The organism is Desulfobacter sp., assembly GCA_028768525.1.
Lineage (GTDB): Bacteria > Desulfobacterota > Desulfobacteria > Desulfobacterales > Desulfobacteraceae > Desulfobacter.
In genome coordinates this window covers 4,718,820-4,834,162 of sequence record CP054837.1, presented here as the reverse complement: position 1 = coordinate 4,834,162, position 115,343 = coordinate 4,718,820, and the positions used below count along the sequence as shown (strand labels likewise).

106 protein-coding genes and 1 riboswitch (2 of these 107 cut by a window edge) are annotated in these 115,343 nt (G+C 54.1%); of the genes, 54 read left to right on the top strand and 52 right to left on the bottom strand.

Going from position 1 to position 115,343, the window contains the following annotated elements; all coding sequences use genetic code 11:
• The 4 genes in view from HUN04_21300 to HUN04_21285 are tightly spaced (at most 50 nt apart) and all read right to left on the bottom strand, a layout consistent with a single transcriptional unit that may run on beyond the window.
• Window positions 1-431: the 5' portion of a tetratricopeptide repeat protein gene (locus HUN04_21300; protein WDP92115.1), read on the bottom strand. The gene continues 274 nt to the left of window position 1, outside the view; only the first 431 of its 705 coding nucleotides appear in the window; the start codon lies at window positions 429-431; its stop codon lies beyond the left edge, outside the window.
• 50 nt (window positions 432-481) lie between these two features.
• A complete protein-coding gene (locus HUN04_21295; protein ID WDP92114.1) occupies window positions 482-937 on the bottom strand; it encodes an SH3 domain-containing protein in 456 nt (151 codons plus the stop codon).
• A 13-nt stretch (window positions 938-950) separates the two neighbouring features.
• Window positions 951-3,116, bottom strand: a complete 2,166-nt coding sequence (feoB, locus tag HUN04_21290; protein WDP92113.1) for a ferrous iron transport protein B — start codon at window positions 3,114-3,116, stop codon at window positions 951-953.
• 3 nt (window positions 3,117-3,119) lie between these two features.
• Window positions 3,120-4,100: a FeoA domain-containing protein gene (locus tag HUN04_21285; GenBank protein ID WDP92112.1), complete on the bottom strand. Its 981-nt coding sequence runs from the start codon at window positions 4,098-4,100 to the stop codon at window positions 3,120-3,122.
• 188 nt (window positions 4,101-4,288) lie between these two features.
• Here HUN04_21285 and HUN04_21280 point away from each other — a divergent pair, with 188 nt between their 5' ends.
• The 5 genes from HUN04_21280 (at window position 4,289) to HUN04_21260 (ending at window position 9,551) form a co-directional block, all read left to right on the top strand.
• Window positions 4,289-5,500 carry an HDOD domain-containing protein gene (locus tag HUN04_21280; protein WDP93363.1) on the top strand — a complete coding sequence of 404 codons (1,212 nt, stop codon included), beginning with the start codon at window positions 4,289-4,291 and terminating at the stop codon, window positions 5,498-5,500.
• Window positions 5,501-5,583: 83 nt separating this feature from the next.
• Window positions 5,584-6,690 (top strand): MFS transporter, encoded by a 1,107-nt coding sequence (locus HUN04_21275; GenBank protein ID WDP92111.1) that lies wholly within the window; start codon window positions 5,584-5,586, stop codon window positions 6,688-6,690.
• A gap of 51 nt (window positions 6,691-6,741) precedes the next feature.
• Window positions 6,742-7,785, top strand: coding sequence for a tRNA-dihydrouridine synthase family protein (locus tag HUN04_21270; GenBank protein ID WDP92110.1), 1,044 nt, complete (start codon window positions 6,742-6,744; stop codon window positions 7,783-7,785).
• Window positions 7,786-7,894: 109 nt separating this feature from the next.
• Window positions 7,895-9,139 (top strand): diaminopimelate decarboxylase, encoded by a 1,245-nt coding sequence (gene lysA / locus HUN04_21265; GenBank protein ID WDP92109.1) that lies wholly within the window; start codon window positions 7,895-7,897, stop codon window positions 9,137-9,139.
• A gap of 10 nt (window positions 9,140-9,149) precedes the next feature.
• Window positions 9,150-9,551: a YkgJ family cysteine cluster protein gene (locus tag HUN04_21260; GenBank protein WDP93362.1), complete on the top strand. Its 402-nt coding sequence runs from the start codon at window positions 9,150-9,152 to the stop codon at window positions 9,549-9,551.
• Here the strand turns inward: HUN04_21260 and HUN04_21255 are convergent.
• From HUN04_21255 to HUN04_21215, 9 genes are all read right to left on the bottom strand, one after another.
• On the bottom strand, window positions 9,509-9,805 hold the full coding sequence (locus HUN04_21255; protein ID WDP92108.1) for a hypothetical protein: 297 nt from the start codon (window positions 9,803-9,805) through the stop codon (window positions 9,509-9,511). The two genes, HUN04_21260 and HUN04_21255, sit on opposite strands and share 43 nt — an antisense overlap.
• 19 nt (window positions 9,806-9,824) lie before the next feature.
• Window positions 9,825-11,132, bottom strand: coding sequence for an SPOR domain-containing protein (locus HUN04_21250; GenBank protein ID WDP92107.1), 1,308 nt, complete (start codon window positions 11,130-11,132; stop codon window positions 9,825-9,827).
• Entirely contained in the window at window positions 11,116-13,167 is a 2,052-nt protein-coding gene (locus tag HUN04_21245; GenBank protein WDP93361.1) for a PBP1A family penicillin-binding protein, read from the bottom strand. Before HUN04_21245 ends, HUN04_21250 begins: the two co-directional genes overlap by 17 nt.
• Complete coding sequence (locus HUN04_21240; protein WDP92106.1) at window positions 13,164-14,024, bottom strand: hypothetical protein; 861 nt, start codon at window positions 14,022-14,024, stop codon at window positions 13,164-13,166. Before HUN04_21240 ends, HUN04_21245 begins: the two co-directional genes overlap by 4 nt.
• A gap of 26 nt (window positions 14,025-14,050) precedes the next feature.
• On the bottom strand, window positions 14,051-14,695 hold the full coding sequence (locus HUN04_21235; protein ID WDP92105.1) for a zinc-ribbon domain-containing protein: 645 nt from the start codon (window positions 14,693-14,695) through the stop codon (window positions 14,051-14,053).
• Window positions 14,692-15,861 (bottom strand): PilT/PilU family type 4a pilus ATPase, encoded by a 1,170-nt coding sequence (locus tag HUN04_21230; GenBank protein ID WDP92104.1) that lies wholly within the window; start codon window positions 15,859-15,861, stop codon window positions 14,692-14,694. The genes HUN04_21235 and HUN04_21230 overlap by 4 nt, the downstream gene beginning before the upstream one ends.
• Before the next feature lie 20 nt (window positions 15,862-15,881).
• Window positions 15,882-16,964: a type IV pilus twitching motility protein PilT gene (locus HUN04_21225; protein ID WDP92103.1), complete on the bottom strand. Its 1,083-nt coding sequence runs from the start codon at window positions 16,962-16,964 to the stop codon at window positions 15,882-15,884.
• Window positions 16,965-17,065: 101 nt separating this feature from the next.
• Entirely contained in the window at window positions 17,066-17,566 is a 501-nt protein-coding gene (locus HUN04_21220) for a DivIVA domain-containing protein (protein WDP92102.1), read from the bottom strand.
• A gap of 19 nt (window positions 17,567-17,585) precedes the next feature.
• Entirely contained in the window at window positions 17,586-17,885 is a 300-nt protein-coding gene (locus HUN04_21215; protein WDP92101.1) for a YggT family protein, read from the bottom strand.
• Window positions 17,886-18,177: 292 nt separating this feature from the next.
• Here HUN04_21215 and HUN04_21210 point away from each other — a divergent pair, with 292 nt between their 5' ends.
• The 12 genes from HUN04_21210 to HUN04_21155 all read left to right on the top strand — a co-directional run bounded on the left by HUN04_21210 (window position 18,178) and on the right by HUN04_21155 (window position 29,994).
• Entirely contained in the window at window positions 18,178-20,316 is a 2,139-nt protein-coding gene (locus HUN04_21210) for an aldehyde:ferredoxin oxidoreductase (protein WDP92100.1), read from the top strand.
• 18 nt (window positions 20,317-20,334) lie between these two features.
• Window positions 20,335-20,532, top strand: a complete 198-nt coding sequence (locus HUN04_21205; protein ID WDP92099.1) for a MoaD/ThiS family protein — start codon at window positions 20,335-20,337, stop codon at window positions 20,530-20,532.
• A 108-nt stretch (window positions 20,533-20,640) separates the two neighbouring features.
• Complete coding sequence (locus HUN04_21200; GenBank protein ID WDP92098.1) at window positions 20,641-22,134, top strand: DEAD/DEAH box helicase; 1,494 nt, start codon at window positions 20,641-20,643, stop codon at window positions 22,132-22,134.
• Window positions 22,135-22,242: 108 nt separating this feature from the next.
• Window positions 22,243-22,611: a twin-arginine translocase TatA/TatE family subunit gene (locus HUN04_21195; protein ID WDP92097.1), complete on the top strand. Its 369-nt coding sequence runs from the start codon at window positions 22,243-22,245 to the stop codon at window positions 22,609-22,611.
• Window positions 22,612-22,632: 21 nt separating this feature from the next.
• Window positions 22,633-23,475 (top strand): twin-arginine translocase subunit TatC, encoded by an 843-nt coding sequence (tatC, locus tag HUN04_21190; GenBank protein ID WDP92096.1) that lies wholly within the window; start codon window positions 22,633-22,635, stop codon window positions 23,473-23,475.
• Between the two features lie 197 nt (window positions 23,476-23,672).
• On the top strand, window positions 23,673-24,128 hold the full coding sequence (locus HUN04_21185; protein WDP92095.1) for a cytochrome c3 family protein: 456 nt from the start codon (window positions 23,673-23,675) through the stop codon (window positions 24,126-24,128).
• Window positions 24,129-24,841: 713 nt separating this feature from the next.
• Complete coding sequence (locus HUN04_21180; GenBank protein ID WDP92094.1) at window positions 24,842-26,752, top strand: NADH-quinone oxidoreductase subunit L; 1,911 nt, start codon at window positions 24,842-24,844, stop codon at window positions 26,750-26,752.
• Window positions 26,749-27,606 (top strand): NADH-quinone oxidoreductase subunit H, encoded by an 858-nt coding sequence (locus tag HUN04_21175; GenBank protein ID WDP93360.1) that lies wholly within the window; start codon window positions 26,749-26,751, stop codon window positions 27,604-27,606. Before HUN04_21180 ends, HUN04_21175 begins: the two co-directional genes overlap by 4 nt.
• 2 nt (window positions 27,607-27,608) lie before the next feature.
• The gene (locus HUN04_21170) at window positions 27,609-28,088 is read left to right on the top strand and encodes an NADH-quinone oxidoreductase subunit B family protein (protein WDP92093.1); all 480 of its coding nucleotides are present in this window, start codon (window positions 27,609-27,611) and stop codon (window positions 28,086-28,088) included.
• An 18-nt stretch (window positions 28,089-28,106) separates the two neighbouring features.
• Window positions 28,107-28,478 (top strand): NADH-quinone oxidoreductase subunit C, encoded by a 372-nt coding sequence (locus HUN04_21165; protein WDP93359.1) that lies wholly within the window; start codon window positions 28,107-28,109, stop codon window positions 28,476-28,478.
• A gap of 55 nt (window positions 28,479-28,533) precedes the next feature.
• On the top strand, window positions 28,534-29,610 hold the full coding sequence (locus tag HUN04_21160; GenBank protein ID WDP92092.1) for a nickel-dependent hydrogenase large subunit: 1,077 nt from the start codon (window positions 28,534-28,536) through the stop codon (window positions 29,608-29,610).
• 24 nt (window positions 29,611-29,634) lie between these two features.
• Window positions 29,635-29,994 carry a 4Fe-4S binding protein gene (locus HUN04_21155; GenBank protein WDP92091.1) on the top strand — a complete coding sequence of 120 codons (360 nt, stop codon included), beginning with the start codon at window positions 29,635-29,637 and terminating at the stop codon, window positions 29,992-29,994.
• Window positions 29,995-30,073: 79 nt separating this feature from the next.
• Here HUN04_21155 and cobB read toward each other — a convergent pair whose 3' ends face one another.
• The 5 genes from cobB to HUN04_21130 form a co-directional block, all read right to left on the bottom strand.
• Window positions 30,074-31,486, bottom strand: a complete 1,413-nt coding sequence (cobB, locus tag HUN04_21150) for a hydrogenobyrinic acid a,c-diamide synthase (glutamine-hydrolyzing) (protein ID WDP92090.1) — start codon at window positions 31,484-31,486, stop codon at window positions 30,074-30,076.
• Window positions 31,487-31,510: 24 nt separating this feature from the next.
• On the bottom strand, window positions 31,511-31,768 hold the full coding sequence (locus tag HUN04_21145; protein WDP92089.1) for a dissimilatory sulfite reductase-asociated protein DsvD: 258 nt from the start codon (window positions 31,766-31,768) through the stop codon (window positions 31,511-31,513).
• A 91-nt stretch (window positions 31,769-31,859) separates the two neighbouring features.
• A complete protein-coding gene (gene dsrB / locus HUN04_21140) occupies window positions 31,860-33,008 on the bottom strand; it encodes a dissimilatory-type sulfite reductase subunit beta (protein WDP92088.1) in 1,149 nt (382 codons plus the stop codon).
• 15 nt (window positions 33,009-33,023) lie between these two features.
• Window positions 33,024-34,349 carry a dissimilatory-type sulfite reductase subunit alpha gene (dsrA, locus tag HUN04_21135; GenBank protein WDP92087.1) on the bottom strand — a complete coding sequence of 442 codons (1,326 nt, stop codon included), beginning with the start codon at window positions 34,347-34,349 and terminating at the stop codon, window positions 33,024-33,026.
• 351 nt (window positions 34,350-34,700) lie between these two features.
• Entirely contained in the window at window positions 34,701-35,372 is a 672-nt protein-coding gene (locus HUN04_21130) for a tetratricopeptide repeat protein (protein WDP92086.1), read from the bottom strand.
• A gap of 208 nt (window positions 35,373-35,580) precedes the next feature.
• Between HUN04_21130 and dapA the strand changes: the two genes are divergently transcribed.
• Window positions 35,581-36,615 (top strand): 4-hydroxy-tetrahydrodipicolinate synthase, encoded by a 1,035-nt coding sequence (dapA, locus tag HUN04_21125; GenBank protein ID WDP92085.1) that lies wholly within the window; start codon window positions 35,581-35,583, stop codon window positions 36,613-36,615.
• A gap of 131 nt (window positions 36,616-36,746) precedes the next feature.
• On the opposite strand, the gene HUN04_21120 is transcribed toward dapA, so the two are convergent.
• A complete protein-coding gene (locus HUN04_21120; protein WDP92084.1) occupies window positions 36,747-37,577 on the bottom strand; it encodes a YkgJ family cysteine cluster protein in 831 nt (276 codons plus the stop codon).
• Between the two features lie 211 nt (window positions 37,578-37,788).
• Here HUN04_21120 and galU point away from each other — a divergent pair, with 211 nt between their 5' ends.
• Window positions 37,789-38,664, top strand: coding sequence for a UTP--glucose-1-phosphate uridylyltransferase GalU (gene galU, locus HUN04_21115; protein ID WDP92083.1), 876 nt, complete (start codon window positions 37,789-37,791; stop codon window positions 38,662-38,664).
• Here galU and HUN04_21110 read toward each other — a convergent pair.
• The 3 genes from HUN04_21110 to HUN04_21100 are packed head-to-tail and all read right to left on the bottom strand — an operon-like array spanning window position 38,661 to window position 42,917.
• Complete coding sequence (locus HUN04_21110) at window positions 38,661-39,263, bottom strand: lytic transglycosylase domain-containing protein (GenBank protein ID WDP93358.1); 603 nt, start codon at window positions 39,261-39,263, stop codon at window positions 38,661-38,663. The two genes, galU and HUN04_21110, sit on opposite strands and share 4 nt — an antisense overlap.
• Complete coding sequence (locus HUN04_21105) at window positions 39,253-39,639, bottom strand: hypothetical protein (GenBank protein ID WDP92082.1); 387 nt, start codon at window positions 39,637-39,639, stop codon at window positions 39,253-39,255. Before HUN04_21105 ends, HUN04_21110 begins: the two co-directional genes overlap by 11 nt.
• Before the next feature lie 29 nt (window positions 39,640-39,668).
• Window positions 39,669-42,917, bottom strand: coding sequence for a UvrD-helicase domain-containing protein (locus tag HUN04_21100; GenBank protein WDP92081.1), 3,249 nt, complete (start codon window positions 42,915-42,917; stop codon window positions 39,669-39,671).
• 120 nt (window positions 42,918-43,037) lie between these two features.
• On the opposite strand from HUN04_21100, the gene HUN04_21095 reads away from it, so the two are divergent.
• Complete coding sequence (locus tag HUN04_21095; GenBank protein WDP92080.1) at window positions 43,038-44,000, top strand: thioredoxin family protein; 963 nt, start codon at window positions 43,038-43,040, stop codon at window positions 43,998-44,000.
• Window positions 44,001-44,014: 14 nt separating this feature from the next.
• Here HUN04_21095 and HUN04_21090 read toward each other — a convergent pair whose 3' ends face one another.
• Both HUN04_21090 and HUN04_21085 read right to left on the bottom strand, forming a co-directional pair.
• The gene (locus HUN04_21090; GenBank protein WDP92079.1) at window positions 44,015-44,200 is read right to left on the bottom strand and encodes a hypothetical protein; all 186 of its coding nucleotides are present in this window, start codon (window positions 44,198-44,200) and stop codon (window positions 44,015-44,017) included.
• Between the two features lie 28 nt (window positions 44,201-44,228).
• A complete protein-coding gene (locus HUN04_21085) occupies window positions 44,229-44,387 on the bottom strand; it encodes a copy number control protein (GenBank protein WDP92078.1) in 159 nt (52 codons plus the stop codon).
• A 268-nt stretch (window positions 44,388-44,655) separates the two neighbouring features.
• On the opposite strand from HUN04_21085, the gene HUN04_21080 reads away from it, so the two are divergent.
• The 6 genes from HUN04_21080 to bioB all read left to right on the top strand — a co-directional run bounded on the left by HUN04_21080 (window position 44,656) and on the right by bioB (window position 49,100).
• On the top strand, window positions 44,656-45,114 hold the full coding sequence (locus tag HUN04_21080; GenBank protein WDP92077.1) for a tautomerase family protein: 459 nt from the start codon (window positions 44,656-44,658) through the stop codon (window positions 45,112-45,114).
• Window position 45,115: 1 nt separating this feature from the next.
• On the top strand, window positions 45,116-45,574 hold the full coding sequence (locus HUN04_21075; GenBank protein ID WDP92076.1) for a cupin domain-containing protein: 459 nt from the start codon (window positions 45,116-45,118) through the stop codon (window positions 45,572-45,574).
• 96 nt (window positions 45,575-45,670) lie between these two features.
• Window positions 45,671-46,021: a cupin domain-containing protein gene (locus HUN04_21070; protein WDP92075.1), complete on the top strand. Its 351-nt coding sequence runs from the start codon at window positions 45,671-45,673 to the stop codon at window positions 46,019-46,021.
• Between the two features lies 1 nt (window position 46,022).
• Window positions 46,023-47,645, top strand: coding sequence for a hypothetical protein (locus HUN04_21065; GenBank protein ID WDP92074.1), 1,623 nt, complete (start codon window positions 46,023-46,025; stop codon window positions 47,643-47,645).
• A 9-nt stretch (window positions 47,646-47,654) separates the two neighbouring features.
• Complete coding sequence (locus tag HUN04_21060; GenBank protein WDP92073.1) at window positions 47,655-48,086, top strand: hypothetical protein; 432 nt, start codon at window positions 47,655-47,657, stop codon at window positions 48,084-48,086.
• A 24-nt stretch (window positions 48,087-48,110) separates the two neighbouring features.
• Complete coding sequence (bioB, locus tag HUN04_21055) at window positions 48,111-49,100, top strand: biotin synthase BioB (protein WDP92072.1); 990 nt, start codon at window positions 48,111-48,113, stop codon at window positions 49,098-49,100.
• A 10-nt stretch (window positions 49,101-49,110) separates the two neighbouring features.
• Here the strand turns inward: bioB and HUN04_21050 are convergent, their stop codons facing one another.
• From HUN04_21050 to HUN04_21035, 4 genes are all read right to left on the bottom strand, one after another.
• Window positions 49,111-49,764, bottom strand: a complete 654-nt coding sequence (locus tag HUN04_21050) for a hypothetical protein (protein ID WDP92071.1) — start codon at window positions 49,762-49,764, stop codon at window positions 49,111-49,113.
• A gap of 21 nt (window positions 49,765-49,785) precedes the next feature.
• Entirely contained in the window at window positions 49,786-50,388 is a 603-nt protein-coding gene (locus tag HUN04_21045) for a TetR/AcrR family transcriptional regulator (GenBank protein ID WDP92070.1), read from the bottom strand.
• Between the two features lie 188 nt (window positions 50,389-50,576).
• Window positions 50,577-52,283 (bottom strand): acyl-CoA/acyl-ACP dehydrogenase, encoded by a 1,707-nt coding sequence (locus tag HUN04_21040; GenBank protein WDP92069.1) that lies wholly within the window; start codon window positions 52,281-52,283, stop codon window positions 50,577-50,579.
• 89 nt (window positions 52,284-52,372) lie between these two features.
• Window positions 52,373-52,801 (bottom strand): MarR family transcriptional regulator, encoded by a 429-nt coding sequence (locus HUN04_21035; protein ID WDP92068.1) that lies wholly within the window; start codon window positions 52,799-52,801, stop codon window positions 52,373-52,375.
• A gap of 189 nt (window positions 52,802-52,990) precedes the next feature.
• On the opposite strand from HUN04_21035, the gene HUN04_21030 reads away from it, so the two are divergent.
• The 3 genes from HUN04_21030 to HUN04_21020 all read left to right on the top strand — a co-directional run bounded on the left by HUN04_21030 (window position 52,991) and on the right by HUN04_21020 (window position 56,047).
• Complete coding sequence (locus tag HUN04_21030; protein ID WDP92067.1) at window positions 52,991-53,434, top strand: FecR domain-containing protein; 444 nt, start codon at window positions 52,991-52,993, stop codon at window positions 53,432-53,434.
• 13 nt (window positions 53,435-53,447) lie between these two features.
• On the top strand, window positions 53,448-54,035 hold the full coding sequence (locus tag HUN04_21025) for an OmpA family protein (GenBank protein WDP92066.1): 588 nt from the start codon (window positions 53,448-53,450) through the stop codon (window positions 54,033-54,035).
• Window positions 54,036-54,112: 77 nt separating this feature from the next.
• Window positions 54,113-56,047: a CHASE2 domain-containing protein gene (locus HUN04_21020; protein ID WDP93357.1), complete on the top strand. Its 1,935-nt coding sequence runs from the start codon at window positions 54,113-54,115 to the stop codon at window positions 56,045-56,047.
• Window positions 56,048-56,074: 27 nt separating this feature from the next.
• Here the strand turns inward: HUN04_21020 and HUN04_21015 are convergent, their stop codons facing one another.
• The 3 genes from HUN04_21015 to HUN04_21005 form a co-directional block, all read right to left on the bottom strand.
• On the bottom strand, window positions 56,075-57,082 hold the full coding sequence (locus HUN04_21015) for a cyclic nucleotide-binding domain-containing protein (GenBank protein WDP92065.1): 1,008 nt from the start codon (window positions 57,080-57,082) through the stop codon (window positions 56,075-56,077).
• A gap of 195 nt (window positions 57,083-57,277) precedes the next feature.
• Window positions 57,278-58,627, bottom strand: a complete 1,350-nt coding sequence (gene gdhA, locus HUN04_21010; protein ID WDP92064.1) for an NADP-specific glutamate dehydrogenase — start codon at window positions 58,625-58,627, stop codon at window positions 57,278-57,280.
• Between the two features lie 181 nt (window positions 58,628-58,808).
• Window positions 58,809-61,940 carry an NAD-glutamate dehydrogenase gene (locus HUN04_21005; GenBank protein ID WDP92063.1) on the bottom strand — a complete coding sequence of 1,044 codons (3,132 nt, stop codon included), beginning with the start codon at window positions 61,938-61,940 and terminating at the stop codon, window positions 58,809-58,811.
• A gap of 390 nt (window positions 61,941-62,330) precedes the next feature.
• Here HUN04_21005 and HUN04_21000 point away from each other — a divergent pair, with 390 nt between their 5' ends.
• Together HUN04_21000 and HUN04_20995 are read left to right on the top strand one after the other, a co-directional pair.
• Window positions 62,331-63,317 carry a hypothetical protein gene (locus HUN04_21000; protein ID WDP92062.1) on the top strand — a complete coding sequence of 329 codons (987 nt, stop codon included), beginning with the start codon at window positions 62,331-62,333 and terminating at the stop codon, window positions 63,315-63,317.
• Window positions 63,318-63,335: 18 nt separating this feature from the next.
• A complete protein-coding gene (locus tag HUN04_20995) occupies window positions 63,336-64,238 on the top strand; it encodes a DMT family transporter (protein ID WDP92061.1) in 903 nt (300 codons plus the stop codon).
• Between the two features lie 30 nt (window positions 64,239-64,268).
• Here the strand turns inward: HUN04_20995 and HUN04_20990 are convergent, their stop codons facing one another.
• Window positions 64,269-65,054 carry an HD domain-containing protein gene (locus tag HUN04_20990; protein ID WDP92060.1) on the bottom strand — a complete coding sequence of 262 codons (786 nt, stop codon included), beginning with the start codon at window positions 65,052-65,054 and terminating at the stop codon, window positions 64,269-64,271.
• A gap of 341 nt (window positions 65,055-65,395) precedes the next feature.
• Here HUN04_20990 and HUN04_20985 point away from each other — a divergent pair, with 341 nt between their 5' ends.
• A complete protein-coding gene (locus tag HUN04_20985) occupies window positions 65,396-65,761 on the top strand; it encodes a CGGC domain-containing protein (protein WDP92059.1) in 366 nt (121 codons plus the stop codon).
• A 75-nt stretch (window positions 65,762-65,836) separates the two neighbouring features.
• Here the strand turns inward: HUN04_20985 and HUN04_20980 are convergent, their stop codons facing one another.
• On the bottom strand, window positions 65,837-67,111 hold the full coding sequence (locus tag HUN04_20980) for a glycosyltransferase family 1 protein (GenBank protein WDP93356.1): 1,275 nt from the start codon (window positions 67,109-67,111) through the stop codon (window positions 65,837-65,839).
• 150 nt (window positions 67,112-67,261) lie between these two features.
• Between HUN04_20980 and HUN04_20975 the strand changes: the two genes are divergently transcribed.
• Window positions 67,262-67,807 (top strand): rhomboid family intramembrane serine protease, encoded by a 546-nt coding sequence (locus HUN04_20975; GenBank protein ID WDP92058.1) that lies wholly within the window; start codon window positions 67,262-67,264, stop codon window positions 67,805-67,807.
• Window positions 67,808-68,014: 207 nt separating this feature from the next.
• Here the strand turns inward: HUN04_20975 and HUN04_20970 are convergent, their stop codons facing one another.
• The gene (locus tag HUN04_20970; protein ID WDP92057.1) at window positions 68,015-68,281 is read right to left on the bottom strand and encodes a hypothetical protein; all 267 of its coding nucleotides are present in this window, start codon (window positions 68,279-68,281) and stop codon (window positions 68,015-68,017) included.
• A gap of 39 nt (window positions 68,282-68,320) precedes the next feature.
• Here HUN04_20970 and HUN04_20965 point away from each other — a divergent pair, with 39 nt between their 5' ends.
• From HUN04_20965 to HUN04_20935, 7 genes are all read left to right on the top strand, one after another.
• Entirely contained in the window at window positions 68,321-69,082 is a 762-nt protein-coding gene (locus HUN04_20965; protein ID WDP92056.1) for a hypothetical protein, read from the top strand.
• Window positions 69,083-69,160: 78 nt separating this feature from the next.
• Window positions 69,161-69,517: a hypothetical protein gene (locus HUN04_20960; GenBank protein WDP92055.1), complete on the top strand. Its 357-nt coding sequence runs from the start codon at window positions 69,161-69,163 to the stop codon at window positions 69,515-69,517.
• Window positions 69,518-69,807: 290 nt separating this feature from the next.
• Window positions 69,808-70,032, top strand: a riboswitch (cobalamin riboswitch).
• A gap of 51 nt (window positions 70,033-70,083) precedes the next feature.
• Entirely contained in the window at window positions 70,084-71,193 is a 1,110-nt protein-coding gene (gene trpD / locus HUN04_20955) for an anthranilate phosphoribosyltransferase (protein WDP92054.1), read from the top strand.
• A gap of 9 nt (window positions 71,194-71,202) precedes the next feature.
• Complete coding sequence (locus HUN04_20950) at window positions 71,203-71,403, top strand: hypothetical protein (protein WDP92053.1); 201 nt, start codon at window positions 71,203-71,205, stop codon at window positions 71,401-71,403.
• Entirely contained in the window at window positions 71,403-73,514 is a 2,112-nt protein-coding gene (cobT, locus tag HUN04_20945; GenBank protein WDP92052.1) for a nicotinate-nucleotide--dimethylbenzimidazole phosphoribosyltransferase, read from the top strand. Before HUN04_20950 ends, cobT begins: the two co-directional genes overlap by 1 nt.
• 70 nt (window positions 73,515-73,584) lie before the next feature.
• A complete protein-coding gene (locus tag HUN04_20940) occupies window positions 73,585-74,460 on the top strand; it encodes a homocysteine S-methyltransferase family protein (GenBank protein ID WDP92051.1) in 876 nt (291 codons plus the stop codon).
• Between the two features lie 27 nt (window positions 74,461-74,487).
• Window positions 74,488-74,820, top strand: coding sequence for a hypothetical protein (locus HUN04_20935; protein WDP92050.1), 333 nt, complete (start codon window positions 74,488-74,490; stop codon window positions 74,818-74,820).
• 68 nt (window positions 74,821-74,888) lie between these two features.
• Here the strand turns inward: HUN04_20935 and HUN04_20930 are convergent, their stop codons facing one another.
• Window positions 74,889-76,334, bottom strand: coding sequence for a CDP-archaeol synthase (locus tag HUN04_20930; protein WDP92049.1), 1,446 nt, complete (start codon window positions 76,332-76,334; stop codon window positions 74,889-74,891).
• Between the two features lie 244 nt (window positions 76,335-76,578).
• Between HUN04_20930 and HUN04_20925 the strand changes: the two genes are divergently transcribed.
• On the top strand, window positions 76,579-77,802 hold the full coding sequence (locus HUN04_20925) for a (Fe-S)-binding protein (GenBank protein WDP92048.1): 1,224 nt from the start codon (window positions 76,579-76,581) through the stop codon (window positions 77,800-77,802).
• 3 nt (window positions 77,803-77,805) lie between these two features.
• Here HUN04_20925 and HUN04_20920 read toward each other — a convergent pair whose 3' ends face one another.
• Window positions 77,806-78,255 carry an arginine repressor gene (locus HUN04_20920; GenBank protein ID WDP92047.1) on the bottom strand — a complete coding sequence of 150 codons (450 nt, stop codon included), beginning with the start codon at window positions 78,253-78,255 and terminating at the stop codon, window positions 77,806-77,808.
• Window positions 78,256-78,400: 145 nt separating this feature from the next.
• Here HUN04_20920 and HUN04_20915 point away from each other — a divergent pair, with 145 nt between their 5' ends.
• The gene (locus HUN04_20915) at window positions 78,401-79,627 is read left to right on the top strand and encodes an argininosuccinate synthase (protein ID WDP92046.1); all 1,227 of its coding nucleotides are present in this window, start codon (window positions 78,401-78,403) and stop codon (window positions 79,625-79,627) included.
• Between the two features lie 86 nt (window positions 79,628-79,713).
• On the opposite strand, the gene gpt is transcribed toward HUN04_20915, so the two are convergent.
• On the bottom strand, window positions 79,714-80,196 hold the full coding sequence (gene gpt / locus HUN04_20910; GenBank protein ID WDP92045.1) for a xanthine phosphoribosyltransferase: 483 nt from the start codon (window positions 80,194-80,196) through the stop codon (window positions 79,714-79,716).
• A gap of 417 nt (window positions 80,197-80,613) precedes the next feature.
• Here gpt and HUN04_20905 point away from each other — a divergent pair, with 417 nt between their 5' ends.
• Window positions 80,614-81,825 (top strand): PLP-dependent aminotransferase family protein, encoded by a 1,212-nt coding sequence (locus tag HUN04_20905; protein ID WDP92044.1) that lies wholly within the window; start codon window positions 80,614-80,616, stop codon window positions 81,823-81,825.
• Here HUN04_20905 and HUN04_20900 read toward each other — a convergent pair.
• From HUN04_20900 to msrB, 3 genes are all read right to left on the bottom strand, one after another.
• Window positions 81,822-83,303 (bottom strand): HAMP domain-containing histidine kinase, encoded by a 1,482-nt coding sequence (locus tag HUN04_20900; protein ID WDP92043.1) that lies wholly within the window; start codon window positions 83,301-83,303, stop codon window positions 81,822-81,824. The genes HUN04_20905 and HUN04_20900 overlap by 4 nt on opposite strands.
• 5 nt (window positions 83,304-83,308) lie before the next feature.
• A complete protein-coding gene (locus HUN04_20895) occupies window positions 83,309-84,010 on the bottom strand; it encodes a response regulator transcription factor (protein WDP93355.1) in 702 nt (233 codons plus the stop codon).
• Window positions 84,011-84,172: 162 nt separating this feature from the next.
• Window positions 84,173-85,348, bottom strand: a complete 1,176-nt coding sequence (gene msrB / locus HUN04_20890) for a peptide-methionine (R)-S-oxide reductase MsrB (protein ID WDP92042.1) — start codon at window positions 85,346-85,348, stop codon at window positions 84,173-84,175.
• 183 nt (window positions 85,349-85,531) lie between these two features.
• On the opposite strand from msrB, the gene HUN04_20885 reads away from it, so the two are divergent.
• The gene (locus HUN04_20885; GenBank protein WDP92041.1) at window positions 85,532-87,535 is read left to right on the top strand and encodes a transglycosylase SLT domain-containing protein; all 2,004 of its coding nucleotides are present in this window, start codon (window positions 85,532-85,534) and stop codon (window positions 87,533-87,535) included.
• Here the strand turns inward: HUN04_20885 and pspF are convergent, their stop codons facing one another.
• Window positions 87,536-88,591 carry a phage shock protein operon transcriptional activator gene (gene pspF / locus HUN04_20880; GenBank protein WDP92040.1) on the bottom strand — a complete coding sequence of 352 codons (1,056 nt, stop codon included), beginning with the start codon at window positions 88,589-88,591 and terminating at the stop codon, window positions 87,536-87,538.
• A 179-nt stretch (window positions 88,592-88,770) separates the two neighbouring features.
• Here pspF and pspA point away from each other — a divergent pair, with 179 nt between their 5' ends.
• From pspA to pspC, 3 genes are read left to right on the top strand one after another with little or no spacing between them, the layout of a single operon-like run.
• Window positions 88,771-89,454: a phage shock protein PspA gene (pspA, locus tag HUN04_20875; GenBank protein WDP92039.1), complete on the top strand. Its 684-nt coding sequence runs from the start codon at window positions 88,771-88,773 to the stop codon at window positions 89,452-89,454.
• Window positions 89,455-89,484: 30 nt separating this feature from the next.
• Entirely contained in the window at window positions 89,485-89,730 is a 246-nt protein-coding gene (locus HUN04_20870; GenBank protein WDP92038.1) for a phage-shock protein, read from the top strand.
• 22 nt (window positions 89,731-89,752) lie between these two features.
• Window positions 89,753-90,223 carry an envelope stress response membrane protein PspC gene (gene pspC / locus HUN04_20865; GenBank protein WDP92037.1) on the top strand — a complete coding sequence of 157 codons (471 nt, stop codon included), beginning with the start codon at window positions 89,753-89,755 and terminating at the stop codon, window positions 90,221-90,223.
• 110 nt (window positions 90,224-90,333) lie between these two features.
• On the opposite strand, the gene HUN04_20860 is transcribed toward pspC, so the two are convergent.
• Window positions 90,334-90,948 (bottom strand): LysE family translocator, encoded by a 615-nt coding sequence (locus HUN04_20860; GenBank protein WDP92036.1) that lies wholly within the window; start codon window positions 90,946-90,948, stop codon window positions 90,334-90,336.
• Window positions 90,945-91,427, bottom strand: a complete 483-nt coding sequence (locus HUN04_20855) for a YchJ family protein (protein WDP92035.1) — start codon at window positions 91,425-91,427, stop codon at window positions 90,945-90,947. The genes HUN04_20860 and HUN04_20855 overlap by 4 nt, the downstream gene beginning before the upstream one ends.
• A 196-nt stretch (window positions 91,428-91,623) precedes the next feature.
• On the opposite strand from HUN04_20855, the gene HUN04_20850 reads away from it, so the two are divergent.
• Complete coding sequence (locus HUN04_20850) at window positions 91,624-92,247, top strand: TetR/AcrR family transcriptional regulator (GenBank protein ID WDP92034.1); 624 nt, start codon at window positions 91,624-91,626, stop codon at window positions 92,245-92,247.
• A 27-nt stretch (window positions 92,248-92,274) separates the two neighbouring features.
• Window positions 92,275-93,426, top strand: a complete 1,152-nt coding sequence (gene qmoC / locus HUN04_20845) for a quinone-interacting membrane-bound oxidoreductase complex subunit QmoC (protein ID WDP92033.1) — start codon at window positions 92,275-92,277, stop codon at window positions 93,424-93,426.
• Between the two features lie 122 nt (window positions 93,427-93,548).
• Here the strand turns inward: qmoC and HUN04_20840 are convergent, their stop codons facing one another.
• Window positions 93,549-94,301 (bottom strand): transporter substrate-binding domain-containing protein, encoded by a 753-nt coding sequence (locus tag HUN04_20840; protein ID WDP92032.1) that lies wholly within the window; start codon window positions 94,299-94,301, stop codon window positions 93,549-93,551.
• A gap of 338 nt (window positions 94,302-94,639) precedes the next feature.
• Between HUN04_20840 and HUN04_20835 the strand changes: the two genes are divergently transcribed.
• A complete protein-coding gene (locus HUN04_20835; protein WDP92031.1) occupies window positions 94,640-97,258 on the top strand; it encodes a DEAD/DEAH box helicase in 2,619 nt (872 codons plus the stop codon).
• An 87-nt stretch (window positions 97,259-97,345) separates the two neighbouring features.
• On the opposite strand, the gene HUN04_20830 is transcribed toward HUN04_20835, so the two are convergent.
• Window positions 97,346-98,416: a hypothetical protein gene (locus tag HUN04_20830; protein WDP92030.1), complete on the bottom strand. Its 1,071-nt coding sequence runs from the start codon at window positions 98,414-98,416 to the stop codon at window positions 97,346-97,348.
• A 223-nt stretch (window positions 98,417-98,639) separates the two neighbouring features.
• The gene (locus HUN04_20825; GenBank protein WDP92029.1) at window positions 98,640-100,199 is read right to left on the bottom strand and encodes a sigma 54-interacting transcriptional regulator; all 1,560 of its coding nucleotides are present in this window, start codon (window positions 100,197-100,199) and stop codon (window positions 98,640-98,642) included.
• Between the two features lie 265 nt (window positions 100,200-100,464).
• On the opposite strand from HUN04_20825, the gene proB reads away from it, so the two are divergent.
• The 3 genes from proB (at window position 100,465) to HUN04_20810 (ending at window position 104,205) form a co-directional block, all read left to right on the top strand.
• Entirely contained in the window at window positions 100,465-101,613 is a 1,149-nt protein-coding gene (proB, locus tag HUN04_20820) for a glutamate 5-kinase (protein WDP92028.1), read from the top strand.
• A gap of 20 nt (window positions 101,614-101,633) precedes the next feature.
• Window positions 101,634-102,890, top strand: a complete 1,257-nt coding sequence (locus HUN04_20815) for a glutamate-5-semialdehyde dehydrogenase (GenBank protein ID WDP92027.1) — start codon at window positions 101,634-101,636, stop codon at window positions 102,888-102,890.
• A gap of 100 nt (window positions 102,891-102,990) precedes the next feature.
• Entirely contained in the window at window positions 102,991-104,205 is a 1,215-nt protein-coding gene (locus tag HUN04_20810; GenBank protein WDP92026.1) for a glutamyl-tRNA amidotransferase, read from the top strand.
• A gap of 87 nt (window positions 104,206-104,292) precedes the next feature.
• Here HUN04_20810 and HUN04_20805 read toward each other — a convergent pair whose 3' ends face one another.
• Together HUN04_20805 and HUN04_20800 are read right to left on the bottom strand one after the other, a co-directional pair.
• Window positions 104,293-105,558 carry an HD domain-containing protein gene (locus HUN04_20805; GenBank protein WDP92025.1) on the bottom strand — a complete coding sequence of 422 codons (1,266 nt, stop codon included), beginning with the start codon at window positions 105,556-105,558 and terminating at the stop codon, window positions 104,293-104,295.
• Window positions 105,559-105,579: 21 nt separating this feature from the next.
• On the bottom strand, window positions 105,580-107,049 hold the full coding sequence (locus HUN04_20800) for a cyclic nucleotide-binding domain-containing protein (protein WDP92024.1): 1,470 nt from the start codon (window positions 107,047-107,049) through the stop codon (window positions 105,580-105,582).
• Between the two features lie 626 nt (window positions 107,050-107,675).
• On the opposite strand from HUN04_20800, the gene HUN04_20795 reads away from it, so the two are divergent.
• Window positions 107,676-109,133 (top strand): trimethylamine methyltransferase family protein, encoded by a 1,458-nt coding sequence (locus HUN04_20795; GenBank protein ID WDP92023.1) that lies wholly within the window; start codon window positions 107,676-107,678, stop codon window positions 109,131-109,133.
• A gap of 18 nt (window positions 109,134-109,151) precedes the next feature.
• Here HUN04_20795 and HUN04_20790 read toward each other — a convergent pair whose 3' ends face one another.
• From HUN04_20790 to HUN04_20775, 4 genes are all read right to left on the bottom strand, one after another.
• Window positions 109,152-110,591, bottom strand: a complete 1,440-nt coding sequence (locus HUN04_20790) for a hypothetical protein (GenBank protein ID WDP92022.1) — start codon at window positions 110,589-110,591, stop codon at window positions 109,152-109,154.
• Between the two features lie 2 nt (window positions 110,592-110,593).
• Window positions 110,594-113,836 carry an outer membrane lipoprotein-sorting protein gene (locus HUN04_20785; protein WDP92021.1) on the bottom strand — a complete coding sequence of 1,081 codons (3,243 nt, stop codon included), beginning with the start codon at window positions 113,834-113,836 and terminating at the stop codon, window positions 110,594-110,596.
• A gap of 252 nt (window positions 113,837-114,088) precedes the next feature.
• The gene (locus HUN04_20780) at window positions 114,089-114,583 is read right to left on the bottom strand and encodes a MarR family transcriptional regulator (protein ID WDP92020.1); all 495 of its coding nucleotides are present in this window, start codon (window positions 114,581-114,583) and stop codon (window positions 114,089-114,091) included.
• 82 nt (window positions 114,584-114,665) lie between these two features.
• On the bottom strand, window positions 114,666-115,343 hold the 3' portion of the coding sequence (locus tag HUN04_20775) for a zinc-dependent alcohol dehydrogenase family protein (GenBank protein ID WDP92019.1). The gene runs 351 nt beyond the window's last position; the window shows 678 of its 1,029 coding nt (coding positions 352-1,029); its start codon lies off the right edge, out of view; it ends in the stop codon at window positions 114,666-114,668.

Sequence of the window (115,343 nt, the reverse complement as noted above, 5' to 3'; positions counted from 1 at the left end):
TCTCCCATGTCTGAGAGAGCCTGGGAATAGAGTTCATAGGCCTTGTCATACTCGCCTGCATCAAAACAAATCTTGGCAAAAGTGACCATGGCCATCCGCCCGGCACTGGTATTGGCATATTCATCCAGAACCGCCTGGAAATCATCCTTAACCGCCTCAAACCCTTTTTGGGGATTTCTATCCTGGGCATAGACGTTCCCGTAAGCCGCCACTGCTTTGGCAGAAAGCCTTGACGCCTGGACTTCGGACCGTTTAAAACTGTAGATAATGGTTGAAAAAACCACGCAGACCACCACCACAGCCCCGATAATCAGCCCAATCTGTTTTTTATGTTCCGATGCATAGGAAAGCCCTTTTACCAAGGCATCCTGAAAAGGGTCCATCTGTTCCAGTTCTTTTTTCCGTTCGTTTGATACACCTTGATCCGCCATGTCTTAATCTATTCCTTGAGTTGGTTAATATCACCTGATTTAATCTAATATCACCAGACCAGTGTCTTATATATCCACCCGGTTTCCCCGTCCGCATGCTCGATGCGGATCCAGCTGCCCTTGCGTTTGAGAACCTTAAAGGGCACCCCCCGCTCAACCCGCAGTACCACCGGACTTTTTGTATTGGGCTCTTTTCTGACGTTGCACTTTGATTTTGTTGAAATCACCGTTTTAATGCTGGTGAGAAGCGAATTATGAATCCAGGCGGAATCCCCTTCAAAATCCTTAACCTCATACCAATCCCCCTTTTTTTGGATGACCAAAAACGGATGGTATTTTTCCACCTGCCAGAGTACTTTGTATTTGGTGCCGGCACCATTTCTCAAGTTGGCAATGGAAGCCTTCACAGCCAGCCGTTCGGCTGCCCATCCAGTATCTGCCAATAGGGCCGCCAGTATAAACCCGCAAAAAACAATCATCCGTTTATTATAAAGACGCATACTCATCTCCGTTTCTATATCAACTCAACATCATTCCGACCCGGTATACCAGAAAAGACATTGTCCATGCAACCGTTGTCGTATAGATTACATTGAACCAGGCCCATTTTGCGGAGGCTTCTTTGTAAACAGCCACTACCGTGGCAAAACAGGGAACATACAACAGCACAAAAACCATCATGGACAACGCCGATACCGGCGTCATGCCTGAGTTCCTAAGTGCCGCTTGCAATGCCCCCTCTTCCCCTTCTCCCACACCGTAAAGGACCCCCATGGTCGAGACCACCACTTCCTTGGCCACAAAACCGGTCACCAGGGCGACACTGGACTGCCACCCAATGCCGATGGGCGCAAACACGGGTTCCAGAGCCTTTCCGATCATACCGATATATGATCCGCCCACCCGTTCCTGTTCTTTGAGGTTTAACAGGTCTGACACTTCTTTTTCAAGTTGGGCGGCAGCCAGCCCGCGGTGCGCTTCGGTATCCAAAGATGCGGTTTTCTGATTGTACGCAGCTTTTGCGGCGGCGATTTTCCCATCGTAATCCACTGAGAAATCCGTGGTCCTGGGAAAAGTGGACAATACCCAGATGATGACGGAGCCCACCAGGATCACTCCGCCCATTTTTTTTAAAAACATCTTGCTTCTATCCCACATATGGATGAGCAGGCTTTTAAGCATGGGCACCCGGTAAGGGGGAAGCTCCATGACAAATGGTGCCTCCTCGCCTCTGAACAGCAGGCTTCTCAGAATCCGTCCGGACGCGATGGCAATGATGATGCCCGTGGCATAGAGGCAGAAAATCACTGTCCCGGCCCTGTGGGCGAAGAAAGTGCCTGCCAGGACAATGTACACCGGCAACCGTGCAGAACAGGACATAAAGGGGGTCATCAATATGGTAAGCACCCTGTCCTTCTGGTTCTCCAGGGCCCGGGTCGCCATGATGGCCGGCACGTTGCATCCAAACCCCATCAGCATGGGGATGAAAGACTTGCCGTGGAGCCCGGAGGTATGCATCACCCGGTCCATGAGGAAGGCGGCCCTGGCCATATACCCGGTATCCTCGAACAGGGCGATACAGAAAAAAAGAATCAAGATATTGGGCAGAAAGATAATCACAGAACCGATACCGGCCACGATGCCATCCAGGACAAGAGACTTGAACAATGAGGGAGCCATGGCATTGTCCAGGGCGCCTGAAAGCAGTCCCACCCCGGATTCGATCCATTCCATGGGATAGGCACCCAGGGAAAAGGTCAGCTGAAACATGGCCCAGATGAAAAATATAAATACCGGGATGCCGAAAAAACGATCCGTGAGCAAAAGATCGATATTTCTGGACATATCGATCCGTTTCTGGGCGGTGAATTTCACCGAGGCCTTTATCAGGCCCTCAATGACGCCGTAGCGGTCATCGGTGATAACGATCTCGAAATCATCCTGGAACAGATCCTTCACCCGGCTGCGGCATGCTGCCGCAGTCTCAAGGGCGGCGGGCAGTTCCGCCCGGTCTTTCAAGGCATTTTTTATGAGCTGATCGTCCTCAAGGAGTTTAATGGCCTGCCACCGGGTGCGCAGGGCATCCTCTCCGCCCCCCTCAGCTCCGAGGCAGGTGCAGACAGCTTCAATGCATTGCTCAATTTCATTTCCGTAACGGATTTGCCGGGCCTCCTTGCCCTCCTCAAAGGCCTTGATCTCCTCGAAGGCCGCATCAAGGATGGCATGGGTTCCCTTGTTCCGGTTTCCCACCGTAAACACCACGGGCAGCCCCAAAAGGCTGGACAATGTGTCGGCGTCGATCTTCATCCCTTTGGCTTCTGCCATATCCGCCATATTAAGGACAAAAAGCGAGGGACGGCCCAGTTCAAGAATCTGGAGCGCCAGAAACAGGCTGCGCTCAAGGTTGGAAGCATCAATGATATTGACCACAATATCCGGCGCATGATTCAGGATATAATCCCTGGCCGTCACTTCTTCAATGGAAAAAGGGGTGAGGCTATAGGTGCCGGGCAGGTCCACCACCCGCACCTCACAGCCGCCGTGGGAGAGGCGCCCCTCTTTTTTCTCAACGGTAACCCCGGGCCAGTTGCCCACCTTCTGCCGGGCCCCTGTCAGATTATTAAAAATAGTGGTCTTGCCGCAATTGGGATTGCCGGCCAGGGCAATGGTGATCTCTTTTTTCATTATCTATCTTTTCACGGATGTTACGTCTTCAACCAGAATATTGGCGGCCTCTTCCACCCTCAGGGAGATATGATAGCCTTTGACCACCAGTTCCAGGGGATCTTTAAGGGGAGCATATTTTTCCACATAAACCCGGGTGCCCCGGTTAATGCCCATTTCCAGCAGGCGGCGGCGCAGCGCACTCTCTCCGGCAACCCGGACAATCCGCCCTTCCTGTCCGGCCTTCATCCGGGAAAGGGGCATCATGCCCCGGCGGCACCGCTTTTTGGGGCAACTCAGAACATCAATGGTACCGCAGCCGCATTGCCTGACGGATCTCACATGTATTTTCTGGGCCATGCCCGTGCCGATTACCAGCCGGTTTTCCCCCACGGCAATCACCACCTGGCCGCCAATTCCGTTGGATACCATCTCAATGGTGTCGCCGATCCGAAGCCCCATGGAAGAAATGCGCAATTGCATCTTTTGGCCGGCATCAACCGACTCGACCACCAGTTTCTCGCCCGGCTTGGCCTTGTGAAGGGGAACCAGATCCGCCCTCAGCGCCATGCACTTGGAACAGAGGCCATAAATTTCCATCTTATGCTGAAGCATGTAAAACCCGTAGGCTCGGGCCACCTTCTCCTGCAGGACTTCCATGTTCTCATCCCTGAACTCCAGAATGGCCCCGCACTTGGTGCATATCATATGGTCATGGTGGATCCCCAGGTGCCGATGCTCATAGAGCACCTTGTCCCCGCGGTCAAAGGCCACGCGTTTGGCAAACCCAAACCGGCACAACTGCTCCATACTCCGGGCCAGAAAATCCTCATCGACGTCAACCCCGTCTGCCGCAAGCTGGGCGGAAATCTCGCCAAGGCTGACATGGTGATCCAGCTTTAAGAAGGCCTCCAGCACCTGGAAACGCTCTTCAAACCGGTCAAGCCCTTCCTGCTGAAAAAGCCGCCGGAACTGTTTTTTTTCATTCTCGTGTCTGTTTTGCATCGGCCTCACATTTCTAAAAAAATAACGTATTAAAATAGTATAGCTCCCATGGCCTGTCAAGGATTAGAAATCGCCTCACCCCCATCCATTTTTATCTTGTGCGATGCTTAAAAAACCTATAGCTTATGGACTGACATCCCCGATTACTGAAATTGAAAGGATTGATGAACGCTCTGCATCGAGATGCCATGGACGTTTTTCTTGCCAGACAGCCCATTTTCACAAAGTCCAAAAAACTCTTTGGCTATGAATTGTTGTTTAGAACAGGAATCACCAATGCATTCCCCGATGTTGACGGTGATATGGCTACGGCGAACCTGATCTCCAATCTGTTTTTCCCCTTTGAAATCAATCAAATTCTGGGAAACAAAAAGGGATTGATCAATTTCACTAAACAATTAATCCTGGACAATGCGCCGCTGCTTTTGCCCAAGGACCAATTCGTCATTGAAGTACTTGAAGATATCGAACCCGATGAAAATATCATTTCCGCCCTCTCACTGTTTAGAAAAAAAGGGTACAACATAGCCCTTGACGATTTTGTCTATCACCGGAAATTCGACCCCATGATCCAATTGTCCAGAATCATAAAATTCGATCTCAGGGCCACCCCCCTTGACACCCTGGAAGGCATCATTGAAGACCTCCGGTCAAATTACAGCGTCAAACTCCTGGCCGAAAAAGTGGAGACCCACCAGGAATTTAAAGCGGCTAAAGCAATGGGATTCCATTATTTCCAGGGATTTTTCTTCGCCAAACCCGAGGTGCTTTCCACCCGGGGCATATCGGCCAACCATGTCACAAAACTCAGACTGATCAATGAAATCAGCAACCGGGAGTTAAATATAAAAAAAATACGGAGTTTCATCAGAAACGACGCCCCCCTCTCGTTTAAGCTGCTCAAATATGCCAATTCCGCCTTTTTCAACAGAAGAATCCCCATTGACACGGTAAAGGATGCCGTCAACTATATTGGAGAAGATGAACTTAGAAAATTCATCAATGTGGTGGTGGTCTCGGATCTGGGGAATAACAAGCCCAACGAATTGGTCCGGCTCTCCATTATACGGGCCAGGATGTGCGAAAGCTTTAAATCGGTATTTAAATCCAAATTCAGTGTTGAAGAATTATTTACCCTTGGCCTGTTTTCATACATGGATGCCCTCATGGACTGCCCCATGGAGAACGTACTCTCCCACCTCTCATTTTCCGATAAAATGAAGCAGGCCCTCATGGGTCAGGATAAAGAGTTTTCAAGAATGGTGGATATCATCTCCGGATTTGAACGGGGGGAGTGGGATACCCCCATTTACAAGGCCCTGGCCGGCAGCACCATTGAAAAAAAACTACCCGAACTCTATGCCGATGCCATCAGAATGGCCAATGCCTTTTACGGATAACTGCCACACGCAGATCTTCAGGCTTATTTTTTTCCAGCCAAGTATTCAATGTGAATAATTAAACAGGTGTGGTACAAGGCGGGATGCGGATTTTTCTGATCATTCTGTCACAATTTTTTTCCGGTTCTATTTGGTTTGCAGCCAATGCGGCCTTCCAGGGACAGGGATTTCTTCTCTCAGGTGTCCAGGCCGGATTCATCGCCGGCACCCTGTTGTTTGCCGCCTTGAACCTGGCGGACCGCTATTCCCCGGCCAGGCTATTTCTGATATCCTCAATTTTTGGGGGAATTTTCAACAGCCTCCCCCTGCTTCCCGGCCAGGCCTGGGAGATGGTGCTCTTCTCCAGGGTCATGTGCGGCATCTGCCTGGCCGGCATCTATCCCGTGGGAATGAAAATTGCCGCCTCCTGGTACCCGGACACCCTGGGAAGGGCGCTGGGGCTGCTGGTGGGAGCCCTGGTCCTGGCCTCAGGTTTCCCATATCTTATCCGGCTGGTCTCCTGGCAGGGGGATTCAACCCTTATTCTTGGGGCCACCTCATTGCTCTGTGTTTCCGGCGGCATCATCCAGGCCTCCCTGGTCAAGGACGGCCCGGCATTGCCCGGGGCATCGGCCTTTAATTTCCACGCAGTGGCCCAGGCCTTCTCCCATCCAGGATTCAGGTCCGCCTCACTGGGATATTTCGGTCACATGTGGGAACTATACGCCCTGTGGGCATTTATTCCGGACCTCTTTGCCGCCCTGGTACCGGATACTGCCGATATCTGGACCGTGGCCTTCTTCTTTTCAGGTTTTCTGGGCTGCAGCTTGGGCGGCCTGCTTTCGGTACGCATGGGCAGCCGGAGAGTTGCCCGATTCGGGCTGGCCGGATCTGCCGCCTGCTGCATCCTGTCACCTGCGTTGCATTGGATGGACTCAATACCGGCATTGACGATTCTGATGTTCTGGGGCCTGGCCGTCACTGCGGATTCCCCACAGTTTTCCTCCCTCAATGCCAGATTCGCCCCCAGGGCATATGTGGGGTCAGCACTGACCATCGTCAACTGCATCGGTTTTCTCATCACCATTTTCACCATTGAACTTCTAGGCCTGTGGATCAGGACCTGGAACATGGAATATGCGTTTCTGCTCCTGGCCCCCGGCCCCCTGGCCGGCTGGCTGGCCATGCGCAATTTTAAAACCGGCAATTGACAATCAGCTATAATTCCGGCTATATATCCACATTTTTTTTAACACCAACATATGGCAGGCACCACAATGAAATCCCCAGAGGAATTGAAAGACTTTCTGTGCACCCCGCTTGAAATAGGCGAAAAAACAATCCCAAACCGTATGGTGCTGGCCCCCATGGCCGGTCTGGGGCATACAGCATTCCGCCAACTGGTGTCGGAATTCGGCGGTTTCGGCCTGCTCTTCACCGGAATGGCCTCGGCCAAAGCCGTGCCCCATGAAAACCCAAAGGTTTCCCACGTTTTTACCTGGCGGCCCGGGGAGCTGGGCCATACCGTCTGCCAAATATTCGGCGGAGACCCGGAAAGCATGGCCTTGGCCGCCCGCCGCATTGAATCAGAAGGCTTTTTCGGGGTGGATCTCAATTTCGGCTGCTCCGTGGCGGCCATCTGCAAAAAGGGGGCAGGCGCCGCCCTGCTAAAGTCCCCGGACCGGGCTGTGGAAATTGTGGACGCGGTCCGCCGGACAGTCTCCTGCCCTGTCTTTGTCAAATACCGCACTGGCTGGGAAGACAATCCCCGGTTTGCCGTTGCCATGGGCAAGGCCTTTGAAAGCGCCGGAGCGGACTGTCTCACCTTCCATCCCCGGGTGGCCCCGGACCGCAGAAGCCGGGCCCCTAAATGGGAGATCATCGGGCAGGTAAAAGAGGCCGTGGGCATCCCGGTATTGGGTAACGGCAACATCTTCAGGCCGGAAGACGGCATAAAAATGACCGAGGTTTCAGGCTGCGACGGGCTCTCCCTGGGAAGAATGGCCGTAGCCCGGCCATGGATATTCGCCAAGTGGACACAAGGATTTAACCCGGGCGCCTGTATTTACCATGACACGGCCATGCGCATGGCCGATCTTCTATCCCTTTACCACGATGATTTTTTTGCCGTGAAAATGTTTAAAAAATTCGCACCTTATTTTTGCGCCAATTTCAAATTCTCCCAGTCCATTTTAAAACGGCTGATGAAAGCCGACACCATTGAACAGCTGAAGGAAAGCATCCATGATATCTTCCAGCCTCCCCCGGAAACCCTGACAATACCGAATATAAATCTTTTTGTATAAGGTTTTAAAATACAAAATTCGAATAATATAAAATTACATAGAACAATATTCTTGACAACATCTCTCAAACCGTTAATATATCATTTAACACCTAAAAGGAGAGAATGCCATGACACACGAAATGCTGAGTGCAATTGCCCATAAATTCGGCACCCCAACATATGTTTACGACCTGGACGACATTAAAGCCAGGTATCTGGAATTTAAGGACGCCTTCAGCCACCCCGGCCTGAAAATCTGCTATGCCATGAAGGCCAACTACAACAGGGATGTCCTGAATACCCTAAAGAATATGGGGGCCGGAATCGATGCGGTAAGCCCGGGGGACCTTGCCATGGCCCTTTCCTGCGGTTTCAGCCCAAAGGATATCATTTATACAGCCAACAATATTACGGATGAAGAGATGCACCAGGTCGCCGCTTCCGGCGTTCTTATGAATATCGGCTCCCTGTCACGGCTTGAAAAATATGCAGCGGCCTACCCCAATACACGGATCTGCCTCAGGCTCAACCCCGATGTCGTAGACGGGGCCCATGACAAAATAAAAACCGGGGGGGATCTGACCAAATTCGGTATCCTGCTGGAGGATGCCCCCAAGGCCATTGAGATTACAAACGCCGCCGGCCTGCACGTGGTGGGTCTCCATGAACATACCGGTTCAGGACTCCAGAAGCCCGACTCCGTCCTCCGGGCCATGGAACAAATCATGTCCGTTGCCCGACCGGACAACTTCCCCCATCTGGAATTCCTGGATTTCGGCGGAGGATTCAAGGTGGCTTACACCCCTGAGGACCTCCCTGTCGACCTTGTGGGGATGGGCCGCCAGGTCATCGCCCGGTTCGAAAAATTCTGCAAAGATTACGGCCGGAATATAGGCCTCTGGTTTGAACCCGGTAAATTTCTCACGGCCAGGGCCGGCAGCCTCCTAGTGCGGGTCAACACCATAAAACAAAACCGGCACCGGACCATCTGCGGTACGGACTCCGGATTTCCCCAGCTCATCCGCCCCATGTTCTACGATGCCTGGCACCAGGTGGATAACATCTCAAATCCGGCCGGCACCTGCCGGGTATATGACATCTGCGGCAATATCTGCGAGACAGGCGATCTTTTTGCCAAAGACAGGTCCATTCCGGAAATCCGAGAAGGGGATCTGTTGGCCATCAGAAATGCCGGCGCCTATTGCTATGCCATGGGAGGCAATTACAATCTGCGCCCCATGCCCGCCGAAGTCGTCATCGAAAACAATAGATACCGCCTCTCCAGAAAACGCCTCACACCGGCCCAGTTGGTGGCACTGATCACAGGCGAGCATCTGGAGACTAAACCGGAAACACATTCCCATGCCGCATAAAAGCAAAGAGATGACAAAGCAGATTGATTTAAAAGACTTTCAATGCATCCGCTGCCAGGCCTGCTGCCGCCAGCCCGGATACGTAAGGCTCCACCCGGAGGAACCCGATGCAATTGCCAGGGTTTTGGACATGGACGTCCATGAATTCATCGAAAAATATACCCGCCTGACCAGGGACAGGCAGTGCCTCTCCCTGGTCGAGCAGCCCGACGGGGCCTGCATTTTCCTCACAAAGGAAGGCTGCCGCATCCAGGCGGCCAAGCCTGTTCAATGCAAAAACTTCCCCCACAAGTGGAAGTTTGCCGATTTTGAACATATCTGCGGATGGGCCAGGCAGGCTAAAAAACTAAAGGAATCCAGCGAGAGGAATCACATCCCCAAGATTCCCAATCCTTCTTCAAGCTCAAAATAGGGTTTAATATCATAGGTATATCCGGGCACTCCGAAATATACGGACAGGCTTTCCCCGATGGCCAGCAGGGCCTCCGGGAGCCTGTGGTTTTCAATTTCATAATAGGTGAGGGAATGAATACCCATTTCCGTGGAAGATGAAATATAGGGTCCCTTCTTTGTAATATAATCGGGAAGGGCCGGGGCGGTCAGGTAACGCTTGGCAACTTCCCGGGTGCTTTCCGGCGGATAGTGGACATTGGAAACAATAATCATGATAGTTCTCCTTGTTCGTTCATTTGTTGCTCACAAAAAAATCCTCGATGATTTTCTGCGATTTGAGACGGTTGCCGTAATCTGCCGCAGCTTTTTTATCGGTAAATTCCGACACCCGTACCAGATACCAGGTTTTCCCCCCTGCCCCGGTCTTCTTCACTGTGGCCCTTATCCCCTTTTTCTCTAATTGGGCCACGTAGCGGTCGGCATGGGCGGGTTTAAGATAGGCCGCCACCTGTATGGTATAAGGCTTGCGGATTTTAATCTCAATTCGCCGGGTCGGCTCCGGAGCGGACTGAACCATGTGGGAGAGGGTGGTCCAGGCGAAAATGAAAAGCCAGACGCCGATCACCCCAACACCCCCCAGTTTTATCATCTGCTGAACCTGTTTATTCCTGACCAGGCCCAGAATGCCTGCGGACAGGGATTTGATGCCCCTCCCAAAAACTGAGCCGACGGCCGACCCCGTCTCCAGGAGGGATTTCTGCCGCCTCTTCCCGCCTGTGGTCTCCAGGCCTGCTGCCCTGTCTACAGGAATGTGGCCGGCGCCGTTTCTCAAGTCCCCAAGAGTGCGCCCAAGTCCGTTCCCACGGCCCCGGGTGCCGTTTATTTCACCGGCCACGTCATCCCCTCCCACAAGTGCGGCAATGCCGGCGGCAATACGCATATCATCGGGGGTGGCCTCCGCCTTGACCCCAGCCTGAAACTGCCGGTAAAGGCGTTGTGCGGAAAAGTCACTCCGGCCGGCCATCAAAAACTTAGGGATGAGCCGCCGCCGCACCACCGGGTTGGCATAATGGGCATCGGCAAGGGCGGTGAGCACGGACTGAACCGGGCCTTCCCTGCGGTTTTCAAGGTCCGCCCGCCCCAGCCAGAGCAGGGCAAGGGTCTCATCTCCGGGGTGGGCCAGAAGATGCAGGATGGCCGCATGCTCAAACCCGGGGTGACAAATGCCGGCGGTGAGACAAAACCGGGCCGCCGCGGACCTGAGCTGAGGTCCGGTTCGACGTGCGGCCCAGGGTGATATCCAGGCGCTGTCAAAAATGCCCATGGCCCGGAGATACTTTTTCTCCGCACGCCCGGGCATCCCTGCCCGTTCCCAGAGTTCCCCCTCCCGGACCAGAGACCGGATCCGCCGTGCGCCCAGCAGGTCCAATATCAGCCCAAGCACCAGCCCTGTCAGTACAAGTATTACTGCGGTAACACCCAAGGCCGGCACCCCGGGCAGCCAGGCGCTTGCCTTGGGCAGAATCCAGAAACTCAGGGGCAGCCCAGCCAGGCAGACCATCCAGAACCTGAAGCTGATATATCTAAGAATCCGTATCACCGGCCCCCTTCTGGCACTTTACCTGCCCGGGCTTTACAGCCACGGTAATCAGTTTCACCGCCTCTTCCCCGGCATTGTCCGCACCCTCCCCCTCCGGCATTCCCGGACCTGGGCCCGGGGGGCAGCCCGTGGTCACGACCACGGTGTCAAATCTTAAATTCTCGGGTTTTAAGAAATCACGTTCCGGTTCGCCGGCCATGGCCCGGATCATGAAATCCGTCCAGATGGGCGCCGCGCCCCGCCCTCCGGTAATGCCCACGCCCCGTTTGTCCCTGAGGGTCTTTTCCTTATCAAAACCGGTCCAGACGGAGGTGGATAATGAAGGGGTAAACCCGGTGAACCATGCATCTTTATAATCGTTTGAAGTTCCGGTCTTGCCGGCGGCCGGCCGCCGGAATCCCAGCCTGCGGACCGAACGCCCCGACCCGTTATCCACAACCCCCTCCATCATGTCCACCACCTGAAAGGCAAGGTCAGGGTCCAATACCCGCTGGTCTTTTACAATCCGCTCAAACATCACCCGGCCCCGGGCGTCTTCCACCCGCCAGAATAAAAAGGGGGCATGCCATGTCCCCAGCCCGGCAAATGCCGAAAAGGCTGAAGCCATTTCATAGGCCGTCACCCCTGAAGTGCCCAGGGCAACCGAATAGACGTTGTCCAAGGGACTTTTAATACCGCAGGCCCGGGCCGTATCAATGACGGCCCTAGGGCCGGTCCGGGCCACCAATTGGGCGGCAATGGTATTTACAGAAGAAACCAGGGCCTGCTTGAGAACCAGGGGGCCCCTGTACCGTTTTTCAAAATTCCGGGGCCGCCAGTCCGGCGCCCCTGTCACAGGAATGGAGACGGGCCTGTCCGTCACCAGGGTGGCCGGATGCATACCCAGCCTTTCAAAGGCGGTATAATATACAAAGGGTTTAAACCCAGATCCGGCCTGACGTTTCCCGTTCACGGCCCGGTTGAATTCACTGGCATAATAATCCCTGCCCCCCACCATGGCCTTGACGGCGCCCGAGGCCGTATCCACCGCCACCAGTGCTGCCTGGGGCCTTTCAGGCGCATCCGCTTCCAGGCCCATGAGTTTATCCAGCCGGTCCAGACCGTCCCTGACTGCCTCATCGGCCATTGCCTGGAGCTGTGGATCCTGGGTGGCATAAACCTTAATGCCGCCGTGGAACACCACATCTTCACCATAGCGGCCGGAAAGTTCCTGGATCAAGGCATCCAAAAAGTAACTGCCGGTGCGGGCGTCGGTACGCCCCTTATGAAGTTCGGGCTGTTTTTCTTCTGCGCTCCGCGCTTCCTCCGGAGTGATGAACCCTGCTGCAGCCATCCGTCCCAGCACCACTTTTCGCCGGGCAAGCGCCCTGTCATAATAACGGAAGGGGTTGTAGCGGCTGGGGGACTTGGGCAGGCCGGCCAGCAGTGCCGCCTCCCCCAGGTCCAGTTCCCTGGCGGACTTGCCGAAAAATGTCCGGGCAGCCTTTTCAACCCCCTGGGCACCGGCACCGAAATGAATCTGGTTGATATAGGCTTCCAGGATTTCCTCCTTGGTGGCAGAGGCTTCTATCTGCAGGGCAACCAGGAGTTCTTTGAATTTTCGCTGCCAGGTCTTCTCAAATGAGAAAAAAAGATTTTTGGCCAGCTGCTGGGTGATGGTCGACGCCCCCTGGATCTGGCCGGGTTTAAACAGGGTGATATACAGCCCTTTAATAATCCTGAGCTTATTGATGCCGTGGTGCTCAAAAAACCGGTGATCCTCCGTGGCCACAACAGCCTTGATGAAATCAGGCGAGACCCTATTGAGCGAAACGGCGTCCCGGGCGCCCAGGGCCGCCAGCACCTGCCCGTCCGCCCCGTAAACAAGGCTCTGGGGCGTTTCTATGATCCGGCTCAGGGGCGATGGCAGTTTAGGCAGATCATTTGAAATTTGCAGCACCAGAAAACAGCCGGCGACCGCACCGATCCCAATGGTCAGGAGCCCCAGGTAAAAGAAAATCCGAAATGCCGCAATCAGGGCACTGAGAACCTTCACCGGTCTTCCCCTTTCAGGATGAGGTTCAACTGCCATACGGCCCATTCCCTGGCCCTTGCCACCACCACCCGGCGCTGGTCCAGGCGGACAAACTCAAAGCCCAGCCGGATGTAACCGTCCTCAGCCGTATTCCAGATCCCCACCCGGTCCAGGGTCCCGGTACCGGTGAGCAATGCCTCACCCTCGGGAATCAGGTCCGGCACCATCTCCTCGGGCAGACGGAATACGGCTTCAAAAAAACGATCCGCAGGATAGATGGTTCCTGAAAAATCCTCCAGGGTTTCCAGGCGGCCCGGGATTTCCCCTGGCCCGCCGGTTTTCTTGATGTCCAGATTAAGCTGGCGGATCACCCGGTTTTCCGAATCGATAAAATAAATAATGATGCCGCCGGGCCGCCCTTCGCAGAAAATCCGGGAGGTGCGGTCGCCGTTGAGCAGCCAGGCCAGGCGGGCCGGCTCAATGAGCGCCCGTCTCTCCGAGGCCCCCAGGGCAAGGTATAATTGTTTAAACCGCGCTTTGTCCAGGTTGATCCATTTTTCCCCGCCCAGTCCCTCGCCCAGTTCAGCAAATGAACGGGCCGTTCTGAGATGCTGTTCCACATTTTTTTTTTCAAGGATGATGCCTTCAATGGATTGGCGGGCACTGACGGTATGGCGGCCCGATTCCCAAATGGAACCGGTTTCCGGGCGGTTCTGATTGGTGGATAAAAGAAAACGGCCGGCCAGGGTTTCACACCAGTCAAACCTGAACTCGGCCACCACAAGGGCAAGGGTAAGGATCAATAACCCAAGATGCAAAAACGAAAAACTCCGCCGGAACCATTCCGACGGCCCGTGGGCATCATACCAGTTCCCCATATTAAAACAGCCGTATCACCTAAGGGTTAAGCCTTTCCGGCCACCTTCATGGATTCGTTGTACACGGCATATAACCGTTTATGATTCTCCAGTGCGTCATTGAGCATATCCTCAATATAGAGGTCGTCTTCTTCATCAATGTCACGCAACCGGAACACAAAATTGACGCTGCCGTGGAGGGCAGCCATGGCATTCCCGGTTTCAACGCCCTGCTCCACCCGTACCAGGCAGATTCTCCGGCGCAGGGACATATCCATATCATTCATATGGGAAATCATCCTCTGCCCCAGATCAAAGGCGTCGTCCAGAACCACCAGAGGATAAATCTGGTATTCCAGATTATCCAGGGCATTTTCCGGGGTTTTGGGAAAATCAATGGAAAAATCCAATCTCTGAATGCTGGCCGACAGCAGGTCACGGGTTCCCGAAGGCGCCATGCAGACCAGGGCGCGGGCCCGGGAGGATCTGCGGAACATTCCCTGCTCCCCGGCAGCGGGCATTGCCTGCCTCGGCGACGCTGCAGGCTTCTGGGGCGGGTCCTCCGGCCGGGAGGCCTTCACCTGGATGGCCCCCTTGCATTTGGGGCATTTAAAGGAAGTATCCCTGTCTTTGGGCACCTTGTCGTCCGGCAGGTTCAATTTGGTACTGCAATGGGGGCATGTAACGTTCATCTGTCTCTCCCTCCGTAACTCCGGTCTATTTCCAGGCTGTCTATTTGCGAGGTGGACTCACCCCTGGCGCTTTTAATACTGTCGAGGCCCCGGCCCACAATATCCTTTCTTGACGCATAGGCCGTGGCCGTGGCCTCATCGATCTGGCCCTCCTCATAAAGGGAAATGATAAATTCGTCAAAGGAGATCATTCCCTGGGCCTTGCCAGACGTAATAATATCATGAAAGGTCTTGCCTTCGGACTCCCCGTTGAGGATGGAGTCCTTTACCCTCAGGTTGGAGGCCAAGATTTCAAATGCGGCCACCCGGCCGCCGCCCACCTTGGGCAGCAGGCGCTGGGAAACGATCCAGCGCACGGTGTCGGCCAGCCGGATCCTGACCTGCTTTTCCTCTTCCGTGGAAAACATGCCCAGCACGCGGTTAATGGACTGGCCCGCATCCACAGTATGGAGGGTGGTGAGCACCAGATGCCCGGTTTCGGCAGCGGACAGGCCGATTTCAACGGTTTCCCGATCCCGCATCTCGCCCACGAGAATGACCTTTGGCGCCTGGCGCAGGGCGGCCCTGAGCCCCGAAGAAAAGGCGTCAAAATCCATACCCAGTTCCCGCTGGTTAAATGTGGACCGCTTCTGGGAATGCTGGTATTCGATGGGGTCCTCCAGGGTGATCACATGGACGGACTTGGTTTCATTGATCCGGTCCAGCAATGCGGCCAGGGAGGTGGTCTTACCTGAGCCGGTGGCACCGGTGACAAAGATGATCCCATTTTTCTCTTCGGCCATGGGGACAAAACTTTTAGGCAGGTTCAGCCCCTCAATGGTGGGAATTTCTGTCTCCAGCTTCCTGAGAACAATGGAATACTTGCCCGACCGGGAGAAAATATTCACCCTGAACCTGGCCTTGGTGCCCAGCTGGTATGATAGGTCGCAGCTGCCTTCCCGCAGGAGGGTTTCGGTCAGTTTTCTGTCGTTGTTGATGAGATTCAGGGCAAAAATTTCGGTCTGAAAGGGGGTGAGCAGTTTGAAATCCGGATGGATTTTCACCGGCACCAGTTCCCCGGAGCTTTCCACCTGAAGGGGTTTGCCCGGGGTGAGGTTCAGGTCGGATACATTATCGTGGGAGTCCAGCATCTTGGACAGAATATGGTCGATCTGCTGTTTTTTCACGGCCGCCTCCTGTGAAACATTTATGCCTCGGTGAAATCCGAAGGCGGATTCTTGAGGAAGGGCCTGAACAGGCCCTTGTTATTGGCCTTGGAATAGGCCTCGTCAGGACTGATCATCCGCTTTTTGTACAAATCCATGATGGCATCGTCCAGCAGTTGCATCCCGTAGGTTTTGCCCGTCTGGATCATGGAGGGGATCTGGTGGGTTTTGGATTCCCGGATCAGGTTCCGTACTGCCGGGGTGGCCACCAGGATTTCCAGGGCCGCGCAACGCCCCTTTTTATCGATGCGCTTGAACAATACCTGGGCCACGACCGCCCTGAGGCTGTCCGAGAGGGTGGAGCGGATCTGTGCCTGTTCCGAGGAGGGAAAGACCTCAATGATCCTGTCCACGGTTTTTGGGGCACTGGAGGTATGAAGGGTACCGAAAACCAGGTGGCCGGTGGATGCCGCCTCAATGGCAAGGGAGATGGTTTCAAGATCCCGGAGCTCCCCCACCAGGATGACGTCCGGGTCCTCACGCAGGGCCCCGCGCAGGGCGGCTGAAAAGGTCTGGGTATGTGTGCCCACTTCCCGGTGATTGATGATGCAGTTCTGGCTTTTATGGACAAATTCGATGGGGTCTTCCACCGTGATGATATGGTCTTTCCGGGCCCTATTGGCCTGGTCGATGATGGCGGCCAGGGTGGTGGACTTGCCCGAGCCGGTGGGCCCGGTCACCAGCACCAGCCCCCTGGGCAGGTTGGCCAGTTTGGAAATCACCGGGGGCAGCCCCAGCTGTTCGGCGGTCATGATATTGGAGGGAATTTCACGGAATACGGCAGAGATCCCGTTTTTCTGCATGAAATAATTGGCCCTGTACCGGGCCAGGCCGGGAATCTCATAGCCGAAATCCACATCACCGGTCTCTTCAAACACCTTTATCTTTTCCTGGGAGGTGATTTCATAGAGCATCCCCCGAAGCTTGTCCGAGGTCAGGGTGTCGTATTTGATCCGTTCAATATCACCGTTAAGCCTCAGGGCCGGCTGCTGGCCGGAGGCCAGGTGGAGGTCCGAGGCACCCTGGTCATGCATAAGCTTGAAAAAAGCATCAATTTCAGCCATTGGAACACCTTTTTGGAATTAAATTTGTCGTAAATTATGTGATGAAAACAAATTATTGGAGCAAAAAGGCCGGGCCGGTGGTAAATGCTGCCGGTCAGGCCTTAGGCCTGCCTGATAAACTTCAGGGAGGCGTCGGCTTCATCAGCCGCCTTGTTTTCTTCCTTGGTCATCTCAAGCATCTTGGAATGGGATTCTAACACCGAACTGATCTGCATCTCAAGCTGAATCCGCTGGCGCTTGAGTTCCGTTATATCACTGTGGAGCTGGGATAGGCGCTTATGGGCCCGGTTCAAAATTTTCTCTGCCTCCACTTCTGCGTTGGCAATGACCACCTGGGCTGATTTACGGGCGTTGTCCTTCATCTGGTCCAGTACCTTCTGGGACTGGATCATGGCATTTTTCATGGAATCTTCCCGTTTCCGATACCCCTGGTTTTCCAGTTCCAGCCGGTGTTTTTCCTGCTTCAGGGCTTCGATGGTTCGGTCCTGGGAGGCAAGCTCCCGGGCCACCTCCTCGAGGAAGGCATCCACTTCCTGTACATCAAACCCCCTGAACCGGGTGGAAAACTCCTTTTGTTTGACAACCAGCGGTGTAACCCCCATAGGAACTCCTTTTCTGGTGTTAATTAACGGACCGTGCCAGCTGGAAAAGGCTGTTCACGACAAAGGTCTGAAGAAAAAGGATGGCAGCAAGCACAATCAGAGGAGACAGGTCCATCCCGCCGAAAACCACGGGAAGCCGTTTTCTGATCTGATAAAAAACGGGCTCGGTGGCCTGGTTGAGGAAACGGACAGCAGGGTGGTAAGGATCCGGCCGGACCCAGGACAAGATGGCCCCAATGATGACAATCCACCAATAAATATTCAGCCCCCATTCCAGGACCACTGCAACAGCTTGTAAGAAATTGGATACAATAAGCATACCGAACGCCTTATTTATTAAGGTTATTTTCCATGTGGGTAATACCGTGAAACACCTGAAAAGTCAAGTTTTTTTACCTGTTAGCCCGGCACATCTAACCCCTTGGGTTGACAAGAGAAAGGGAATACCCTATTAATGGTTTAACCATTATGTCATCTATTTGCCGGATGAACCTGTCCCCTGTCCGGGGGATATGTTACAATGGAAGACGGAACTCTGCGGATGGTTGCCAGTCCGCAGCATGATCAAACCAAAAATACAGATGCAGCATGCTTTTTAAGGAGCGCAAAAAATGGGTCAATTCAGTCTTAAGGAGATCAAGGCCGTCTCCTATAAACGGGCCGAGGTAAAACAGGGATACACAGACCAGTCTCTTCGTATCAATCTTTCCGACACCCAGGTGGACATCACCCCCATCGACGAAAAAATCAAGGAAAAATTCATCGGCGGCAAGGGGTATGATCTCTGGTTGATGTGGAATGCGGTTTCCGGGAACACCAAGTGGAACGATCCGGAAAATACCGTATGCATTGCCTCCGGCCCGCTGGGCGGCACCCCGGGCTATCCCGGCGGCGGCAAAAGCATCGTCACCTCAATTTCCCCCCTTACCGGCGCCCCCATCGACTCCAACGTGGGTGGGTATTTCGGCCCTTATAAAAAATTCTCCGGATTTGATGTCCTCCAGATCGACGGCAAGGCCCAAACGGACACCGTTGTCCTCATCGACGGCATTGAGAACAAAATCAAGTTCTTCCAGGCCCAGGACCTGCCCGAAGACTCCTATGAAATGTCAAAGGTGCTGACCCATTACTTTGATGAAAAAAAACCGGTAAACGTCTCAGTTGTAACGGCAGGCCCGGGGGCTGAAAATACCTATTTCGGCTGCCTGAACTTTTCCTGGTGGGATGCAGGCCGTAAAATGGTCCGTTACAAACAGGCCGGCCGGGGCGGCATCGGTACCGTATTCGCTGACAAAAAAATCAAGGCCATTGTGGGCCGCTACGGCGCAATTTCAATGAAAGCCAACGCACCGGCGGATATGGAAGGCCTCAAAAAAGTCACCAAGGCCCATGCCAAGGAGATCAGCACCCTGGATCCCAAGCAGAACCGCATGGCCCTGGTGGGCACCACCCATCTGGTCCCCATCATGAATGACCATGACTGCCTGCCGGTGAACAACTTTAAATTCGGATCCCATCCGGAAAGCAAAGTCATCGGTGAGGAGGTCTACGAACATATTTTCGACAAGGGTTTTGACGGCTGCTGGAGAGGCTGCGCCGTGGCCTGCGCCCACGGGGTAAAGGACTTCTCCCCCTTCACCGGCCCCTACCGGGGGGCCAAGGTTTTTGTTGACGGCCCGGAATATGAAACCGTTGCCGGCTGCGGCTCCAACCTGGGTATTTTTGACGCCCAGACCATTCTTGAAATCAACTTTTACTGCGACGCCTACGGCCTGGACACCATCTCCGTGGGCACCTCCATCGGCTTTGTCATGGAGTGCTTTGAAAACGGGCTGATCACCACAGAACACACCGGCGGCATGGACCTGAGCTTCGGCAACCGGTTCAACGCCCTGGAACTGATCCACCAGATGGCCAGGGGCGAAGGATTCGGCGCCATCGTGGGCAAGGGCATCCGGCAGATGAAGAAAATCTTTGCCCGGGATTTCGGCTCAGACCCCAAATTCATGCAGGACATCGGCATGGAATCCAAGGGACTGGAATTCTCCGAATACATCACCAAGGAATCTTTGGCCCAGCAGGGCGGCTACGGTCTGGCCCTCAAAGGCCCCCAGCACGACGAAGCCTGGCTCATTTTCCTGGACATGGTCCACAACTTCATGCCCACCTTTGAAAACAAGGCCGAGGCCCTGCACTGGTTCCCCATGTTCCGCACCTGGTTCGGCCTCTGCGGCCTGTGCAAACTGCCCTGGAACGACATCGTGCCCGAGGATAATAAAAACAACCCCGAACCGGCCAAGGTGGTCAAGCATGTCCAGTGGTATGCCGACTTCTTTGCCTCTGTCACCGGCAGGAAAACCGCCCCTGAGGATCTCATCACCATGAGCGAGGCAGTGTACAACTTCCAGCGGATTTTCAATCTGAAAATGGGATACGGCACCCGGGAACACGACACCGTACCCTACCGTGCCGTAGGTCCTGTGACCAACGAAGAGTATCAGTCCCGGGCCGACAGATACGACGGCCAGCTCCAAGAAAAATACGGAATGGATATCACCGGCATGGATACCACCGCCAAGGTGGCGGCCCTGCGTGCCAAACGGGAAGAACAATACGAGCTGCTCAAGGATGCTGTCTACAAGCGCCGGGGCTGGACCGCCAACGGCATTCCCACGGTGGAAACCGTAAAACGCCTGGGCATTGATTTCCCGGAAGTTCTTGACGTTCTCAAGGCCAACGGCGTGGAATAACCGCACCCATTATTTATAATGATAGAAGTCGACGACATCACCATGGAATGGGAGGAAGGCATGACCGTTGCTTCCCTGCTGTCCAAAATAGAAGACAGCGGATTTGTATCTGTGATCCGGCTTAACGGAACGCTGGTGTCCAGTCCAAAGTTTGACCGAACCCCTGTTCCGGACAATGCCGTCATTAGACTGCTGCCTCTGGTGGCTGGCGGTTAGCCCGGCATCCCATCCGGAATAAATTTTGCTTCACAAACGACTGCCTGTCTGTTAGAAACGGACAGGCAGTTTTATATTATTCACCCTTAATAGATGTTATAAATACTATTGAAACCTATAATTCGATTTTTAAAAAACCTTTTCACAGGCAAGACTCCGGAACCCGCAGAAGACGTACCATCAACCCGGGAAGATACTCCCCCACCAAAAAAACCGGTCTCTGACTCCGGGGAGCCGGCACCCAAGGGGCCGCCCAAAAAAAGAAAGCCGCGCTGGACCTTGGAAAATTTTCAGGTTGACCCCGAGGAAGGCAAAACCAGGTTCCACGATTTGGATCTGCCCCTGGGGCTGATGCATGCCGTTGCAGACCTGGAATTCAGGTTTTGTACCGATATTCAGGCCCAGCTTCTCCCCCACACCCTCAAAGGGCAGGACGCCACGGCCAAGGCACAGACCGGCACAGGAAAAAGCGCCACGTTCATCGTCACCCTGATCAACCGGTTCACCCGCAAATCCATCAAGCGGGAAAAGGGATATCCCAGGGCCCTGATCCTGGCCCCCACCCGGGAGTTGGTCCACCAGATTGAAAAAGACTTCAAGGGCCTGGGCAAATACTCCCATCTCAGGATTGTCTCCGTATTCGGTGGGACGGCCTATAAAAAACAGCAGGCCCAGCTCAGGGAAAAACCCGTGGATGTTATTGCCGCCACGCCGGGGCGTCTCCTGGACTTTATCTCCCAGAAGCTGATCAACCTTTCCCGGGTGGAAATCGTTGTCATTGACGAAGCCGACCGGATGCTGGATATGGGATTCATCCCCGATGTCCGCCGCCTGATCTACCAGACCCCCCACAAGGACAAACGCCAGACCCTGTTCTTCTCAGCCACCCTCACCGACGAGGTACTCCGCCTGGCGGACTCATGGACCCGGGATGCGGTGCGCATTGAAATCGACCCGGAACAGGCAGCCGCCGACACCATTGAACAGATTGTCTATCTGACCACGGAAGACGAAAAATTCAAAAATGTCTGCAACCTGCTCATTTCAGAAAAACTGGAGCGGGTGATCATCTTTGTGAACCGGAAGGATACGGCCCGCTACCTCTCCGAGAGGCTCTCGCGGTACGGCCAAAAGGCCGGGGTGTTGTCCGGCGATGTCTCCCAGGACAAACGGTTCAAGGTGCTGGAACGGTTTAAAAAAGGAAGCCTTAACGTGTTGGTGGCAACCGACGTAGCCGCACGGGGCCTTCACATCGAAAACATCAGCCATGTGATCAACTACGATCTGCCCATAGAACCGGAACATTATATCCACCGCATCGGCCGCACCGGCCGGGCCGGCGCCACCGGCACCTCCATCAGCTTTGCCGATGAAATGAGTTCCTTCCAGATCCCAAAAATTGAAGAGGTACTGGGCCATAAGGTGTCCTGCGAATATCCAACAGAGGCCCTGGAAGCAGATCTGCCCAAACCGGCTCCAAGACCAAAAAAACAGCAGCAGAACAAAAACGGCGGCAGCAGTGGGAGGGGCAGAAGGCGGCCCGGCGGCCCGAACAGACGCAGGCGCCCGCCCCGGGGCAAAGGTCCTGCCAAAAAGGACTGATCCGGTTGACACTGCCGCCGGATCAGTGTAAAAGCAGTTGATTTAACAATTAATATATAAAGCAAGTGTCAAAAAAAACCACTAACCCCTTAAGGAGTCATATATATTATGTTTGGTCTTGGAATGCCGGAGATACTTCTGATCCTGGCCATCGCCCTCATTGTCATCGGGCCCCAGAAGCTGCCGGAGCTGGCCAAAACCCTGGGCCGGGCCATGGGAGAATTCAAGCGGTCGGCCCAGGATTTTAAACGGTCCATTGATATTGAAACCACCATTCAGGACCCGGTTCCGGCCCCGTCCAAGAAGGTCAAAGAGATCATCAAGGATGTAAATTCAGACAAAAAAACAGAGACGGAAGCAAAAGAATCCACAGAAAAAACGCCAGCCCCGGAAACCGGAGACACCCCATCGGCCCCGGCATCCGAAGATAAGGATGCAGATTCCCAGTCCAGCAAAAAAGAGTCAACCAACGATTAAACGATTCAATACGGAAACATCATGAGTGAAGAAATCAGGAGCGAGCAAGAGGAGAAAAGCCCGTTTACGGAACATTTGGGCGAACTGAGGGACCGGCTGGTCCGGTCATTCATTGCCGTAGGCGTCGGATTTGTATGCGCCTATTTTTTCAAAGAGAAATTGTTTGAAATCCTGACCGCCCCCCTGGTACAGGCCATGTCGGAGTCCGGCAATGCCAAGCTTATTTTCACGGGTCTGCCCGAGGCATTTTTCACCTATCTTAAAGTCTCCCTGCTGGCCGGCATCGTTGTGGCCACCCCGATGCTCTTTTACGAGTTCTGGATGTTTGTCTCTCCCGGCCTCTACCGGGATGAAAAAAAATATATAGTTCCCATTGTCATCCTCTCCATTCTCTTCTTTGTGACCGGTTCCTCCTTCGGCTATTTTGTTGTATTCCCTTATGGATTCCAGTTTTTCCTTGGCTTTGCAACCGAGACCATCCATGCCATGCCTTCAATGAAGGAATACCTCTCCTTTGCCTCGAAAATGTTGCTGGCTTTCGGATTTGTTTTCGAACTGCCGCTGGTCCTGACATTTATGGCCCGCATGGGGCTTGTCACGGTGGACTTCCTCAAAAAGAACAGAAAATACGCCCTGCTGCTGTTCTTTGTCGGCGCAGCTCTGATTACCCCGCCCGATGTGGTCACACAGATAATGATGGCGCTTCCCCTGATGGTCCTCTATGAAATCAGTATCATCGGCGCACGCCTCTTCGGTAAAAAACAGGCTGAAAAAGAGGAAATCGCGGACGAAGGAGAATCAGAAGAGGACAATGCCCAGGAAAATCCCACCGGTGACGATCCCACAGGTGGTGATTCAGAATAATGAATCAGCCAGCCGGATTGAAAGCCGTTCATCCGGCATCCCTTGCAGATTCAATCTTTGAGTGCGGTGACGGGTTTGGTATTGACTTTTCCCGGCACCCGGGTGTAAAAAAGCAAGATACAATTTAGGATAATACCGGTGGGGTTCACCGGTAAATTGGCAAATAAATTGTTTATTTTTAAAGGAGCAAAGAGGTTATGAACAAAAGAGTGATCACGCTGCTGTTGGCTGCAGGAATTGCCGTGATTTTCGCTGCCACCGGAATTCAGGCAGGCACCACCGTTGAGGACACCCTCACCATGCAGGACAAGGGCTACAAAAAACACAAAAAAGGCCTGGTGACCTTCAGCCACAAAAAACATGCCGAAGAGTACGGTGCAACTTGCGCTGACTGCCACCATGACAAAGACGGCAAACCCCTTGCCGACCTGAAAATGGGCGACGATGTAAAAAAATGTTCCGAATGTCACAACAAGTTTAAAAAAGACAAAAAGAACAAAAAAGACATCATGGTCCATGAAAACGCCATGCATGGCAACTGCATCGACTGCCACAAGGCTTTCAACAAAAAGGAAAATCCCAAGGACAAAAAGGGCGTGAAAGGCCCTGCCCCTGCATCCTGCGGAAAATGCCATCCTAAGAAAAAGAAATAGTACTGCTGACCTGGCAGTTTATTTTTAAAACGGCGGTGGGCCAACGGGCCCGTCGCCGTTTGTTTTTCCAGCCTCCAATTTTTCCATTCAACCGGTTTAGAATTTGATAGGGATTAAAGATAGCTTCAGGTACCCCGTCTCAGCAAAAGCCAACGCCTCCGATGTGGCAAGTTGAATGCCCTCAGACCTGACATTTACTTCCGCTGGCGCCGAGGCAGTTCCTGGCGCCCAACCCGTAACACAAAATTTAAAACGGTTCGCTGGTTTGTGGGTATAGGGAATGACAACATGCTTTTTCTAACACCCCATATTTTTCATTAATTGATCTGCCCCAAGGCATGTGATGCATACAAAATTTCAATAGAACCGCGTTTATTTATACGGCATCCCTATTTCGTATCGCTTAACCCGCCTGATTAATGACCAATACCCCGATTTTACTGAATTCAATTCAGATAACTCCCGGCATTCATTAGCCACATTCGGTTCATTCCGGCTTTTTTCGCCATTATGCCATAGACCGCCAATTGATTAGTAAGTAATTTTTTAAAGCCGTTTTAGCACCCAAACACCCGGGGGACGCAGGATATAAAATTTAGTTGATCAAAATAATTTAATCATTCATTAAATTTTAATAAACTATATATTTTTCTGCCCAAAAATTCTTTTTTTCCCCTTGACTTTGAAATTTCATTTCCCCAAAATCGATTTTCATGTTTGAAATTATATTCACATGTCTAACTGCAACACCGATGATGGCCGCGCTGGCCTGTCTGGTTCTGCCTGGGAAATCAATGAGATCCTTCCTCGCCACCGGAACAGGTATCGTCCTGATCGCAGGTTCGCTCCTGATGATCGGGAAGGCGCCGGTAAGCAGCACTCCGGCGTTTATGACCAGCGTAAAATTTACAACCCTTATCCAACTCGCAGATTTTGCCCTGCTGGGTCTGATCCTTTTTATCGGGATAAAATCCAAAAACCGTGTCATTTCCGGTTTATCCCTGGCTCAGATTGCCGTGCTCGCCATTTTTGAATTTTTCATTCTCAAGGGCGGCCACGCTCAACCGGCTGGACTTTTCTGCGACAATTTAGCCCTGATCATGGTATTGATCATCTCCATTGCCGGCTCGCTGATCGTCTTTTTCGCCCTGCCCTATATGGAGCACCATGAACACCACCTGAAACTTGAGAAAACCGCACAGCCGAAATTCTTCGCCCTGCTTTTTCTCTTCATCGGCACCATGAACGCATTGGTGCTCGTAAACGATTTAATGCTGTTCTACTTCTGTTTTGAAGTTACCACCCTCTGCTCCTTTCTGCTCATCGGCCATGACAGGACCGGGGAGGCAAAGCAGAATGCCATTACCGCCCTCTGGATCAATTCCCTGGGGGGGGTGGCCCTGCTGTTGGGCATCGTATGGATGTATGCCCAGCTGCACACCCTGGATATACAGGAGGTTATCACAGCCCTTAAGGGATCCGACGCCATGCTCATTCCCCTGGGACTGCTCTGCATTGCCGGATTCACCAAAGCCGCCCAGATGCCCTTCCAGAAATGGCTGCTGGGAGCCATGGTGGCGCCCACGCCGGTGTCCGCCCTGCTCCACTCCTCTACCATGGTCAAGGCCGGGGTTTACCTGGTGATCCGGTTCGCGCCTGCATTCCAGGGCACCGCCTTGAGTACGGCCGTGGCGCTTTGCGGGGCATTCACCTTTCTTTCCGCCGCTGCCCTTGCCATCGGACAGAGCAACGGCAAAAAGGTGCTGGCCTACTCCACCATTTCCAACCTGGGTCTGATCCTGGCCTGTGCCGGTATCAACACCCATGCCGCCATCACCGCGGCCATTCTTCTGGTGATCTTCCATGCCGTGTCCAAGGCCCTGCTCTTTCTGTGCATGGGTTCCATTGAACAGCATATCGGCAGCCGGGACATCGAAGATATGCGGGGACTGTTCGGCGAAATGCCTACTACGGCTGTGATCATCACCCTGGGCATTCTGACCATGATCCTCCCCCCCTTCGGCATGCTCCTGGGGAAATGGATGGCCATCGAGTCTGCCGCAGGCAATCTGTTCATCCTGTTGATGCTCGCCCTGGGCTCTGCCCTGACCGTTGTGTACTGGGCCCGGTGGGCCGGTATTCTCATGGGGTCGGACTTTAAAGGAGAGTCCCACCCTGAGGAAATGGCGCTCATGACCAAGCTTCCCCTGTACTCACTGCTGGGGGCGGCCCTTGCCCTATCCCTCTCATCCCCCTTCATTTATTCAAAAATGATTTTAAGGGGTATTTCAGGAGAAGCTGCGGCATTTTCAACTGCCAACGGTATCCTGGCCAATGCCTCGGGTTCCTTTGCGGTGATTCCTCTGTTCCTCATCGCCATTGCCGTCTTCTGCCTGGCCCTGATGAAATCCAACGGCAGCGCCGGCGCCGGCACTACCGGCCCCTACATGTCCGGAATCAGCGGCAGCCAGGCGGGAACCTATATCGGCCCCATGGATAAAATCACCTCAAGCATGCAGAGCAACTACTACCTGTCTGCCTTTTTTGGAGAACAGCGGCTGTCAAAGGCGGTGAATACCGCTGCCGGCATCCTGATTCTCATCATGATAGGAGCATCCATATAATGACCATATTATACGCTATACTGGGGGTCACCCTGGCCCCCTTTGCAGGGATACTCATCGCCGGTACCGACCGGATTCTCACTGCGAAATTCCAGTCCAGGACCGGCCCCCCCCTGCTTCAGCCCCTTTACGACATTGCCAAGCTGTGGGCCAAGGAGCCCATGGTGGGCCACCGGTTCCAACCCCTGTGTGTTTATATTTACCTGGCTGCCGCCATGGTCTCCGTGGCCCTGTTTTTCGCCCAATCCGACCTGCTGCTGATCTTTTTTGTCCAGGCCGTGGGCGCTGTATTCCTGGTCATGGGGGCTTTCCTTGTTCCCTCGCCCTTCAGCCAGGCCGGCGCCAACCGGGAACTGATCCAGATTTTAACCTATGAGCCGTTGATCATCATCGTACTGGCCGGCATCCATCTTTATACGGGGAGCTTTAAAATCTCCGCCGTCTATGCCATGGACAAGCCGCTGCTGATGAATCTGCCGCTGCTCTTCATCGTATTCGGCTATGCCCTGACCATAAAGCTGAGAAAATCTCCCTTTGATATTTCCGCCTCCCACCACGCCCATCAGGAACTGGTGAGGGGGGTATTCACGGAATATTCGGGCAGAATGCTGGCCCTGATCGAAATCGCCCATCTCTACGAGACCGTTTTGATCCTGGGACTCTGCTCCCTGTTCTGGACCACCAGTATCATGGGCATGGTCGTCCTGCTGGCCCTGACCTATATTGCAGAAATTATCGTCGATAATATTTCCGCCCGAATGTCTTTCAGGTGGATGCTCAAATCCGTCTGGGCCAGTGGACTGGTACTCTCTGCCATCAACCTGATCTGGCTCTATTCAGGAGGAAGAATATAAAAATGGTTAAAGATCTATTAAAAAATAGTGCCGTAAAAAAAATCATAGAAAAATCCCAGGTTAAATCCCCCTGGCTGGTCCATTACGACTGCGGTTCATGCAACGGCTGCGATATCGAAACCCTGGCCTGTTTGACCCCGCTATACGACGTTGAACGGTTCGGGGTCATCAACATCGGCAACCCCAAACACGCAGATGTGCTCATCGTTACGGGCTCGGTAAACAGCCGTAACAAAAAGGTCCTCAAACAGATTTACGACCAGATGCCCGCCCCTAAAATCGTCATCGCCGTGGGGTCCTGCGGACTCACCGGAGGCATTTTCAGGGACGCCTATAATGTGGTGGGCGGTGTGGACAAGATCATCCCGGTGGACGTATATGTCCCGGGCTGTCCTGCCAGACCCGAAGCCATCATCGACGGCGTGGTTGAGGGGCTCAACAAACTCAAAGAAATCCAGCAGGCCGCCGCCCTGGCCAGCTGATAACAAGTGAAAGAATCTATGAAAGCCAACACCATCACCAAAGAATCCCTCACCGGGGAGTTTGAAAAACTTAAATCCACAGGCTGGCGGCTTGTCACCATCACCTGTCTTGAAATCGACCAGGATACCCTGGAAATCATCTATCATTTTGACAAAAACCTGGAACTTGCCAATTACCGCATGCAGGTTGGTAAAAATGAAACCATCCCCAGCCTGTCGCCGGTCTTTTTCAGCGCTTTTCTAGTAGAAAATGAAATTATAGATCTCTACGGTGTTAAATTCGACGGTCTTGTCCTTGATTTCGGCGGCACCCTCTACCTTGACAGGGAAATGGATAATGTCACTGCCACCCCTTTTTGCAAGTTTGGCGTGACGCGGACCGACAAGTGATCGAAGCCCAGGCCTTTAGCCTGAAAAATGAATTAAAATAATCGGAAAAACCCATATGTCTACAACCATTGTACCATTCGGTCCCCAGCACCCTGTGCTGCCGGAACCCATCCACCTCTCTTTGACAGTGGAAGATGAAATTGTAAAAGAGGCCGTCCCCGCTCTGGGCTACGTCCACCGCGGGCTTGAAAAACTGGCAGAGAAACGGGACTATCACCAGATGATTCAGGTGGTGGAGCGGGTCTGCGGCATCTGTTCAATGATGCACGCCATGTGTTACTGCGAAGGTTTGGAAACGCTGATGAATGTCCAGGTTCCCCGCCGAGCCCAATACCTCAGGGTCATCTGGGCAGAGCTTCATCGCATGCACAGCCATCTGCTCTGGCTGGGCCTCTATGCCGATGCCTTTGGCTTCGAATCCGTATTCATGCAGTTCTGGAAAATACGGGAAAAAATCATGGACATCAACGAAGCCACCGCCGGCAACCGGGTGATCGTTTCTGTAAACAAGGTGGGAGGCGTCCGCCGGGACCTCACTCCCTCCCAATGCCAGTGGATCCTTGATGAACTCAAAGCGGTGGAAAAGGGCATGATAGAGCTTCAGTCCACCATGCTCAACAACTACACCGTTAAAAAACGGACCGTGGGGAAAGGGATTCTCACCAAAGAGATGGCCTATGAGCTGGGGGCGGCAGGTCCCACCCTCAGGGCATCGGGTATCGCGCAGGATATGCGCCAGCTTGAATATGAGGCCTTTGACGCACTGGACTTTGAGCCGGTGGTTGAAACAGCGGGAGACTCCTACGCCCGGGGCGTGGTCCGTTTCAGGGAAACCCTTCAGTCCATCGACCTGGTCCGCCAGGCCATTGCCGGCCTGCCCAAGGGCGATACCTTTGCCAAGGTAAAAGGCAACCCCGAAGGTGAACTGACCCTGCGGATGGAGCAGCCCAGGGGGGAATGCATGTACTATATTAAAGCCAACGGTACAAAATTTCTGGACCGCCTGCGCATCCGAACCCCCACCTTTGCCAATATTCCCCCCCTGGCCGCCATGCTGCCCGGGATTGAACTGGCGGACGTACCTGTGGTGGTTCTTTCCATTGACCCGTGCATCAGCTGCACAGAACGATAACCCCTCGATAAACGGATCCATGAAATGATAAAAAATATATTTAAAAATTTTGTATCCAAAAGCGCCACCCGGGCCTACCCCATTGAGGTGAGGCCGGGTTTTAAGAACGCCAGGGGAGAACTGGACAACAAGGTGAGGGAATGCACCCTCTGCGGCCTTTGTGCAAGGAAATGCCCATCCCAGTGTATTACCGTATCACGCAAGGAGAAAATATGGGAATTCAACCCCTTTGCCTGTGTGTACTGCGGTATCTGTGTGGAGGCCTGCCCCCAGGGCTGCCTGATCCATTACAACGTACACAAAAAGCCGGTCAGGGAGAAAGCCGCCACGGTGTTGGCCAAGGACGAATCCCCTAAACTGAAGGTGCTATCCCAGCCGGCCTGACACCCTGACCTGAGCGGTATAGCCGGGCGCCTTATCCGGGGCAGGGCCAACCCTGCCCCGAACTCCTATTTGGGGGCAATCATTTTCGAGAAGCGTTGAAGGCCACGGCCTTATTTACGAGGGCTGGGGCCCAGGAGGGTGATCCAAGAGCGTGGATGTGGGTATAGGTGCCAAAGGTATTATCCCTGAAAAATCCATCCTTTTTCTCCAGGATGCCTTTGCCCCGCTCCATCCGGAAGGCCATATCTTCGTTTTTGTAGTCAATGGAAAGGATTCTGGAGTATCTGAACTCATGCCCTCTCAGGACCTCCCCGCAGCTGTAGAAGGGATTTTCGTGAACCACTTCCACTTCGGTATACCCGTGCCCCTGGGGCTTTCTGGAAAGGCCGAACCTTACCGGCAGAATGCCGGACATGGGATAGACCCTGCCTTTGAGTTCAATGCTTTCGCCAAGGAAAATCAAGCCGCCGCACTCTGCATAAATGGGAAGTCCTTTCCGGGACAGGGCCTTTAAATTCTCCCGGAAGGAATTGTTGCCTGCAAGCTGGGCCGCATGGGTTTCCGGGAACCCGCCCCCCATATAAATAGCGTCCACATCGGGAATGGTATCCTGTGCCAGGGGGCTGATATAGACGATATCGGCACCGAGATGTTCCAGAGCGTCGATATTATCAGGATAGTAAAACTGGAAGGCAGAATCCCTCACCACCCCGATGGTCACCCTCTTCTCGGTCCGAGGTTCAGTCCGAGGACCAACTGTATCAACAATAGGGCGATTAGAGGTGTCGCAGGCGTCTCTCACCGCCTGATAAAGTCCGTCGAGGTCGATGTGCTTTGACGCCACCACCTCGGCGTCTTCCAGTGCCTTTCCGGAGAATCCGTGTTCTTCCGAGGTAACCAGCCCCATGTGCCGTTCAGGGAAATCTTCTTTTTTCAGCTTGGGCAGGGCGCCGAACACCGGTATATCGCAGAACCGTTTTATATTGGTCCTAACCTTTAGTTCATGGCGCTTCCCGGCCACCCGGTTAAGAACGACCCCGCAGATATTGATTTCAGGATCGAAATGCATGCACCCCATGAGCAGGGCCGCCATGGTCCGGGTGCTTTTGGTGCAGTCCAGCACCAGGAGCACCGGCAGATTAAGCAGCTTGGCCAGTTCAGCGGTGGAGGTGGACCCGTCGGTATCAATACCGTCGTATAGGCCGCGATTACCTTCAACCACTGCGATATCAAAATTTTGGGTATGTTTGAGGTAGGAGTCCCGGACCACCTCTGTCTCGCAAAGATAGGTGTCCAGGTTGTAGCAGGGGTGGCCGGCTGCCTTTGACAGCCAGCCGGCGTCAATATAATCAGGCCCCTTTTTAAATGGTGAGACCTTTATATTTTTAGCTTTCCATGCTGCAGTTATCCCAAGGGATATTATTGTTTTGCCAGAACCACCCCTGAGCCCGGCAATAACAACTCCAGGGACGTTTTCCCAACTGTTTGTCATGAAACTAACGCTTTTTTGAAACGATTATTCTTCACCCTCGGAAGAGTGCTGGATGCCAGCCCCCTTGAGGCCGTACATGGTAGTGGATCCGGAAGACCAGAATTCCAGGATTTCGTCTTCCACCATCTTGTTGACAACCTTTTTGATCATTCTGGGTTTGTCGTCGGGGAAAATTTTATAGAAATCTTTGATGTAGAATTTGGTTTTGGTTTTGGATTTTTTTTCCAGCCACGCAACAACCGCTTTCTCTGCTTCTTCTTTGTTGTCCAGAAGTTCGCTCATGAGTATTCTCCTTTGGTTAAATCAGATGAGCCGGAGAACACGAATGCGCTCCGGCTCATCCTCATATTAACTACAGATAATCAAATTCTAATTAGAATTTGAACTGAGTGGACTGACGCCAGCTCATGTAAGCCTGCTGACGGAAATCGTCAATCAGGTGATGGGTGAAGTCAAGTTCACAAACTTCAAAGAATTTTTCCCATCCGATTCTCTCAGCCCAGTCGCCCAGACGTTCGTACTTGTTGGCACCGGAGGCATAGGCTTCAACCATTCTTGTGATGGCTGCAGTCATGGACGGCCAGCGGGGCATTTCGTTGGGCAGGAAGCCAACGACAACTTTGGAGAACTTGGGATCGGAAATTCTGTTGGACACCTTACCGCCTGCCATCAGAACAATACCGTCACCTTCGGTGTCGGCCAGAGGCATGGAGGGGCACATGGTGTAGCAGTTACCGCAGTACATGCAGCGTTCGTTTTTAACGGCAACAGATTTTACTTCAGTACCATCGGCCAGAGTCTGTTTGGACGGTTTGATGGCTGCGGTGGGGCAGGCAGAAACGGCCAGCGGAATTTCGCAGACCTTGTCCAGGTACTCATGGTCCAGCATGGGGGGTTTTCTGTGGTAACCCAGGATGGCGATGTCAGAGCAATGTACAGCACCGCACATGTTCAGACAGCAGGCCATGGAAACGCGCAGCTGAGCCGGCAGTCTCATATCCTGGAAATCGCTGAACAGAGCGTCCATGGTAGCCTTTACGGTACCGGAAGCGTCGGTTGCGGGGGTATGGCAATGAATCCAGCCCTGGGTGTGAACAATATTGGTCACGCCGGCACCGGTACCGCCGATGGGGAACTTGAAGGATCCGCCGTCGAACTTTCTGGAAGCCAGTTCGGTTTTCAGGGGTTCCAGTTTGTCCTTGGAATCAACCATGAACTCAACGTTGTTTCTGGTGGTGAAACGAACGTAGCCGTCACAGTGTTTGTCAGCAATGTCGCAGATCTCATTGATCAGAGAGGTGGACATCAGACGGGCACCGCCGACTCTGACAGTGTATACTTCGTCTCCGGACTCGGCAACGTGTACCAGTACGCCGGGTTCCAGGATTTCATGGTGAGACCATTTACCCTGGTTTTTCGCAATTACAGGAGGATAGAATTCGTTATAGTCCCGGGGACCGATGTCAGTGATTCTGTTTTCCATCGGTTTGTCTGGATTATAACCAGTAGAAATAAAAGCCATTATGATTCTCCCTTTCTATCTAAGATGGTGTTTTCTGTATTCGTCGACATCACGTTCCCAGCCGCCCTCTACTTCGTCTTCTTTCCAGAAGATGTAGGGGTTGGTTCTGGGATATGCAACGTGCTGGGGCTGGGGCTCAATACCGGTCACTTCCAGAAGTTTCTGGAAACCCTGGCGCATAATCAGCTCGCCAAGACGTTCACGGTTTTTACCTTCTTCCATCCACCAATCCCAGATATTTTCAATGACTTCAGTGATTTCTTCATAGTCATTATCGGCATCGGCTTTAACAAAGGGAACCAGGAGGGAACCCATCTGGGCACCGTCGAGGATGGGTGCTTTTGCACCAACCAGAATGGACAGACCTCTGTCATCACCGATTTTCAGAGCGCGCGGCATAACGTTGATGCAGTGCATGCAGCGGGTGCAGTTGGCGTTGTCAATGGTCAGTTTGTTATTTTCATACTTCATGCACTTGGTGGGGCAGAGTGCAAGCACTTCTTTTTCCAGGTCAAATGCACCCCAGTCTTTGCCTTTGTGGGCACCGGCGTTTGCAGGATATGCAGCATCGTTTTCAACATATTTTGCAACAGCATCCTGGTCGATTTTGATATCATCTCTCCAGGTACCGATGAAGGACATGTCGGAACGTGCGATAGAAGCAACGCAGCAGTTGGGGCAACCGTCAAATTTGAACTTAAATTTGTAGGGGAATGCCGGACGGTGGAGCTCATCCTGATATTCATTGGTCAGGAAGTGGCAGAGTGCTGAAGTGTCGTAGCAGGAGTATTCACATCTGGAAGTACCCAGGCAGTTGGCAGGGGTTCTCAGGTTGGAGCCGGAGCCGCCGAGATCCTGGTTCATGTCATGGGTCAGTGTGTGGAATACTTCTTCCAGCTGAGGAGTAGTGGTACCCAGCAGGATGATGTCACCAGTTGCGCCGTGCATGTTGGTAACACCGGAACCCCGGAAATCCCAGAGGTCCATCAGTTCTCTCAGGTAAGAAGTTTTATAGTATTTGCCAGCAGGCTGGTTAACACGCATGGTGTGAAAATGCTCAACACCAGGAAAAAGTTCAGGCTGGTCACAGTACCGGCCGATAACACCGCCGCCGTAGCCGAATACGCCTACGATGCCGCCGTGTTTCCAGTGGGTCCTGCCGTGTTTGTAAGAAAGTTCCACAACTCCCAGAAGATCGTCAACGCAATCCACAGGAATCTGGTATTCTACGCCTTTTTCGTTTTTAGCCCTGACCTCAGCCTGGTGTTTCAGGTCAGAGACGAAGCTAGGCCACGGACCGGATTCCAACTGGTCCAGTAAAGGAGTTTCATGCTTAGCCATTTACTTACCTCCGTTATAAAGTTAAAGTACATTCAACAATGAAAAGGTTTTCCAACTTTCCATTAAAAGTCCGATCACTTGTCATTTCAAAAGCTTATATACCAAAAGCTTTTCAATCTAAAAACAACTTAAGCAAAATAACATTAGCTGATATAGAATTTCTGCCTGCACATGTCAATAAAAATCCGAAAGGGGCCCGTATTTAAACAAATCCCGGATCTAAACCGTTACCGGCAAGCTTTCTGTCATGATTTTTTAAGCACTCCCCATGGCGGAAAATAATGCCTAAAAAAGGCCCGGCATTTTCATACCGGGCCTGGCGTACTCTAGGGATATCCTGAGAGATCCGGATCATGATCTGTGGGCGGCCAGTTCATCCAGAAGATCCTGGGCCACTTCATACCCGAGCTCAACAGCCTTGTCACAGTGTTCAAGGGCTTTGGCATAGTTCTCTTTCTCAAGGTAGGCCACGGCAAGATTATTGTGGGCGATGGGAAACTCGGCTACAATCTGCAGGGCTTCTTCATTGGCCTTAATGGCCTCATCCAGCAGTCCTTTCATAAAATAGGCCGTTCCCAGGGTGGTATAGGCCTGAACAAAATACTTATTATGGACGATGGACTTTCTCAGGTGCTTAATGGCCTTGTCCAGTTTTTCTCCATCTTCCTTTTCATCCTTGCCGTCAATGAGCTGCAACATGACAAAGGCCATGTTGGCATATCCTTCGGCAAATCCCGCCCTGGCCCGGGTGGCCTGCAGGTTAAACCGGTAACAGCCTTCCAGATCCCCGCGCTGGAGACAGATCCCCCCCAGCTGCACATAGGCTTCGGCCAGGGAGGGGCTGCAGTCAATGGCATCATGCAGGGATTTTTCCGCCTCGGCAAACTCTTGTTTCCCCAGGAGGGCGACGGCCAGGTTGTAATGGGTTGTTCCGCACTCGTTGTTTTGGACCAGTGCGTTCCGGAGGTTGGCAATATGTTCGTCTGCATTTTTGGGCAGGTTGGGATTCTGGGGCTGGGACATATATAACTCCTCGATTATTTATCGTTTTATATATTGTTTTTCGGTTAAAATCTTATATAATAGTCCACTCGGCCCAGGTGTCAAGGTCTTTAAGTCTTGCCCGAAGCAATAATATCACTTGAAGCCTCCCCCCAAACTGTGATAGCACCTGGATTTGGCCGGCCCATTACAGGGCATCTTAAGATTAACACTCAGGAGTTTTTAAATTATGGAACAAGGATGCTACACTGCACTCGTCACCCCGTTTACCGATGCGGGCGAACTGGACCGGGACGGTCTGGCACAGCTCATCGATTTCCAGATGGAAAACGGCATCACAGGAATTCTTGCCACCGGCACCACAGGCGAAAGCCCCACTTTTAAGTGGAAAGAGCATGATCTGGTCATTGCCCTTACCGCCAAACAGACCAAAGGCAAGTGCAAGTGTATCGCAGGAACAGGCTCCAATAACACGGCCGAGGCAATCACCGCCACCGGCCATGCCGCCAGCGAAGGGGTGGACGCTGTTCTTCTGGTGGATCCTTATTACAACGGCCCTTCTTCCCTGGAAATCCGGAGGGAATACTACGAGATTGTAGCCGGTGAATACAAAGACCTGGATATCATACCTTATATAATCCCCGGCCGTACCGGCGCCCAGATGCTCCCCCAGGACCTGGCCATCCTGGCAAAGAACTACCCCAACGTCTCTTCCGTAAAAGAGGCCACGGGCAATATGGATAATATGCGCCTGACCCGGAAACTCTGCGGGAAGGACTTTAACATCCTTTCCGGCGACGACGCCCTGGTGTACACCCTGATGACCGCATCCGATATCGGATGCTGCGGTTCCATCTCAGTCATGTCCAACCTGGCGCCGGGCTTCATGACACAAATGGTGACCCTGCTCAACCAGGGCAAAACCGATGAGGCCCTGAAAATCCAAACCGCCTTAAAACCGCTGCTGGACCTGGTCGTCATCACCACCCAGGAAGAAAGCGAATTCGGGCCGGTTTCCTGCCGGGCCAGGAACCCTCTGCCCCTGAAAACCATGATGCAGATCCTGGGGATGCCCTCAGGCCCATGCCGCCCCCCCCTCGGAAAAATGACCCGCAAGGGGTTTGACATGGCCCTGGCGGCGCTGAAGCAGGTCCAGGCACAGACCCCTGAAATTCTTGCACCCATCAGCCGGTTTTTTGGAATTGATATTGATGAAAAACTGAATGATGAGGCGGCCCACAAAGCGTTCTGGTATGAGTATTAGCAGCAACAGCTGACAGGTTTCCGCCCCCTTAAAATAGAGGAGGCCTCACGGCCTCCCCCTCTCACACAATAAAAGGGGAGAAACGGCAGTCGCCGCTCTCCCCTTTTTCTTTTGCTTGACTATCTTGTGCCTTATTCTTCAGCGGCCTCCTGTTTGGCCTTGAAATTCTCCTGGCCGGTCTGGAAAAAGGTGGCTTTCAGCCATTCAAACCCAAACTGGAGCAGCTTAACGTCATCGGCCTTGATTTCGGCAATCCTTTCTTCCGGAAACTCGTACCGGGTCAGGAAACTGGACTCAAAGACAAACCGTTTGAACTTATCGATGTTGTAGCAGACCATGAAGAACATCTGTTTGGCCTGCTCAGACAATTGCATGCTGGGGGGCAGGGATTTTTTACGGACCATGAGGTCCAGCCAGCCTTCATTGACTTCGTCCCGCAGGTCCACCCCCTGGTCTTCCCGCCATTCGGCCACGGTCCATTCCTTATCCTCTTCAAAACCTTTGCAGTGGGTTTCTTTAATGGTAAAAAAGAAATCGTCCTTTTCACCCTTCTCACCGGAGTAGCTCAAGGAGCCCACACCCAGGGGATAGTAACGGCAGGTTGTGGGACGCTGTTCATAGATCACACAGCCGTCCTCGTCATCCACAAAGGGACAGGAATTGCGCTCGTCGTCCAGCAGCTTCAGGGTGACAACAGGCATATCCGCTTTTTCCAGAATCTGGGGCTCGGTGAAGATGGCCAGGAATTTCTCGGAATCCATCTCCAGCTTTTCGCGCATGGTCAGGATATCATAGGGGGTGAGCATGATATTGATGCCCCGGCAGCAGTCGGTAAAACAGCTTACACCCTTGTGGCATTTAAACCGGAAGCGGCTTTTCAGGGAAAGCTGTTCCGGGGGAATTTCTGCAGAATTCTGCACATCGGCGGCCGGATTCTGATCGGCCTGATTATTTTCAGTCATTATATTTCCTCATCATTTTATAACGCATCATTCAAAGTTTTGGACTATACCGAAATAACATAATGATGTCAATCGGATAGACCGCCGCATTGAAACACAGGCCGTTTCAGGATTTTCCCTTGAAAAAAAATAAGTTTGACATCACCGTCATTCCTTTTTAAAAAGTCAGAATCATTCAATTTACCCATATCCAAGCATTCAAGGAGCGGTTATGAAAGTAAAAAAAGCGGTTTTTCCGGTGGCGGGCCTGGGCACCCGGTTTATTCCGGCCACCAAGGCCATGGCCAAGGAGATGCTCCCGGTGGTTGACAAGCCCATCATCCAGTATGCGGTTGAAGAGGCGTTTGAGGCGGGCATCGAACAGATCATCTTTGTCACCGGCCGGGGAAAGAAAGCCCTGGAAGACCATTTTGACCGCAGCGTTGAAATCGAATCCACCCTGGAAGCCAGGGGAAAAACCGAATTGCTCGAACAAATCAGAGAACTGGTCCCCAGAACCGGTACCATTGTCTACACCCGGCAGCATGAACCTCTGGGGCTGGGACATGCCATCTGGTGTGCCCGGGACATTGTGGGGGACGAACCCTTTGCGGTCCTCCTGGCCGATGACCTGATCCAGACACACGGCAAGCCGGTTCTCAAGGAAATGGTGGAAAAATTCGACCGGTTCCGGGCCTCCATCGCCGCGGTCATGGAGGTGGAAAAAAACCAGACCGACAAATACGGTATTCTGGATGCGGCGCCCATTGAAGCGGACATGGTAAAGGTCAATGACATGATCGAAAAACCCCGCCCGGATGAAGCCCCCTCCAACCTGGCCATTGTGGGACGCTATATCCTCACCCCCAGAATCTGGGAATACCTGGGAAAAAAAGAAGCCGGGGCCGGCGGGGAAATCCAGCTCACCGACGCCATGAAAAAACTGCTTTCGGAGCAGCCCGTCTTCGGTTACAAATTCAAGGGGACCCGGTTCGACTGCGGGGACAAGGCCGGATTCCAGATGGCCAACCTGGCCTATTCACTGGAACGGCCGGATTTAAGAGACAAGCTTATCGACTTTATCAAAGAGATTCAAAAAGATTTTTAGGTTCTTTTATAATGCGCGTAAAAGGACATGACCTTCTGCACATAATCCTGGGTCTCCTTGAAGGGGGGGATCCTGCGGTACCGGTCCACGGCCGTGGGGCCGGCATTGTAGGCGGCCAGGGCCAGGGCCAGTTTCCGGTCATAGCGGGTGAGCAGCCGGCTCAGATACCGGGTGCCGCCCATGATATTCTGGGAGGGGTCAAAGGGATTGGAAATATTCAGGGCCCGGTCGTTTTCAGGCATGATCTGCATCAGCCCCCGGGCGCCCTTTTTTGATACCGCCCTGGGATTGAAATCGGATTCCGCCTTGATCACGGCCTTTATCAGGGCCGTATCCACACCGTAGGCCCGGCCCGCCCGTTTGATGATGTGGTCGTAGACTTTTGGCGATGACCGGAGCCGTTTTTTCGAGGGCCTGGGCTTCTCCCGCATGTAGAGGACAAACCCTTCCGAGGTGGGCGTATTGGTAAAATGCACCACCCCGTTGGAATCTATATATTTATAGATATGGGCCGGGGCCGCGAGGGGCCACACCAGACATATCACCGCCAGCCACCCGGGAATCAGCCGGCCGGCCAAGGGAAAGCGCCTATTTGTTATTCCGCTTCTCAATCCTTTCCCTGTACTCCTTTAAGACCAGCTTTTCGGGAAACTGGGGTTTGGCCACATACTGGCCTGTATTTTCCAGGAAGGTGTTTACCAAATTCTCAAGCACCTCATCCTTTTCATGAGCCATGATCATGTTCCGCTCCACCTTGTATTGGTAGACAATGGGGGACCCCAGGGTTTCAAGCACATCTCCGAAAGTCTCATCGTCCAGCTGCCCGTCTGCAAACAATGATTTCACCACGGGGATCTCCATTTTTGCCGTCATGATCACCACATAGGCATCAGCTCCGATTTTCCTGGAATCATCAAAAATGTCAAGGGTATGGTTATTTTTAAGTTCGATTCTTTTATAGGGTGTTTTTTCCATATTCAACTATTTCTTCTTTCAATCCGCTGTTAAAACAGTTCCAGCTGAATTTCCGTTCGTTTCTTTAGCCGACCTTTTTTCATTTTATCGTACCGGGCCAGCTCCCTTTCAATATCATCAATAAAACAGGAGCGTTCCCGTTTTTTTTCAAGGCCGAATATGCGTCTTTTTTGGGCATATGTCAAACAAAGAATATCCATGGCACGGGTCATGGCCACATAAAAGAGGCGGCGCTCCTCTTCCAGATCCTCCACTTTTTTCCCGTCCCGGGCATAGGGCACCATACCGGTTTCACAGCCGGTGACAAAAACCACCGGGAATTCCAGCCCCTTGGCCGCATGCATGGTCATCAGCGACACCTTTTCCACCTTCCGGTCCAGTAGATCCTGGTCCTGGTCCAGGCGCAGGGCGTCCAGCAGTTCGCCGGGGACCGGCCAGGTCCCGGCCAGGTCCGTCAGCCGTTTCCAGGCAGCGGACAGGCTCTCTTTTTCCCTGAGCCGGGGGCCCAGGTCCAGAAGGCCGGAAATATCCGACAGCAGTTCAGCGCTCGTCCGCCCCTCCACCGCCCGGGGCAGCGCCACCTTAACCAGCGCCTCATCCTCCCCGGTTCCCCGGTTCAGCATCAGCCGGAGGGCTGCCAGCGCCTCCTTTACCCCCGCCATATGCGCCCAGTTTTCCCGGTCCGCCGTCTGGAAGGGGATGCCGGCCTTTTCAAAGGCGCGGACAAAGGCCTCACACTGCCGCCGGGTCCGGTAAAGCACGGCAAAATCGGAAAACGCATATTCTTTCCCGGCATCGGGGTTCAGGCTGCCGTCCCTGCCCGAATCCATGGACAGAAAGGAAAGGCCCCCCACAAGATCCTCAATCATCCGTCCCACGGCCACGGCTTCGGCATTTTCCGTGGTGCTCTCCTTGATCACCACCTGCTGGGCATTGTCCACGGTGGAATAGATCTTTCTATCCTCGTTGACCCCATTGCCGGTTTTTCTGGCGTCTTTTGTGGTGATCATCTGGAATGATGCATCCAGAATGGTCTGGGTGGACCGATAGTTCCGTTTCAGCCTAATCTGCCGGCACTGAGGATAATCATCGGAAAACCGGTTGAAAAACCGATTGTCCGATCCCCGGAACCCGTAAATGGACTGATCCGGGTCCCCAATGACCAGGATGCGGCTTTCGGCGGCCAGGAGTTTCACCAGTTCATACTGGCCCAGGTTGAGGTCCTGGTATTCATCCACAAAAAGATGGGAAAACCGCTGGCGGATCCGGCTGAGGATTTCCGGTTCACCCATGAGCATTCTGTAGCATTCAAAGATCAGATCCTCGAAATCCGCCAGTGCCCTTTCCCGGCAGATACCGTCATAGGCCCGGTAGAGATCCGCCAGGATTCCGGCCGACTCTGCCGCCACACCGGCCAGGTCGTCCTCCGGCCCCAGGAACTGCTGCTTGGCCAGGGAAATCCAGTTGTCCATCTGCCTCAGTACTTTTTTGGAGGGCCTGGCCCCCTCTGTGCCCATACCGGATTCGGCGGCCAGTCCAAGAATCTCCATGCGCAGTTCATCTTCCATGAGCCCCCGGCTGAACCCGGCATATTCCTTCAGCATCTTAAGGCAGAACCCGTGGAAGGTGGCGGCCAGTACCGGCTCACCTTCCCGGGGCATAAAGGTGTCAATGCGCAGGGACAATTCCCTGGCCGCCTTATTGGTAAAGGTCAGGGCCAGGATATGGCCGGGATCTACATTCTGTTTTGAAACCAGCCAGGCGATCCTGGCCGTCAATGTCCGGGTCTTGCCTGTACCCGGGCCGGCCTGGATGAGTACGGCCCGGTCTTTGGCTGTCACGGCCTTTTCCTGCTCCGGGTTCAACCCCTCCAGCAGCCCTTTGGGGCCGGCGGGTAGCTGTGCAGCCGGTTTTGTCTTTTTCAATGTCACCCGAGGGGCGGCTGTTTTCTCTTTTGCCTTTACCGCTGTCTTTTCCTTTTTGGGCAGGGTAAAAAGCAGATTTTTTTCCCCACGGATCTCCTCTTTTTCCTCCCGGGTGAACAGGGCCACCTTACCGTACTCCCCGTCAAACCCCGGGGCAATGTGCAGGTCGCCGGACCGCATCTTTTTTACGGCCTCGGCCAGCAGGGGCACCCCGCCCCCGTCAATCTCACCAATAGGCATTTCAGTGAGGATCTCCAGCTCCGATCCCAGCGCTTCGACAGCCTTGTTGTAATATCCGGTCACCTTCTTGGTCTTTGGCCCCACCTCGAAAATTTCAGAAAGGATGTCAGCCAAAGGGACAATATAGGTATAGGGATGGCGGTTTTCAGGCAGATACCCTTCCGGGCGCCCGGCCAGTTCCCTGACCCTGTAGAGCACTCCCAGGGTCAGGGGACGTCCGCATTCAGGACAGATGCCGCCCAGTTCGGCCGTTTCATCTGGGTTCAGCCGCACACGGCACTTGCGGTGGCCGTCATAATGGTACTTGCCCTGGTCCGGGTACATATCCAGGGTGCCCCGGTAGGCGGAGAGGTTACGGGTTTCAAGGGCACGGCGCACCGCCCCAAAGGATAAATCCGTATCAAAGACCGAGGCGTTTCTTCCCAGATACCCAGGGGAATGGGCATCGGAATTGGAGATCAGCCGGACATGGTCCAGGCCCTTTACCCGCCAGTTCATGGGCGGGTCCGAGGACAGCCCGGTCTCACAGGCAAAAATATGGTGGCTCAGATCCCCGAAGCATTCTTCAATACTGTCGAACCCGGACTTGGAGCCTAACATGGAGAACCAGGGGGTCCAGATATGGGCCGGTACAAAAAAACCAGCCTCAGAGGTCTCCAGCATGATTTCCAGCAGATTCCGGGCATCCAGTCCAAGGATGGGCCGGCCGTCGGACTTGATATTGCCGATGGCATCCAGCCTGGCGTTGAATTTCTTGGCGGTTTCCATATCCGGCAGGTAGATAAGATTGTGGTTCTTCCGGACCCGGCCTTCTTTTTTATAGATATTGGAAATTTCCGACTGGAGAATAAACCGCACCTCCCGCCGGCAGGAGGGGGGGACAGTCAAATCAATGGTGTCGGCGATTTCCTTTTTCAGGGAAAAGAGCCCGGGTTCGGTTTCTTCAAGCTTTTCTTCCAATTCCGCCATCCAGGCCGGATGGGTAAAATCGCCGGTGCCCACCAGGGAAATCCCCTTTATCTGAGCGGCATGGTAAAGATTTTCCAGGTCCAGGTTCTTGGCCGTGGCCCGGGAATATTTGGAATGGATATGCAGGTCCGCAATAAATCTCATCTTTTTTTGCCTATTGTCTAAGTCTTATTTTCGAAATTATTTACATGATTTCCCCTTAATTTAAAAGCGGGTTTCTGATAAAGGATGGAAAAACCGTAATCGCTTACAGGAGTTGAAACAATGGACAAGGCTGCCCGGCAGATCATTAAAGACTGGCAAGGAACTGGCAACACCGTCACCATACTGGCATCGGACCACCCCGAACAGAAGACCTTCACCAAGTTTGCCGAAGCCTGGTCGGCCCTCTCCACAGGCCTGAATTGGAAAACAGGGGCCACGGCATCAGAACTGCCCGGATTCGCCCTGCAGCCCAATATCATTTATTCGGCCCTGCCCATGGAAAGGGAGCTGTCACCCTTTTTAAAGGGCCTTGAAACCATCGCTGCCCAGCGCCCCCTGCCGGATGCCGTCAGGGCACTCCTGGAGCAGGTCCGGCGGCCCGTCAGGCTCACTTTATACATTGCCCTGCAATGCCCCCACTGCCCGGTGATGGTGGACACCCTCATCCCCCTGGCCGCAGCCTGCGATATGATACACCTCCACATCATCGACGGGTCCCTGTTCACGGAAAATGCCCGAAACGACAAGGTCATGTCCGCCCCCTGCCTCCTCCTGGATAATGATTTCAGGTGGACCGGCGCGGTGTCCGAAACAGAAATTCTTTCCATGATACTGAACCGGGACCCATCCAGTTTAAGCACGGCAACCCTGAAAAATATACTGGAAGAGGGGAATGCGGACTGGATCACCCAGGAGATGATACGGGCGGGGAAAATTTTCAATGGATTTGCAGGGCTGCTGCTCCACGATACCTGGTCGGTGCGGCTGGGGGCCATGGTGGTGGTGGAGGCCCTTGCGGAGCAGGCCCCTGACCTGGGACTGACCCTGGCCCCGGTACTCATGGATGAATTTGAGACAAAAGAGATTCCCGCCCAGGGGGATATCCTCTATGCCCTGGGGGAAATCGGAAACCTTGAAACAAAGGCATGGATAGCCCAACAATTATCCCGTCTTGAACATGAAGATCTCAAAGATGCGGCACAGGATGCACTGGATGCCATTGAATCAAGGTTTTCAGGTTAAGGCGGACATGACGATTACTCCGTTTCAGTAACGGCCAGGGCCTGGATCCGCTCACGTGCGGCCATGACCACATTGTCGTCCTCGTCCTTTTCAATGATCTGTTCCAGCAATTTTAAATCGGTTGTGTGGCCAATGAATTTAATCCGCACCTTGGGATTGGAATGCAGATATTTGGGAACAAAAAAATCTGAAAAACGCATGGCACCCTCCTTATGACATAAAATTGTATCACAAGGGATCAGATGCTTTCTCCACATATTTCCTGATCAGTTCTACAGTGACCTCTCCCATGGTCCGTCCCTGCTTTACCGCCGTTAGCTTGAATTCTTTATGAAGATGTTCCGGCATCCTTAACGTTAACTGTTTCGTCTTGTTTTTTTCGCCCATAAACCCCTCGTGGCTGTTCTATCCTGGATCATTATCCTGACCGGATATTCATCTGATCCCTACCTTGATTCCCATAAAGACATAAAGATGTCTAAATGTCAAGGTAGAAACATGGCCCACACAGCAATAATGAACGGTGGCCAGGCCCCGGGCGGCCCCATGGCAGGCCTCTGCCTTTTATGCAAAAGACGTTGTCCCCTTTTTCCATGAGTTTTCAGCCGCCCTGATTTATGATATGAGGGACAAAAAACAACGGAGAAAAACGACCATGCCCCATATCATTGTCAAATTGTACGCCGGAAGAACCGAAGAACAGAAAAAAGCCCTCACAGGGAAACTGGTCCGGGATGTCATAGACCATACAGGCTGCAGCGAAACTGCTGTTTCAGTGGCCTTTGAAGAATACGCTCCCGAAGACTGGCCCGAGCAGGTATACAAAAAGGACATCCTCAACGGCTCGGGGAAATTATACAAATCCCCGGGGTACGACCCCTTTGCCGAAGACCAGGGTCCAACAGAAAGCCAGGACCTCATGGCCTTTGTCCGGGGTGCCTCGGAACGGGCCGCCATGGCAGACGAGTCCGGCATGTTCAACCCCATGTCCTGGCTGGACCTGGAGCTTGAAGACAGTCCCGGCACATTTGATCCCTGCTTCGACACCCCCTGGAACGAATTGTCCGACAATGAAAAGACGGAGCGGATGAAAGCAATCCGGAGGGTGCTTTAGAATGGATGCACTCATCGAGAAATACGGGCTTTCCCCCCACCCCGAGGGCGGATATTACCGGGAAATCTACCGGTCGGACCTGGAAATCGACTCTCCTGCGGCAGAAGCTCGGCGCAGTGCTGCCACCCATATCTATTTCATGCTCACCGCCGGCCAGTTCAGCCGCTTTCACCGGGTGGTCCACGATGAACTCTGGCATTTCTACCAGGGGGATCCCCTCACCCTGATCCGGTTTGACGGCAGTACCGTCACAAGGGAAACCATCGGGCCGGGCCGGGCCTACATGTCCGTGGTGCCCGGCGGCGCCTGGCAGGCCGCGGAGAGCACCGGGACATACAGCCTGGTGGGGTGCACCGTTGCCCCGGGATTTGATTTCAAGGATTTTTCCTTTCTGTCAGAGGCTCCCGGCGATCTGGAACGCTTGAAAACCGAGGCTCCGTATATGGAGCGGTTCATCTAACAGCGTCCGGAAAAGCGCCCATTGACAACCCGGCTTTAGGCCGCATACTTTAAAGTATATTTACACACTGACCATTCTTGCCCAAGGAGAAAAGCCATGAAAATCATCCATTATAAGGATATCCCCCCCATTGCAATGAATAACGACCAGGTCAAAAATGTGGCCGGCAGGGTCATGCTCGGCAAAGAGGACGGGGCAGAAAATTTCTGCATGCGCCGTTTTGAAATCGGCCCGGACGGCTTCACCCCCAGGCACAGCCACGACTGGGAACACGAGGTATGGGTGCTGGCGGGGGAAGGCGAAGTCTTCATCGACGATACCTGGCATTCCCTCAAGCCGGACACCGCAGTGTTCGTCCCCCCCAATATCGACCACCAGTTCAGAAACAACTCAGGCGCGCCGTTTTCCTTTCTCTGCCTGGTGCCGTCCAATGCCCCGGAAATCTAACATGGCCCCCAGGACCTGCGTCACCCCCGAAGGCCGGTTTGCGGTGGGACTTCACGCCCCCGAATTTGAAGTGGAGAACCTCAGGGAAAACACCACCATCGCCCGGCTGGGTGCGCTGCCCGACGGCCGCCCCATGGAAAACCGGACCAATTTTCCCCCATCCTCGGTAAAAGAGGCAAAGGCCGACCGGATTTATGAAATCGCCAATGCCTTCCCCTTCCGGGGCACCACCTTCATCAACTCCGCCTGGGCCGACCGCAAGGCAGGCCGCCCAGAGGCGGTGGCCCTGCCACCGAAACCGGCCTGTTCCCTCACCAATAGCCTGAATCAATGGCTGGAAAAAACAGGTAAAAGCACGGAACAGCCCCCCCCCATCCTGGATCTGCTGCCCCGGCCCATGGTGCTGGCCCTGGCCCAGGCATCGACAGATCCCGGGGAACTGGCAGCCCTGGCGGCAAAATCCTGCACCCTGTGTTTTGATGACGGCCCTGAAAATCCGCCCACCGGGGTGGCCTTCAAAGAAATAGCACCGGGGAAACACCTGCCGGAGATCCACGACCACGACCTGTATGATATTCTGGGCAATAACCCGGCCCTGCCAGACGCCTATAAAGAGGTCATGGTGCTGCGCCCCGGCATCCAGGGGAACAGCGAAATTGTCGGCGAGGCCAGCGCCGGCACCCATGTATTTGAATACCTGAGGCGCAACTCCTATATCCCCTGGGGACATTTTGCATCCAATATGGCCAACGACCGCATCCGGTACCGGACCCGGGACCTGACGCTGGAAGATATGGCCGGCATCCGCCACCTGTACTACCAGCGGGTCTATGTCCGCACCGCCCGGCAGTTGGGTATGGACCTGCCCGTTTCGGGACGCCCGCTCACCCAAGGGGAATTGGAAACCCTGCGCCTGGGAATCTGTGCGGTTTTGGCCGAAGGCAAAGGCAGGGGGATATTCTTTGATGCGGCCCTGTGGGGGTGGAATTTCGGATTCGGATTCGCCCAGTCCGGCCACCGCCTCCATGCCTCCCACCAGATGATCCACCAGCAGAACGCCATGGTCCCCAGGACGGTCACAGACACCATGGGCAATCCCTATGATTGTTTTTCCTGCGGGGACCTGGTCACCGATTTTATCCGTGAATTCAAAGCCGCCCACGGCAGGGAGTTTTTTCCGGCCTACCTGGAAGCCGTCCGTACCAACGAAAGGACCGACGGACGAAAAGACAAGCCGTCCTCCCTCATTGTCTATGAGGATGACAAGGTGATTCTCTTTGCCCCCAAGGCCCAGGTCAGCGAATGGGAGCTTGCACTCATGCCCAAAACCCCCTGCGCCCATGTTCTGGCCCTGGACACGGATACCCGGAGAAGCGTGGACGTTGCCATGCTCACGGCGGTGCAGGCCCTGGAATCCCTGGGGGCAGACATGATCACCAGCGTCGAATTTTCGGGCCGGTTCAGCGGTCCCGGCCACGGCCAGCACCTGGTCTATTCATTCATCCCGCGGCTGCCCTATGCCCCGGGCACCTTTTCCGAGGCCCAGCTTCGGTGGATCACCGGGTGCTACCCTGAGGACGTTGCCGCGGCCTGCCGGCAGGCAATCGCCGCCGGCCCCGCCTAAGGAGGTATTATGATTCTTCACGATTTTATCTATGAATGGGACGGAAAGAGCCGGTCGGGCAAAGCACCGATCACCTGGTGGCCCGGGGCCTACCGGGTAAAAATCGTGAAGCTGGCAGATGACACAAAGGGGATCCGGTATCTTTTTCCGACAGCTGTTTTTTTAAAAGGGGTGAAGACCAAGGCCGTGATGAACACCTCCCTGAAAAACTATATCCATAATTTTGCGGAAAAAATCTCTGAAAAATATGGCCTGGATGCCCAGAAAACCATCTGGGTGGAAGTCGGGGACAAAATCCGGGTCGCCCACCTCAAACCCGACGGCCATCTGACGGACAAAACCTTTTTTTCCTTTACCTGGCGGGAGGCACGGCCCAATGAACTGGAAGAGTTCGCCCCTTATCTCGACGATATGCGAGCGCCGCCTGATGATTCTGAATAATCCTGAACCTGAATAGTTTTGCTAATGATCTCTTATACCGATATTGCACAAAAAATATGCCATGACGGCATGGCCTGCGACAAAGACATGGCAATGGCCCTGGCCGCCGCACCTGAAGACCGGGCCTTCCGTCTCATGGCCGGAGCCGACCTCATCCGCCGCCATTATTTTCAATCCGGGGTTCACCTGTGTGCCATCAACAATGCCAAATCAGGAAAATGCTCCGAGGACTGCCGGTTCTGCGCCCAGTCCCATGCCTATGGCACCGGCATTGACACCTACCCCCTCAAGGCGGAGGATGATCTCTGCCGGGCCCTGGACGGGATGGCCGCCACGCCGGTCCACAGGTATTCCCTGGTGACCAGCGGCAGACGGCTCTCCGGAAGCGGTGTGGACCGCATCGCCCGGGCCGTTTCCAAGGCCGCACACCACCCCCAGGAATACTGCGCCTCACTGGGCATTTTGGATAAAGAAGATTTTGAAACGCTGAAATCCGCCGGAATTACCCGGTACCACCACAACCTGGAAACCAGCCGCAGCCATTTTGACCGCATCTGTACCACCCACACCTACGACCAGCGCATTGAAACCATAAAATGCGCCCGGACCGCAGGCCTGTCCATCTGTTCCGGCGGTATCTTCGGCATCGGCGAAACCATGGCACAGGTGGTGGAACTGGCCCTGGATCTGAAAGCGCTGGATGTGGATGCCCTGCCCCTTAATTTCCTTTCCCCGGTCCAGGGAACGCCCCTGGCCGGCCAGGAACCGCTCTCCCCCCTTGCCTGCCTGAAAATTATCGCCCTGTTCAGATACATGCTGCCGGACAAGGAAATCATTGTCTGCGGGGGCAGGCTGAACAATTTAAAAGAACTCCACCCCCTGGTCTTTTTCGCAGGGGCATCAGGGCTGATGACGGGCAATTACCTGACCACGGCAGGCAATCAGATGGAGATGGATACGGCCATGATCTCCCGGCTGGGGCTGACCCTCCGGGAGACCGTACCGGGCCTTTAGCTGACCTTTTTTAATACTGCCATTTGAATACGCCCAGTCCCAGAATATTCATGACAACAGGCAGGGTGTAGAAAAATCCCAGGGTCACAAGTTTGGCCTTCATGGTTTTCCGGGTGATCACAAAGATGGCGGCGCAGAAAAAATGGAAATATCCGATGAGGAAAATCAGCCAGACGCCCTTGAAAGAGCGCTCCCAGAATGAATACTCCCAGACCAGGTGGCCGCCCAGGTTAAGATAGCATTCCACAAACACACAGAATGCGGAATAGGCCGCCCCCCAGAACCACATGTCGGGAATCCCCAGGATTTTGGCCCGTCCCCCTTCTCTCAGGGTGTGGTAGTAGATGATGCCGATGATGGAAAACATGAACATAATCTCAATGTTCCAGCCGACCATGGTCCTCAGGGCCGTATCCCCGGGAGCGGTCCAAAAGGCCGAACGGCCGGACAACACCATCACCCAGGAATTCCAGGTCTCATTAAAAAAATCCACCCCGAAAATGGTCGCCCCGGCCAGGACCGCGTTCCAGTCCCCGGTCTCCCGGGCCTCCTTGATCTCCCTGGTGTAGATGTAAAAAACAATGGCCAATAGCGGAATCACATACCATTTGAGGGTGGAAAAATCCCTGAGGTTTTCCAGGGCCTGAACGGTGGCTGGGGTCATGACAATCTCCTTTCACATGGGTTATGGGTGGCTGGAGGACTGCATAAGCCCCCCGAGATTCAGTTCCAGTGCGGCATCGAACATCTGTCCAAAATCCTTGAGATCCAGATAGACATAGGTCTGGATGAGAAACATCATATATATGCTGAACAGGTACCTAACGGTGGCGTCCGGGTCGGCAACCCGGAAGATTCCCTCTGCCATTCCCTGGTCCAGAATCTCCCGTATGATATCCATGGCAGCGGCATTGGCTTCGGGGAACCGATCCTTTTTCCTGTCCAGGGTCAGAATATCAGGATCTTTGGCCAGCAGTCTGCGAAAGGGGGTGTCCCCTTCGATATAGGCCAGGGCCGCCGTCCCCATTGCCCTGAACTTATTGTCCGCTGTACGTTCCCTGGCCACGGCCCGCCGGACAGAATCCTGCCAACGCCCCAGTGCCCATTGGATGGTCTGGCGGTAGAGGTCCTTCTTGTTTTTGACATAAAAATAAAGGTTGCCCTTGGTCATGCCCAGGGCCCGGGCCACATCCTCCACCGTGGTCTTTTTATACCCGTAGTCAGCAAAGAGTACGAGGGCTTCTTTAAAAAGCTGCCGCCGATTTTCGTCTTTTTTGGCATTTACCATGGCATACCCAAATATTAAAATTGAATATTTTACTTATTTGTTCAGTTTTTTAATCAGGATAGCCGGAATTGTCAAGACAGATTTTTTCAAAATTCAAGGAAGACACAAGAATCGGAATGGAATTCTCAGGGGGGCGGGAAAGGGATCAACAGCCTGCCGGAATGTCCGGCAGGCTGAAAGATGAATAGTTAAGGATTCATTTCATAGGCGTCAATCAGGGAGTAGACATGATCATTCAACACGGCATCGAACCGCTCGGGGTTGGCATCGGGCCGCTTGATCATTTTCAGGCAGGCGGCCTGCTGGGCCTCGGAGCTGCTGGGCTTGCCGTAAAGTTCCAGGCCGTAGTCGGAAAAATCCCTGACCATGAAATCAAAGATCTGGTCCAGTACCGCATCATCAATCTTCTCAATGGCGGCACTTTCAATGATGAGCTGCCCATAGGCCACCAGGGTGAACAATTCGCCCACGGCCAGCAGATAATCAAAATCGTTCATCATCTGGTCTTTGAGTTCCAGGCCCGAGGCCATGAGGAATTCTTCATAGGCCTTGATCTGCTCCTTAAAGATGTTGATATTGGGCAGGTCCTTGCTGTCGTAGGCCAGCCTGTAATTATGGAACTGGGTTTTGGCATAGCCGCGGGTGGGGCCCTGTTTGAACAGGTAGTCGTCGTTTTCCGGTCCGTTGAGCCGGGGCACTTCTTCAAATTCGCCGGGGTTGAAAAAGTAGGAGGGGATGAGCTTGACAATGAGGGCCATGTTCACGTGGCGGGTCCCTTCCAGTTTGGGGAAGCCGCGCAGCTCAATCACGGCCTGCTCAAAGTAGAGATCCTTTTCAAATCCCCTGGCCGCAATGATGTCCCAGAGCAGCTCGTGGACCTCTTCGCCCTGCAGCGCCACCTTCATCTTCATGATGGGGTTGTAGAGCAGGTAGCGCTTGTCGTTTTCATTGGCGCACCTCATATAATCCGTGGCCCTCAGCCCGAAAAGCTTCATGGCGGCCAGGCGGCTGTAGGCATCCACAAAGAGTTTTTTCACATGGGTGAATTCAGTGACGTATTTGCCGTAGAGATTCCGCTTGGCGGCATGGTTCAGGGCCTCGTAAAAGGAATGGGTGACGATACCCGTGGCGCCGGAGCCGATGTTAAACTTGCAGATATTGATGGTGTTGAGCATGTCGTCCCAGGCCTTGGGGCCCCGGGAGAGGATGTCGTCCTCGGTGATGGGGTAATCGTGGAGGTTGAACTCCGATACATAGTTCTGGGCCCAGATCACATTCTGGACGCATTCGTATTTTTCGTGGCTTGAATCCACGGCAAAGAAAACATAGTCATCTGTGCCGTCCACCTTGCCAAAAACGGTGATAATGCCGGCCTCGTTGCCGTTGCCGATGTAGTACTTGGAGCCCCTGGCCAGGTAGGTGCCGTCCTCCTGGGGATAAAGGCGCATTGAAGAAGAATAGATGTCGGCCCCGTGTTCCTGCTCGGAGAGGCCGAAGGCGCACAGCGGGTTCTCCCTGAGTTTTTCAACCGCCTTGTGCTTGAAGGCCTCGTTGTCCCCCAGGAACACCGGATCCAGCCCCAGGGTGGAAACATGGTACATATACCAGTATGCCGTACCGTAGAACCCGCAGATTTCCGAAAATTCGTACATGCGGTAGGTGCTGTAATACTGGTCCTGCTCACCGTATCCGCTGGGCAGGAACAGGGTTTCGAAAATCCCTTCCTTTTTGATGAATTCGGCAAAGTCATAGGTAAATTCCCTTGACCGGTAATCCTCTTTCATCTGTTTCATTCCCTTGGACTCGAACCACTCAATGGTTTTCACCATGATCTCCTTTGAGCGTTTGTCCGGGTAGTTTCTGTCCTGGTAGTTTCTGGGGTTTAATAACAGCATGTCCGACACCTCTTTTTATTTTAGGTTATGGCATTAAATAGGTTATACGAATGACCGTTTGCATACCAACTTATTTCAGACAAAAAAATTTAGTCGTATACCAAATCCCTTAAAAACCGCTTGAGCAGCACCTGTTCCTCGGATGTAAATCCTGACAGCAGCGCCTCATTGGCTTTTTTTCTCACATCAATCAGTTCGGTTTTCATTTGGTTGGCCTTTTCTGAGGGAAAAATCCGGTTCACCCGCCGGTCATGGGGATCCTGCTTTTTAACGATCCATCCGCCGTCGGCCATCCGGTCCAGCACCCCGGACAGGGTCGCCTTGTCCAGAATCAAAAGGCGTCCCAGCTCAGAGGCGGTGAGTCCCTCTTCGTACCACAGCCCTTCCAGCACCAGATGCTGCATATTGGTCAGACCGAAGGGCTTAAGGTATTTTTTAAAATCCCCGTGGGCCTTCTGGTAGGCCTTTCCCAGCAGAAAAACCGTGCAATCCGGCACCTCGCTGACTTTTTTTTCCATTCACCACTCCTTATGTATACAAACCATATGTATACAAACCTTTAATCCATATTTGTTTTCAAGTCAATCCCTTTGAAAAAACAGGTCCCGATAAAGCGAGGGATGCCTTGACACGAAAATTTTTTTATACCTATAATTAACCTTCATTTTGCCAATTCAATTGGAAAAATATTCCAAGGAGGGTTCCAAATGAAACGTTTCGTAACCTGGTTCATTGCCCTGTGTCTGATTCTCACCTGTTCGCCCCTGCCTGCTGCAGAAACCGCGGGGCTGCTCAAAACCGCCTCGGGCGACGTCCGGATACAGAGGGGAGAGGACATGATCAGCGCACAAAAAGGAAGCGACCTGATGGCAAGGGATACCGTCATCACAGGGCAGAAAAGCTATGCCGGTGTGATATTCAATGACGGCACCCTGTTTACCATGGGACCCAATACCCGGTTTACACTCAAACAATACCGATTCGAACCCAAACACCAGGCCTATGACTTTTCCATGTACCTTGAACAGGGATCCGGACTTTACCAGTCCGGAAAAATCGGGAAACTTGCCCCCGAAGCCGTGAGTTTATCCACGCCCAAAGCCACCGTCGGCATCAGGGGCACCCGGTTCATCATCAAAATCGACGAATAAGGAGTCTGTCATCATGAAAAATGCCGTACTGCTGTTCGCTATTATCTTTTTGTGTGCCTGCGGTTCAAAAACAACGGTTATCCTGCTGCCGGAAGAGGACGGCCGGACCGGCAAAGTAGTCGTGAAAAACCAGGCATCCGAAACCGTTCTGGACCAACCCTATACATGCACCGACGTCAGCAGTGCGCAATCGGCACTGGAAACCAAACCCGTCGCCCGGGAAACGGTCAGCAGTTCATTTAAAGAACTCTTTAGGGCCGAGCCCCCCAAGCCGGTTCATTTTATCCTTTACTTTAAACATAATACCACCACCCTCACCGATGACAGCCTTAAACTGATTCCCCGGGTAATTGAGACGGCCAGGGAGAGGGAACCCTCCCAGATCAGTGTCATCGGCCATACCGACACCAAAGGCTCTGCCAAGCATAATATCCAACTTTCCATGGAACGGGCAAAGGTGGTGGCAGACCACCTGAAATCCTCGGGAATAGAACTCAAAAATCTTTCCGTTACCTCCCACGGGGAAAATGAGCTGCTGGTGCCCACGGCGGATAATGTATCCGAGCCTAAAAACAGGCGGGTGGAAATCATGGTCAGATAATACAGGAATTTCCCTTGACACCCGATATCAATTCCGATCCCGGCACCAGAACCGCCGGCTATTTCATTATCGCAGGCATGTTTCTGACCACCCTCACCCTGGTGTCCTGCATATATTTTAAGCCCCGTCTTTACAGCAGTCTGGATTATTTTTTCTATGACCGGTTTATGGAAATCGGCAGCCTCCCGGAATCCGACAACCGGATTATCATCGTGGATATAGACGAAACCAGCTTGTCCCAAATCGGCCAATGGCCCTGGCCGAGATACCGGCTGGCCCAAATGCTCACGGCCCTCAGCGCCATGGCGCCCGAAGCCGTCGCCCTTGACATCCTCCTGCCCGAACCGGACAGGACCTCCCTGAACACCTTAAAAGCCCAGTTTAAAAAGGATTTCAACCTTGACCTTGAATTCACCGGCATTCCCCAGGTTCTCAGGGATAATGACGCCTACCTGGCCCAGGTCCTGGCCCAAACCGGCACCCTCGGGGCACGGTATTTTTATTTTGACCATACCAATGCCTCTTCCCTGTGCAAGGGGCCCCCTGTCTCCATCCAGGATGAATCGGGCCTGCTCAGCCTGCACCGGGCGGAAGGGGTGCTCTGCAATCAATTCCCATTTGAGCAGGCCATTGAGTCTTTTGGATTTACCAACTCCGGATATGACCACGACGGTATCTTAAGGCGTTTGCCGCTGCTGATTCAGTACCAGGACAGGATCTATCCCCATCTTTCCCTTGCGGTGCTGATGAAAATGAAAGGCATCACCAAGGCCCGCATTGAAACAGATGAATTCGGCCCCCAGGTGAAAGCCGGGCCCTTCACCATCCCCGTCACCCCCAAAGGCGAGGCTGCCATCCGATTCAGCAACGGGGCAAAACGCCACAGGTCGGTTTCAGCGGTGGACCTGCTAAACAAATCGGTTCCCCCATCCTTAATACAGGATAAAATCGTCCTCATCGGGTCCTCAGCCGTGGGGCTCAACGATCTCCACCATACCCCCTTTGACACCCAATTCCCGGGTGTTGAAGCACAGGCCACATTGATGGATAATATCCTGGACCAGTCATCCATTGTCCTGCCCCGATGGCGCCCCCACCTGTCAGCGGCATTCTGCCTATTGGCCAGCGGGGCCATGGCCCTACTCTTCATCTATTTTCCAACCCCCTTAGGCCTATTGTCGGGGACCCTGACGGGGGGGCTGCTGGTCACCCTGCCCGCATATTTCCTCTTCAGCCACTGGTCAGTATTTATCTCCCCGGGCATGCCGGTATTCATCCTGATCATCCACTTCGTTGTCTTTGCCTTTGCACGGTTTGCCCTGGCCAGGCGGATTTCCTTTATCTGGTTTAAACAATTGTCCACCTCCCAGCAGCTCACCCTGGAAGCCATGGTCAGCATGGTGGAAACAAGGGACCCGGAAACCGGGGCCCATATCAAAAGAACCCAGAATTATGCAAAGGCCCTTGCAACTCATTTGCAGCAAAACGGGTGCTTCACCGACACCCTCACCCCCACCTATATTGAAACCTTGTATTTGTCCGTTCCCCTTCATGATATCGGCAAGGTCGGCATCCCGGACCGGATTCTGCTTAAGGAAGGCCCCCTGACCGATGAGGAATTTGAATTAATGAAACGCCACGTCGCCTACGGCCGCCGGATCATTGAACGGGCAACCCGGAACATTCAAGGAGACACTTATCTTGGTATGGGTGCTGAAATTGCCGGGGGTCACCACGAAAAATGGAACGGCAAAGGATATCCCAGGGGCCTGCTGCATGACAATATTCCCCTTTCGGCCAGAATCATGACAATCTGCGATGTCTATGACGCCTTAATCAGCCGCCGCTGCTATAAGCCGCCCTTCTCCCATGAGCAATCCATGGAGATCATACTGGAACAAAAAGGCGAGGCATTCGATCCGGTTCTGGTGGATGCCTTTTTTTCAATAGAAGACGAAATTGTGGCCATTGCGCGGGAATACCAGGACGAGGCAGAGGAGCTTGATAATTAAAAGGCCCCGATTCATTCCAGCTTGATTTCACAATTTTTCGGAATTCAAAAACCCTTTGAGCTGATCGGGTGAAATGGGGGCAAAGAATTTAAAATTGACCAGGTAATTATCAAAAAGCTGGTCATACACACTTATAATCCGGCCTTTTATAGCCACTTCCAGGCCGCTTGTTTCAGAATAGAGATTTACCACCGCCTGGCGGCCGAGAAATTTCCTGGCGGATTCCTTTTTTGACTGCCGGATATCAAAGGATACCCCGCCCCGGGAAATATCTGAAAGTGTCCCCGGGACAAACACGCTTCCGGGATGGCCGTCGGCATTTAGAAGATTGAAAGAGATCCTGCCCGAGGCAGGGTATCGCTTGAAACAGCGACGGTCTGCAGCTTTCTGCTTTAATATATCATTGACGTTGGTTTTGGACAGCCCGCCGCAAATCGTTTCTATCCGCGCATCAATGCCCGGATGTTTTTCAACAATCCTGTTAAACGCATCCCGTTCAAGATAATGCATGGCAACCGGCCCGTCGGTGATGGCCGTCACCGTGGCATAGGTGATGTCGAAAAAGCATTTCTGGCCCACAGGTTCCCCCTTGACCACTTTTTTTAAAAAGATCTCCTTTTTTCCCTGGGTGCAGATGATCCTGAGCATACCGGAATCAATGAGAAACAACCGGTTATTCACCCTGCCCTGCTGCAAAATTACTTTTCCGGAGGGAAGCTTTATTTTTTTTAAGGAAAAATACAGATCATTTGCTTCTTCATCCGTCATATCACCGTAGAGGTCATGCCATACGTTTCTGTGTTCCAGGTCAATGCTTTTGGTTTTTTCAGATTCTATAATTTCAGCAGCACCCACGATTTGGGACAACGCCATTGAATCGATGTCCATGATCCGGGCCCTGTAATCCTCGGCTTTTTGAAACGCCTTGGATTTCGCACAATGAACAACCATTTGGTAAAGAAGCCTGACGGCCTCTTCTTTTTTATTCTGCGCGATCAATTCTTCCAAACGTTTTTCCATATCGTCCAACGTCATTTGACCTCCATCCAAAAAGGAATTCCCGCCGATAATACATCATCCATAGTCAAGGGGATTTTCTGACCATAAATAAAAGCGTCTCCCAGGTCAAGCATTCAATTTAAGGGGGAATATCCTTTGAAAAAGAAAAAGCTGCTGCCCCCTGCACCGGCAAAGCAGCAGCTTTATTGTTGGATGACAAACAGATACCGTTTATACAATCCCCTGGTCCATCATGGCGTCTGCCACTTTGACGAAACCGGCGATATTGGCTCCATTCACATAATTCCCGGGGGTGCCGTACTCTTCCGAAGCCTCCAGGCAGGCCCGGTGGATACTTTGCATGATGCCCTTGAGCTTGGCTTCCACCTCCTGCCTGGACCACTTGATCCGCATGGAATTCTGGGACATTTCCAGGCCGGATACGGCCACACCGCCGGCATTGGCTGCCTTTCCCGGGGCGTAAAGGAGGCCGGCCTCCAGAAAGACCTTAATGCCTTCGGGGGTGGTGGGCATGTTGGCCCCTTCACTGACCAGGATGACCCCGTTGTTCACCAGGTTCTGGGCATCCTTTTCATTGATTTCGTTCTGGGTGGCCGATGGAAATGCGCAGTTGGCCTTGTGGTCCCAAAGGGGATTGTGGTCCCCGGCACTGTCCAGGGCCGTGTACACGGCTGTGGGGTATTTATCTGCATATTCTTTGATCCGCCCCCGTTTCACATTTTTCAGATACATCACCCACTGGAGTTTGTCCCCGTCTATGCCGTCTTCATCGTAGATATACCCCGAAGAATCCGAGAGGGTAACGACCTTGCCCCCCAGGTGAATAATTTTTTCCGTGGTATACTGGGCCACGTTTCCGGAGCCGGAGACCAGGCATATCTTATCTTTGATGCTGTCCTGGCGGGTGGCAAGCATTTCGTCGGCAAAAAAGACCGAACCGTAGCCCGTGGCCTCGGGCCGGATGAGGGAACCGCCCCAGTTAAGGCTTTTTCCCGTGAGCACCCCGGTAAATTCGTTTCTCAGTTTTTTGTACATGCCAAAGAGGTAGCCGATTTCCCGCCCCCCCACACCGATGTCCCCGGCAGGCACGTCGGTATCCTGGCCGATGTGGCGGAAAAGCTCGGACATGAAGCTCTGGCAAAACCGCATGACTTCAAAATCCGACTTGCCCTTGGGGTCAAAATCTGAACCGCCCTTCCCCCCGCCGATGGGAAGGGTGGTCAGCGCATTTTTAAATACCTGCTCAAAGGCCAGGAATTTCAGAATGGAAAGATTGACCGAGGGGTGGAACCTCAGCCCTCCTTTGTACGGGCCAATGGCCGAGCTCATCTCAATGCGGAACCCCCGGTTGACCCGGACCCTGCCCTGGTCATCCACCCAGGGGACCCGGAACTGGATCACCCGCTCGGGTTCAACAATTCGTTCCAGAATACCGGCATGACGGTATTCTGAATTCCGGTCCAGCACCGGCTTTACGGACTCCGCCACCTCATGCACGGCCTGGTGGAATTCTTTCTCATAGGGGTCCCTGGCGTTGACGATATCCATTAACGTTTCCATCCCTTCCCTCCTTGATTCATATTAAAAGATGAGGTGCTAAACTATTTTGACATTAGCGCGGCAAAATAATATCCGGACGAAAGAATTTCGGCCATTCGACTGATTGGGTGTATAGAGATATTATAAACCGCCCCGGCAGCTTTGCAAGCAAAAATCCGGGGCGGTGGGTTAAGGCAGGGGGTTAAGCGGTTTTAAACAATTTCTTCATGGCGCCCATGAAATCCTTTTCCGCGGCGGCGGCATAGGCATCCCAGTCCGTCCCGTGTTCGTAAAAGGCCAGGGAGGCCATCTTTTTGGTGATGATGGCATTTCTGTAGGCGATGAGTTTTTCCGCATTCATGATCTTAAGGATGGCTTCCCGTCCAAGGTTTTTGGCCAGGCCCTTGGGCACATAGGTTTGAAGCACTTCCCAGAGCAGGTCCTCATCGGCGACCACGGCGTCAATATTCCCGGCCACAATTTCCATGAAGGCAAAAATCTGTTCACTGGTCTTCACCGACAGCACGAACAGCGGCGTCTCCGGATCCGCTTCATGGATTTTGAGGAGCATATTGGTCTCTGCCGCCGCATAGGTGGATACCAGTTCCATGATATCCCGGATCAGTGCCCAGCGGGTCTTTACATCCTCAAGGAGCCGTTTTTCGTAATCATCCTCAAAGAGGAAGGCGGTGAGCACTTCGGCCACGGCAGAGGAAAAGACCCCGCCCTTGTTGGCGGAGCTGTCCTTGATCTGCTTGATCTCCGTGGCGGTGGCAATATACCTGCGGGCCGCATCGTCAAAATAGACATTGGCGCCTTCGGCGATGAACCTCAGTTCCTTGAAATTGGCGGTAAACGCCCGGACATTGGACCGGTTGACCGTATCCTTGAATCCGCCGCAGGGGATGAAGGCCTGGATATTGGCCTGTTCAATGTACTTGCGGTTGGCCGGATCGGTGATGAAATTTCTGTGGAAAATGGCCCCGTCTTCCACCAGGGTGCCGTCGGGCAGGGTGATGTTCTTGCCCCGCAGCGGCACCTGGAAGCCCTTTTTCCCCAGTTTTTCAACAGGATACCCCAGGGAATTGACCCTCGGGGAGGTATGGCGCATGAACCCGATTTTCATCAATTCTTCCCGGTCCAGCCCGTCGGGGTCAAAAAGGATGGAGCCGCCGTCGATGATCAGGCAGATCTTACCCTTGTAGCACTGGATCTCGTTGGCTCCCAGGTCCCCGTCAGGCCCGCCGGTCATCATGAGGTTGAGCCCTTCTTCCTTGGCCCCGTAATGGGAAACCAGGGTCCTGAACGCCCCCATCACCGAGGTGGTGGTCATGCCGGAAATCTCGATCTTTCCGCCGATGGCCTTCCAGATCTTGTCCATGTCGTCGGTGACGGCCTTTGTCTTGCCGTTGACGGCCAGTTCCGTGGTCTTGTCGTCATGGGCGGAGAGGCCGAAGACATCCCCGTTGGACAGCAGCCCGTAGGTATCGTGGGGGATGCCGAAGCTCTTGCCCGTGGTCAGGGTCCGCCAATATGCGTATCCCCGCTCCCTGGCCCGGAATGACACAGCGTCCATCATGGGGGCGGTGCCCTCGTCCGGTCCGAAGAAAACCATTTCTGGCTTTCCGTAATGGTCCTTGACATTGGGGTCCGGGAGGATCAGATCCATGATGCCTTCGGTGTAATCGTAAAGGGCCTCCATGCCGTAGGTGGCATAAAGGGGATGGGGGACCACCACCCCTTTGGAGCCGCTCTCGCAGATATCCTTGTGTTTGAGGCGCTGGGCCTTGGGCCCCAGGGCATAGTTGAGCAGCACGGCATTGTCCAGCTCCGCCCCGTGGTTGCTGGGGGTGACCCGGATCATTCTCAGGCCGCCCCGGGCAATGTCGTCGGCCCGCAAATGGGTGCCGCAGGCATAGTGGCCGTTGGCAAAGAAAATGCCGAAGACGAACTGGTCATAGACCAGGGGATCCAGAATGCGGTTATCCATCCTGAAGGTAAAGGATCTTTTTTCGGGCTTGTAAAAATTGGTCTTGAGCACCGCCGGGATGAACTTGAACATGAATGAGAAAATATCATGCTCCATGGGATCATCCATGAACCGGATGTCCAGCATCCGTTCAAAGGAGGCCTTTTCCCCTTCCAGGTCGGCATCGGTCAGGTCGCAGGGGCCGGCCGGGTTGAACTTCTTGTCAAAAAGCCGGTAAAGAAACTTGATCAGGTCGGGATGGGCGCAGGCGGTTTCCTCCACGGTCCGGTAGACATAGGTGGATTTGTTGGATTCATGGATCCGGGAAGCAAAGGCCGATTTGTGGTCGGCGTTTTCCAGGCTGTCCATGATCTCCCTGTCGCTTTGGTTGCCCCGCTCCTTGTAGATGAACATGTGGGTGAAATCCACGGCATTGCCGGCAAAAAGCATCTCTTTGAAGGTCAGTTCTCCGGCCACATAGGGACGGGTGACCCCGTTGACGGCAAAGCTCAAAAAGGCCCTCAAATCGTCAATGAGTTCCTGTTCCCTTGCCCTGGACAATTCCCCCTTCACATAGAGGGAACAGATGGAGGAAGGCACCCTGGCATCGGTGGAGTACGGTTCCCAGTATGCGCGGCCGATGACCAGGCCGTGGTCGGCAAAAAGCTGGCGGAGGACTGCCAGCTGGGGTTTTTCGAAATCGGAATTGAACATGATCCGGATTTCACCCACATCCGAAAGATTGAAGACCTCAATCACCGGGGTCACGGACTGGGATACGGACTCCAGGATTTTTTCATACCGGTCCCGGGTCAGCCGGGGGGTGGCGATGTAGTCCTGGTCCAGGCCGAAAAGGAACCTGGAACCGGAAAACCTGTCCGTAGAAAAATCGGCCACGGTTTCCGGGCGGAACATATAGGTATAGTATTCTTTTTCCGGATTATAATAATATTCACGGCGGTGCCCCACCAGCTGGGTGTCCAGCATGGTTTCCATGGCGTCCCGGGTCTCTTTGGTGGCGATGCGGATCCGCTGGATCTGGCTGGCCTGGGTATTATCGAAATCGATATCCGCCACCCAGGAGGTCAAATCCACGCGGTCGCCCTGCACCTTGAGGCTCTTGGCAATGGAAAAAAGGATGTGCCGGAGTGAATCCTTTTTAATGGTTTCAAAAAAGTAATTGGGCAGGCCCAGGTCGTTAAGCAGGATGCCGGCTGCACGGTTGATGCAGTTGGCGGTAATCAGCCCCTCTGACGCCAGGTCGATGACGGCTTCATAGAGAAGGCTGGGGTTGAGGTTAACGCGTTTGGCCTGGTTGATAATCGTTGTACCTGCTGATACAGGACGGTCGGACTGGGTTTCCATCGGATCTCCTATCTACCCGTCGCATTGCTGCGGGGGAAAAATCGCATTGATATACAGGTGTTGATAACGGTTTGATTGAGTTATGGGTTAAGATGTCAAATAACATATTCATGGGGCAGCTTCTATTTCATCTGTTTTGGATTATCCATTCGGTAAATCCGCACTCCCTAGTTATTTTAACAATTGTCATTCCAACAATTCGAATTTGCTCTTATACCCTTAAACCCGGCGGGTCAACCAAAAACGTTATAATCTCTAAAAAACATCGTTTACCCCATTTATTATCAAGCAAACACTTATTTTTACTGAGTATTTCTCATCTCTTTATTGACTTATACTCATGGCATGTTTAGGATGAGCGCCGATGTTAACCACTACAGGAAATTGCCCATGCCCCGATCCATGAGCCAGGACCAGACAGCCGTTGTGTTCAGCCCCCAGGGACCGCCCCTTGTCCTTCCCATGACAGCCATGCCGGGGATTCCCGGCCTTTTTGCCAAACTCATTGCCCTGTCTGTTGTCCGCCCCTCGGACCTGCCCCCGGACATTTCCATTAAAAATGCCGTGATGACCTTTGACAATTACGCCATGGATCCGGAGAACCTGGATGGATTCAAACGTGTCTGCGGATACCCAACGGACAGTGATACCGTTCCGGCCCCCTTTATCCAGACACTTTTCATCGGCATGGTTTCAAAATTCATCGGCACAGGCTACTTTCCCATCACCCCCATGGGACTTATCCAGGTGGGCCAGTCCTTTGAACGATTCGCGCCCGTTACTGCCGAAACCCGGCTGGATCTTTCCTGCCGCCTCCTGGACATGACCCGGACCGACCGGGGAATCCACACCCGGATCCGCATGGAAGCCCGGGCGGCCGGGGCCGGGAAAGACGCACGCCCGCTCTGGCAGGGCACCTCCCTGTACTTTACCCGGGCCAAGCATCCGGGGCCGAAAACAAAAAAACAAATCGAGGATACCCCCCTGCCCGTAAAGGAAACCATTGATATCCCCTCGGACACGGGCAGGCGCTATGCCGCCGTGTCAAGGGACTTTAACCCCCACCACCTTTACGGGTGGACTGCAAAACTCATCGGCTTCAAACAGCCCATTGCCCACGGCATGTGGAGCCTGGCCCGGACCTGCGCCCTTCTGGAAACCGCCCTGGGCCGGCCGGGCAGATACCGCGTGGACGGGCAGTTCAAACTCCCCATTTTCATGCCCGCGGCCGTCACCCTGGGGTATGAGACCCGGGAGGCAGAGGAGGATACCGCCGGAGAACAGCCGCCCCTAAAAGGCGTGAACCAGGTAACGGCATTTGAGCTTCGGGATCAAAAACAGGGGATTCCCCACCTTAAAGGAAAATTCCGGTGCTAGCCGGAATATGAAAACAACATGACCGGTTCCATCTTTGCCCTGGCCTCCGCCCTGTTCTGGGCCGTGGCCGTTATCCTGTTCAAAAAGTCCGGGGACGGTTTTTCCCCCCTCTCCTTGAATATCTACAAGAGCCTTGTGGCTGTGGTACTGGTGGGGCTGACCATGGTGATTCTGGACCTCCCTTTTATCCCCGATGTCCCCCCGGGCCACTGGGTGCTCCTGGCCCTGTCCGGTTTTCTGGGCATCACCCTGGCCGACCTCTGCTTTTTCACGGCCCTTAACCGGCTGGGCGCGGGCATGGTGGCGGTGGTGGAATGCCTCTACCTGCCCAGTGTCCTGGTTTTCTCGTTTCTGATTCTGGGGGAACGGCTGGGGCCGGCCGGTATCCTCGGCGGGGCCCTGGTCATGTCCGCCATACTCACCGCCACACTGGGCCCCATGAAAACCGGGCCCGGGAAAAAAACCGCGTCCACCATACCGCCCAGACGCATGGTGTCGGGAATCCTCATCGGATGCATGGGAATGATTCTCCTGGCCCTGGGCATTGTCATGATAAAAGGCGTCCTGGAAGATACCAACGTATTCTGGGCCACACTGGTCCGGGTGACCTCCGCCGCCCTCACCCTGGGCGTGCTGCTGTTTTTCCACCCCGCCCGGAAGCGCTACCTGGATGAACTGAAATTTTCAAAAACCTGGTACACCGCCCTGCCCGCCTCGGTCTGCGGTAATTACATTGCCCTGCTTTTCTGGGTGGCGGGAATGAAGTACACCACCGCCTCCAGGGCGGGCATTCTCAACCAGATGTCCACCATCTTCATCTTCATTCTGGCCGCGGTCTGGCTCAAGGAACCCATTACCCGGTACCGGGCTGCCTCCATCTGCCTGGCCGTTGCCGGGGCCTGGCTGACCATGATGAATTGAGGCGTTAAATTCAGGGGCAGCTTGAAGCGGTCAATTGAGGCCGGCCGCCTTTTCAAGGCGGGCATTGAGCACCCGTCCCAGTTCTTCCAGCATGGGCGAATCGGGCATGGAGCCGAGAATGGCATCCACCACCCCCATCGCCATCACCGCCCTGAAGGCCGCAGAAAAATTCAGGTCCCGGGCCATGCCCAGCTGGAATAATTTCATATTATTCAGGGATGCCACCTCATTGTAGGGGATGGCGCGGCCTGCCATAAGCCTGTCCACAAATTTGCGGGAGAACCGGCCGTCGTCGGGCAGCCTGTGGGTGATAAAACTGCGGCTACCATTCCCCTCGCCCAGGTAGTGGGCCTTCATCACCCTGTAGATATCTATCTTATCCGCATCCCGAAGCAGCCTGGACAGCAGGTCCAGCTCAGGGGCAAGCCCCGACGGCAGCCGGGGACGATTGTGCAGGGCCACCGCCCTGAGCACCATTTGCCGATCCCCCCGGTCCAGTTCCGCAAGCATCCCCTGTTTCACCAGGACACCAACGCCCAGCGCCCCGTGGTTACGGGAGAGGGGATCCGAAAAGGTCCCATAGATTTCAAACTGGGGAAACCGGCCCAGATCGTGGGCCAGGGCGGCAGCATGGGCCAGCAGCACCGTCTGCCCGTCCAGTTTCAGGGAACCGGCCAACATCAGGATATTCTCACATACCCTGAGGGTATGGGCCTGTTTCAGGGTAAAGGGATAAGGGTCCCCGGCCCTTGAGATATAGGCATCGGTGTATTCGCGGAACCGGATTTCAATTAATTTTAAATCATCTTCAGTCATGACACCCTCTCTCGACAATAACAGATTCAGGGCGGGCCGCCCTCCCTTAATACTCATTCAAAGCTCTAACAAAAACCATATAAGGTGTCAATTTAGCAAGCGGTGCTGCATCCGCTACGGCCCGGCAGTGGTAAAAATGCGACTCAGGGATATCACTTTTTCGACTGCTCCCGGCAACTGGTCTTTTCCTTTCACCGGCAATCAGGCAACCCCCTGAATTACAAGCTGAAACAACACCCCCGATTTTCCCACAATTCATGGCCCGCTCTTTGCATTGATTTTCTGCATTTATCCGGCATTAACGGCAAGTTCACAACAACCTCTAAATTTCAGGAAAACAAATGGAAAAAATTCTGATCGTTGGATGCAAGAAGGCAATGGATGATGTCTGTATCGGCTGCAGCAGATGCCTGGTGGGGTTTAACAGAAGGGAGGGGGAATTCTCCGCCTATTTGGGCCAGGATGCCGAAGTCATCGGCCTGCTGAACTGCGGGGACTGCCCCGGCGCCACCATCGTCACCCGGCTGGCCCAGGTCAGCCTATGGAACAAACCCATGGATGAACGGGTCACCAAAATCCACATCGGCCCCTGTATCACCGACCATTGTCCCCATGCCGATGTAATTATCAAAAAAATCAAAGCCAAATCAGGGGTTGAAGTCATTGAAGGAACACACCCCTACAAGCCGGACAATATTTTTGCATAACCAGGAACAATAAACACAGGTCTCCCCGCCAGGGACCGATGATGCGCGGCGCGGACAGTGCAACCGATGCTGCCGCTATCCGCGCATCATCTTCTCAATAAGCGCCACGGCATTGGCGATGCCCTCTTCCCGACCAATTTTTCTGCCGATATCGCGGGCCCTTTTCCCCATACCAGGATCCGACACCGCCTGCCCGATGGCGGCAGCCAGCCGTCCGGCAGTCAGTTTTTTCAAAGGGATGGGCCCAGGCCCAGCACCGAGCCTGTGAACCCGGCGCCCCCAGAAGGGCTGGTCCCCGAAAAAGGGGACAATCACGGCAGGCCGGCCCGCCCTCAGGCCGGCGGCGGTGGTCCCGGCACCGCCGTGGTGCACCACCGCTGCCATCCGGGGAAACAGCCAGTCATGGGGGGCGTCCTCAATTTTGAATATGGTCTCCGGCAGGGTGCCGGGGGCCAGCCCGCCCCAGCCCGTGGCAAGGATCCCCCTCACCCCGGCCAACTGGAGGGCTTCAACCGCCATCCTGGCCAGCCGGCAGGGATGGCGCCCGGCCATGGACCCGAAACCAATGTATACCGGCGGTTCCCCCTTCCTGAGAAAGGCCTGCAATCCCTCCGGGGGCGCCCAGTTATTATCCCGCTCCAGAAACCAATAGCCCGTTACCTGCGCATGGTCTGGCCAGTCCGACGGCCGGGGGAAAACAGCGCTGCCGATGGCATGGATCACCGGGATATCCCTGCCGTCCGCAGTCTTGAGAAGATGGAAACGCTTGAGCCGGGGAAGCCCCAGGGTCCGGCGCAGCTCCCTGATATACTTTCCCCAGAATAGACCTGACACGGAATTGACCAGCCCATAGCCCAGCCGGTTGTACCATCCCCCCAGTTTCAGATCCGGGAGAATAATAAAGGGCTGTTCGGCCGTGGGGACAAACATGGGGATGGGGGTGGCAAGGGCGCAGCCGATACCCAGCTTTTCCGCAATATGGGGGGCGGCTCCGGCCTTTGGGTGGTAGAGGATAAAGTCGGGTCTCCACCGGGCTGCAATCTCCCAGGTCTCTCTCATCTGGGCGGTCTGCATGGGGTAAATCTCTTTTCCCAACCGTATATTCTGCTTTAGCACATGAAAAATGTTCCGGGTGTTCTCCAGCAGATCCCTGCCCTGGTCGGTGTCCAGAAGGCCCAGCAGGCTATCATTCATATAGCCGTATTCAAGGCCCCGGTCCTGGACAAAATCCCGGAACCGTTCACTGGTGCCCAGAATCACCCGGTGACCGGCGGCCTGCAGCCCTTGCCCAAGGGCCACATAGGGCTGGACATCCCCCCGGGAACCATAGGTTGCAATAAAAATTTTCATCATGGCCAATTAAACCCTTTCTGCTGCCGAAGCGCAATGGCAATCATTTCAGCACCAATTGCAAAAACCTGCCTGGAAACGGTTTAGCACCGGCTTGACCCGGACCGCCCGGCCAGGTATAACCTTCCCAAAAAAAATCAAGGAGATCCCATGAAAATCAAATACAATGCCCCTGTTGTTCTGACCTACGCCATCCTGGCCCTGGCCTGCCTGGTCCTTCCCGTATTCAAAACCCTGGAACTGAACTTTGCCTCCCCGGCCCGCTTGGCCTTTCCAGAGCCCGTCTTCTACTTCCGGCTATTCTCCCATGTCCTGGCCCATGCCGGCTGGTCCCACCTCATGGGCAATTTGATGATCATCCTGCTGGTGGGCCCCCTGCTGGAAGAAAAATACCGGTCCTGGAAACTCTTTGAAATGATGGCGGTGACCGCCGCAGCCACAGCCCTTCTCAATGCGGCCCTCTTTTCCACCTCCCTGATCGGGGGCAGCGGCCTGGCCTTTATGATGATCCTGCTCAGTTCCTTTTCCAATTTCAAGGCCCGGGAAATCCCCCTCACCTTTATCCTGGTGGCCGTGATCTTCATCGGGTCCGAAGTGGCCGCCATCCTGAAAATCGACCAGATCTCCCAGTTCAGCCACCTGGCCGGCGGCTTCATTGGGGCCGCCTACGGATTCCTCCGTGGCGGCAGAAGATAAGGCGCCCCTCCCGGTTGAAAATTTCCGTATCGATTATCGGCACGGTGCCCAGGCCTTGGGCGGGAAGGGAGACTCCGCGGCGTGGAGGGGTGACGGCGCCAGGACGGCATAGGCGGCAGCCCGAATCGCTTCTCCCCGGATCAGTACGACCCGGGGAGATTTAGCGGGTCCCCTTCCCGTTCAAGGCCGGATTTATGGCACTCTTTCTCAAATCAGTCTTGCAACCACCAGTAAAAATCCGCTATATCTCCAATAATATTGATTGGGTAATCCAAACCTGATATCTGGTTTTTGTAAATTATGTGGATGCGGTATATCCATTAAAATAGCAACAAATTGTTGCTTGGCTGACAGATCTTTAATTAAGGCAAACGAAGTTTGGTAAAGCGTTTCACTGATAAATCCGTTTTTTTCACTCATCAGTATAAAAATCGGATTTTGATCCAAAATCTTTAAAAAAACGTGCAGCGACATAATTAATGTTAGCATTCATAAAAACAAGGAAAACGTCAAATGGCAGGTTTTGTTTTAGTATGGGGTACAAGAGTTAAAGAAGAACCTATTGGTTCAGTAGCTATTGATTGTCCGATCTGTGGTGAAAGAGTTGTTGCAGATACATTTAGAGTCCTCAAAGCATCACATCTATATTTCATCAGAGGCAAATACAAAGAAGTCCAAAAGTATGTTAAATGCCGTTTGTGCGCAGTCCCTTCCGAATTGCCTGAAAAGGCAATACAAAAGTCAGCACCAAGTTCTAATATCATAACGCCATCGACTAATTTTATAAAAAAATCAAATCCAGAACTTATAAACACATCAATACCATCTTCTGAAGAAGATTTAAATATAACCGATGGAATTTCAAGACATATGTTGTCATTATTTCAAGGTATTTTTCACGAGATAAATAAACAAAAGTCATCAAGTAAAGCAGCAGGGAATGCAGAAGGTTTAATATTAATCGTATTGATGGCAGCGCTCATACTATCTATGCTATTGTACGAAAAATTTAATAGTCCTCAAATATTTTTAACCACACTTTGGAGTTTAACGATCCTTTTGGTGATCTTCTTTTATAAATTTCAATTTATCCTTATGTTTAAAGCTGCTCATAATTATTTAAATCTTCATATTCAACGATATCTCGAATTTAAAAAAATGACATTCCAAGATTTATTAGAGATGTCTACAGGGCTTAGAGGAGAGTTCAAAATCGTAGCGAAATATTTATCTTGGGCAAAAACTAAGATGGAGCTTATGAGATACTCAGATTGAGAGCTAAAATGCTAACCACCGGGTGAACTTGAGCGGGCAAAACGACGCGCCCGCCAAGTTACCCGCACGTTATATGCCATGAACCTTGAAATGATTCAGACAATTTTAGCCCTTATATTTATATTTTTGATCGGCGTTGTAATGTTCGTCGCTGCTCGTTGGTCAAGAAAAAAAAGGGAAGAATTTCAGAAAACAGTGCCAGCATCACTGTACAAGAATCCCCTTGAGGGAAAGCCGATACTTGAACAAATCAAATCAGAGGAAACATGGGCACGAGTTGTGGATGGATTGAGGATACACGATCCTTTTTCAGAAAAAAATAAGGCCATGAGACATGATTTTTTGGGCTATTATGGTAAAGTCCCGCTTACTATTATAACTTTAATAACCTTTGGCCTCATCGCTTTAGTGGCCCTTGTATTTATAAGCATATAACCGGTCAGCCCGGTGGGACAGCCAAGGGCTGGCGGACTTTCGACAAACCGTGGGAATTGAACATTAATCACTTTTAGTCAAGTCAGTGGAAGCCCTGACTACCCCTGGCTTCCGGCGTTAAAGGCTACATTTAATACATTAATTACCTTACTTTTTCAGAAAACTAATTGAGATGTTTGGGCAGAAAAAACATCTCGCCCTCCCCTGCAGTGGCACTCCCATACTTTATTTTGCCTCGATTTTTGAATCCACGGCCCACGGTGTTGACAAATTCCCCTGTCATCACCTATACTTCGCCACATTGCCAGGGTGCCCGACACCCCGTTAAATAAATCCAAAAACGGGGCCAGGGGTAATAGGAAAAACGGTGAGATTCCGTTGCATACCAGCCGTTGCCGTGACCGGGGACGAGGCCTGCAATATGCCACTCTTTAGCCGATCCATTCTAAGGGGGAAGGCGCAGGGCCGAGATTGATCCGCCAGCCGGAAAGCCTGCCCGGGCGAAAAGATCCAAGGATTGCCGCTGGAATAAGATCCTGTAAAATGATTAATTTTGGAGGATACTTATGTCCGTTGAGACCGATAAAGCCTTTGGGGCGGTAATCACCCGCCTGATCAACAAAGAAAACCTCTCCCGCCGGGAAGCCTACGACGCCTTTTCCACCGTCCTGGGAAATGCCACCACCGATATCCAGCAGGGCGCATTTCTGGCCGCCCTCACCGCCAAGGGGGAAAGCGCCGAAGAGGTGGCCGGCGCCTGGGAAGCCATCTATGAACTGGACACCGCCAAGGTGAGCCTGGACCTGGCCGTGGCCGAAAACTCCGGCACCGGCATGGATACCTTTAAAACCTTCAACATCAGTACTGCCGCATCCATCATTGCCGCGGCAGGGGATGTACCCATGGCCCGCCACGGGGCCAGGGCCATCACATCGGTATGCGGCACCGTGGACATGGCCGAAGCCCTGGGGGTGGATGTGGAATGCACCGCCCAGACAGTGGCCCGGAGCATCACATCCGCGGGCCTGGGCCTGTTCAACGGGATGAGCCCCCATATCCACCCCAACGCCCTGGGCCGGATTCTCTCCCAGATGTTTTTCGGCTCCACCCTGAACATTGCCGCCTCCCTGGCCAACCCTGCCCTGCCCGCCATCGGGGTCCGCGGGGTTTACGCCAAGGAAATGATCATGCCCGTATCCCAGGTCATGAAGAAAATCGGCTATGACAGCGCCATTGTCCTCCACGGCGAAGTTGCCGATTCGGGGCTGGGCATGGACGAGGCCTCAATCTGCGGCACCACCCACTGCGCCCGGATCACCACAGACAGAAAAACCGGCAACCGGGAAATCAGCCAATTCACCATTGATCCCAAGCCCCTGGGCCTCCTGGCCACCGACGGTGAGGCGCTGAAGCCCGAACAGGATATAAAACGCGAAGCCCGGCGGTTTGCAGGCCTCATGGCCGGCAGGGAAAACAGTGCCAGAAAAGATGCGGTGCTCCTCAATGCCGGGCTGATTTTCCTGGCTGCGGGCAAGGCCGGGGATCTGGATCAGGGGATCCAGCAGGCAGCGGTGCTCCTCGAAAAGGGAAACGCCTTTGAAACCCTTGAAAAATGGGTGTCAGCCCAAAACTCAAACTCGGAACAGGGGCTTGCCAGACTCCACTCACTGGTTTAAGGAGCAGCCATGGAACTTCTCATCGTCAAAACCGGCGGCCAATACCTGAGATTCAAGGACGGGGCTATCCTGGAGGTGGGCCTGGACAAGGCCTCGGTATTTCCCATGGACCGCATGGCCCATGTCAGAGCGCTTGAACAGCAGGCCGCTGCAGAGGGATTCAAGGATATCCGTATCAAAAAACTGGTACTGACCGAAGAGGATTTATAATGATTCAAATGGTGCTCAAGGGACTGGGCCGGCTGGAACTTCGGCCCCTGCCCCGACTAACCCCGGAACCCGATGAAGTTCTTGTCGACGTGCTGGCCTGTGCCGTCTGCAGGACCGATGCCAAAATGTGGGAACAGGGACACCGGGACCTGGCCTTTCCCCGGGTGCTGGGCCATGAAATGATTGTTAGGGACGACAGGGGCAGGCGGTACATTGTATGGCCGGGCAAAAGCTGCGGCACATGCAAATACTGCCTGACCGGCAGGGAAAACCTCTGCGATGAAATGAAAATTACAGGATTCCACCATGACGGCGGCTTTGCCCACAGGGCCGTGCTGCCCCGTGCCAGCCTCATCCCCGTGCCCGCCGCCTTGGATCCCCATGTGGCCTGTTTCGCCGAGCCTGTGGGATGCGTGGTCAACGCCTTTGACAGGCTGCCCGCGGCCCCGGGAAAACGGATACTCATCTACGGCGGGGGGACCATGGGCCTGATCACGGCCATCTATGCCAAATCCCTGGACCTTGATCCCTTTATCCTGGAAAAGGACGAAGCAAAGATCAAAAGAATCTCCCCCATCCTGGCGGCCGAAGGCCTCGCCTGCGCCAAGGAAACCCATGACAGCCTGTTTGACATCGTCATCAACGCCTGCCCGGACTATATCGCCTTTTGCCAGGCCGTCACCAAGGTGGACAAGGGGGGACATATCTCCTTTTTCTCCGGCATCACCAAAAATGAATCCGTGGAAACCAACCTGCTGAACCTGGTCCACTATAAAGAGGCCGTGGTCTCCGGGGCCTACGGCATGAAAAAATCAGACATGGAAAAGGCCCTGCCCTTTCTCATTTCACACGGAGAACACCTGCGCCGGCTCATTGAGGATGTGGTGCCACCGGATAAGGCCCCGGACCTGCTGCCCCGGGTATTAAAGGGAGAAGGCCTGAAATATATCCTTGATTTTACCGGCGAAACGACCGGCCGGCCAAAGGAGGCCGCGCCATTGCAGGAGCCGGAACAGGCCCGGCACGGTGAGGCGGCTTCTTTTGAAAGCCAACAGCTGTCCGCCACCATCGGGGCGGTCCGCCCCACCGGCGGCCTGGGCCCCCGGGCCCGGGCCAAAATGGACGACAAAAGCAAGCCCCTGGGCGCCCTGGGAAAACTGGAAGCTCTGGGCGTTCAGATGTCCGTGATCCAGAATACCCTGAACCCGGCAATAACCAGGAAAGCCATGCTGGTCTTTGCCGGGGACCACGGGGTAACCGAAGAGGGGGTGTCGGCTTTTCCCAAAGAGGTCACCGGCCAGATGGTGGACAATTTTCTAAACGGCGGGGCCGCCATCAACGTGCTCTGCCGACGCTACGGCATTGAGATGAAGGTGGTGGACATGGGGGTGGAGAAGGAATTTTCAGCCCATCCAGACCTGATCCGGGCCAAGGTGGCCCCGGGCACCCGGAACATGGCCCTGGAACCGGCCATGTCCCGTGAAGAGGCGGTCCGGGCACTGGAAAACGGCATCCAGGCCTTTTTATCCCTGGGCGACGGATCCCGGGGGCTGCCCCAGATCCTGGGCCTGGGCGAGATGGGGATCGGCAACACCACCTCGGCCTCGGCCATCATTTCGGCGGTCACCGGCATCTCCCCGGCCCAGGCCACCGGCAGGGGGACCGGCGTGGACAACAAGGGGCTCTCCCACAAGACCGAGGTTATCCAGCGGATTCTGGATTTCCACAATCCTGATCCCGAAAACGGTTTCGACATCCTCCGGACCCTGGGCGGTTTTGAACTGGCCGGCATTGCCGGAGCGGCCCTGGCCGCCGCATCCAGGGGCTGCGCCGTCATCCTGGACGGGGTAATCTCCACGGCAGCAGGGCTGATTGCCTATCTGCTCTGCCCGGATATCCAGGGCTATCTTATCTCCGGCCACAAATCCGTGGAAAAGGCCCAGGCCGCCGCCCTGGACCGGATGGGCCTGGCGCCGGTGATGGACCTGGACATGCGCCTGGGTGAAGGTACAGGCGCCGCCCTGGCCATGGATCTGGCTGAAACTGCCTGCCGGATCATGGACGAGATGGCCTCCTTTGACGAGGCTAAAATTTCCAGGTCTCCTTCTTGAAAAATAGACAAAACCCGGGTAGACTAACAATCCTTTAATCACCACACTATTTTCAGGAGAGAATTACCAATTGAACATACTTGACACCATAAAAACCCGGGGACTGATATTTGACGGAGGCATGGGTTCCATGCTCATTGCCAAGGGCCTTGCGGGAGGCGATGCCCCGGAACGCTGGAACCTCACACGGCCCGAGGCCATCGGCGAAGTCCATTCGGCCTATTTTGAAGCCGGAGCCGATGTGGCCACCACCAACACCTTCGGCGCCTCAGCCGTAAAGCTGGCCAAGATGGGTGTCACCGAAACCATGGAAGAGATCAACCGCGCAGGGGTGGAAGTGGCAAGGGCCAATGCCGCCCCCGGCAAATTCATTGCCGGCGACATCGGAGAGGCCGGCGACATGCTGGCTCCCATGGGCCCCCTCTCCCAGGAGGACGCCCGGGCCTGTTTCAGTGACCAGGCCCGAATCCTGGCCGATGCAGGGGTGGATATCTTCATTGTTGAAACCCAGTTCGATCTCAACATGGCCCTGGCCGCCGTCCACGGCATCCGCTCGGTAACCGATACCCCCATTGCCTGCACCATGACCTTCAAGCAGACCCCAAAAGGGTTCTTCACCATCATGGGCAACCCGCCGGCTGAATCCATGAGGACCCTGGCCGGAGAGGGGGCCAGCGTTGTGGGCGCCAACTGCGCCATGGGCAGCGATACCATGGTGGAACTGGCAGGAGTAATCCGTGAGGCCGTGGACATTCCCGTCATGATCCAGCCCAATGCCGGCCTTCCCCAGGCCGGGCCGGACCAGACGGTCACCTATCCGGAGAGCGCCGAGTTTTTTGCGGATAACCTCATGAAAATAAAATCATTGGGCGTCGAAGTGGTGGGCGGCTGCTGCGGCACCACCCCGGCATATATCCGGACCATCCACGACCGGCTGAATCCATAACAGGCGAGACACTAAAGGAAGGCCCCAATGACCACAGTTGAAATCAAAGCCGGGATCTGCGGTTTTACCACCGTCGTCAACGCCCAGGGCACCCCCGGATTCAAGGCAAGCTTCACCCTGGACACCCAATGCCCCAACTGGAAAAAAGTAGACGATATCCTGGGAGGGCAGGAACTGAACATCATGAAGGAATTGTTTAAGGACAAAGCAACAGGAGAGTTGAACTCCCAGGTCCTGGATGTTTCCCTTAAAACCATACCCCATGTGTCCTGCCCGGTAATTTCCGGTGTATTAAAGGCCCTGGAAGTCAGTTGCGGCCTGGCCCTACCCAAGGATGCATCCATCAAATTCAACGGCTGACCGCCCCTTGAACCACTTCCTGATGACCGTCCGAGCCGGCATCAGGAAGAAATCCATTGACCTGCTGGTCACGGGCAACGAGGCCGCTGATCTGTTCTGGACTTCAAACAGGCTGCTGCCTCTCCCTTTTTTTTAAGGGTGAAGAGCACGGCTTCGCCATGGCAGTTGAACCGGACCGGTATGCCCGAGGTGCCCAGCCCCGCGCTGGTATATCCCTGCATGCCTTTGTAGGTCCATCGGCCAAACGCCATTTTCCTGGGGGTCTTGCAATGGGTGATGACCGGACCTAGAACGGGAAGCTGGATCTGGCCGGCATGGGTGTGGCCGCAAAGATAAAGATCGGGCCGGTATGCAGCGGCCTCCCGGTAGATCGCCGGGGTATGGGCGGCAAAGAGGGTAAAGTCCTGATCCGGTATCGGACCGAAGGTTTCAAGCAGATCATGCCCTTCAAAATAATAGGGATCGTCCACGCCTGCGATCCATATCCTCTCCCCGTCTTTTTCAATGGGCCTGGCGTCATTGACCAGGAAGGTAACCTGTTTTTCCTTTAACGGGCTGACCATTTCAAGGCAGTCGTGATTTCCAAGTACCGCGTAAATGCCATGTGTTGCCTCAATATGGTCCAGCAGGTCTTTTAAATGCTCCAGAGCCTTTGAATAGGAGCCCCAACTCTCGGTCCGATAGTCCCCGCCCATGATGCAGAGATCCGGTTTCAGCCCCTTGACCAGTTCCACGGCCCGTTTGGCAAGGCCCTCCATACAGTCCAGATGGAGGTCGGAAATAAAAAGAAGGGTGAAGCCGTCAAACCCCGGGGGCAGCCGGTTAAATTCCATTTCAATCCGTCTAAGTTTTACATCCAGGGCGTTTTTCTTTCCCCGCTCGTAAAGACCGGCAAGCTTGAAAACGGTTTTCATCATCCAGTGGTAATAAAGGGTCCGTTCAAAATTGATGATGGGGTGAAAGGGATACTCTATGGTATCGCAGGCCCGCCACTCCCTGAACCTTATCTTTGAACGGATTTTCCGGGTATACCCGGTAAAGGGTTCCGTCAGCAACACCCCTTGTAAAAACCGGGCGCCCCCATAGGCGGTAATGGTGAAAGCGACAACCAGGATAACGGTATGCACAAGGGATAGCGAAAAGGCCGGTACAAGGATGATAAATGGAAAGGCCCCTTCAAAGACCTGATCCATCACCGGGAAATTGGCACCGGATGCCATATCCAGCCGCCGTTTGACAAAGCTGGTGAAAAGATCGCCCCCCATACTCAGGGCCGAAGCACCGGCAGCAGCCAGGAAGGGGAGGCCAAGCCCCCATCCCACAAGGGTGCCGGCTGCGATCCCGCCTGAAAATCCCCTGATGGTTTTATGGGGTCCCAGCAAAGGCTTTTTGTCAGTAAACCGCAGCCCCATATCCACAGGCGCGTTCCATTCTTCTTCATAAATATAAGCCAGGAACACGGGCACAAAATTTGCCGCCCATAAAAGGGCCAGGATTTTAAAGGATATAACCATAAGATTCTTGGGGGCGGAAAACCGCCGGGTCATGATTCACTGTTGATCATTGCACTTCGCCCATGGAATGTCAATTAACCCTGGGCAGATAAAAAGGGCAGATAAAAAACGCGGCTGCAGCCGTGGGGTGTTCACAATCCTATCCCATCACGAACAGATTAAAACTATCACTTTGACTTGTGCCTCCCCTTTCTTTAAACTCTATACTTAATTAACATGCCACTTGCCAGCAGATTGAAAACCAATGTTTAAACATCCGAAAACCGTATCCGTATTTTTTAAGGAACCTGTGTCAGCAGAGATGGAAGAAAGCTGTATTCATTGCGGTGCCTGCGCATCCCAATGCCGGTTCCTCTCCCGATACGGCCCCCCGGGACACTTGGCCAAGCGCTACATCCGGGACCCCGAAACCTGCCGGACCCTGGCCTTTGAATGCAGCCTCTGCGGCCTTTGTACTGCTGTCTGTCCCAGGGGCCTGGACACCCCGGCAATGATATTAAAATGGCGGCGGGAAGCCATATCCTCCGGCCAGGCTGACCTGGCCCCCTACCGGCGGATACTGGGGTATGAAAAAACAGGATGCTCAAAACGCTTCTCCTTTTACAGCCTGCCCAGGGGCTGCCGCACGGCATTTTTTCCAGGATGCACCCTGGCCGGCACCCGCCCCGGAGTGACCCTGGCGGCCTACCACTACCTGGGAACAAGGATTCCCCATGCAGGAATGGTTCTGGACTGCTGCACCAAGCCCTCCCACGACCTGGGCCGGCGGGATTTCTTTGAATCCATGTTTTTTGAAATGGCGGGTTTTCTTGAAGAAAACGGGGTCAGGGAGATCATCACGGCCTGCCCAAGCTGCCGGAATATCTTTGATACCTGTGGAAAATTCAGGGTAAAAACCATCTACCAGATCATGGCGGAGGATCCGGCCCATGGAAAAGAGGGGAGGTCGCCCGAAGTCCCTGCCGTGGTACAGGATCCCTGCCAGGCAAGGCTGGACACGGCCTCCCAGGCTGCAGTCAGAACCCTGGCCCGGCATCTGGGCATTGCTCCCGTTGAGTCCCGCCAAAGCGGGTCAAAAACGCTGTGCTGTGGAGAAGGGGCATCTGCAGGCTGCCGGAACCCCGGCATGGCAACGGCCTGGACTAGAAAACGGCAGAAAGCGGCCGGGGGCAGAGACACCCTCACCTATTGCGCCGGATGCACCGCCCGCATGAACGGGGAAGGTAACAGCCGCCACCTGCTGGACCTGGTCTTTGACCGGGCCAAGGCCCTTGACGGGAAACCGGCCGTCTCCCGTCCCCCCTTTACCTACATCAACCGGCTGAGACTCAAGCAGACATTGAAACGCCTGCCCGGGGAAAGGACCACCCGGGAACGGAATTTCTTCCACGGAAAAAGCCGGCGCACCCCCTTGCTGAAAAGAATCGCCGGCGCACTACTCGCCTGGATTCCGGGCAGCCGGATCTGATGGTCAGGCCGTAAGAATACCGATCTGTTTCATATACCCCTTGATCTCAAGGATGGTTTCCTTAATCGCCGAGATATCCGCCGGGACGATGACAATGGTATCATCCCCGGCCACGGATCCCAGTACGGAATCAAATTCATGGTCGTCGATGAATTTGGCCACGGTATTTGCCGTGCCCGGCCGGGTGTGGATCACAATGAGCTGGGAGTTATGGGCCACCGAGGTCACCAGGGATTCAAAAAAGCCCGTATCCTTGAGATCCGGCCCCACCAGGGACCAGACCGTGTTGCCGGTGCCGTCCTGGCCTTTGACCGCGTTTATTTTTTTCAGGGCCCGGGATACCGAGGACTGGGTGGTGGTAATTCCCCTTTCCTTCAGGGCACGGACCAGCTGGGTCTGGTTGCCGGTCACCCCCTGGGAGAGCAGCAGATGGAGTTCAGAAGCTATGGTCATGGCATATCATCATATTTATGCATAATTTATAAAAAATATGCGTTTTTTATACTCAACTCCCTTGACTATTTCAAGAATTTTCTGCATTAATAGCAATGCTCAAATAAAAGCTTAGAAATACTAATAGATATATGAGGAGTTTATAATGGCAAAAGGTAAAGTAGTTCTGGCCTATTCCGGCGGACTGGACACATCCGTCATTTTAAAATGGCTGCTGGAAGAAGGGTACGAAGTATTTGCGTATATGGCCAATATCGGCCAGCAGGAAGATTTTGAAGCGGCCGAGAAAAAAGCCCTCCAGATCGGGGCGTCCAAGGTCTTCATCGCGGACATGAGAAAAGAGTTTGTCACCGACTACATCTTTCCTGTATATAAGGCCAATACCCTGTACGAAGGCCGGTATCTGCTGGGTACGGCCATTGCCAGACCCCTGATTGCCAAAAAACAGATTGAGATCGCCAAGGAGGTCGGCGCCCAGTATGTCTCCCACGGCGCTACGGGCAAGGGCAACGACCAGGTTCGGTTTGAGCTTTCCTACTATGCCCTTAATCCCCAGATCAAGGTCATCGCCCCCTGGAAAAACGCCGACTTCCTCAATAAATTCAAGGGCAGGACCGACCTGCTGGACTATGCCGAACTCCACGGCATTCCCACCAAGCAGACCGCAGCCAAACCCTACAGCGAAGACGACAACCTGCTGCACATCTCCCACGAGGCCGGCATCCTGGAAGACCCCGGCGCCATCTGCGACGAAAGCATTTACTCCCATACCGTCTCCCCGGAAAATGCCCCGGAAACCCCCACCCGCATCATTGTTGAATTCAAGGACGGGGTCCCCGTACGGGTGAAGAACCTGGAAGACGGCACCGAGAAAACCGATGCCCTTGAACTTTTCGAATACCTGAACCAGCTTGGACGGGAGAACGGCATCGGCCGCCTGGACATGGTGGAAAACCGCTTCGTGGGTATCAAGTCCCGCGGTGTCTATGAAACCCCCGGCGGCACCATCCTCCACGAGGCCCACAAGGACATCGAAGGGATCGCCATGGACCGGGAGGTCATGCGGCTGAGGGATATGCTGGCGGCCAAATTCTCAGAACTGGTATACAACGGTTTCTGGTTCAGCCCTGAAATGGAATTCCTCATGGCGGCCATGGACAAGAGCCAGGAAGTCATCGACGGGGAAGTGACCCTGAAACTGTACAAGGGGGTGGCCTACCCCATCGCCCGGACCTCGCCCTCATCCCTGTACAACCAGGATCTTTCCTCCATGGACATCGAAGGCGGCTACAACCAGGAAGATGCCGAAGGATTCATCCGGATCAACGCCATCCGGCTCATGGCCCACAGAAACATTATATCCCAGAAATAACCCCTGCCCCTTTTTTTGAAAGCCGCCGGGAAACGGGAACAGCCGGATCAGCGGAAAGCGCTGGTCCGGCTGTGTTTTTAATGACCCTATTGGCCTGCGATGGGGGCGACGAACTGGGATTCTGAATCCCAGGGAAAGAGGATCCAGGTATCCTGGCTGACCTCGGTGACATGGGCATCCACCAGGGGCTTGCCCGCGGGTTTGGCATATACCGTCGCAAAATAGGCCTTGGGCAGCATTTCCCTGACCACTTTAGCCGTGGATCCGGTGTCCACCAGGTCGTCAATGATGAGCAGCCCCTCCCCGTCACCCTCCATGGATTTGAGCACCGTGGACTCCCCCTGGCTCTGCCAGTCGTAGCTGGTGATACAGATGGTGTCGATCAGATGGATGCCCAGCTCCCGGGCGATAATGGCTGCGGGAACGAGCCCGCCCCGGGTCACGGCCACGATGCCCTTCCATTTTCTGTCGGGATTGTGAAGCCGCCAGGACAGGGCCTTGGCATCCCTGTGCAGTTGGTCCCAGGAAATGGGGTAACTCCGTTTATACCGGTCCGCTTTATCTGTCATGCGATTTTTACTCCTATGGCAATTATCTTTTTTAATACTACAGTGGACTTTTGATGAGCCTGTTTTATATTAACCCGGTATAAATGAAAAGCAATAAATGAATAATATTATCAGGACAACCATGAAAGAAATCACCGGCAGATGCCTCTCCTGCGGGGGCAAATTATTGATCAAGCGGACCTGAACCCGGGTCTATCTATGCTGCAGGTCCTGCGGCACACGCTACCCCGAAGACAAGTACAAGGAACTGATGGACGAATGGCTTGAAGAACAACTGGCCAATGTCCCGGTAAACCGCCTGTAATCCATTATCCGCCATATCTGTTATGGCGGATATTTTGTATTTCTGTATCTGTCCCGGTAACCTTCTTTCTGATATGCTGCTCCTTTATTTACCAGAAGCCAAGGAGGCCCCCCATGACTGTCGAATCGGATCGGGAACCGAATTTCAAACATCTTCTTGCGGACCGCACAGGACTGATGCAGGCCAATGCCATCAGGGAAATTCTCAAGGTGGTATCGGATCCGGCCATCACCTCACTGGCCGGCGGCATTCCCTCCCCGGACAGCTTTCCCATGGAAATTTTCCAGGAACTCACCGACCGGGTACTCTCCAATTACAAATCCCAGGCATTCCAGTACGATCTCACCGAAGGGTTCATGCCCCTAAGGGAACAGGTGGCACAGCTGTTGTCAGACAGGGGAATCCAGGTCGCCCCGGATGAGGTGAATATCACTTCGGGCTCCCAGGGGGTGCTGGATGCGGCGGCCAAGCTCCTTATCTCCAAAGGGGATAAAATCGCCCTGGAAGCCCCCACCTACCTCGGGGCCATTTCCGCCTTCAACCCCTATGAACCCCGGTATGTGGCCATGGAGATGGACGATGAGGGACTGATTCCCGAATCCCTGGAAGAGACCCTTAAAGCCAACCAGATTAAATTCATCTACCTGGTGCCCACCTTCCAGAACCCCACAGGGCGGAGCCTGACCCTGGAGCGTAGAAAAGAAATCGCCCGGATCATCCAGAAATATAACGCCCTGCTGGTGGAAGACGATCCCTATTCCGCCCTGCGGTACCGGGGCGAGTCCCTTCCCCCCATCAAAACCCTGGCCCCGGAAAATGTCATCTACATTTCCACCCTGTCCAAGGTGTTTGCCCCGGGGCTGCGCATCGGCTTCTACGCCGCCCCGAAATTTTTAAGGGAATGGCTGGTGCTGGTCAAGCAGGGAGTGGACCTGCACACCTCCACCTTCAACCAGGCCCTGGCCGCCGAATACCTGGCCGGCAATTACCTGGACCGGCAGCTGCCGAAGATCATCGACCTCTACCGCCCCCGGCAGCAGGCCATGGAGGCGGCACTTTCCCGCCACCTGCCCGGGGGGTTCACCGTATCCCCCTCGGACGGCGGCATGTTCCTTTGGGTGGCCGGCCCAAAAGGCCTCAAGGGCATGGACCTCTACCACAAGGCCATTGAAAACGGGGTGGCCTTTGTACCGGGACAGTTTTTCTACACCGATGCCTCCCAGGGCCATGAAACCATGCGCCTGAACTACACCATGGCCGATGAAACCGTATTGGAAAAAGCCGTTGAAAAGCTGGGACGGGCCGCAAGGGCGGTAATGGGTTAGGCCCCCGGGGAAGACCGGGGAAGCCCAAAGGAAAAGCAGGTGCCCTCCGGCCCTGTTTCCACCCCCAGCCGGCTGCCGTGGAGTTCGACGATCTTTTGGGTGATGGCCAGGCCCAGGCCCGTATGCCGGGTGTCATCATCCATCTCCCCGCCGGCATGAAAAAACCGGTTAAAGATAAAGGGCAGTTCATCCTCGGGTATTCCGGGTCCGGTATCCCTTACCGCCGCCCGGACACTGTTTCCGGATGAAATTTCCACCCCCACCCTCCCCTGGGCCGGTGTATGGCGCAGCCCGTTTTCAATGAGGTTTTCCAGTGCCCGTTCAACCAGTGCAATGTCGGCCATGACAAAAGCCGGCCGCTCCGGGGGAAGGATCTCCAGCCGTATACCCGACGCCCGGGCCCGGAGGCTGAATTTCTGGACAATGTCCCCAGCCAGTTCATCCAGCAAAAAGGGTTCGGGGCTGATTTTCATCTCCGCCGATTCCATCCGGGCCAGTTCCAGCAGTTCGCTGACCAGACGGTTGAGCCGAAGGCAGTGCTTGATGGCCACCTCAAGGTAGTGGCGCCGCTCCTCCGGGGAGTGGCGGCCTTCATTGATCAGCATGGTTTCCATATACCCCTGGAGGGTGGCCAAAGGGGTGCGCAGGTCGTGGGAGACATTGGCCACCAGTTCCCGCCGCAATTTGTCCGAGGCATCCAGTGCCGACATCTGCCTCTGGATTCGGACGGCCATGCCTTTGAAGGTCCTGGCCAGCCGGTGGATTTCATCATTCCCGCCCTCTTCCTCGGCCATGGGCAGATTCAGATCCGCCGCGTCCTTGCCGGGGCGGAACCCATCCACGGCAGCCACTAGTTTTTTAAGGCGCCCGGTGAGCAGGGCAAAGAGCACCAGTCCTGAAGCAAAGGTAAAAATCAGGCCCGCCCCCATCATCCAGGTGGAAAGCTGGATGATATAGCTGCCCTTGAGCTTGTCCACCACCGTATCGTATTGCTCTCCCCCGAGGATGACGTAAAGATAGCCCTCCAGACGCCCCTCCCGGGTGATGGGTGCCGCTGAAAACACCTTTTTCCGGTCTGTTCCCCGGGGATCGTCTCCCTGGATCAGCACGCTTCCTTCGGGATCGGCCAGCCGGGCCAGCACCGGTTCCATATCCACGGCCCTGCGTTTCACACTCCCCCTGGGTGCGGAATAGGTCAGGATATTCCCTTCAATATCCAGCAGATAGATTTCAATGCCCGGATTCACCACCATGAGCATGTGGAAGGCTTCCCGGAGGGCATGGTCATTGACCACGCCTTTGTCCATAAGCAGCCACTCTTTCACGATCTGACGGGCCAGGCCGGTGTTCAGCTTCTGATTCACCTCCTGCTGGTACATGTCCGTGGAAAAAACCGTCACCCCAATAAAAATCAACCCGATCAACAGGAAAAGCATGGCCAGGCCTGCAGCAATGCGTGAATAAAGAGATGTAAACATGCCCCCTATCCCTCCCTGAACTTATAGCCCACGCCCCACACCGTAAGCACATATTCCGGGGCGGCCGGGTCGGTTTCAATCTTGGCCCGCAGCCGGTTGATATTGGAATTGACGGCATGTTCATACCCGTCATGGCCGTAGCCCCACACATGTTCCAGCAGTTGGGCCCGGTTAAATACCCGGCCAGGATGCCGGGCAAAAAAATAGAGCAGGTCAAACTCTCTGGCCGTCAGCGCCACTGTCTCACCGGCCCTGGTCACCTCCCTTTTTTCGGGCACAATGGCAAGATCTCCCACGGATATCTTTTCAGGAATTGTATCCGCGCCCCCCTTTTCCACAGCCTCGATCCTGCGGAACAGCGCCTTGATCCGGGCCACAAGCTCCCTCACACTGAAAGGCTTGGTCACATAATCGTCGGCCCCGAACTCCAGTCCCAGAATCCGGTCCACTTCCGAGGCCTTTGAGGTGAGCATGATCACAGGTGTCTGAACTTTCTCCGCCCGCAATTGCTTTAAAATTGATATCCCGTCCATGCCGGGGAGCATGATATCCAGGACAATCAAGCTGTACCTTCCGGTACGGGCACGTTTGAAGCCCCGGTTGCCGTCAAAGGCCAGTTCCACCTGCCAGGTTTCATCCTTAAAATTTAATTCGAGCAATTTCGCGAGATCGTGGTTATCCTCAACCACCAGAATATGGGTATCCACGGGATCACCTCCCATTTATATGATTTCCCAATGCTCCGTTTGTAAAAATTTTTGTCCTCAAAGTCAAGGTGATACGCACCATTGACCGGGGAACACCATGGGTCTCCCCGGTTGTCCTCGGCCCGGCAGAACCTATTATGCCGGGCCGAAGACACCATCAGGTTAGAACATGGACGCGTACTTGCCGTATCCTTCAGTTTCAAGCTTCTCTTTAGGGATGAACCTCAGGGCGGCGGAATTGATGCAGTACCTCAGGCCGGTTGGCCGGGGCCCGTCGTCAAAGACATGCCCCAAATGGGAATCGCCGTAGCGGCTGCGGACCTCGGTCCGGGTCATGAACAAACTGCGGTCTGTCTTTTCCACGATGTGTTCTGCTTCCAGCGGACGGGTAAAACTGGGCCACCCTGTGCCGGAGGCGAACTTGTCCTTTGAACTGAACAGGGGCTCCCCGGATACCACATCCACATAAATACCCTCTTCTTTATTGTCCCAGTATTCATTTCTGAATGGCGGCTCGGTCCCTTCCTCCTGGGTCACCCTGTACTGGAGGGGAGATAAGAGCTTTTTAATTTTACCGGGGTCCGGTTTTCGCCAGCCTGTTTTCTCCATTTTATTTTCCATTTCCCCCGCCATCTCAGGTTCTGCCATCTCCGGTGCTGCCATCTCCATCCCTCCGGCGCTCATTTCTTTCATGGGCGCATCCTTCCAGGCCTTTTTCAGGAACTGATCCCGTCCGGAACCAAACCTGTAATAGGTGTAGCGCAATTTATTTTTTTTGTAATAATCCTGGTGGTACGCCTCTGCCCGGTAAAAGGCCTTAAACTGGGTCACCGGCGTCACTATGGGGCGGTCGAAAACCCCGGACCTGTCCAGGGCGGCCCGTGAGGCCAGGGCCTGCTCTTTCTGGATGTCATCATGGTAGAAAATTTCGGACCGGTACTGGGAACCCCGGTCCACAAACTGCCCGCCGGCGTCGGTGGGATTGATATGGCGCCAAAACACATCCAGAAGCTCTGTATAACTGACCACCTTGGGATCGTAGTACACCTGTACGGCCTCGGCATGGCCGGTGCCGCCGCCGGAGACTTCGCCGTAGGAAGGATCAGGCGTGCTCCCGCCGGTGTACCCGGAAACCGCTTCTTTTACCCCTTCCACCTTTTCAAAATCCGACTCCACGCACCAGAAGCACCCCCCGGCAAATGTGGCCACCTCAATTCCTTCCATCTCTGTTTTTTTATCCATACCCATATCCCCTTCATCGCCGGCAAAGGCGTAAAAGCCTGCCGAACAGGCTAGTACCAGACCGATGATAAAATAATAACCAATAGTGGATTTCATATCACATCTCCTTTGTCTGTGGTTAACTCCTGCCAATAAGGTAGATGCAGACATTCACGAATCTATTGTGCAAACCTCACAAAAGTATCACAATGTAGTATTACCATTCCCTGTTCAAAATCAATCTCCAATATGATAGATTAAATGCTGTCCGTGTGCTGAACCATAACCCATGGAGATTCTATGATATTAAAGCGAATTGCCATCTTCGTCATTGCCATCGCCGGCCTCATCCATCTACCCTGCCCGCCCTGCCCGGCCGCCACCCCGGCCCGCCCCCCTGCCGTTGAAGAGTTCCCGGTCTACGGCGTCATCCGGCCCAATATCGCCTTCTGGACTGATATCTTCACAAAACATTCCAAATCGGAAGGGGTGATCCACGATGTCAGGGATCTCTCAAAACGTTACGGGCTGGTCAAGCTCAATCCGGCCGACACCAGGAAGGCCGCCAGCCAGAACCGGAAAAAAAAGAAAAAAGCCATTAAAAAATACAAAAATCTTCTTTTAAAATTGTCCCGGGGGGTTCCCCCCTCCTCCCCAATGGAAAAAAAGGTTGCCGCCCTCTTCGGCAAGCATCCCAAGCCAAGCCACTTCAAACGGGCCGCCTACAACCTGAGGATTCAGACGGGGCTCAAAGAACAATTCAAAGAAGGTATCATCCGCTCCGGCGCCCTTGTGAATGAATTCAAACGGATTTTCAAGGCCAGCGGCCTCCCCCAGGACCTGGTCTACCTGCCATGTGTGGAATCCTCTTTCAATCCGGCCGCCTATTCAAAATTCGGGGCCGCCGGCATCTGGCAGTTTACCCGGGGCACTGGAAAGCGTTACATGGACATCGGCTATGTGGTGGATGAACGCCGGGACCCCGTCATCGCCACCCGGGGAGCCGCACAGCTGTTAAAAAAGAATTACGGGGAACTGAAATCCTGGCCCCTTGCCATCACGGCCTATAACCACGGCCTTGCAGGAATGAAGCGGGCCCAGAAAAAACACCGGACCTATCCTAAGATCTACACCAGCTACACAAGCCGTTCCTTTAAATTTGCCTCCCGGAACTTTTATGCGGAATTTCTGGCGGCCCGGGAAGTGGCTAAAAATCATACAAAATACTTCGGCCGTCTGGCCCTGGACCGCCCCGCCCGGCACAGCCGGTTCAAGACAAAGGGATTTCTTCCGGCTGAGGAACTTGCCAGAAAGCTCGGGCTGGATATCCCCACCCTCAGAAAACTGAACCCGGCCCTGCGCAAGCCGGTATTTGACGGTCGGAAGTACATTCCCAAAGGGTATACCCTGAGGCTGCCCGAAGGGATCGCCGCCGAAGCCGCAGCCCAGGCCGCCGCGGCCATCTACCTGAACAAGCAGAAGCCCAGCCGGTTCCACCGGGTGGCAAGGGGAGACACCGCCGGCAGCATTGCGCGAACCCACAGGGTCCCCTTAAAGGACCTGATCATTGCCAATGGCCTGGGCCGGCGGGCAACCATATACATCGGCCAGACCCTGAGGATTCCGGTGGGCAGCAGGGGCGAACCGGCAGCGGTTAAAACAGCAGCAGTTAAAGCGGCGGTATCCGCCCCGTCCCCACCAGCCCCCAAACCGGAACCGGCCAAAGTCCTGAAAAAAGAACCACCCGCTCCCCGGGAAACCGCGGCAGAAACCGCAAGCGCCATCCCTGCACCTGACGGAGCGGAGCGTCCCGTGGTTACGGCGGACCTGAAAATCAAAAAGACCATTCAAGGCAAAAAAAGCATGCTCGGGGTAATCCATGCCGCTCCCGGGGAGACCCTGGGCCATTATGCCGACTGGCTGGGCATTGCCACCGCCAGGATCAGGAAATTAAACGGGCTGACCTACGGCAGGCCCATCTCCATGGGCCAGACCATAAAACTCCCCCTGGCCGGGCCAGATGCAGATCAATTTGAAGAAAAACGATATGAATTCCATCAGGAAATTCTGGAGGATTTTTTCGACTCTTTTTTTATTTCCGGCACCGGAAAATACGAAATCAAACCCGGAGACACCATCTGGGACCTTTGCGAAAACCAGTTGGAAATCCCCCTATGGCTTCTGGAAAAGTACAACCCGGCCATGGATATCAACCGGCTGATGCCTGGGCAGACATTGGTCTATCCAGAGGTCAGCCCCAATGGCGTCCAGGTCCAGCCCATGGATTCGGATATCAGGATATGATCATATCCCGTGCTTTTTTTTCAGCCCCCGGAACTGGTCATAGCTCAGCCCCAGGATCCGGGCCGCCTGGGTCTGGTTGAACCGGGCGGCGGCCAATGCCCTGTCGAGCCTGTACCGTTCCAATAACGCCACCGCTTCTTTCAAAGGCTTTTCGGCCAGATCCGCCACGGGCAGGTCCGTATCCATTTCCTGCCGGGCAGGCGTCCGGTGAGATTTTCCGGGCTGTGGCTCCCCTCCTGCCAGACCGGAGATTTCCGGAAGGGGAAGGCGTTTCCAGGGAGAAACAAAGGGATCGAATGAAATCTCATCAATCCGGCTGTCCCGGCTTTTGTATACTGCCCGCTCCACCACATTTTTCAATTCCCGGACATTGCCGGGCCAGTCATGGGCCTCCAGGGCCATGGCCGCCTGGCGTGAAAATTCAGGCACCAGGTCATGGCCCAGTTCAAAGGCCATGCGCCCGGCAAAATGAGCAGCCAGCATGGAGATGTCCCCGGTACGGCGCCGAAGCGGCGGCACAAACACCACTTCAAAGGAAAGCCGGTCCAGCAGATCCCGTTTGAACCGCCCCAGTTCCGCCATGGCGGCCAGATCCACATTGGCCGCCGCCACAATCCTCACATCTGTCTGTACCGGCCGGGAGTCCCCCACCCGCTCAAAGCTGCCGTACTCCACCACCCTCAGTATTTTCTCCTGGACCTCCATGGGAATATTCCCGATTTCATCCAGGAAAAGGGTGCCCCCGTCAGCCTGTTCGAACCGCCCGGCCCGCCGGCTCCCCGCCCCGGTAAAGGCCCCTTTTTCATAACCGAAAAGCTCGGAACCGATGAGGGTGGGGGTGAGGGCGGCGCAATTCAGGGTCACCAGGGGCTTCTGCCACCGCTTTGAAAGGAAATGAAGCCGGGCGGCTGCCAGTTCCTTGCCTGTCCCCCGCTCCCCCAGGATGAGCACCGGCCGGTCAATGGGGGCCACCCTGGAAATCTGCTCCTGGAATTCAAGAAAGACTTCGGACTGTCCCAGGGCCTCGCCCGGGGATTTATCATGAATATAAGCCATAGACACTCCAAAACGGTTAATATCACCATATAATGGTTTAAACTACCACATTCTTTTTTTTTATTCAAGTCACCCAACCCATTGAAACAAAAACAAATTTTCAACAACAACAGGCAATGGCACGTTTTCTGCTCTATTTCCTCGGTAAAAGAACAACACCCAACACAAGGAGATAAAAAATGGGAATTTTTACACGGTTCAGAGACATCGTATCCTCAAACATCAACGCCATGCTGGACAAGGCCGAAGACCCGGAAAAACTGATCAAACTCATGATCAGGGAGATGGAAGACACCCTCATTGAACTGAAATCCGCCTGTGCCGGATCCATTGCCAACCAGAAAAAGGTGGAACGCCTTCTGGAGGACACCCGGGACCGGGAGGACTTCTGGAGCCAAAAGGCGGAACTGGCTGTGGGGAAAGGCCGGGACGACCTGGCCCGCCAGGCCCTGGTTGAAAAACGCAGATTTACCCAGAGGGCCGACGCCGTGGATGAAGAGCTCAGCGACCTTTCCGCCATTGTGGAACAATACCGGGATGACATCCAGGAACTGGAGACCAAACTCAAATCCGCCCGGGAAAAACAGCGCCTGCTGGTCCAGCGCCATATCCGGGCCCAGCGCAAAAAAAAGGCCCGGGAAGAGATCCGCCGGGTGGATTCATCGGAGGTCATGCAGAAGTTCGAGGAAATGGAAAATAATATCGAACGCATGGAGGCCGAGGCTGACCTGGTAAACTACGGCAAAAAATCCAGCCTGGAAGAGGCCTTTGAAGACCTGGCCGCCGATGACGATATCGAAAAGGAACTCAGCGCCTTAAAATCCTCCCAATCCCCCAAAGATGATGATACAACCAAAGCATAATTTTCAAGATTTCGGAGAAAGGACATGCACATGCACGGCGTATTTTTTGTACTAACCTGTATCGGAGGGGCCATCCTCCTGCTCGCCACCTTGGGGCTGATCATCATTGGAATTATCCGGGCGGCAAAAACCGGCGGCATTTCCAGAAAAGAACAGGCGTCCCATGCTGAGGAAACCAAGATGATCCAGGACATTTTCAATGGATTGTCAAAAATGGAAGAGCGGGTGGAAGCCCTGGAAACCATCCTCATCGAACGCCGTAAAAAAGACCTGTAGACAATACAAAGGAATAATCGTCATGAGACATTATAAACGACACGGACGCGGCGGGTTCAGGCAGGACCGCAGCGGTTTCGGCGGCAATTACGGCCGGTTCCGGGACCAGTTTAAAAACGGCGTCAGAAGCCGGGTGGATGTTCTGGCTGCCACCGACGGCATCTACCGGTCCAGAAACGGCATTCTCATGGGTGTCTGCCGGGGCCTGGCCGAGCATTTCAGCTTCAGCGTTTTCTGGGTGCGGGCCCTTGTATTCATCGCCTTTTTGTTCACCGGATTCTGGCCCGTGGGGATCATCTACCTGGCAGCCGGCCTTCTTTTGAAGCCCGAGCCGGTGATTCCTTTGGAAAACGACACGGACCAGGAATTCTACCAGTCCTACACCACGTCCAGATCCTCGGCCATCCAGCGGATCAAGCGCAAATTCGAGAATATCGACCGTAGAATCCAGCGCATGGAAGATACGGTCACCTCAAGGGAATTTGACTACTAAGCCCCGGCTGTTAAGCCACCGCCAGGCCGGCCCGGAAACCGTTACGGGCCGGCTTGGCTTTTCCATTGCCCGGCCAGCACCAATTTTGATTGGCCATGCGGTTCACCCCTTTATATCCAGCCCAGCAGGCCCGCCCCTTCCCGGACAAGGGCAAGGGCCAGACCGCAGAGCACCAGCCCCAACCCCTTCATGGTATACAGGTAAATCCTCCCCCTCATAAAAGAGCGGGTCCGGGCAGCGGCCAATGCAAGGCCGATCTTGGAACCGATGAGCAGGCAGTAAAACCCCGCTATAAACCCGGCAGCATCCACCGGGGTGTTCTCCCAGGCCCGGACCGTTGCCGGTGCTCCCACCGTGAGCCAGAAAATATAGGGATGGGGGGAGAGAAGGTTAACCAGCACCCCTTTGATCAGAGGCCCGCCGCCGTCTTCCCTATCCGTTTCTCCCCCTGCCGTCCTGATCCCTTCAATCCCCATCTTCAAAATCACGATCCCGCCGGCCAGGGAAATCAAACCAAGCACCGGATTAAAGTCAGACAATCGTGACAGCACGGCCAGCGACAGGCCAACAATGGGCAAGTCCGACACCAAGGGCGCCAGAGCCACCCTGACGCCCGCCCCCCGTCCCCGGGCCAGGGTCTGGGAAACCACCAGGGTCAGCAGAGGGCCAGGCGCAAGACCGGCAGACAGCCCCAGCACCATCCCCATGAATGTATATTGGTTCATAGGGATCTGCCGTGGCACCGCTTAAACTTTTTTCCGCTGCCGCAGACGCAGGGCTGGTTCCTGGGCAGGGGCACCGGTTCCAGAATCTCCCCGTCCCGGTAGAACCACCTCTCCCCTACCCGGATAAAGGCCGACCGCTCGTGGAGCTGGCCAAAGACACCGGCCTGCTCAAAAAAAGCGGCGAATTCAACATTCCCCCTGTCTTCGCCTGCCGGGCCGACCTTAATCACTGCCAGCCCCAGCCATTGGATGGCCGCCATGGTTTGTGTTAATTCCTGCCGAAGCCGCTCCTCCTGTCCCATCCGCTTTTCCGGGGCCAGGGTGGCCATGAGGTAATCGGAATTTTTAAGGCAGAAGGCCGTATACCTGGACCGCATCAGCGCCTCGGGTGCCGGTGCATGGGCCAGGCCCTCAACAAAGGGGCCGCAGCAGTTCCCATAGGGCTTGCCACTGGCGCAGGGGCAGAGTTCTATCTTCATGACATTCCTTTTATCTGTATCAAAATCATATTTTAATCCGGGATAATACCATGGGACAGGTACAGGGTCATCCCTAAATTGCCCCCTCAAACGCCATATATATGGGAAACATTTTTTTTGCTTGACAGACATTAGAACGAGGTTTATTTAGTGAACATGTTCACTAAGTGTTTTATGTTATCGAAAGGAACAAAATATGACGCCACCCCAAAAAACCGTTCAGCCCAAAGGCACCCGGAGAGAAGTCCAGAAGGCCGAAACACGGGCCCTGATCCTGGAAAGTGCCAGGGCCCTTTTCAGCAGCCTGGATTATGACAGCGTTACCATCCGCGGAGTGGCGGCCCAGGCTGGCATCGGTATAGGAACAATATATAAACACTTCCCCAACAAACTTTCACTTCTGGCCGCAGCCTTTTCCGATGACCTGAAACTCCTGTACCGGGAGGCCATGGCCACGGTTCCCGAATCCCGGCCCTTCCGGGACCAGTTTATCCATATTTCAAAACGGTTTTTCGTCTTTTACACCACCCATGTATCCCTGTCCCGGGCCTACCTCAGCCATCTTTTTTTCTATGAAAAGGAATGGCTGGGTCAAATCAACGCCTTTGACGAAGCCTACGCCGAAAAAATGGCCGAACTGATCCGGAGCGCCCAGGCCAGGGGTGAAATCCGGCCGGAAAAGGACCCAGACACCCTGGCCCTGGCCCTGATGTCCAACTACTTCTTTGTCCTGGTCAACTGCTTTCTGCGGGATAGGATGGGAGACCCCGGCCAGATGGCGGGACAACTGTCAACCCTCATCGACCAGACCCTTAATTAGACCTGACGCTTACAAAAGGAGATACCCATGACCTCTGCCGCTTTCATCGAACCGGACCTGGATTTTATTGCCCAGCTCAACGCCGGAACAGGACTGAACATGAAAAAATGTTATCAATGCGCCACCTGCTCCGTGGCCTGTTCCCTGTCCCATGACGACCAACCCTTTCCCCGCAAAGAGATGATCTATGCGTCCTGGGGGCTCAAGGACCGGCTGATTGCCAATCCCGATATCTGGCTCTGCTACAACTGCGGCGACTGCTCGGATCTATGCCCCAGGGATGCCCGCCCCGGGGATGTTCTCTCCACCCTGAGGAAAATCGCCATCCGGACCTATTCAAAACCAGCCCGCTTCCACAGCCTGGTCAACGATCCTAAAAAGCTTCACTGGCTGTTCATCATCCCCGCCCTGATTATTTTGGGAATGGGGCTGCTCACCGGGCAGATGAACCTGAATCCAGAAGGGAACCGCATTGTATTCGCCCATTTTTTCCCGGTGGTCCTGATCGAAATGATCTTCATTCCCCTGTCCGCTGGCGTGGCCATTGTATTTTTTCTGGGGATCCGCCGCTTCCTTTCGGACATGCGATCCACCTACCGGCGGTTGGGTAAGGGAGACCCGGGCGCCCTGGTTCCCGGGCAGTTCCTCAGGGTGCTGATCCGGGAGCTTCCCGCCATTATCCGCCACGAGAGATTTACCAGCTGCTCGGAAAACAAAAGCCGGAAAATTTCCCATATGATGGTATCCTTTTCATTTGCCAGCCTGGCCTTTGTGGCCGGGGCGTTTGTCTTCGCCCTATACGTTCTCAACAGCCACGGCCCCTATGCCCAGGCCAACCCGGTAAAAATACTGGCTAATATATCCGGAATCGCCCTCATTGCCGGCAGCCTGCTTCTGATCCGGGAACGCCGGGCGGCACAGCGGCAGACCAGCGGATGGTTCGACTGGTACCTGCTGGGGCTGGCCCTGTTCCTGGGACTGACAGGCATGCTGACCCAGTTGCTGCGGCTTGGAGATATCCCCTGGGCCGCCTATTCCATGTATTTCATCCACCTGATCTTCGCCTTTAATCTCATCGCCTTTCTCCCCTATACCAAGCTGGCCCATCTGGTTTACCGGACCCTCGGGGTGGCCTATTATCACTATGCAAAGGAGAAACTGCCACCCCGCAAATCCTGAAAATGACCTGTCTGGCCCGTCATCCCCATGGTATTCCTTTGGTGTAGCCCGACGGGACATCGGCAATGCGAAGGGGCTTTTCAATTTGCATAAAACCCGGGAAGTTCGCGTGGATCTTGCCCCTATTCGGTTCCCATGAATGTATCAAATATCTGCTGGTACCGTCCCGATGCTTTCAGTTTCTGAATGCCCAGATCAAACTTCTCAGCCAGTTCCCGGCCGTTGGGGATCTTTTTGGAAATCATGAGATACATGGGTTCTTGGAGCAACGGCTTGGGATGGTTGGTGAACAGGGCGGCTTTGCTGGGGGGGAACAGCCTGTTGATCAGGTTATACCCCACAACAAACGAGCAAGAGAACAGATCAATTCTGCCGGCCAGCAGTTTTTTAAAATTCTGCGCATCTGAAGACGTCACATCCAGAACCAGGCCCTTGGCCTTCAGGTGTTGAACATGGGCATATCCCAGCACCCCTCCGATTGTATAATTTTTCAGATCTTCATCGTCTTCCCATTTAAAATCAAGGGTCTTCAGATGAAAAAACACCTCTTTTTCTTTGTAGAGAATTTCTTTGGGAAAATAAAAATCCGGCTTTCTTTCCTCGGTCTTCCGCCAGGGAAACGTGGCGGCATAGTCACCTATTTTCGTCAGTTTAAATGACCGTTTCCATGGGAAATACGTATACCTCACCTTGATGCCTTCCTGGGTATAAATCTCCCGAACCAGAACTTCGGCAAGCTTGCCGTCCGGGTCTATTTGGGAGGTGAAAGGGGCCCATTCTCCGATTGCCATGGTAATGGTGGTATCTGCGGTGCCAGTGTTAAAGGGCATCCAGAGGCAGACAACAAGGACAATCAAGCCAAGATGCTTTTTCATATAACCCCTTCCTTTCTTCGGCGCGGCAAACCAGGCATTTCATCTGACGGCCGTTTAGGATCGGACTGAAGCGCACTGGGCGCATTTCCTGATGACGATGTCAAAGATACGGTTTCAGCGCAGAACCGGAGCGGTGCTTCCAGGGGGACTTTCGCCTGTGGCCGGAAACAAATTATAGGACCTATGCTGGTATGATACAGGAAATATTCCTGTTTTGGCAATGGCAAACCGCCATCCCCGGTTGCTCCAGCATCCCTGCCCCCGCAAACGCTGCAACCTGGCGCCCCCCTCCAAGGAAAACTATTGCCTCCCAAAACAGCATGTAATAGGGTGATTTCATGAAATCTTTATCCGATGCCTATATCCGCGACACCCTTGCCGACTCCCCCATGATCTTTGACCGGGGAAAACAAACCTGTGAAAACGGCTCCTATTTTCTCTCGGAACGGGACCGGGCGACACGGGACTTTGTCTATGAGTTTGACGGCAGATTCGGCCAATACACCACCCGGGTCGAATTCCTTGAAACCAAAATCAGGGCCTCATGCACCTGCCCCTATCCGGGCCGGGGCTGCCGCCATGTGGTGGCTGCGGCCCTCAATGCCCGTGAGCTGCTGCTCAAGCCCCGGGTCCAGCAGGAACTCTTTCCCGATACGGCGGATCCCTACCTCTCCGGAAACGACATCCGGGAACTGGCCCTTGCGGAGAGAAAAGAGCGGGCCGCAACGGAAAATTTCACCCCGATCCGGGGAGACATGTTCACCGGGGACCACAAGGTGATCTCAAAGGAGAGGCGCACCTATACGGTATGCCTCCATGATCCCGCAAATGCCCGGGGCCACTGCTCCTGTCCGGATTACCTCACCAACGGCCTGGGCACCTGCAAACACATCATTTTCATGGCCGGATATCTGAAATCCGAGCCCGGATTCAAGGCCCAGGTAGCGACCGAGTCCCTGCCATTCACCGATATATTCTGGGATTCAAACGCCCAGGCCCCCAGGCTCTTTCCCCCCGGCCCCAAGGGCAGGCCCGGAGACCTCAAACCGGCCCTGGACAAATACTTTGATGACAGCGGAAACTTCACCGGGCAGGATATCTCCCTGGTCATGGGCCTGATGCTCAGGCTCCACGGCGACCGGCGGGTCCGCATCCGGGAAAACCTGCTCAAACGGGTGGACCACCGCCTCCAGGCGCTGCAGCAGGCCAAAATGGAAGGCCGGCCCCGGCCCCAGGTCAGCCTGCCCCGCCCCCTCTATCCCTTCCAGAAAGAAGGGGTGGACTTCGGGACACTAAAAACAGGCGTGCTCATCGCCGATGAAATGGGCCTGGGCAAAAGCGCCCAGGCCGTGGCAACAGCCTTGAACAAATGCGAAACCTTTGGATTTTCCAAGGTGCTGGTCATCACCCTGGCCTCCCTGAAGCCCAAATGGAGACAGGAAATAGAAGCCATGTCCAGAAAAAAGGCCCGGATCATCCAGGGCCCGCCGGCCCAACGCAGGTCAGGCTATCTTAAAAACGAACAGTTCAAAATCAGCCACTACGAAGCCGTTGTCAGGGATGCCGCAGCCATCACGGAAATGAACCCGGACATCATCATCCTGGACGAGGCCCAGCGCATCAAAAACTTTTCCACCCGCACCGCGGAAACCGTGAAGCGGCTGCCCAAAAAACATGCCGTGGTCCTCACGGGCACCCCCCTGGAAAACAAGCCCGAAGACCTCTACTCCATTGTCCAATTCCTGGATCCCTATAAATTCACCCCCCTATGGCAGTTTTCCGCCGACCATTACCGCATCACCAGGGAGGCAAAAAACAAAATCGCCGGATATAAAAACCTGGCCGGCCTCAGGGAGAAACTCAGGGATATCCTCATCCGGCGAACCTGGGACGAGGTCAGCGACCAACTGCCCCCCACCGTCACCAGCACCTATTATATCGACCTTGCCCCGGAACAGCGGCAGCGGCACAGGGCCTGTGCCGCCCGCCTGGGAGAAATCCTGGCCCGCAGAATTCTCACGGACATGGACATGGAACAGATCCGGACCCAGGTGCTGACCATGCGCATGGCCGCCAACTCCACCTACCTGTTGGACCGCGAAACCCAGATTTCCCCGAAACTGAGGGAACTGGCGGCCATCGTCGACGAGGTGGTGGTTCAAAACAAACGGAAAATGGTGATTTTCAGTGAATGGACCGCCATGACCTTTTTGATTGCCCGCCGCCTCTCAGAAGCCGGCATCGGATTCGTTGAAGCCTCGGGCAAGGTCGGCGCCCCCCGGCGCAGGGAGCTGGTCCGGCGGTTCACCCGGTCCCATGACTGCCCGGTATTTCTCACCACAGATGCCGGCAGCAGGGGACAGGACCTTTCCGCAGCCCGGTGCATGGTTAACGTGGAACTGCCGTGGACTCCGGCCCAGGCCGCCGGCAGACTCGCCCGGCTGACACCTGCCGCCGGGGACGAAGGGGAGGAAAGCCGGCCCTGCCACATCATCAACCTCATCGGCGCCGGCAGCATCGAAGAAGGCATCGCCAGGGGGCTGGCCGATGATCCGGACCTTTTCACCGCCCTGTTCGGAACGAACGATACCAAGGAAAACGACTCTGAGACAGAACGGCGGGATCTGGCCGACCGGCTGGATGATATCCTGGGCCCGGAACTGCTGCCCCGCAGCGTTGTTCCAGATGACAAAGAGATACCTGATGACAATCCGTATTTCGGATTTCCCGAGACCATGGCCGGACAGGACCAGGCCCCCGCCGCCCCTTCAGGGTTGGTGGCTGATCCGGAGAAACTGGAACACGTGCTTAACGCAGGACTGGATTTTATGGCAGGGCTTGTGGAAATGGCAACGGGGGAGCCGGGCCGCCCAATGGCAGACAGGGAGATCAAAATTGACCCGGACACGGGGCGGATCAGCTTGTCCTTCAATATCCGCAAGCCATCAAAAGAATAGCCCGCCAATGGACAGGAGATGCACCGGGCCATTGGCCCGGTGCATCATTGGGAGGGGAGAGGCATTTAAGCCTCGGCAGGGGCAGAATTAAAAATTAATCTGCCATTTTGCACCATAATAGGTGATTTCATCCTGGCCGTTTTCCTGGTAGTCCACCATGCCGATTTCAGGAACGATAATCACGCCCGGTGTCAAGGTGATGGGGGCCTGGAGGTAGTAGGAGGCCACTTCGTCGCTCTCGGCGTCGTCATATTCGGTTTCCATATAGCCGTAACCGGCTTCAAGGGAAATCATTTCATTGACCATATAGGCGGCAACCACTTCAAAACCGGCGGCATCGTTATCCACCACCTTATTGTTTTTAATCATGGCATAGCCGTTGCCGTAAGAATTATCTGTGGTATTGGCCACGATGATGTTGCCCACATTCTGGCCCATGAATGCCTGGCCGCCCAGTGAGAAAGCGCCTGCGGTCACTTTACCCATGATAACGCCGGCATATGAGTCAATGTCTTCACTCAGGTTGCCGACAGCCCCTTTGTATTCAAAGGAATTGTAACCACCGCCGATACCCAGGGTGCAATTGTTCATGGTAAGGGTGTAGCTGATTTCGATTCTGGGAATTTTCACCTCAACATCATCTTCGGAGAGGTCCGTGTCATCGTAGGCGGCAATGGCCTTGGCAGCATTATGGTTAAGGTATTTGGTGCTGGGAGATACGGCGGCAATTTTCAGACCACCGAAGGTCAGCTGAATCTCAGGATGTTTGCCAGGAGAGGCTTCACCCCAGCCTTCCAGGCCGTTGTCACCGTTGTACACCTGGTTGGAAACGGGCATGTACAGAGGGGTTTCGTATTGGCCGACCAGAAGTTTGCCAGAACCGAAATCCCATTCGCCGTACAGGTAACGGAGCGTCACACCGCCGTCTTTGGCACCGTATTCAAACCGGGCGGCGAGCTCGTCGCTGACCGTTACATTGGCACCGATGCGGGAATTGCTCTGGAGGGACTCGCTGATGTTGGTGGAATCGGTGAGGTCGCTGTCCGTGAAGAATGTTTCAACACGGGCGGAGCCGTAGAAATTCCAGTCAGCGGCCAGGGCCATTCCGGAGTAGAGCACGGCCGCCGCTGCAGCCATGAGGACGAAAGTCTTTTTCATTTTCTTAACCTTTCAACTAAAAATTAAATTTTCCAGGCCCTGTCCGCATTTTCATCTTTTTTAACGCCGGACAGGGCAGACACGGGAATACCCTATAGCCAGAACCGTGCCATCAGATTAAGAGATTGAATTTACAGAAAATTTAAAATAGAGAGACACTAAAATACGGAATATAGAACTTTTAAATTCGAAATACAGCAGAACCCGATAAAAACTACTAAATTTAGTATTTCTCAGACCGGCCGAAGGGAATGCCCAATTTTTTCATCCGGCATCTCAGGGTGGAAGGATGGATACCCAAAATGGCGGCAGCCCCCTCTTTGCCCTGGATCCGGCCTTTTGTCAGGGCCATGGCCTTTCGGATATGAGTGGCCGTGGCTTGGTCAAGGCTTGGAAACGGCCCAGTTTCCCCGCTTCCAGGTTCAATGACCGCCTCCACATTATCCCCTAGCGGCGCCCCCAGGCGCAGGGGACGATCCTGGGGTTCTCCCATATGCCGGATCATGGCCCGTTCAATGGTGTTTTCAAACTCCCGGATATTGCCCTTCCAAGGATTCTGCCTCAGCGCATCAATGAGTCCCGGCCCGGGAGCGGGGATATGGTCAAAATTCATCTCCCTGGCCTTTTTCCGGATAAAATAACTGGCCAGGTCGGGTATATCCCCGATTCTTTCCCTCAGGGGCGGGATGGTAATGGGCAGCACATTGAGACGGAACCATAAATCCTCCCTAAATGTCCCTTCTGCCACCATCTTTTCCAGGTTCCGATGGGTGGCGGCAATGATGCGGATATCCACTGAAATGGATTCCTGTCCGCCGACCCGCTCAATTTCCCGGTTCTGGAGCACCCTCAGCAGCCTTACCTGGGCCTGGAGGGGCAGTTCTCCGATTTCATCCAGGAAAAGGGTGCCTGTATGGGCCCGTTCAAACCGACCGCGCTTTCGCCCTCCCGCACCGGTAAAGGCCCCCTTTTCATGGCCGAAAAGCTCGCTGTCAATGAGATTCTCGGGAATGGCGCCGCAGTTGACCTTGATAAAAGGTCGGTCGGACCGGGGGGAAAGGCGGTGGATGGCGTTGGCAATAACCTCCTTGCCCACACCCGTCTCTCCCAGTAACAGGACCTGGCTGGACAGGGAAGCAACCTTGTCCACCAGTTTCATCACTTTTTTCAGGCCGGAGTCTCCGCCGATGATCTCATCTCCGGCCCGACGCTGGAGTTGCCGGTTCAGGTATCGGTTGTCGTCCCTGAGCCGGTCTTTGAGATTGGCCAGTTCCCGGTGCTGGAGCACATTGTTCAATGCAACTGAAAAAGGGGCGTGTAGAAGGAAGAGTAGTCGGCCATGTTCACAGGTATAGCGGTCAAATCCCCTGGAAAAAAGGGTGATAAATCCAATGTGGACATTATCCAGAGAAAGATCCATGGACATGAAAGAACCTTCCGGCATGCCTATGGAGCGGGACCATTCATACACCGCCGGGTTATCCGCCGGCGCATTTGAAATGGAAACCGCATTGAGGCTCTCCTGTTTCTCCTTGAAAAATCCGGCGACCTTTTCCGGAACATAGATCAGATCCGACAACATATCCTCGTCATCCTGGGGTTCGGCTCTGGAAACCCGGTGAAGTTCTCGTTTTTCATGATCATAAAACCCCATGACAATGCTGTCCACCGGCAGATAGGCCTTTAAAAACCGCCTGCACTGGGTCAGCATCAGGTCCGAATCCAGACTGCCGCATATTTTCATTGATGCCTGGTGAAAAAATTCCGTATCGCTATGTACCATGATGAGCTGCCCCCGGCCGGTTATCTGTGAATTTAAAATTCATAACGGCGCCAAACCGCAGCCGCGGCCTGAAACCATCGAAGATAATAAACACACTCAAAAAAAAGTCAACGCAGCCCTCCCCCCGTGAAATATCTTGCATTCCCGGTATCTTTGGTTTACTTTTCACCAATTATCAGGGAAGCGCTCAGCCCCCCCTAATTTGAAAGGCCCTGTTTAACGGCCCCTAATTTACCGGATTTAATCCGAAAGAAAAATGATTACCATGAACGACACCCAGCAATTTAATACCCTGTCCGCCTGTAAACGCATTGTGGTCAAAGTAGGCTCAGGGGTGCTGACCAAGGAAAACAGCCTGAACCTGGATGTGATCAACAGCATTTCCAATCAGATCTGCGCCCTCCACGACAAGGGCCTGGAGGTCATCCTGGTCTCCTCCGGGGCCATGGCCGCCGGGGTGACCAAAATCGGCCTTGAAAAAAGACCCTCGGAGACCCCCAAACGCCAGGCCGTTTCGGCCATCGGCCAGGCCGGCCTCATCCGGGAATGGGAAAAGGCCCTGGAGCACTGCGGCCGGAAGGTGGCCCAGATCCTGCTCACCCGGGGTGACCTCTGCGACCGGGTCCGCTACCTCAATGCCCGGAACACCATCAACACCCTCCTGGAATGGAAGGTGCTGCCCATCATCAATGAAAATGACACCGTGGCCGTGAAATCCCTTCAGTTCGGGGACAACGACAATTTGGGCGCCATGATCACCCTGCTCATGGGCGCCGATCTCATGATCAACCTCACGGACATCGGCGGCCTGTTCAATAAGGACCCGCGGGTCCACGAGGATGCCGAACTGCTCAGTGAGGTCAAAAGCCTGGGCAAAGAGGTGGAAGCCATGGCCGGAAAAATCGCAGGCCCCCTGGGCACCGGCGGCATGGGCACCAAAATTTCCGCCGCCAAAAAGCTGACCTCCGCCGGCATCCCCATGATCATCGCCTGCGGCCTCACCGACAATATCCTGCTGCAGATCGCCGCCAACGACTTCACCGGCACCTATTTTGTTCCCAGGGATTCAAAACAGAACTCCAGGAAAAACTGGATCGGCATGACCCTCCAGGCCAAGGGGCAGATCACCATCGACAACGGTGCCCGGAATGCAGTGGTCCGGCAGGGTAAAAGCCTGCTGCCCTCGGGCATCACCCGGGTCCAGGACTACTTTGAGGTGGGGGACCCTGTGGAATTTATCTCCGAGGACAAAAAAATTCTGGGCATGGGCCTGGTCAACTACAATGCCTCGGACATCCTGAAAATCATGGGCTGCAAGACCAGCCAGATCAAAGAGCGACTGGGATTCAGATCCTATGACGAGGTCATCCACCGGGACAACCTGGTGGTCACCGCGGATCCGGACACCCTGTAACCCATTTAAGGAGACCTATCATGTCCTTGGAAAACCAGATTATCGATATTGCCAAAAGCGCCAGGGCCGCAGCCCGGATCATGGCCACCCTCTCTTCGGAAAAGAAAAATACCGCCCTCAACGCCATTGCCGACCTGCTGCTGAAAAATAAAGAATCCATCCAGGGGGAAAACGCCAAGGATGTGGTGGCCGGCCGGGAAAACGGACTGTCTGCCGCCATGGTAGACCGGCTGACCATTACCGACAAGGTGCTCGAAGGCATGGCCGAAGGGCTGCGCTTTGTGGCCGGTCTTGATGATCCCGTGGGCTCTTTAAGCGATTCCGCCATCCGGCCCAACGGGCTGGAAATGGCCAAGATGAGAATCCCCCTGGGCGTCATCGGCATTATCTATGAATCCCGGCCCAATGTCACCGTGGACGCCGCCGGTCTCTGCCTCAAGGCGGGCAATGCCGTCATCCTGCGGGGCGGCTCCGAAGCCATCCACTCCAACCGGGCCCTGGCCGGCATCATTGAACAGGGAATGGTAGGGGCGGGCCTCCCCGGTGCCGCCGTACAGGTCATCCCCACGGCCGACCGGGAAGCGGTGAACATCATGCTCAAACAGGAAGAGAATATCGACCTGATCATCCCCCGGGGGGGCGAAGGCCTGATCCGCCACGTGGTGGCCCAGTCCACCATCCCTGTGCTCAAGCATTACAAGGGAGTCTGCCACGCCTATGTGGACGACCTGGCCGATTTCGACATGGCCGCAGCCATCGTGGTCAATGCCAAGGCCCAGCGCCCGGGGGTATGCAACGCCCTGGAAACCCTGCTGGTCCATGAAGGGGCAGCAGCCGCCTTCCTGCCCATGGCCGCCAAGGCCCTGGCCGGTGCCGGCGTCACCCTGCGGGGCTGCAAAAAAACCTGCGCCATCATCCCCGAGGCCCGGCCGGCCAGTGAAGAAGACTGGGAAGCCGAGTATCTGGATCTCATCCTGGCCGTCAAGGTCGTCAACGACATGGACGATGCCATGGCCCATATCGCCAGGTACGGTTCCAACCACACCGAGGCCATCATCACAACGGACTACCACCGCTCCAGGCGTTTTGTCCGTGAAGTGGACGCCTCCCTGGTCATCGTCAACGCCTCCACCCGGTTCAACGACGGGGGCGAGCTGGGACTGGGTGCGGAGATCGGCATTTCCACCTCCAAACTCCACGCATACGGCCCCATGGGCATCAAGGAGCTGACCACCACCAAATTCGTGGCCTGGGGTGACGGACAGGTCAGGAGCTGAAAGGGGACCTGTAAAAAACTGGCGCATCAAATCAGACTGGTTCCGCTCAGTTTCCAGCCCGCGATGCAGAACCCAATTGTTATGACCTGAGAGAAAAAAAATGAACGTGAATGATTCTGATGCCTCGGATCCATTTGTTACCAGGGAATCCATCCATCCCCATTCGCAAGGCCGATTAAGCGGATTATCCTTTGCGGTAAAAGACAACATAGATATTAGACACCAGACAACCGGCTATGGCAGTCCCGGTTGGGCAGACACCCATTACACGCCGGTGGCCAACGCCATATGCCTTGAACAGCTTCTATCCGAAGGCGGAATCTGCAAGGGAAAAACCAAATCAGATGAGCTGGCATACAGCCTCCTCGGGGTAAATTCCTTTTATGGCACCCCGCTCAACCCCAAAGCGCCGGGCAGAATCCCCGGGGGGTCATCAAGCGGATCGGCATCGGCGGTTGCATGGGGGGCGGTTGATTTTGCCATTGGCACGGATACCGGCGGCTCTGTCAGGGTGCCCGCAAGCAATTGCGGTGTCTGGGGATACCGGCCCTCCCATGGTGCGATTTCGGTTGCAGGCGTATTGCCCCTGGCCCCCTCTTTTGACACAGTCGGCATTATCTCTCAAAACGGGCGGATCCTGGAAAAAGCAATGCAGGTTCTGCTTGCAGAGGAGGAGTCAGAACATGGCGATCTGCCGAGGGTCTGTTTTGTGGAAGAGGTCTTCCAGATATCCGGCGCACAGGTTTTACAGGCAACAGATCCCGTTCAACATAAAATAGCCCATCACCTCAGCCATGAAACTCTGGCCTTATCCGAACTCACCGGTTTGAATACGGACTTCAATGATCTTTTTCTGCATTTGGGCTTCCTGCTGTCCACAGAAATATGGAATACATTTGGCGGCTGGGTCACGGCCGAAAGCCCCCAATTGAGTGCCGGGGTCGAATTCAGCCTTTCAAATTACGCCGCCTCCGCCGCCCGGGATGAGATTCAAGAGGCGCTTTTCATCAGAAAATCATTTCAGAATAAACTGAACCGGTTTCTTTGTGAGGGCAATATTTTATGTTTCCCCACAACCGTGGACCTGGCGCCCCGGTTAGAGGAAGTCACCCCCGAATTCCTTGCTGGAGAATATATTCCCCGGGCGATGTGCGTTAACGCCATTTCATCGTTATCCCGCACCCCGCAAATCACCATTCCAATATCAGAGGAGGGCGGAGTGCCTGTCGGTCTTTCTTTTATTGGGGGATACGGCCAGGATATGCGCCTGATAGATTTTTGCAATAAACTGTACACGCAGTGCATTGATCATTAGACGCCCCCTTGCGGATATACGCCCCTGATATCATAGAGTACAGTCCCTGGAGCAAAGAAGGGGGAGAACCGTTTTAAAAAGGCAGGATCAATTGCCCAGCGCCGGCATCCGGGCCCGTATCATTTCAAACTCGTTCTCTCCGCGCTCAAAGGCTTCCACTACCTCCGGGTCAAAATGGGTGCCCTTTCCCCTGAGGATGATATTTTTGGTTTCTTCGTGGGAAAAAGCGCTTTTATAGCTTCTTTTGGATGTCAGTGCATCGTAGACATCGGCAAGGCAGACAATCCGTGTCGATAGGGGGATATCCTCCCCCTTCAACCCTTTGGGATAGCCGGTTCCGTTCCACTTTTCATGGTGGTAATAGGCAATTTCCCTGCCCAGGGTCACAAAGGACTGCCCCTCAACCCTTGCCTCGACCATCCTCAGGATATCCCCGCCGTAGATGGTATGGAGCTTGATGATTTCAAACTCTTCGTCACTGAGCCTGCCGGGTTTCAGAAGTATGGCGTCCGGAATGCCTACTTTTCCAATATCGTGGAGGACTGCCGAAAGGTACAGGTCATCGATATACTCTGCCGTGATATAGGACTTATACTTTGAGATTTTAGCCAGCTCCGTTGCAATCACCCGGGTATATTCCCGGATCCGCTCCAGGTGGTTCCCGGTATCGGTATCCCTGTATTCGGCCAGCTTGGCAAGCCCCAGAATGGTGGCCACCCGCGCATTCTGAAAATCCTTGTACGAGGCCACCAGGTCGGAATCCAGCCTCATTTTTAAATCAAACTCCCGCTTCCTGGCCTTTGTTTCCTGATGGCATTGAATAACGGAAACCGCAATAAACGAGGCAAAAAAGAAGCTATTGTTCAAAAACATTCTGAAATTGTGGGTCTGGGGTTCCGTAAGAAAATAAACCGGGAAAACATAGGCCGCATACAGAATCAGGGATGAAAAAGCCGCCTGCCCCGCATCCAGGGGAAGGACCATGGAACAGACCATCATGACCAGGATGATGCCCACATAATAGTAAGACCCAAACCCTCCCAGATGGACAATCATCATGGATATGGCAAGGGAGGCCATGGTAAACCAGATCAGCACCACTAAAAATGAATGCTTCCTGAATATTTCAAGGGAATGGAAAAAAAGAAGCGCCATGCAGGAGAGCGAAAAAATTATCCGGTACCGGAAAAATACCATGAAATAATCCGGCGCCACAAGGTAGTCCAGGGCCGAAAACAGGGGATAGAGAATAATCCCGAGCCAAATGCAGACCCTCACCCGTTGATGCAGAAGGCTGCGTGTCTCCTGCTCAAAAATGGCATGTTTCAGATCGGCGACCCGGCTGTTTTTCATGAGTTCCACCTGGGTTTACGGTTAGGCCGTGGCAACGGCAAATAGGTTAATTCCCTCTTCCTCTCCCACCACGGTAATATCCGGGCCAAAAGGCGTTTCGGCAAAAAGCCTGTGAAAATCACTTTTATCCCGGCAAATCAATTTCCAGTCTATGATATGATCCATGAATATCCTGTCCGGCCCTGCAGCAAAATTTCCTACGATGAGCCTCCCCCCCGGCCTGAGCTGCTGGTGGCACCGGGTGACAAATGAAGAAAAAAGGCCGTCATCCAAATAATCCAGAAGCCCTGCCGAATAGATGATATCCTTTTTTCCAAAATCCTGGTCGGTGCTCCCAATCGCCCATTTTATCAGGTTTTCATTCATGAATCGTATATCACAATCCCTGCCAACCGTATCCAGGTTCTTTGCCGACATTTCCAGCGCTTCCGGATCGATATCCACACACAGCACCTCGATTTTTGTACGGTATTCGCACTGGTCCAGGAAATCGCAGAGTTCTCTGCTGGGGCCGCAGGCAAGAGGCATGATACGGATGGGCTCTCCCTGCATTTGTTTTTCATCGCAAAAGGTTTTCAAATACCTGCCCAGCAGCCGTCTTCTGCCACGCACGGCACGGCATGACGCGCTTTCAAGGCACCACTGGTCTATCAGCAGCCCGATTTTCCCGTCTCCATTGGCTTTATTGGCATATATCATTTCAATCATGTTGCAATCCCCGGCGTATCCCTTGGGCTTGAAATAGGCCCGTTCCAGGTAGCGGCTTCTCATGAAATAGGGGAAAACCTCTTTGAATATATAGCTCCATACCGTGTCCGCATTGGGGGACTGCTCCATGGACGGCCCGTTCGACCTGAGCCACTCATGCAGGTTGTCCAGGCAGCGGTATCCCTCTTCTCTTGATTCTTCGGGTATTTCCTCGCGGTAATGTTTCTGGATCTCATAGGAAAGGTCAAACATCCGGGACTTGAACTCATCCACAGACGACTTGATCTGTCTGCCCTCCCGGGTCTTGAAAAACTCATCGGGGAGCGGTTTTGATTCCCCCATCTTCCGCTGGCCGGTGGACAGGGATTCTGCATAACTGGCAAGGGGATCCCTTTCCGAAAGGATTCTCCTGAACTTGTTACAGATCCTTTGGGCCAGGAAAACCATAAAACTGCCGAAAAGCACCGGATCTTCATCCTGAATTCTATCCATCTCCTGCTTTTCCAGCACAAGGATTTCGGACGGGATTGTTGCACGGATATCTCTGACCCTGGAAATATCGTCAAAAAAACCGATCTCACCAAAAAAGTTCCCCTCGCCGATCAGGGCGACAACGATTTTCGTATTCTGGGATCGGTAAGAGACCTCAACTGCCCCGGTTTTCAAATAGTAGAGGGCACTTGCCTTGTCGCCCCCTATGACGATTTCCGAATTACTGCTGCATTGAATTGATTTGAAATACGGCAAGATCCGATCGGCGGTCTGGTTCTCGTCAATAGCCATGAAAGCTCCTTTCGGGTGAATGGATTTCCCGGAAAGTAAATTGGCGGTTGGTATCGTATCTTTTATAAGAAACGCCCGGATAATCCGGGACTAACGCTTCAGTATTAATTGTGGACGGCGGGGGGGAAAACCAAATCCGCCCCTAACGGGTAAATGGCCCCCGGATTCAAGCGCAGAAAAAGAGGTAAAGGGATCATGCACCTAAATTCCAAAAAATATGCCGTAAATATAGGGCATTGTAGCTCAAAGAAAATATTTTCGTCAAGACGCTGCTGTGATATTTCTTTTGCACATATCCTAAGAAAAAAGGCGTCAAGCCCTTCCCCCCCCGTCATCGTCCCGGGCGGTTCTGCAGCAGAAAGTGAAAATTTCTTTTCATTTTAGTAAAAAACAGAAAAAAACTTGTCGCCCGGGTGATTCTTTTTCACCTGGACCTTGTGCGAATTATTTTTCCCATTGAGCAAATGATTGAAATTTAATATAAATATTAATACCAGCTAAATTCCACTCATTTTATAAATGCAACTTTTGTCCTGGCATCAAACATGCAAAGAGAAACATCCATTTGGATTTAAGGTACACAAATCACATTAGAAATTTGCACAAAAAAATCATAAGGAGGCAACATGAGTAACACTGCACAGGAACGGTTTGACTCCGCCATCCGGCTTGAGAAGGACTACGAATTTGAACAGGCAAAAAGCATTTATTCGGACCTGGCCGTCCATGTAAAAGGCGATGAGGCGCTTCAGGAGAAAATCAGGCTCCGCCTGGAGGATATGGACGACCTGATCCGGGAAAAGGAAGCCTATGCCAGGATCCATGAAAACGGGAAGCGGGTGCTGACCGATATCGGTATGAATATATCCGAGAGCCCGGAACTCATGGATATCCTCATGGAAGCCGACGCCATTGACTTTGAAAATGAAACCGCCAATTTTATCCCTCTGAAAAAAGAATACATCGAAGACTGCCTGGCCAAATGCCCCCGGCAGATGGCGGCCGACCCCGGGCCCAACACCTTCGGCACCGGCGCCACGCCCCCCTTTCTCAAACGCCCCGGGGACGACGAACTCCGCCAGGCCAACCGCCAGGAGTACGAGGAAATCGTAAAGGTGGTGGGGGAAAACCAGGATGTCACCGGCATCTTCAGCCTCCCCGTTGCCCAGGACAAGAGCATCTCCCTCTACGAGGTGGCCCAGCTCATGGAAAAACATTTTTCAGGCCTGAAGATGATTGCGGCCAAGGGCATGGCCGACGATGAAATCAGTTTTCTGGCCGGCAAGGATGAATGGGTGGACGGCACCAGCCTGATCACCTCCTTTGCCCCCATGGCCACCATGGTCAATCCCTTTATCCGCAGCTGCCGCTCCAACGCCAACCTCCTGCTTCTGGACCTGACCATTGCAGGTTCCTCGGGTCCGGGCAGCCCCGAAGCCCTGCTGACCCAGATCCACGCCCAGGTCATGTTCATGATCGTCATCGCCCAGACCCTGAATCCAGGCGTACTCTGCATGCACGGCGGCATCCCCGGTGTTACCGAAGCCGGCGGCGACCTTTCATACAGTTCTCCGCACAATCCCCTGATCAACGCGGCCATGGCCCGGGTCAACACCTGGATCACCAAACTGCCATCGGCCCAGTCCGGGGGCTCCACCAGCGCCATCGACGTCACCCGCCAGAGTATTCTGGAATCCGAACTGAGCAGGAACTCCCTGAGGAAATACGGGGTCCATATCATCCGCCATTCCCTTGGGGCCCTCGGCAGCCTGAACTTCTTCAGCCTGGAAAAATTTATCCAGGACTGTGAACGGGAAAGGGAGGCCCAGAAAATTTTCGCAAGTGCGCCTGCAGATAAGGGCATCATCCCCATGTACTTCCCCACTGACCCGCAGTCCATGGAAGGGATCCGGGAAATCGCCGAAAAGGGCGGGCCCAAGAATGCAGAACACACCCTGAAAAACGTGGAATCCTTCCTGGCCTGGGAACAGACCATCAATGACGCGGCAAGGAAAAAAATCTACTATAACCAGCTCAACGATACGGTGATCGAGCTGATCGGCAGGGGGGACATGATCCCCTAAACTGCCGCCAGCCCCCGTTCAAAAAGAAAACAAAGAGGACGTGTCCAGGGAGAAATCCCTGGACACCGAAAAAAAGACCCTGTCATTGTTCTCTATCCTGTTAAAAAGGCTGCTTTCCCCGTCATGGTAAAGAACACCGCCGAATTTCACCGACAGGGTGTCTGACAGGTCCACCTCGACCTCCCCCCTCTGGAAGCTGCCCAGATCTCCAGAAACACCCATGAAGCCGGCCACCAGGGTCAGGTGGACGGTATCGTTTTTAAACTCCCGGGCCAGCCTGAAGGCCGATGCCCAATGGTCTTTTTCCATCCGCTCCAGGGACTGTTCAAGGTCCCTGCCAGGTGAAAAGAGATGATGGTTGACCACTTCAACGGTAAGGGTCGTATCGGTGAACCCGGAATACTCCACCCCGGCAAGGGTGTCCAGCTCCCTGCAGGACCGGTCCGGCTCCCGGGAGAACCTGAGGCCGTCAAAAAAGGCGGCCTCACATTTAACCAGAAAATTGCCCATAGATTTGGTCAGGGTGAGCCCGGCCATGTTGATTTTCGGGTATCTGAGACGGGCATGGCCCCCGCTGTCCAGATATACGAAGGCCCTGTCATCATGGACCCGGGCAAGGTAGAGCCCTGCATCCCAGCCGGTGAACCGCCCGGAGAGGGCTGCTGCAAAGCGGGGGCGGTCCAGGCTGAAATTATCGTCGTCCAGGGGCGGCAGTGGGGTGTCCGAAGGGTAAAACTCGCTTCCCCATGCCGGTGTCCGGGGGGTGCGGTCCCCATGGAGCATGACCAGGGTGAGGTTCCAGGGGCCCGAGTACATGTCCAGCCGGGACATGGCCTGGCCCAGGCGGAGGTCCTCAATGTCAGTCATACCGAATTCACGCTGGTCCGTGGGGTTGACCACATCCACCAGTCGAAACACCTCCGAGGTCCCCCAGGCAACGATCTGACGCCCCAGTTTCAGATCCAGCCAGGGGGCCAGGCTTCTTTCCACCCAGATCTCCCTGGCCTCAAGCTCGCGCTCCACACTGGATCTGTAATCATCCTCAACCGGATTGCCCAGGGCCGGGGCCAGGTCGTGGGAGGCCTGGGCCGCCATGAAAAAGCGCCAGCCCCGGCCCAGGTCGGCCTGGGATTTGAGCACCAGCTTACCCGCCAGTTCAGCAAGGCGGTCCCTGCTGCCCGGATCGGTTCTAAAGGCCGAAGAAAGGCTCAGGGCCCCATAAAGGCTGATCCGCTCATCTTCCATGAATTCAGGGGCTTGGGCAATGACCGGGGCGGCGGTTTCCGACTCAAAGCTGTCCAGCAGGAGGTCAAGTTCGGTATCCTCCGCGGCTGCGGGCGCGGCGGATACCGTTCCCAACGCCAGGCCAAGCCCCATGAGCAGTCCCATTAAAAGGCCGGAAAAGGGCCGGCGCCAGGACAGGCATGCCGGGAATTGTCCGGGGGCTGACGCACTCATGGTTAGTTGACTCCTTTTTCAAGCTGCCGGGTGGTGAAAATATTCTTCTCAAGCCCCTGGTTATAGGCCACATCGTTATACCTGAGAATAGTCCTGTGCAGGGTGGTTTTTCCCTTTTTGGTGGCCACCTGCATCTCCATGACGGTCCAGATCCCGTCGATCTTTTCCAGCCTGGGAATATCCAGGTACTTGAGCCGGTTTCCCTCTTTTACAAAATGGATGGCCCGGACAACCACATGGCAATCCTTTCTGACAAAGAGGATGGACTTGGTATACCCGAAATCCTCGACCACCTGGGCGGTCCTGGGAAGGGACTGGATGACCCAGCACGGGGCGCCCCTGACCTCGGCCTCCTTGAGGATCTTGAAATCGTAAAGGTCCAGTTCACGGTCCGTCATATCCGCATAGGAGAGATCCGACCCCATGAAGCTTGCCGTCTTGTCATCCGAGGCAATTCGCTTAACCTTATGCAGGGCCGGAAGGTAGAGCCACTGGTCGTCATCGTTGGTCTTATCGATATCATGGGAAAGAAACCCCGTTTCCCTGACATCCACCGGGGCAAGAAAGAACATGGCCGACCAGGTATCATCCCCGTCATCCCTGGTAAAGGCTTTAAGCCGGCGGACCCGCTGCTTATTATTCTTGTCCACGAGGACCATGGTCATGGAGGCGGTCCTGTCGTCCCCGTCGTACCGCTGGTCCACCGCCGTCATGATTGCCCGTGCCGCTTTCTCATTCCCGTGATCCGTACCCTCTTGGGCCGCGGCAGGCTTGACAAATGAACACACCAACATCAGGGCCGGAATCAGGGCGATGGCAGCCTTTGCATTGGCCAATTTTGACACTCGTATCCTTTTTTTCCCAAAGAAAACCGTAACCAGTGCCGGGGCCAGGAAAAAATCCGCGGCCAGGGCGATGAGAATGGCCCAGCCGGTGAGCAGGCCGAAATGGGTCAGATGGTTCATTGCGGAGAAAAGATAGATGAAAAACCCCATGCTCAGCACAATGCTGGTGACCACCATGGGGCGCCCCACGGTGATCAGCGTCTCTTTCACCGCCTCGGCCGTATCCCCTGTTTTGTCCAGGTAATGCCTGAAATTATGCATAAAATGGATGGTGTCGTCCACGGCCAGCCCCATGGCGATATTGCCCACCAGCATGATAAAGAGGCTGACCGGAATGGAGAACCATCCGGCAATCCCCAGGATAATGACGATGGGCATGAGGTTGGGAATCATGGCCACCAGCCCGATACGAAGATTCCCCAAAAGGAGAATCATCATGAGGGAGATGGTGCAAAAGGCGTAGAGATAGCTGAGTCCCATACTGTTGATGCCTGCGGCAATCACCTTTGAAAAAATCATGATAAGGCCGGTGGTCTCAACGGAGAGACCGGGGAATTCCTTTGCCAGGATTTCATTGACCCGGTGGATGTAATCGGTATAGGCAATGGCGTCAATAAAGGGGAGTTTCACAGAGACCCGGGCCAGGGAAAATTGGGCATCTGTAAAGTCTTCCAGATCGTCGGAGCCGGAATTGGAAAAGAGAAAGAGTTCCTGGGCCGTCAGTTCCCGGGTATCCGGCAGGGTATAGAATTCATCCCTGTTGTTGTGCAATGCCCTGTGGGTCTCTTTAAGCACATCCGCAATGGACCAGACCTTGCCTGCGGTGACACCGGTCGCTTCAATGGCGGCGATGCGGCCGGCCGCAGCCTCAATGCGTGCCATGAATTCGGGATCGTAGAGTCCGTTTTCACGCCCTGTATCCACAATAATTTCCATGTTCACCGACCCTTTCAGGATCTCGTCGATGTGTTCGCTCTCAATTCTCAACGCCTCGGTATCGGGAAGCCATCTCAATACGTCATGGCTGAAATTGAGGCGGAAGATTCCCACACAGGCCAAGAAAAACAAGGCCAGTGAGATGGCCAGAATGGAAAGGGGATACCGGGTGGAGACCCGGGCCACAAAAGAAAGCAGCCTATCAAGCCCCTTCCCGGGCTCGGCAGGGTCAGCCTTGGGCCGCCTGGCAAAGGAAAGGATGGGAGGTAAAAGGGTAAAGGTATAGAACATGGCAAAGAAAACCCCGGCCCCGCCGAATAGGCCCAGTTCGGCAATGGGGGCGACTTCTGAGCCGGAAAAGGAGAATAGACCTGCGGCCGTGGTCAGGCCGGTGAGCACCACGGCAAGTCCGGAGTGGCCCATGGCATGGACCACGGCGGCTTCCCGGGAGGGATTCTTTTTAAGGCGTTTGTAAAAAAGGGCGAGAATGTGGACCGAATATCCCACGCCCACGGCCAGGATAAATGAGGGAAGGATCTGGGTGGGGATCTTGAAGGTAATCCCTGTGACCGCCATTAGGGAGAGGGCGGAAACAAGGGAAAGGGTGACGATGAGGATAGGCGCGACCACCCCTGTGACCCTGCGGAACATGACGACAAGGAAAATCATGACGCCAAGGTAACCCAGTTTGAGAAACCGCTGGGTATCTGCGGACAGGATTCCCTTGAGAAAATGGTTGACGCTGGCCGTTCCGGAAAGGGAAATTTTAAGGCCCTTGTCACGGTAAGAGTCCAGGACAGACCATACCGCCTCCACAGCCTCACCATTCTGTTCAACGGTGAGCCAGGCCCCTTGGACGCCCCCTGCGTTGTCTCCGTCGCCCTCCCCCGCTTCAAACCCGGCGAAAAGATCGGCCTCATCCAGCCGGGGGCTGGCAACAAGCTTGATCACAATGCAGGTGGCGCCCCCATCCTCGGAAATGAGCATATCCTTATACAGGGGATTGGCCGCAACCCTTTCCCTGATGTCATCCACCTCCGCCTGGGTCTCGGGAAAAGGGTCGCATAAATCCCTGACATAGAGGGAGTCATCCTGCCCGAATGTATTTCTGGCATTGACAAGGCTTGTGATGTCATCGATATAGGGCACCTTGGCTTCAAGTTCAGTGTGCATCCTTTTCAGGAGTTTAAAAAACTCAAGTGTAAAAACTCTCTCCGGTTCAACGGCAATCAGAATCAGATCGTCGTTGCCGAACTGGTGTTTGAATTCATTGTAGGCCAAAAGTGAAGGATCCTCCTTGTGGAGAAAGCCTTCGGTGGATACATCCATGCCCAGGCGCCCGAGGTTGGCGGCAAGGGCAAGGAAGAGCCCCAAAACCACAATCAGGGTTTTGAACCTGTGGCGGAACAGGGTGCGGGCCATGCACCGAAAGAACCGGTCGCCCCGTTGTTTGATGAATGTCATGGGAATTCCTTTTTTGTTTAGTAGCTAAATAATAAAATTAAAAAAATTTACACAAAACCCAAAATATGACTCATTCCTATTACGCCTCCGACACTAACCCTCAAGAACTATATAGGAAACGCAGCATGAAACCCAGTAGGTTTAGCAGCTAAACATAACGGTATAGCAGCTAAACCTTTTTGTCAAATAAAATTTTAAAAAAAACAAACTGCGTATCCGGGACTGCGATGTCGGTTTAAAAAAGAATAGGAATCAGGGGGACGGGGGGGGAGACTCGGGTTCGTTCAGGACCGAGTCGCAGAATTTATCCATGCTTTTAAATAGTTTTTCAACAAAGGCCATTGTTTTTTCATCCGCCTCATCCAAAACAGTCGTCAATTCGGGATATATTCTGGCATGGAATTCTTCATGGGCATCATATGCCACCCGGCCGGTATCCGACAGCTTCAGCAGGACATCCCTGTCATTTTGTTCGTCTTTCATCCGGATGACCATGTTTTTGTCCACCAGCTTCCGGATCACCTGGGAAACTGCGCCCTTGGTAACGCCCTGCAGATCGGCCAGCCCGGTGACATTGATCCCCGGATGCCGCCCGACGCTTTCAATGGTATGGATTTCAGAGGGATAAAGCAGGTAGGGGGTGCCAAAATACCTTGGCTTCTGTTCGATCCGTTTCATCTTGTTGACCACCCTGTGAAACAAGGTGTCCAGCAGAATGAAGGAATCATGGTAGCGGTTATCATTCATCTGTCATACCTAATTCACTCAGCCCAGCAAAGTCAATAGATAAACGCAGGCATAGGACTGACAAACCGTCACCCCGTTCTTCTCAATCCACCCTTAACACCTTTGCGCCGCGGATTTTTCTTGTCTTAAGTTCCACCAGCGCCCTGTTGGCCTCTTCCAGGGCAAAGGCCTGGTATTCCGGCCGGATATTCATCCGGTCCGCAAGGGTCAGGAACGCGCTGACATCGGTGCGGGCGACATTGGCCACGCTCTTGATCTCTTTCTCCATCCAGAGGTGGGCGGGGTAATCCAGTTTTAAAAGATGGTTTTTGTCGGCCTCTTCTTTCCGGATGGCATTGATGACCAGCCGGCCGCAGGGGTTTAGGTTTTTCAGGGCCTCGACAACCGGTTTCCACACCGGCGTGGTATCAATGATGGCGTCCATCATTTCCGGGGGCGTCTCATCGATTTCCCCGGCCCATACCGCACCCAGTTCCACGGCAAAAGCCCTTTCCTTTTCACTTCTGGCAAATACCATGACATTGGCGCCGGGGAAAAGATGCTGGACCATTTTCAAAACAAGGTGGCCGGAGGCACCGAATCCGGTCAGCCCGAGATTCTGGCCATCCTTGAGCCCGGTCAGGCTAAGCGAGCGGTATCCAATGGCACCGGCGCAGAGCAGGGGCGCGGCCTCAAAATCACTGAACCCATGGGGTATGGGGTGGGCAAACCCCTGGGGAACCGTCATGAACTGGGCATACCCGCCGTTGGCATCCCGTCC

Coding starts and splice junctions, on each gene's coding strand:
- HUN04_21195 (WDP92097.1), top strand. CDS start 22,243: ATGTTTGGTCTTGGAATGCCGGAGATACTTCTGATCCTGGCCATCGCC.
- HUN04_20885 (WDP92041.1), top strand. CDS start 85,532: ATGATATTAAAGCGAATTGCCATCTTCGTCATTGCCATCGCCGGCCTC.
- HUN04_20795 (WDP92023.1), top strand. CDS start 107,676: ATGAGTAACACTGCACAGGAACGGTTTGACTCCGCCATCCGGCTTGAG.
- HUN04_20925 (WDP92048.1), top strand. CDS start 76,579: ATGTTTAAACATCCGAAAACCGTATCCGTATTTTTTAAGGAACCTGTG.
- HUN04_20975 (WDP92058.1), top strand. CDS start 67,262: ATGAAAATCAAATACAATGCCCCTGTTGTTCTGACCTACGCCATCCTG.
- HUN04_20860 (WDP92036.1), bottom strand. CDS start 90,948: ATGAACCAATATACATTCATGGGGATGGTGCTGGGGCTGTCTGCCGGT.
- gpt (WDP92045.1), bottom strand. CDS start 80,196: ATGACAGATAAAGCGGACCGGTATAAACGGAGTTACCCCATTTCCTGG.
- cobT (WDP92052.1), top strand. CDS start 71,403: ATGATTCAAATGGTGCTCAAGGGACTGGGCCGGCTGGAACTTCGGCCC.
- HUN04_20905 (WDP92044.1), top strand. CDS start 80,614: ATGACTGTCGAATCGGATCGGGAACCGAATTTCAAACATCTTCTTGCG.
- HUN04_20805 (WDP92025.1), bottom strand. CDS start 105,558: ATGAAAAACAGCCGGGTCGCCGATCTGAAACATGCCATTTTTGAGCAG.
- HUN04_21215 (WDP92101.1), bottom strand. CDS start 17,885: ATGCTTATTGTATCCAATTTCTTACAAGCTGTTGCAGTGGTCCTGGAA.
- HUN04_20935 (WDP92050.1), top strand. CDS start 74,488: ATGACCACAGTTGAAATCAAAGCCGGGATCTGCGGTTTTACCACCGTC.
- bioB (WDP92072.1), top strand. CDS start 48,111: ATGATCTCTTATACCGATATTGCACAAAAAATATGCCATGACGGCATG.
- HUN04_21045 (WDP92070.1), bottom strand. CDS start 50,388: ATGGTAAATGCCAAAAAAGACGAAAATCGGCGGCAGCTTTTTAAAGAA.
- HUN04_20900 (WDP92043.1), bottom strand. CDS start 83,303: ATGTTTACATCTCTTTATTCACGCATTGCTGCAGGCCTGGCCATGCTT.
- HUN04_20785 (WDP92021.1), bottom strand. CDS start 113,836: ATGACATTCATCAAACAACGGGGCGACCGGTTCTTTCGGTGCATGGCC.
- HUN04_21145 (WDP92089.1), bottom strand. CDS start 31,768: ATGAGCGAACTTCTGGACAACAAAGAAGAAGCAGAGAAAGCGGTTGTT.
- cobB (WDP92090.1), bottom strand. CDS start 31,486: ATGACAAACAGTTGGGAAAACGTCCCTGGAGTTGTTATTGCCGGGCTC.
- HUN04_20825 (WDP92029.1), bottom strand. CDS start 100,199: ATGGTACATAGCGATACGGAATTTTTTCACCAGGCATCAATGAAAATA.
- HUN04_21295 (WDP92114.1), bottom strand. CDS start 937: ATGAGTATGCGTCTTTATAATAAACGGATGATTGTTTTTTGCGGGTTT.
- HUN04_21075 (WDP92076.1), top strand. CDS start 45,116: ATGGATGCACTCATCGAGAAATACGGGCTTTCCCCCCACCCCGAGGGC.
- HUN04_20930 (WDP92049.1), bottom strand. CDS start 76,334: ATGGTTATATCCTTTAAAATCCTGGCCCTTTTATGGGCGGCAAATTTT.
- HUN04_20960 (WDP92055.1), top strand. CDS start 69,161: ATGAACCTTGAAATGATTCAGACAATTTTAGCCCTTATATTTATATTT.
- HUN04_21280 (WDP93363.1), top strand. CDS start 4,289: ATGGACGTTTTTCTTGCCAGACAGCCCATTTTCACAAAGTCCAAAAAA.
- HUN04_21105 (WDP92082.1), bottom strand. CDS start 39,639: ATGGAAAAAACACCCTATAAAAGAATCGAACTTAAAAATAACCATACC.
- HUN04_21225 (WDP92103.1), bottom strand. CDS start 16,964: ATGGCTGAAATTGATGCTTTTTTCAAGCTTATGCATGACCAGGGTGCC.
- HUN04_20815 (WDP92027.1), top strand. CDS start 101,634: ATGTCCTTGGAAAACCAGATTATCGATATTGCCAAAAGCGCCAGGGCC.
- HUN04_20915 (WDP92046.1), top strand. CDS start 78,401: ATGGCAAAAGGTAAAGTAGTTCTGGCCTATTCCGGCGGACTGGACACA.
- feoB (WDP92113.1), bottom strand. CDS start 3,116: ATGAAAAAAGAGATCACCATTGCCCTGGCCGGCAATCCCAATTGCGGC.
- pspC (WDP92037.1), top strand. CDS start 89,753: ATGAGACATTATAAACGACACGGACGCGGCGGGTTCAGGCAGGACCGC.
- HUN04_20790 (WDP92022.1), bottom strand. CDS start 110,591: ATGAGTGCGTCAGCCCCCGGACAATTCCCGGCATGCCTGTCCTGGCGC.
- HUN04_21090 (WDP92079.1), bottom strand. CDS start 44,200: ATGCGTTTTTCAGATTTTTTTGTTCCCAAATATCTGCATTCCAATCCC.
- HUN04_20985 (WDP92059.1), top strand. CDS start 65,396: ATGGAAAAAATTCTGATCGTTGGATGCAAGAAGGCAATGGATGATGTC.
- lysA (WDP92109.1), top strand. CDS start 7,895: ATGACACACGAAATGCTGAGTGCAATTGCCCATAAATTCGGCACCCCA.
- HUN04_20870 (WDP92038.1), top strand. CDS start 89,485: ATGCACGGCGTATTTTTTGTACTAACCTGTATCGGAGGGGCCATCCTC.
- pspA (WDP92039.1), top strand. CDS start 88,771: ATGGGAATTTTTACACGGTTCAGAGACATCGTATCCTCAAACATCAAC.
- HUN04_21210 (WDP92100.1), top strand. CDS start 18,178: ATGGGTCAATTCAGTCTTAAGGAGATCAAGGCCGTCTCCTATAAACGG.
- HUN04_20835 (WDP92031.1), top strand. CDS start 94,640: ATGAAATCTTTATCCGATGCCTATATCCGCGACACCCTTGCCGACTCC.
- HUN04_21260 (WDP93362.1), top strand. CDS start 9,150: ATGACAAAGCAGATTGATTTAAAAGACTTTCAATGCATCCGCTGCCAG.
- HUN04_21185 (WDP92095.1), top strand. CDS start 23,673: ATGAACAAAAGAGTGATCACGCTGCTGTTGGCTGCAGGAATTGCCGTG.
- HUN04_21005 (WDP92063.1), bottom strand. CDS start 61,940: ATGGAAACCCAGTCCGACCGTCCTGTATCAGCAGGTACAACGATTATC.
- gdhA (WDP92064.1), bottom strand. CDS start 58,627: ATGGAAACGTTAATGGATATCGTCAACGCCAGGGACCCCTATGAGAAA.
- HUN04_21070 (WDP92075.1), top strand. CDS start 45,671: ATGAAAATCATCCATTATAAGGATATCCCCCCCATTGCAATGAATAAC.
- qmoC (WDP92033.1), top strand. CDS start 92,275: ATGACCTCTGCCGCTTTCATCGAACCGGACCTGGATTTTATTGCCCAG.
- HUN04_21120 (WDP92084.1), bottom strand. CDS start 37,577: ATGACTGAAAATAATCAGGCCGATCAGAATCCGGCCGCCGATGTGCAG.
- HUN04_21255 (WDP92108.1), bottom strand. CDS start 9,805: ATGATTATTGTTTCCAATGTCCACTATCCGCCGGAAAGCACCCGGGAA.
- pspF (WDP92040.1), bottom strand. CDS start 88,591: ATGGCTTATATTCATGATAAATCCCCGGGCGAGGCCCTGGGACAGTCC.
- HUN04_21025 (WDP92066.1), top strand. CDS start 53,448: ATGAAAAATGCCGTACTGCTGTTCGCTATTATCTTTTTGTGTGCCTGC.
- HUN04_21205 (WDP92099.1), top strand. CDS start 20,335: ATGATAGAAGTCGACGACATCACCATGGAATGGGAGGAAGGCATGACC.
- HUN04_21220 (WDP92102.1), bottom strand. CDS start 17,566: ATGGGGGTTACACCGCTGGTTGTCAAACAAAAGGAGTTTTCCACCCGG.
- HUN04_21050 (WDP92071.1), bottom strand. CDS start 49,764: ATGACCCCAGCCACCGTTCAGGCCCTGGAAAACCTCAGGGATTTTTCC.
- HUN04_21080 (WDP92077.1), top strand. CDS start 44,656: ATGCCCCATATCATTGTCAAATTGTACGCCGGAAGAACCGAAGAACAG.
- HUN04_20850 (WDP92034.1), top strand. CDS start 91,624: ATGACGCCACCCCAAAAAACCGTTCAGCCCAAAGGCACCCGGAGAGAA.
- dsrB (WDP92088.1), bottom strand. CDS start 33,008: ATGGCTTTTATTTCTACTGGTTATAATCCAGACAAACCGATGGAAAAC.
- tatC (WDP92096.1), top strand. CDS start 22,633: ATGAGTGAAGAAATCAGGAGCGAGCAAGAGGAGAAAAGCCCGTTTACG.
- HUN04_21100 (WDP92081.1), bottom strand. CDS start 42,917: ATGAGATTTATTGCGGACCTGCATATCCATTCCAAATATTCCCGGGCC.
- HUN04_21085 (WDP92078.1), bottom strand. CDS start 44,387: ATGGGCGAAAAAAACAAGACGAAACAGTTAACGTTAAGGATGCCGGAA.
- HUN04_21030 (WDP92067.1), top strand. CDS start 52,991: ATGAAACGTTTCGTAACCTGGTTCATTGCCCTGTGTCTGATTCTCACC.
- HUN04_21095 (WDP92080.1), top strand. CDS start 43,038: ATGGACAAGGCTGCCCGGCAGATCATTAAAGACTGGCAAGGAACTGGC.
- HUN04_20965 (WDP92056.1), top strand. CDS start 68,321: ATGGCAGGTTTTGTTTTAGTATGGGGTACAAGAGTTAAAGAAGAACCT.
- HUN04_21235 (WDP92105.1), bottom strand. CDS start 14,695: ATGAACGTTACATGCCCCCATTGCAGTACCAAATTGAACCTGCCGGAC.
- HUN04_21285 (WDP92112.1), bottom strand. CDS start 4,100: ATGCAAAACAGACACGAGAATGAAAAAAAACAGTTCCGGCGGCTTTTT.
- HUN04_21270 (WDP92110.1), top strand. CDS start 6,742: ATGGCAGGCACCACAATGAAATCCCCAGAGGAATTGAAAGACTTTCTG.
- HUN04_21060 (WDP92073.1), top strand. CDS start 47,655: ATGATTCTTCACGATTTTATCTATGAATGGGACGGAAAGAGCCGGTCG.
- HUN04_20830 (WDP92030.1), bottom strand. CDS start 98,416: ATGAAAAAGACTTTCGTCCTCATGGCTGCAGCGGCGGCCGTGCTCTAC.
- HUN04_21275 (WDP92111.1), top strand. CDS start 5,584: ATGCGGATTTTTCTGATCATTCTGTCACAATTTTTTTCCGGTTCTATT.
- HUN04_21015 (WDP92065.1), bottom strand. CDS start 57,082: ATGACGTTGGACGATATGGAAAAACGTTTGGAAGAATTGATCGCGCAG.
- HUN04_21065 (WDP92074.1), top strand. CDS start 46,023: ATGGCCCCCAGGACCTGCGTCACCCCCGAAGGCCGGTTTGCGGTGGGA.
- galU (WDP92083.1), top strand. CDS start 37,789: ATGAAAGTAAAAAAAGCGGTTTTTCCGGTGGCGGGCCTGGGCACCCGG.
- dsrA (WDP92087.1), bottom strand. CDS start 34,349: ATGGCTAAGCATGAAACTCCTTTACTGGACCAGTTGGAATCCGGTCCG.
- HUN04_20840 (WDP92032.1), bottom strand. CDS start 94,301: ATGAAAAAGCATCTTGGCTTGATTGTCCTTGTTGTCTGCCTCTGGATG.
- HUN04_20855 (WDP92035.1), bottom strand. CDS start 91,427: ATGAAGATAGAACTCTGCCCCTGCGCCAGTGGCAAGCCCTATGGGAAC.
- dapA (WDP92085.1), top strand. CDS start 35,581: ATGGAACAAGGATGCTACACTGCACTCGTCACCCCGTTTACCGATGCG.
- HUN04_21035 (WDP92068.1), bottom strand. CDS start 52,801: ATGGAAAAAAAAGTCAGCGAGGTGCCGGATTGCACGGTTTTTCTGCTG.
- HUN04_21160 (WDP92092.1), top strand. CDS start 28,534: ATGTCTACAACCATTGTACCATTCGGTCCCCAGCACCCTGTGCTGCCG.
- HUN04_20990 (WDP92060.1), bottom strand. CDS start 65,054: ATGACTGAAGATGATTTAAAATTAATTGAAATCCGGTTCCGCGAATAC.
- HUN04_21180 (WDP92094.1), top strand. CDS start 24,842: ATGTTTGAAATTATATTCACATGTCTAACTGCAACACCGATGATGGCC.
- HUN04_21130 (WDP92086.1), bottom strand. CDS start 35,372: ATGTCCCAGCCCCAGAATCCCAACCTGCCCAAAAATGCAGACGAACAT.
- trpD (WDP92054.1), top strand. CDS start 70,084: ATGTCCGTTGAGACCGATAAAGCCTTTGGGGCGGTAATCACCCGCCTG.
- HUN04_21000 (WDP92062.1), top strand. CDS start 62,331: ATGCCCCGATCCATGAGCCAGGACCAGACAGCCGTTGTGTTCAGCCCC.
- HUN04_20950 (WDP92053.1), top strand. CDS start 71,203: ATGGAACTTCTCATCGTCAAAACCGGCGGCCAATACCTGAGATTCAAG.
- HUN04_21020 (WDP93357.1), top strand. CDS start 54,113: ATGTTTCTGACCACCCTCACCCTGGTGTCCTGCATATATTTTAAGCCC.
- msrB (WDP92042.1), bottom strand. CDS start 85,348: ATGAAATCCACTATTGGTTATTATTTTATCATCGGTCTGGTACTAGCC.
- HUN04_21165 (WDP93359.1), top strand. CDS start 28,107: ATGAAAGCCAACACCATCACCAAAGAATCCCTCACCGGGGAGTTTGAA.
- HUN04_20920 (WDP92047.1), bottom strand. CDS start 78,255: ATGACCATAGCTTCTGAACTCCATCTGCTGCTCTCCCAGGGGGTGACC.
- HUN04_20995 (WDP92061.1), top strand. CDS start 63,336: ATGACCGGTTCCATCTTTGCCCTGGCCTCCGCCCTGTTCTGGGCCGTG.
- proB (WDP92028.1), top strand. CDS start 100,465: ATGAACGACACCCAGCAATTTAATACCCTGTCCGCCTGTAAACGCATT.
- HUN04_21240 (WDP92106.1), bottom strand. CDS start 14,024: ATGGGGAACTGGTATGATGCCCACGGGCCGTCGGAATGGTTCCGGCGG.
- HUN04_20980 (WDP93356.1), bottom strand. CDS start 67,111: ATGAAAATTTTTATTGCAACCTATGGTTCCCGGGGGGATGTCCAGCCC.
- HUN04_21155 (WDP92091.1), top strand. CDS start 29,635: ATGATAAAAAATATATTTAAAAATTTTGTATCCAAAAGCGCCACCCGG.
- HUN04_20800 (WDP92024.1), bottom strand. CDS start 107,049: ATGGCTATTGACGAGAACCAGACCGCCGATCGGATCTTGCCGTATTTC.
- HUN04_20970 (WDP92057.1), bottom strand. CDS start 68,281: ATGTCGCTGCACGTTTTTTTAAAGATTTTGGATCAAAATCCGATTTTT.
- HUN04_20810 (WDP92026.1), top strand. CDS start 102,991: ATGAACGTGAATGATTCTGATGCCTCGGATCCATTTGTTACCAGGGAA.
- HUN04_20780 (WDP92020.1), bottom strand. CDS start 114,583: ATGAATGATAACCGCTACCATGATTCCTTCATTCTGCTGGACACCTTG.
- HUN04_21040 (WDP92069.1), bottom strand. CDS start 52,283: ATGCTGTTATTAAACCCCAGAAACTACCAGGACAGAAACTACCCGGAC.
- HUN04_21170 (WDP92093.1), top strand. CDS start 27,609: ATGGTTAAAGATCTATTAAAAAATAGTGCCGTAAAAAAAATCATAGAA.